Consider the following 110,739-nt stretch of genomic DNA (forward strand, 5'->3'; position numbering starts at 1 on the left):
CCACCCGGCACGAGAGCCATGCCCTGTCCCAGAAACACCGCAAGCGCATCGAGGAGGCTTTCGGCTGGGCCAAGACCGTCGGCGGCATGGCCCAGACCGTCTATCGTCGCATCGAACGCGTGCGATCCCGCTTCATCCTGACGATGGTCGCCAACAACCTGGCCCGACTGCCCCGGCTGCTGGCAGCATGAAGCCGAAAACCGGCATCCGGCGTCCATGCCGCTCGTAGGAACGGGCCGGACGCGCAAAGCCGCTGGTCCCTCCGACGGGAAAACGCTCCAGAACGCCGAGTAATTCAGCGACCTGCTAAGGCCGGCTTGCGCCGGCCGGCCGGGGAGGCCATCAAATGATGCAAAGCGGGATGGCGGAATGAACCGGACGGCAAGCGTGAAGAAGCCGGCGCGCTGGGCGGATGCCGTCCCCGCGCGCGAGGCCCAGTTCGAGACCAAGCGCCGCGCCCTCGTGCGCGAGGCGGCCCGCGCCTTCGGCCGGCGCGGCTTCCACAACACGTCGCTGGAGGAGATCGCTGAGGCGCTGGGCGTGACCAAGCCGGCGCTCTACCGCTATGTCCGCACTAAGCATGAGATCCTCTACGAGGCGAAGGCGATCGCCTTCGATGCGGGGGCCGAGGCGCGCAAGGCCGCCTTCGCCGCCACGGAGGACCCGCTGGAGAGGCTCCGGCTCTACATCGTCCACTACATCGATCTGGTGACGAGCGAACTCGGCTCCTATGCCGTGCTGGCCGAGCCCGTGACCTCGCTGCCGCCGGAATATGCCGAGCCCATTCGCGCGCGCATGCGCGAGGCGGACCGGGCGTTGCGCGACATGGTGCAGGCCGCGATGGATGCCGGCTCCATCTCGCCCGGAGACCCGAAGCTGGCCGTCGCCTTCTTCATGGGTGCCATCAACCACATCGCCCGCTGGTACATGCCGGATGGGCCGCTCACGGGGCGGCAGATCGGGGAGGCTTTCGCCGGCTTCGTGCTGAACGGGCTGCGCGGGTCGGTCGGGGCCGACAAGAAGACCTGACTCTGGAGTAACATTTCCGACCAATAAGTCGCCGCCGGAGAGCGGTGGCCGGCGGCGTGCCGGCCGGGAGGAGGACCCGGTATGCGTCGGACCCGCCGCGGCCTGCTGGCACTCGGGGCTGCGTCCCCCTTTGCCGCGTGTTCCAATGCCCTTTCGCAGTCGGCGGTCCAGCCGCCCCCCAGCTATCCCGCCAAGCCCATCCGGCTGCTGATCGGCTTCGCGCCGGGCGGCGCGACCGACATCGCCGCCCGGCTCGCGGCCCCCATCCTGTCGGAGCTGCTGGGGCAGCAGGTGGTGCTGGAGAACCGCTCGGGCGCTGGCGGCAACCTGGCCACGGAGCTGACGGCCCGCGCGCCGGCGGATGGCTATACGCTGCTGATGCTCACCCCTGGCCAGGTCGTCACCAACCCCCTGCTGATGCGCGTGCCCTGTGACCCCGAGCGGGACGTCACCGCCATCGCGCGCATGACGGCCGGCCAGCTGGTGACCGTCGTGCCGAAGGATTCCCCCTTCCGCGACCTGCGCCAACTGCTCGAGGCGGCGCGGGCGAGGTCACGCGGGAACCCCCTGTCCTACGGCACGCCGGGGCCGGGCACCTCGCAGCATATCGTCATGGAGATGCTGAAGAAGGAGGGCGGGTTCGAGGCGACGCATGTGCCCTATCGCGGCAGCGGCCCGGCCGTGGCGGATCTGATCGGCGGCAAGATCGACTTCATGACCGACAGCGTCAGCCCCACCCTGCCTCACGTGCGCGCCGGCTTGCTGCGCGCCATCGCGGTGACGGGGAGGGAGGCCCATCCGGATTTTCCCGGCGCCGTCACCCTGGACAGCGTGGTGCCGGGAGTCGTCATGACCACCTGGGTCGGGCTGGGCGGTCCGCCGGACCTGCCGCCTGCCCTGATGGCCTACCTGACCGATGTGTTGCGGCGCACCGTGAGCCACCCCGGCTTCACGGAGCGCATCAAGGACCTCGGCGGCCAGTCCCCCTGGCTGAGCCCGCAGAACTTCACCGCCGCGGTCTCGGCCGAGCGGTCGAGCATCGGCGCGGTGATCCGCAGTGCCGGTATCCGCATGGAGTGAGGCTGTCCCGCGCCGCTTCTCCAGGGAGAGGGCGGCGCGGTCACGGCTCTCCCGCCGCTCAGCTGGGCTGCGCGCCGGAGCGCCGGACGATGCTGGTCCAGCGCGGAATCTCGGCCTCGATGAAGCGCGCGAACCGGTCGCGGTTCAGCTCGACCATGGGCCGGCTGCCATTGGCCTCGGCCACGCGGCGGATCTCCGGGTCACGGATCGCCGTGGCCGTCGCGTCGGCGAGCTTCTCCACTACCTCGGGCGGGGAACCGGCGGGCAGCAGGATGCCGGACCAGGCTGCGGAGGTGGCGTCCGCCAGGCCGATCTCGACCACGGTGGGGACCTCCGCCAGGGCGGGGACCGCCTCCTTCGCCGTGACCAGCAGCGGGCGGAGGCGGTTCCCCTCGATATGGTCCCGCGTAGCGACCGCGTAGTCGAACATGATGTCGAGCGTGCCGGCGATGAGGTCCGTCAGCGCCGGGCCGCTGCCGGGATAGGGCACATGCGTCATCTCGATGCCCGCGACGGTCTGGAAGAGCACGGCCGCCAGATGCGTACCGGTGCCCACGCCCGCGCTGCCGAAATTCACCTTGCCGGGATTCGCCTTGGCATAGGCGATCAGCTCCTGTGCCGTGCGGTAGGGGCGCGAGGGGTGCACCACGAGCACGTTCGGCGTCTCGAACATCGCCTGGATCGGGATGAAGCTGCGCAGCGGGTCATAAGGCAGGCGCCGGAACAGGGCGGGCGCGGTGGCGAGGGTGCCCTGTGTCCCGTAGATCATCGTGTAACCGTCCGGCGCGGCGCGCGCGCCCATCTCCGTCCCGAGCGTGCCGCCGGCTCCGGGGCGATTGTCGATGATGACGGTCTGGCCGAGCGCCCCGCCGAGCTTGCGGGCGAAGAGGCGTGAGTTGACATCCGTGATGCCGGCGGGGGTGAAGGGCACGATCCAGGTGATGGGGCGGCTGGGATAGCCGCCCTGCGCCGCCGCGCCCCTCAGCCCCCCCATGGGGCCGAGCGCCGCCAGGCCGAGGCCGAGAGCCCGTCTGGTGATCCGCATCCTATCCTCCCGCTTCCGGCTTTCTGCCGTGCTTTCTGTGGTTACCTCCGAGTCATCGGAGTGACCGACAGGATACCGGAGGAGATGCGGGAATCAACGCGCGTCTTCAGGTGGCGGGGGCGGGACGCCCGAAGAGGAGGGGGCGCACCTCCTCCAGTGCGGCACGGTAGGTCTCACGGCTGGCCTCGAGCCGCGTGGTCGGGCCGGCGAGGGAGATGGCCAGGGGCTCCCCCCCGACGAGGCCGGCGATGGCGATGGCGGCCACGCCTTCGCCGGCCTCGTCGGCCACCCAGGCCCAGCCGCGCGCCCGCACCTCCTCAATGGAGGCTTCCAGCCGGCCGGGATCGGTGATGGCGGCCGGGCCGAGTTGCCGGAGGGGGCGGGCGCGGATGGCGCGGCGCATCTCCTCCGGCGGCATCAGCGCGAGCAGCGCTTTGCCGAGTGCGGAGGCGTGCATGGCCAGGCGCTCGCCCGCGCGCAGCATGTATCGCAGGGGGTGGCTCCCCTCCTGGATGGCGACCACCTGCACCCGCATCCTGTCCGGCCGGCCGCAGATGGCCGTCTCGCCCGTCCGCTCACTCAGGGCCGCGATCGCATCCGCCGCGAAGGTGGCGATCGGGTCCCGCTCCGCGGACTGGCGCGCCACGTCGAGCAGGCGGCGCGTGGGGTAGAAACGGCGCGAGCGGACGGTGCGGAGCAGGTATCCGGCCTCGTGCAGCGTGTGCAGCAGGTCCGAGGTGCTGCTCTCCGGCAAGCCGATCAGACGGGCGATCTCGGCATTGGAAAGATCGCGCTGCTCCCGGGCGAAGATCTCGAAGACGGCCAGGGTGCGCAGGGTCGCCGGAACGGTGGTCGGCATTGGGGTTCCAGGAGCTGGGGAGGGGGATCCGCTGCGCCATGCCGTTAGACGAGCGGCCGCCCGCTTTCCAGGCTGGCATCGCTCGGACGGGCGTAACCTCCGCGATGAAGCGTTGACTCTAAAGTAACCCCCGCTACCATGGCTTCACTTGAGCGGGATGCCAGGGCGGGAAACGCCCGGCGATGGGAAGGAAGCGGGTATGGCGCGCCTTGGGCGAGGGGATCACCGATCGCGACATCCGGGCGCGGCTGGCCGGCGCGGAGGTCTGCATGGCCATTGACCTCACCCCGGAGCAGGAATTGCTTCGAGACAATGTGCGCCGGTTCATGGAGCGCCGTGTCGTCCCCCTGATCAACGGGCACGAGGCCGCGAAGACCTTTCCCTTCGAGATCCTCGGCGAGCTGGCGGAGTTCGGCTATCTCGGGGGCCGCCTGCCGGAGGCGGATGGCGGCTTCGGGCTGGACTATGTCACCTGGGGGATGCTGCTGGAGCAGACGGGCTACTACTGGATGTCGCTCCGCACCCTCGTGAACATCACCAACGGCGCGATCAACCGCCTGCATGCCCACGGCACGCCGGAACAGCATGAGCGCTTCCTGCGGCCGCTGCTGGAGAACCGCCGCCAGGCCTGCTTCGGGCTGACGGAGCCCGATACCGGCTCCAATGCCGCCGGCGTGCAGGCGCGCGCGGACCGCAAGGGCGACACCTACGTCCTGAACGGGCGGAAGATGTGGATCACCAACGGCACCAACGCCGATTTCGCGATCGTCATCGCCCGCACCTTCAGCCCAGATTGCGACGGGCAGCTCTCCGCCTTTATCGTGGAGCGGGATCTGGCGCGCTACGACGTGCGGCCGCTGGATACGATGGTGCTGCGCTGCACCGGCACGGCCGAGCTCGGCTTCACGGACGTGACGATCCCCCGGGAGAATCTGCTGGGCGAAGAGGGCGGTGCCTTTCGCAACGTCCTCAAGGGGCTGAATGCCGCGCGGGTGAACATCGCCATGGGCGCGGTCGGCGCCGCGCAGGCGGCGCTGGACCTCTCGGTGGAGTATGCGAGGACCCGCAAGCAGTTCGGCAAGCCGATCGGCAGCTTCCAGCTGATCCAGAAGCATATCGTGGACATGACCATCCGGACCGAGGCGGCGCGCGCCCTGGCCTACAACGCCGCCATCGCCCTGGACCGTGGGCGCGACGCCCGCACCGAATGCTCCATCGCCAAGCTCTACGCGACCGAGGCGGCGCATGAGGTGGCGAACATGGCCCTCCAGGTGCATGGAGGGCTCGGCTATTCGACCGACTACCCGATCGAGCGCATCTTCCGCGACACCCGCGGCGGCATGATCCCGGAGGGGACGACGGAGATCCAGACGCTCATCGCCGGGCGAGAGATCCTCGGACTCTCGGCGCTGACATGAGCGGCTTCTCCGACCTCGCCCCGCTCTTCGACCCGCGCTCCGTCGTGCTGGTCGGCGCTTCCGAGCGCGCCGCGAGCGTGGGCGGCCGCACCCTCGCCAATATCCTGGACCATTCGGACTTCCGCGGCACGCTGCACCTTGTGAACGCGTCGCGGCCGGAGATCCGGGGCCTGCCCTGCCACAGGCGCGTCGCGGACCTGCCTTCCGCGCCGGAGCTGGCGATCATCGCCGTGCCCGCCGCGGGCGTCATGGAGGCGCTGCGGGAATGCGCCGCCCTCGGGGTAAGGATCTGCGTCATCCTCACCTCCGGCTTCGGCGAGACGGGCGAGGAGGGCCGCGCCGTCGAGGCGGAGATGAAGGTGCTCGCGCAGTCCACGGGGATGCGCCTCTACGGGCCGAACTGCCCGGGGGTGACGAACATCAACAAGCGCCTCGGCTTCACCTTCTCCCCCGCCTTCAAGGATGACCTGCGCCCCGGCCCGATCGGGCTGGCGACGCAGGGCGGCGGGCTCGGGCGGAACCTGATCCAGTCCGTGGAGCGCGGCGCCGGCTTCGCCCTCTGGTGCTCCACCGGCAATGAGGTGGACCTGCAGGTCGCCGACTTCATCCACTACATGGCCGGTGCGCCCGATGTGCGGGTGATCGGTACCATCCTGGAGGGCATTAAGGACGGGCCGCGCTTCCTCGCCGCCGCCCGGGCCGCCGCGGAGGCCGGCAAGCCGGTCGTCGCGCTGAAGGTCGGCCGGTCGGAATATGGGATGAAGGCCGCCGCGTCCCACACCGCCTCGCTCACCGGCTCCGCAGAGGTGAACAGCGCCGCCTTCCGGCAGCTCGGCATCATCGAGGTGGATGACGTGGACGAGCTGGTGGACGTCGCCTCGCTTCTCGCACGCGGCCGGCCGCCGCGCGGCGCGCGGGTCGCCGTCTTCGGCTCCTCGGGCGGGGCCTGCGCGCTCGCCGCCGATATGGTGGGGCAGGCCGGGCTGGTTCTGGCCGAGTTCGCGCCGGAGACCACCGTGCTGCTGGCGGAGAAGCTTCCTTCCTATGCCGCGCTCGGCAACCCGGTGGATACCACGACTGTCACCCTGACCAATCCCGCCGTGATCGAGGAGACGCTCGCCGCGGTGGCGAACGACCCGGCCGTGTCGCTGGTCATGCTGCCCATGCCGCTGGATTACGGCCCCGTCTCGCAGGTCGTGGCGGAGCGGATGGCGGCCGCACAGCTCCGGTCGCCCATCCCGCTCGTCCCGGTCTGGATGAGCGAACGGACCGGCGCGGCCTACCGGCATTTCGCCGGAGCGGGGATGGTGCCGATCCGCAGCCTGCGCAACGCGGCCAAGGCGTTCCGCCGCTTCATCGACCGCGGCGCGTGGGAGGCGGGCAGGATGCCCGAAGGCCTCGGCGCGGGCGTGCCGGAGGGGCCGACCAGAACCCTGTCCGAGGCGGAGGGCAAAGCGATGCTGCGCGGCGCAGGCCTTGCCGTGCCGGACGGCGCGGTCGTCCGCTCGGAGGCGGAAGCCGTGGCGCTCGCCCCCAGGCTGGGCTTTCCCGTCGCCGTGAAGGTCGCCAGCGCCGACATTCTGCACAAATCCGATGTCGGCGGCGTGGTGCTGGGGCTCCGGACGGCGGAGGAGGCCGGGGCGGCGGTCGGGGCCGTCATCAAGGCCGCCCGGGCGCATCAGCCGGCTGCACGGATCGACGGCGCGCTGGTGGAGCGGATGGCGCCCCCGGGGGGGCAGGAGATCCTGCTCTCTGTTTCGCGCGACCCGGTGCTCGGCCATGTGATGACCTGCGGCCTCGGAGGGGTGCATGTGGAGTTGCTGCGGGATGTCACCCGCCGGCTCCTGCCGGTGGACGCCGCCGAGGCCGGGAGGATGCTGCGGGAGCTGCGCGGCTTCCCGCTCCTCGAAGGACTGCGCGGTGCGGCAGCCTGTGACGTGGAGGCGCTTTGCGCAGCCATGGCGGCGGTGTCTGCCCTGGTGGAGGCGCGGCCGGGAGAAATCGAGGAGATCGAGATCAACCCGCTGCGCGTCGGCGCGAGAGGGGAGGGCGCCTGGGTGCTGGACGCGGTGGTGACGCTGCGCGGGTGACGCGCGCTGTCACGGCGGCCGCGATGATCGCGACCTTGTTCTCCAAGTCCCGCGCGATGCGCGCCGGCAGCGTGTCGCTTACGGGGCTGCCTCCGCCCGGCCATCCAGCGGCGGTGCCGCGCCCAGCGGTTCCATTCCCTCCAGCCGCACGGGAAAGCGGGCGAGGGGGCCCAATTCGGTTTCCTGCATCGCGCCCCGCGCCAGGAACTGGGGGAAGCCGGCCAGCTCGGCGGGCGCCAGCACCGGGGCGGCGGGCACATCGGCGGCGAGAAGACGGTCCAGCAGCCCGGCGCTGTCCTCCTCGGCACAGCGGGTCGCGATCAGCGCGTTAATCGCCTCGGTCTGCGGGGCGCGCTGGGCCATGCGCGCGTGCTCGGCCGTGTCGAAGGGCGCAAGCTGCAGGGCCGCGGCGAGGCGGGTCCAGAAGTGGTCCTCCAGCGCGCCGATGCTGATCGCGCGGCCGTCCCGGCAGGGGAACACGCCGTAGCCCGGGCGGGCGAGGGACAGGCGGCGCTGCGCCTCCAGCGTATCCGCCCCCGCGCCCGCGAAACGACCGAGGCGCGGGTTCATCCAGTGCAGGGCACATTCGGTCAGCGAGACGTCGAGGAACTGCCCCCGCCCCGTCACGCCGCGCTGCAACAGGGCGGCGAGCACGCCCGCCAGCCCGTAGACGGAACCGCAGAGATCCGCCACCGGGACGCCCGCACCGCCGCCCGACAGGGCCTGCATCCCCGCCGCGGACAGATAGTTGAGATCATGGCCGGGTACGGCCGCGAAGGGCCCGTCCTGCCCGTAGCCGCTGAGGGAGGCGTAGATCAGCCGCGGGTTGATGGCGGCCAACTCCGCATATCCCAGCCCCAGGCGTGCCATGACGCCGGGGCGGAAGCTCTCCACCAGCACGTCGTGATCTGCTGCCAGCGCGCGGGCCTTTTCGCGGCCTTCCGGCTGCTTCAGGTCGATCAGCGCGCTGCGCTTGCCCCGGTTCACGGCCCCGAAGACGCCGGGTGACATCCGCCGCACCGGATCGCCGGCAGGCGGTCGTTCCACCTTCAGCACCTCGGCGCCGAGCTCGGCCAGGCAGCCCGTGAGAAAAGGGCCGGGCAGAAGCTCCGAGAAGTCGAGCACGCGCAGGCCGTGCAGAGGACCGGGCATCAGATCATCCTCTCATACAGCGCGGCGGCATCCGCGGTATCCAGCGGGCGGGGATTGCCGCGCGTCGCGGCGCTCAGCTGGGCCTGCCGCGCCAGTTCCGGGATCATGGAGCGCTCCACGCCCAGCGCGCTGAGCCGGTCCGGCATGCCGAAGCGGTCGCGCAGCGCGGTCAGGTGCGCCACCAGCGCCAGCGCGGCCTCGTCCTCCGTCGCGCCGGCCTCCGCCGCGCCGATCATGTGCGCGATCCATGCGTAGCGCGCGGCCGCCGCCGGCATGTTGAACCGCATAACATGCGGAAAGATCACGCCGAGGGAGTCGGCATGCGTGCAATCCGCCAGGGACTCGACCGGGGTGGAGAGGCCGTGGATCGCGTCCAACCCCTTCAGCGTGATACCGTGGTCGGCCAGATAGCTGGCCAGCATCACCTCGGATCGCGCGGCGAGGTCCTGCCCATTCGCCACCGCCAGGACAAGATGGGCGCAAGCGCGACGCATGGATTCGGCCCCGACCATGTCGCCGATGGGGTGTGGGCGGTTGGAGGTGAGCACGCCGATCGCGTGCATCAGCACGTCCAGCCCCGTCGCGGCCGTGGCGCGTGGGGGATGGCTGGCCACCAGTTCCGGGCCCAGGATGGTCAGGGCGGGACGCAGGTGCTCGCTCCGCAGCACGAGCTTGCGGCGGGGTGTCTTCAGCACCGCGCCCAGCGTCGTCTCGCTGCCCGTGCCGGAGGTGGTGGGAGCCGCGACGAAGCGCAGGGGCTGCCGCGGGGTCTCCTGGATGCCGTCATCGAAGAGGCTGTCCAGTGAGCGGCCTGTGAAATGGCGCAGGCAGGCGCCCTTGACCGCGTCGATGGTGCTCCCGCCGCCCAGTGCCACGATGGCGTCGCATCCGCTGTCCTGCCAGAGCGCGTGGATGGCCTCCACCTCCGCCTCGCGCGGGCTGGGGGGGACGCCCGCGAAGACCTCCACCGGAAAGTCGGCGCCTTTGATCAGGTCGGCGACGCGGTCCACCAGCCCTGCCGCCCGCAATCCGGCATCGGAGGCCAGGAGCACGCGCCGGGCGCCCAGTCCGCGCAGCCCTTCCCCGAGTTGCGCGATGCGGCCGGGGCCGAAAAGGGCGGGGTTCGGCCGGCCGATGCCGAAGCGTGACAGTGCAGGATCGGCCATTCGCTCCCTCGTCCTTATGAGCGGGTTGTTGTGCTGATTCCTACGAGGAAATGCAGATTGCACCAATGGGTCGTAGGAACGATCGCCCGCGGGAAGTGTCAGGGCGCATAAAGATCGAGGGGAGTTCGCCACTCCTTAGCGGCAGAGGTCGTGATCAGCCTGCGGCCAAACATTCAGTGAAAGCTCAGCAAGGAAGTTCTCCGTGCCCGTCCGGAGGTTAGGCCGGCGCAGCGGGACGAGACAGATGATCGCCCATGCCGGCAGCACGCTTCTTCCGGCCGGCCTGTCGAACGACGTCGGCGAACTCGCGCCAATGTGAGGGCCGGGCGGAATAAATGACGGCGTCTTCAGATTCCGGCGTGCCAGGGGCCCCCGGAGCCGGGTATCGCCTGCTAAGAGGATGGCGGGCAGCGGGGCGTAGCCATGCGCCGCCGCCCCGGTGCCATCGCAACCCCGGAGTACATCATGGCGATCGCAGACCTGTTCCCTGCCGCCGAAGGCATCCTGAGTCTCGGGCCCGCGAACAAGGCGGAGCTGCTCGACATGCTCTCGACCGAAGCCGCGAGCCGGCTGGGGCACCCGAAGGACGATATTCTCCAGGCGCTGCTGGCGCGGGAGAAGCTGGGCTCCACCGCGCTCGGGCGCGGGGTTGCGCTGCCGCATACGCGGCTGAGCTGGCTGCAGGAGCCCCTGGCGATCCTGGCCCGTCTGAACCGGCCCATCGACCTCGACGCGCGGGACGGCGAGCCCGTGGACCTCGTCTTTCTCGTGCTGTGGCCGGAATCCGCCTCGGAGGGGTTCCTGCCCGCCCTTTCCGGCATCTGCCGTGCGCTGCGCGACGACCACCTGCCGCGTCAGCTGCGTCAGGCCCGCTCGGCGGCCGAGGCGCTGGCGATGTTGCAGGCAGCGGACCAGCAGGACCGCGACCCGCAGCCCTGATCCCAATCGCGGGCCAAGCTGGACGGCCCGCCCCCTACGTACCCCAGAACAAGGACGGCGCCTGGTGCCCGACGCCCTCTCCCTTTCGGCTGCCATCGGCTTCCCCTATCTCGGCGCATTGATCGTGGCGCTGTTGCCGCGCAACCGGCGTAACCTCGAATCCTGGCTCGCCGGCGGCGTGGCGCTCCTGTCGCTCATCATGGTGTGGCTGCTCTGGCCGTCGGTATCCCAGGGGGAAGTGCCGCGGCTGGAACTGCCCTGGGCGCCGGAGCTCGGCCTCACCTTCGTGCTGCGCATGGATGGTCTGGCCTCTGTCTTCGCCGCCATGGTGACGGGTATCGGCTTTCTGGTCGTGCTCTACGCCCGCTACTACATGTCGCCGGACGACCCGATCCCGCGCTTCTTTTCGTTCCTGCTGTTCTTCATGGGTTCGATGATGGGGCTAGTGCTCTCGGGCAACCTGATCCAGCTCGTCTTTTTCTGGGAACTCACCAGCCTCTTCTCGTTCCTTTTGATCGGCTACTGGCAGCACTCGGCCGCGGCGCGGGACGGCGCGCGTATCGCGCTGACGGTCACCGCCGGGGGTGGGCTGGCGCTCTTCGCCGGCATGCTGCTGCTCGGCCATATTGTCGGCTCCTACGACCTCGACCGCGTGCTGGCGGCGGGCGACGTCATCCGCGACCACCCGCTCTACCTGCCCGCGCTGGTGCTGGTCCTGCTGGGCGCGCTGACCAAAAGCGCGCAGTTCCCGTTCCATTTCTGGCTGCCGCAGGCCATGGCCGCGCCCACGCCGGTCTCGGCCTATCTGCACTCCGCGACGCTCGTGAAGGCCGGGATCTTCCTGCTGGCGCGGCTTTGGCCGGTCATGGCCGGCACGGATGCGTGGTTCTGGATCCTGGGCACCTGCGGCATGGTCACCCTGCTGCTGGGCGCCTATGTCGCGATCTTCCAGCATGACCTGAAGGGGCTGCTGGCCTACTCCACCATCAGCCATCTCGGGCTCATCACCCTGCTGCTGAGTCTGAACAGCCCGCTGGCGATGGTGGCTGCCATCTTCCACACCATGAACCACGCGACCTTCAAGGCCTCGCTGTTCATGGCCGCAGGCATTATCGACCATGAGACCGGCACGCGCGACATCCGGCGCCTGTCCGGCCTCAACCGGTCCATGCCCTTCACGGCACGGCTGGCGCTGGTGGCCGCCGCCTCCATGGCCGGGGTGCCGCTGCTGAACGGCTTCATCTCCAAGGAGATGTTCTTCACCGAGGCGCTGACCGCCACCTCCGCCCCCACCGCGCTGCACGCCGTGCTGCCCATCGCGGCGCTGGTGGCCAGTGCCCTGGCGGTCGCATATTCCCTGCGCTTCATCCACGGCGCCTTCTTCGGCCCGGATGCGAGCGACCTGCCGCGCACCCCGCACGAGCCGCCGCAATGGATGCGCGTGCCGGTGGAAGTCTTGGTCTTCCTCTGCATGGTGGTCGGGATCCTGCCCGCCGCGACCATCGGCCCCTACCTGGATGTGGCGGTCCGCTCGGTCCTGCGGGGCGACACGCCGGAATACAGCCTTGCGGTCTGGCACGGCTTCAACCTGCCGCTGGTGATGAGCCTCTGCGCCCTCGCGATCGGCGTGCTGCTCTACCGCCTGTTGCAGCGCCACCTCAGCGCGGGCGTGGAGGGCACGCCGCTGATCCGCGGGCTGGACGCTCGCCGGATCTTCGACCGCACGATGGTCTTTCTCTCCTGGCGCTTCGCCCGCACGCTGGAGCGCCTGCTGGGAACCAGCCGGTTGCAAATGCAGCTGCGGCTGATGGTCTGCGGCACCTTCCTCGCCGCGGCGATGGCCCTGCTGCCCTATGGCCTGCGCCTGGGCGGCGTCACGCTGACGCGGGCGGATCCGGTCGTGGCGTTGATCTGGCTGGTTGGAGCCGGCTGTGCCGTCGCCGCCGCCTACCAGGCCAAGTACCACCGCCTGGCAGCCCTTGTACTGCTGGGGGGGGCGGGCCTGGCGACCTGCCTCACCTTCGTCTGGTTCTCCGCGCCGGACCTGGCGATGACGCAGCTGCTGGTGGAGGTGGTGACGACGGTGCTGCTGCTGCTCGGCCTGCGCTGGCTGCCGAAGCGGGTGGAGTTCTCCGACACATCCAGGGCCCTGCTGCCGCGGCTGCGCCGCGCGCGGGACCTTGTCATCGCGGTCGCCGCCGGCGCCGGGCTGACGGCCGTGTCCTATGCCACCATGACCCGTCCCTCGCCCGATGGCCTTTCCCGCGACTTTCTGGAACGGGCTTACACGGAAGGCGGCGGGACCAACGTCGTCAACGTCATCCTCGTGGACTTCCGGGGCTTTGACACGCTGGGCGAGATCACCGTCCTCGGCATCGTTGCGCTGACCGTCTTCGCGCTGCTGCGCCGCTTCCGCCCGGCGCCCGAGAGCATCGGGATGCCGGACCAGCAGCAGGGGCGGGAAGGGGACTGGCTGCTGGTGCCCGGCGTCATCATGAAGCTCATGTTCCCCGTCATCGGCGCCGTCGCGATCTTCCTGCTGCTGCGCGGGCATGACCTGCCCGGTGGCGGCTTCGCGGCAGGGCTGATGATGTCGGTGGCCATCCTGTTGCAATACATGGCAGGTGGAACGCGCTGGGTGGATGATCACCTGCGCGTACACCCGCTGCGCTGGATGGGCGCCGGCCTGCTGCTCGCGGCGGGCACCGGCGCCGCCGCCACGGTGGCGGGGCGCCCCTTCCTGACCTCCTACTTCGCCTATGCGGATCTGGGCTGGCTCGGCAAGCTGCCGATGGCCAGCGCGGTGCTCTTCGACCTCGGCGTCTTCGCCCTGGTCTTCGGCGCGACGGTGCTGATGCTGATCGCCATCGCGCACCAATCCGTGCGCAACCCGAAGCCGGCCCGCCCTGTCCTGCCGGAGCGCGCAGCCCCCAGCCCCGTGACCGCAGGAGACGATTGATGGAACTCATTCTGGCGATCTCCATCGGCGTGCTCGGCGGGTCTGGCGTGTGGCTGCTGATGCGGCCGCGCACCTTCCAGCTGATCATCGGCCTGTCCCTGCTCTCCTACGCGGTGAACCTGTTCATCTTCAGCATGGGCCGCTTTCCCGTGGGCCGGCCGCCGATCCTGGACCCCGGCACATCGGGGGATCCGGCCGTCTTCGCCGACCCCTTGCCACAAGCCCTGGTGCTGACCGCCATCGTCATCGGCTTCGCCACCACGGCGCTGTTCCTCGTCGTCATGCTCGCTTCCCGTGGGCTGACGGGCGGCGACCATGTGGACGGAAGGGGCCCGGGCCGGTGAGCGGCTGGATGCAGCACCTCGCGATCCTGCCCATCGCCGTGCCGCTGCTGGCTGGCGCGATCATGATCCCGATGGAAGACCAGCGCGGCCGGCTGCGCGCTGCGCTGGGGATCGCCTCCGCGCTGGCACTGGTGGCGTTCGCCGTCATGCTGGCCTGGCAGGCGCATCTGGGCGGTGCGGTCAGCATCTACCGCCTGGGTAATTGGCCCGTGACCTTCGGCATCGTGCTGGTGGTGGACCGGCTCGCGGCTTTGATGCTGGTGCTGACCGCGGTGCTGGGCCTCTCGGCGCTCCTGTTCTCCCTCACGCGCTGGCAGCGGATGGGCCCGCATTTCCACGCGCTGTTCCAGTTCCAGCTGATGGGGCTGAACGGCGCGTTCCTCACAGGCGACCTGTTCAACCTCTTCGTGTTCTTCGAGGTGCTGCTGGCGGCTTCCTACGGCCTGGCGCTGCATGGCTCCGGCATCGCCCGCGTGAAGGCCGGGCTTCATTACATCTCCATCAATCTCGCGGCCTCGCTGCTGTTCCTGATCGGCGTCTCCATGATCTATGGAGTGACCGGAACGCTGAACATGGCTGACCTCGCCAGCCGCATCCCGGCGCTACCGGCGGAAAACCGGCCCCTGCTGGAAGCGGGCGCGGCCATTCTCGGCATGGCGTTCCTGACGAAGGCGGCCATGTGGCCGCTGGGCTTCTGGCTGGGGCCAACCTACGCCGCCGCCAGCCCGCCCGCCGCCGCCATCTTCTCCCTGATGAGCAAGGTTGGCGTTTATGCCATACTGCGCCTGTCCCTGCTGCTGTTCGGCGAGGATGCCGGCGCCTCGGCCGGCTTCGGCGGGACCTGGCTGCTGGCCGGCGGGATCATGACCATCGGCTTCGGCGCCGTCTCGGTGCTCGCGACGCAGGACCTGTCCCGCCTCGCCGGAGGCTGCGTGCTCATCTCCTCCGGCACGCTGCTGGCGGCGATCGGCGCCGGGCAGGTGGCGGTCACGGGCGGTGCCCTGATCTACCTCGCCAGCTCGGCTCTGGCGATCGGCGCCCTGTTCCTGCTGATCGAGCTGCTGGAGCGCGGCCGCGAGGTCGGCGCCGATGTTCTGGCCGTCACGCTCGAAGCCTTCGGCGACGGGGAAGGCGAGGAGGAGGAGGAGGAGACGAACGAGGTTGGGACCGTCATTCCCGCCACCATGGCCGTCCTCGGCATATCCTTCATGTGCTGCGCCCTGGTCCTGGCGGGTCTGCCGCCACTGTCCGGCTTCATCGGGAAGTTCGCCATGCTCAGCGGCATCCTGAATCCGGTCGGGCTGGGCGAGGGGCCGCCTTCGCTCTCGCTCGGCGGCTGGGCGCTGCTGGTGGCGCTGGTTCTCTCGGGCTTCGCCACCGTGCTGGCCATGGCGCGCGCCGGTATCCGCAGTCTTTGGGCGAATACTCGTAGCGTTCCCCTCGTCGGCGTGGTGGAGATCGCACCGGTGTTGATGCTGATCGGACTCTGCGTCGCCATGACGGCGGCGGCGGGGCCGACGACACGCTACATGCAGGCCGCGGCGGAGTCCCTGCACACGCCACGCGAGTACGTGCGGGGCGTGATGGAGGCGCGGCCATGAAGGCGCTGCTGCCGCATCCATTGCTCTCGGCAGGGCTGCTCATCATGTGGCTGCTGATGCAGCAGACGGTGAAGCCGGGTCCGGCACTGGTCGGCGCCGTCGTGGCGGTGCTGGGCGGCTGGGCCTTCGCCCTGCTGCGCCCCGACACGGTCCGTGTGCGCCGGCTGGGCGCCATACTCCGCCTTGCCAGGCACGTCGCCGTGGACGTGATCCGGTCGAATCTCGGCGTCGCACAGGTCATCCTCTTCCGGCGGAAGGACCGGCGCTCCGGCTTCGTTCGCATCCAGCTGGCCTTGCGGGACCCGCAGGCACTTGCCGTCCTGGCCGTCATCCTGACCGCGACTCCCGGGACCGCCTGGCTGGAGTTCGACTCCGAGGAGGGCTGGCTGCTGCTTCACGTCCTCGATCTCATCGACGAGGCCAGTTGGGCCCGCATCGTCCAGGAGCGATACGAGGAGCCGCTGATGGAGATCTTTCAATGAGCCAGGCCGTGCTTCAGTGGTCGCTCCTCGGCACCCAGGTCATGCTGGGGATTGCATTTGTCTGTTGCGCGCTGCGTGTGTTGCTGGGCCCCCGGGCGCAGGACCGGGTCGTTGGGTTGGACACCCTCTACGTCAACGGAATGTTGCTGCTCCTGACCTTCGGCATCCGCTCAGGCACCGACATCTACTTCGAGATCGCTCTCGTGATCGCGCTGCTCGGCTTCGTGAGCACGGCCGCGCTGGCGAAGTTCCTGATGCGGGGGGAGGTGATCGAATGAGCCATGCCGCCGACCTGCCCCTATGGGCGGCCCTGCCAGTCGCCGCGCTTCTGTTGCTGGGCGCCGGACTGGCGCTGGCCGGCTCGATAGGCCTGCTCAGCCTGAGGAGCTTCTACGAGCGCCTGCACGCGCCGACCATCGCAACCTCCTGTGGCATGGCCTTTATTCTCCTCGCCTCGATGATCTTCTTCTCCGTGCTGCAGAGCCGGCTGGTGGTGCATGAGGTGCTGATCGGGATCCTTCTGCTCGTCACCATGCCGGTGACCTTGATGCTGGTAGGTCGCGCGGCCTTGCACAGGGACAGGCTGGAGGGCAGCCCGGAGGTGCCTTCCGAGCCGTCTCCCCCTGAGGATCGACCCTCCTAACCGGGTCGGGCCGGGAGCCCGGAGGGCAGGCATGTGGACGGCGGACAGCCTGCCAAACGGCGGCTGCTCCTCGCGCCGGGCCTGCGAGGCCGAGGTTCTATGGAGCATCCGCGCCGCTTCACCTCTCGGTGAAGGGGGCTGCGGCTTCCACCACTTGCATCCCGCAATCTGCGGGAATAATGAGAATGACTATCAATACGGGTGGGCGCCGCGAGACCGCTGCCCGCGCCGGTTCCGCGCCACCGCCGGAACGCTCAGGATGGACCTCTGCCTTGATTCCGTTGCGACAGGAATGGCCCTCCGACTTCGCGGCACGCTATCGCGCGGCCGGCTACTGGCGGGGCGAGACCTTCCCCGGCTTCCTGCGCCAGCGGGCCGAGGAGCGGCCCGGGGCGGAGGCGATCATCGGCGGTGGCCAGCGCTGGACTTATGCGGAGCTCCATGCCCGCGCCGAACGGGCGGCAGCCGGCTTTCTCGCCCTGGGGCTGCGGCCGGGCGACCGTGTCGTCGTGCAGCTCGGCAACATCCCGGAGTTCTTCGCCGTCGTCTTCGGCCTGTTCCGGGCGGGGCTGGTGCCCGTCTATGCGCTGCCGGCCCACCGCCTTACCGAAATCGCGCATTTCGTCGCCAGGGCGGAGGCCGCAGCCTATGTGGCCGCGGAGCGGCAGGAGGGCTTCGACTATCGTGGCCTCGCGCGTGATCTGCGCGCTGCGCGCCCGGATCTGCGGGTGGTCATCGTGGGCGATGCGGCCGAGTTCACGCCCTTCGATGCCCTGGATGGCGACCGGGCGGCTCTGCCCGGCGACCCGGACCCGTCCAGCGTCGCCTTCCTGCAGATATCCGGTGGCACGACCGGCCTTTCCAAGCTCATCCCGCGCACGCATGACGACTACATCTACAGCTTCCGCGCCAGCAACGAGATCTGCGGCGTCAGGCCGGAGAGCGTCTTCCTCGTCGCGCTGCCCGCAGCCCACAACTTCCCAATGAGCTCGCCGGGCCATATGGGGGCGCTGTATGCCGGTGCGCGCGTCGTCCTCAGCCCGACGCCGAGCCCCGAGGCGGCCTTTCCGCTGATCGAAGGCGAAGGCGTGACGATCACCGGCCTCGTGCCGCCGCTCGCCCTGCTCTGGGCACAGGCCGCGGCGGCGGGCAAGCACGACCTTTCCAGCCTGGAGGTGCTGCTGGTGGGCGGCGCGAAGCTCACCCCCGAGGCGGCGCGCCGGGTCCGGGAAGGACTGCCTTGCAAGCTGCAGCAGGTCTTCGGCATGGCCGAGGGGCTGGTGAACTACACCCGCCTCGACGATCCCGATGAGATCGTGCTGGAAACCCAGGGCCGTCCCATCTGCCCCGATGACGAGGTGCTGATCGTCGATGATATCGGCGAGCGCGTACCGGAGGGCGAGCCGGGCTATCTCCTCACGCGCGGGCCCTACACCATCCGCGCCTACCATAATGACGAGGCCGCGAATGCGCGGTCCTTCACGCTCGACGGCTTCTACCGTACCGGCGACATCGTGCGCCGCACGGAGCGGGCCTACCTCGTCGTGCAGGGGCGGGCGGGCGACCATATCAACCGCGCCGGCGAGAAGATTTCGGCGGAGGAGGTGGAGGATCACCTCCTCGCCCACCCCCAGGTCTTCGATGCCGCGGTGGTGTCCGTCCCCGACGAGTTCCTCGGGGAGCGCAGCTGCGCCTTCATCATCCCGCGCGGCGAGCGCCCGCGCCCGGCCGCGCTGAAGGCCTGGATGCGCGGGCGCGCGATCGCGGCCTTCAAGGTGCCGGACCAGATCGTGCTGGTGGACTCCTTCGAGACGACGGCGGCCGGGAAGGTCAGCCGAAAGGAGCTGCGCGCCCGCCTGCGCACGCGGCTGATGGCCGAGGACGGTGTGAGCTGAACGGGAGGAATGGCGGAATGGCCGATGCGATGAACCCGCCGATGACGCGGGAGCGGATGCGCGCCGATCTCGCGCGCGCGCTGCGGATGGAGGCCGAGGAGATTGGGGACGACGACAACCTGGACGATCTCGGCCTCGATTCCATGCGCGCCATGAACCTGGTGATGCGCTGGACCGAGGCGGGGCTGCAGCTCGATTTCGGAGAGCTGGCCGAAAAGGTCACCCTCGGCGCCTGGTGGGCCGTGGCGGAGCGCGCGATGGCGAAGCGCGCCCATGGCTGACGGCGGCGGCGCGACGGTGCCCGACCTGCCGCTGACCGAGGCGCAGGAGGGCCTCTGGTACGCGCAGCGGCTCGACCCGGGAAACCCGGTCTTCAACACGGGGCAGTACATCGAGTTCCGCGGCCCGCTGGACGTGCAGGCCTTCCGCGCGGCCGTGGACGGGATGGTGGCCGAGGCGGATTCTCTTGCCCTTCGTATCCAGGAAGCGCCCGGCGGCGCCACCCAGCGGCTCGATCCCGCACTGCGCCCCTGGCTGGAGGTGGTGGACCTCTCCGCTGCCACCGCCCCCCTCGCCGAGGCTCGCGAAGCCATGGCGCGCGACATGGCGCGCGCAATGGCACGCCCTGGCGATCCCGCGCGCGGCGGGCTCGCCGCCGAACGCCTCTATCGCCTCTCGCGGGACCATCATCTCTGGTACCAGCGCGCCCATCACCTCGTGCTGGACGGCTTCGGAACGGAACTGCTCGTCCGCCGCACCGCCGCTCTCTATGCCGCGCGCCTCACCGGGAGCGATCCGGGCCAACCTCTCTCGCCCTTCGCCGCCACGGTCGAGGAGGACGCCGCCTATCGCGCCTCGCCGCGACGGGCGGCCGATGCCGAGTACTGGCGCAAGGCCATGGCCGATGCGCCCGACGTCACCGGCATGGCCCAGGGCAGGGCGCTGACGGCACGATCCTCCCATCGCGCCCACGCAAGGATCGATGCCGCGACCGGCAACGCCCTGCGCCGCATCGCCGCGGCACAGGACCTGGCCTGGCCGGACCTCCTCACGGCGCTTCTCGGCGCCTATTGCCGGCGCATCGGCGGGGAGGGCGAGGCGGTGCTCGGCGTCACCTTCATGAACCGCTTCGGCAGCGCGGCGGCGCGCGTGCCCGCGACGCTGATGAACGTGCTCCCTCTGCGCATCCGCATGGACGAGGCGCTGCCCCTGCACCAATCCGTGGAGGAGGTGGCGGTCCAGCTCGCGCGCCTTCGCCGGCACGGCCGCTACCGCGGCGAGCAGCTTCGCCGCGACCTCGGCCGTGTCGGCGCGGGCCGCCGGCTGCACGGCGCCATCATCAACATCCAGCCCTTTCATGAGATCCCGGAATTTCCTGGACTCACCGCCGAGCTGCATCTGCTCGGCACCGGCCCGGTGGACGACATCACCTTCGACCTCCGCACCGATCCGGGCGCCGCCACGCTTCGCCTCGATGTCGAAGCCAATCCGAGCCTCTATTCCGCCGAGGAGACCGCCGCGCATGCCGTCCGGGCCGCGCATTTCGTCTCCGCCGCGCTGACGGCCGGGTGCCTGGCCGATGTGCCCACGGCGACGCCCGAGGAGGCGCGACGCCTCATCGAAACGGTGAACGAGACGGGCCATCCTGTTCCGGACACGACCCTCACGGCACTGATCGAGGCGGCCGTGGCCGCGCACCCCGAGCGCACCGCGCTCGTTTTCGAGGGGCAGACCCTGAGTTACGGCGCGCTGCAGGCCCGCAGCGTCGCCCTGGCCGCCCTGCTTGCGGCGCGCGGCATCGGGGCGGGTGACCTGGTCGCGGTCTCCCTGGACCGTTCCCCTGAACTCGTGGTCGCGCTGCTCGGCATCCTGCGCGCCGGGGCGGCCTATCTTCCGCTGGATCCAGCCCATCCGGCCGACCGGCTCGCGCGCATCCTTGCCTCGGCGAGGCCGCGACTGGCCCTCGCGCAGGCGGTCCTGCCTGGGGGGGTCGAGGTGCTTCCGCCCGCCTCCTGGCCGCGGCACGGCACCGCTCCCGCCGGCCCAGCGCCGGGGGACGTGGCCTATGCCATCTACACCTCCGGTTCCACGGGCGAGCCCAAGGGCGCCGTCATCTCCCACCGAGCCATCGTCAACCGCCTACTGTGGATGCGGGACCATTACGGCTTCACGGCCGAGGACCGCATCCTCCAGAAGACCCCGGCCACCTTCGATGTCTCCGTCTGGGAGTTCTTTCTTCCGCTTATCACCGGGGCCAGCCTCGTCCTCGCATCACCCGGCGCGCATCGCGACCCCTCGGCCATCGCCCGCCTCATCCGGGACCAGCGGATCACGACGGCCCATTTCGTGCCGTCCATGCTCTCCGCCTTCCTCGCTCACCCGCAGGTGCGGGGCATCGAACTGGCCCGCGTCTTCTGTTCCGGCGAGGAACTGACGCCCGATCTCCGCGACCGCTTCCACGCGACGGTGAGGGCGGAGCTGCACAATCTCTATGGCCCCACCGAAGCCGCGGTGGATGTCAGCTACTGGGATGCTTCCCTGGGCGACGACAGCCGGCCCATCCCGATCGGGCGGCCGGTCTGGAACACGCGCCTCTATGTGCTGGACGAGGCGCTGCGCCCGGTGCCGCCCGGTGTTACCGGCCATCTCTTCATCGCGGGCCGGCAGCTCGCGCGCGAATATCTCGGCCGGCCCGACCTCACCGCCCAGGCCTTCATCGCGGATCCGTTCCGCCCGGGCGAGCGCATGTACCGCACGGGCGACCTCGCACGGTTCCGACCGGATGGGGCGATCCTCTATCTCGGCCGCTCCGACGGGCAGGTGAAGCTGCGGGGCTTCCGGATCGAGCTGGGTGAGATCGAGGCGGTGATCGCCTCCTCCTGCCTGGTCCGCCAGGTCCGGGTCGTCGCGCGTGAGGACCGGCCCGGCGACAAGCGCCTGGTCGCCTATCTCGTCCCGGCCGCGGAATACGAGGGGCCCGGATTGCGTGCCCATGTGGCTGCCCGGCTGCCGGACTACATGGTTCCCTCGGCCTTCGTCGCGCTCGATGCGCTGCCCGTGAACACCAGCGGCAAGCTTGACCGCGCCGCGCTGCCCGCGCCCGGGATGCAGCAGCGCAGGGGGCGCCCGCCCGAGTCGGAGACGGAGCGCCGCCTCGCGCAGCTCTTCGCGGAGGTGCTGGACCTGCCGGAGATCGGGGCGGAGGAGGATTTCTTCGCGCTCGGTGGGCATTCCCTGCTCGCGGTCGATCTCATGCTGCGCGTGCAGGAAACCTTCGGCCGGGACCCCGGGCTGGGTGCGCTCTTCGAACGGCCGACGGTCGCGCGCCTCGCCGCTCTCATCGACGCCGCTGCCCTTCCGCCCAGCGATGACGGGCTGCGCCCCCTGATCCGCCTTGCCCAGGGGGAGGAGACCCGCGCGCCGCTCTTCGTGGTGCATCCGGCCGGCGGCATCGCCTGGTGCTACGGCAACCTCGCCCGTGCCCTGGCGCCCGGGCGCAGCGTCCTCGGCTTGCAGGCCCCCTCATTGGATGCGGAGGTGCCCCCGCCCGCGAGCCTCGACGCGCTGGCCGCCGATTACGTGGACCGAATCCTGGCCTCGGCGCCTCCCGGCCCGATCCACCTCGCGGGCTGGTCGGTCGGCGGTATCATCGCGCATGCCATGGCGGTGCGGCTGCGCGAACTCGGCCACGCGGTCGGGGCGCTGGCGCTCCTGGATGCCTATCCGGCCGATGCCTGGCGGGCCGAGCCCGAGCCCGACGCGGCCGCCATCTTCCGCGCCCTGCTGGTGATCGCAGGCCACGACCCGGCGCAGCACCCCGATCTCCCGATGCACCGTGAGGCGGTGATCGACTTCCTGCGGCAGGGCGGCACCCCGCTCGGCCGGTTGCCCGAGGCGGCGCTGGACGGGGTCGTGCGCGTGGTGGAGGGCAACAACCGTCTTGTCCGCGGCCATCGCCACCGGCGCTTTGGCGGCACGGTGACGCATTTCCGCGCCGCGCGGGACCATGCCGGGCGCGCTCTGTCACCCGCCATGTGGGCGCCCTATGCCGGGCGGCTGGAGGTGGTGGATGTTCCCGCGCTGCATGGGGAGATGGTGGGCGGCAGGGCGACCGGATTGATCGCGCCGGTGCTGGGCGCCCTCCTGGATTCCTGAGGGCGGCGGGCCGGGCCCGCCGCCACGCGCCTCAGGCGCGGATGAGGCTCACCGTGTCGCCATTCGGGTCCTCGACCGGCGGCTGCCCGCGCGGAGCCATGCGGGCCTTGTTGGTGACATAGGCAAGGCCTGAGCGGCGATCGACCGCGACCGTGTTCGGATGCGTGCCGGTCTCCAGGCTCGTCATCACGCTCAGGTTGCGTGTATCGACAAGGCTCACCGTGCCCGCACCGCGATTGGCCACATAGGCGACCGCGCCATCCCCCGAGAGGCTGACGCCCAGCGCGCCCGCGCCGGTCTCCAGGACCTTCAGCGCCTCCCCGGAAGCGACATCGAGCACGGAAAGCTGCCCGCTCTTCTGGTTCGTGCAGAACAGGCGGCCGCCGGCCGCGTCATAGGCCAGGTTGACCGGGGAATCGCCGCCGCAGGCGAAGCGCCGCACCCCCGCCTTCCGCGCAAGGCTCACCTCCACCACCTCGTTCGCCTGCATCGCCGCGGCGAAGAGCCTGTCCCCGGCCGGGTCATAGGCGAGGCCGGAGATGCCGCCCTCGAGCCCCTCGGTGATGACCGTGGACACCGTGTTGGCGGATGTATCCACTACCCAGATCGCGCTGGGCTTCTCGCGGGCGCCGAAGACCGAGACGAAGGCCCGATTCCGCGCCTCGTCCACCACGACCTGACGCACATGGGCGCCCGCGCCCTCGCCGATCTGCGCCTTCACCGTTCCGCTGCGCAGGTCGATCGCCAGGAGCTTGCCGTCGCGCGTCGCGGTGCCGAACAGCATGCCGGTCCGGTCGTTCACCGCCAGGCCGAAGGCAGGGTCGTCGCCGAGCTCGACGGTCGAGCGCAGCTCCAGCGTGCGGGGATCAAGGCCCAGGATCTTCGCGCTGTTGCCGCCACGAGGCCCGGCGCTGGCGACATGGAGGAGGTTGGTGGTGGTGCTGACGACCAGCTCGTACAGCCCGGGCGCGACTTTCACCGTCCTCTCCACCGTGGGAGCGGCCAGGGCTGGCGAGCCCTTGGCCGCGACCCCTGCGGCGCCGAGCAGGGCCAGAAGGTGACGGCGGGAGAGCGCGGGGCGGGGACCGGCGGCAGGGCTGATCGGCATCTCGGGCCTTCTCGTATGTTTCGTCCCGGGCCCAGCCAGGGCGTCACCCAGGCCGCGGCTCCGGAGCTATTTGCAACTGATTATCAATAAAATAATATCGCGGAGGCGGCAAGGCCTCGCACCCGCCCTTGTGCGGAGAGACCCCCTCTGCGAGAAGACACATGCGATCAATTCGCATTGGCGCCGATCGACAATGCTGATGACGAGGAGCGATCCCATGCGGGACGATGCCCAGCCCCGCCTTGCCGCCACCCGCCGCCGCTTGCTGGTGGGGGCCGGTGTCTCAACCCTCCTGCCGCTCGCCCGCCCCGTCTTGTCGCAGGGGGCCAGGCCGCTGCGGATCGGCATGGTGACCTCGCTCTCCGGGCCCTTCACCGCGCTCGGCGAGAGCATGCGGGCGGGCATGCAGCTCCTGCTCTCGCAGTCCGGCAACAGCATGGCAGGGCGGAGCGTCGAGTTCCTGGTGGAGGACGATGCGGCCAGGCCGGAGGACGGCGTACGCAAGGCGCGCAAGCTGATCGGCCAGGACCGGGTGGATGTGATCTGCGGCGTGATCAGCTCCGGCGTGGCGCTCGCGCTGCGTGACGTCGTGACGGAAGCGAAGGTTCCGACCTTCCTCCTCGGTTCGGCCAATGACCTCGCCCGCAAGGCGGCCAGCCCCTATATCGTGCGCCCGACCAAGACGAACTGGATGCTGGGCCATACGGCGGCACGCTGGGCGTATGACAAGGTTTCGAAGGCGCGGGTGCTCACCGTCGGCTCCGACTACGCGGCGGGCCGCGAATATGTCGGCGACTTCGTGCAGACCTTTCAGCAGCTGGGGGGCCGTCTCGGGCGGCAGCTCTGGACACCGCTGGGCAGTGCGGACTTCGGCCCGCTGCTGACCACCATCGCTTCGGAGCGGCCCGACATGGTCTTCGGGTTCTTCGCCGGCAGCGACGCCGTGCGCTTCCTGCGCCAGTGGAAGGAGTACCGGCTGGCCGGGCGAATTCCCCTCGTCGGCCCGGGCGCCTTCTTCGATCAGGAGGACGTGCTGCCGGCCGTCGGCGATGCCGCCCTCGGTGCCGTTAACGCCTTCAACCAGTCGCCCACCGCGCCGGCCAGCGCGAACTTCAACCGGGCCTATATGGCGGCCGGGAAGCCCCTTCCCGGGGAGTTCAGCACGAACGGCTATGTCTGTGGCCAGACCATCAAGGCGGTGCTCGAGCGAGTGGAGGGCGACCTCTCCGACTGGGAGAAGGCGCGTGCGGCGCTCTTCGCCGAGCCGGTGGACACCGCCTTCGGCCGCATCCCCTTCGATCCCCGAAACGGCCAGGCCATTCTCGACATCCATGTGAACGAGGTCCGGCGGAGCGCGGACGGCAAGATGATCAACACGGTCGTGCACACCTATGAGTCGGTGCGCGACCCCGGACCGGATGCCTGAGGCCAGGCCGGGATGGGCTACGCCATTGTCCAGGTGCTGAACGCGCTTTCCTTCTCCGCGCTGCTGCTGCTGACCGCGCTGGGCCTCTCGGTCGTGCTCAGCCTGATGAATTTCATCAACCTGGCGCATGGTTCCTTCTACCTGCTGGGCAGCTACATCGCGGTCTTCTGGTTCGCCTCCGGCGCACCCTGGTGGCTTGCCTTTCCCGTCGCCTTTCTCGCCACGGCACTTGCCGGCGCCCTGCTGGAACGCTTTCCCTTCCGCGGCTTCTACGCGCGCACACACCTGATGCAGGTGCTGCTGACCTATGGCCTGTCCGTGGTTTTCGCCGATCTGATGCGCTGGGGGTTCGGCGCGCAGATTCTCTCGCCCGAGCTGCCAGAACCGCTGCAAGGTGTGGTCTTCCTCCTCGACATGCCGTTCCCGGTCTACCGCCTGTTCCTCATCGGTGTGGGCTTCTTTCTGGCGGGGATCCTCTGGGTGCTGCTCGACCGAACGCTCTGGGGCGCGGTGGTCCGCGCCTCGGTGGCAGATCGTGGGATGGTGGAGACGCTGGGCATCGATACGCGCCGGGTCCTTTCCGCCGTGCTGGTGCTCTCGGCAGGGCTTGGCGGTGTCAGCGGCGCGCTGGGCGCCGGCATGCTCGCGGCCTATCCCGGGCTTGACGAGGAGGTTCTCATCCTCGCCCTCGTTACGGTGGTCGTGGGAGGGCTGGGAACCTTCCGTGGTACGGTGCTGAGCGCATTGGTGGTCGGCTTTGCCCTGACCTTCAGTAAGGTGTGGTTCCCCGAGTTCGCCAATGTCGTGGCCTTCTCCGCCATGGCGGTGCTGCTGCTTCTCCGCCCGGCCGGGCTCGTCGCCCCAAGGCTGCGCCAGGTCTGAATTCCTTGGCCCTTCTTCCAGATCGTTTCGCGCATCGGCGCGCACGCAAGCCAGCCCTGCTGATGGTGGCCGTGGCTGGCCTGAGCGCAGCAGCACTGCTGGCCGGGGAGTTCCACCTGCGGTTCCTGGCCGAGATCCTCATCATCGGCACCGCGGTGATGAGTCTCGATCTGCTGGTGGGGTTCGGTGGCCTGGTGTCGCTCGGCCATGCCGCGCTGTTCGGCGCCGCCGCCTATGCGGCAGCCGTGGCCGCGCAGCACCTCGGCGGCAATCTCCTGTTTATCCTCGGCACGGGCATCGCGATGGGTGCGGCCGTCGCCGCCCTGATGGGCGCGGTGATCGTCCGGACCAGCAGCCTTTTCCTGCTGATCCTCACCCTCCTCCTCGGCCAGATTGTCTGGGAGATCGTCTTTCACTGGCGCGACGTCACCGGCGGCGCGGACGGGCTTCGCGGCCTCCCGCCGCTCTCCTTCGGCCCCTGGGTCTTGAGCAGCGCCCGTCCTCTGTTCCTGCTGGCCGGCTTGCTGGCCCTGGCCGCGCTCTGGCTCGCCCACTCCTTTGTCGATGCCCCGCTCGGCCGGGCGCTGATCGGCTCGCGGGAGCAGCCGATCCGGATGAGCGCACTGGGCTACAGCATCCCGCGCATCCGCTTCCTGACCATGCTCGTGGCCGGCGCCATTGCCGGGGCCGCGGGAGCCCTCTACCCCTTCGTGAACCTCTATATCGGGCCGCAGAGCGTCCACTGGACCCTGTCGGCCACGATGATCATCATGCTCGTGATCGGCGGCGTCGGCTCCCTCTGGGGTGCCTTCCTGGGAAGCGCCGTCTACCTCGCCATCCAGACCTACATCAGCGCCTATACCGATCGCTGGCAGCTCTTCGTCGGCCTGATCTTCGTGCTGACCGTGCTGCTGCTGCCGAATGGCCTTGCCGGCGGGCTGCGCCGGCTTGCCAGCCGCATGCGGCGGCGGAGGGCGCAGCAGGCATGAGCGCCGTGCTGGAGGTCTCCGGCGTGAGCAAGAGGTTCGGTGCCTTCCGTGCCCTGACGGACGTCACCTTCGACGTCCGCGAGGGCGAGACGCTCGGTCTGATCGGCCCGAACGGCGCGGGCAAGACAACGCTGTTCAACATCATCACAGGGTTCCTGCGCCCCGATGCGGGAGGCCTGCACTATGGCGGCGAGGCCATCGACCACCTTTCGCCCGAACGCCGCGTCTCACGCGGGATGGTGCGGACCTTTCAGAAATCCATGGTCTTCCCGGAGCTGACGGTGCGGGAGAACATCGCGATGGCCGCGCGGCAGCGCGCCGGCGTCGGTCTGCGCTGGGGCGGTGCGCAGCGTCGCCTGGGGGCTGCGGAGGCACGGGTCCATCAGCTCATCGGGGACAGCGGCCTGCGGCGCAGCGGCGGCGAGCGGATGTCCGACCTGTCCTACGGTGAGCAGCGGATCGTCGACCTCCTCATCTCCCTTGCCCTGGAGCCGCGTCTTCTTCTGCTGGATGAGCCCACCGCGGGGCTGGCACAGGAGGAGGCGGAACGGCTGCTTCAGATCGTGCGCCATCATGACGCCCGCACTTCCGTCGTCCTCATCGCCCATGACATCGATATCGTCTTCGGGGCCTGCGACCGGATTGCCGTGCTGAATCTCGGTCAGGTGCTGTGCTGTGGCACGCCGGAGGTCGTTCGGGCCGATGCCTCTGTCCGAGCCGCCTATCTCGGCGCCCTGGCCGATTCATGAGCGCTGCGCCGGATCCAGCGGGAGAGCCGCATCTCTCCCTGTCCGGGGTTTCAGCGCATTACGGCGCGGTGGAGGTCCTGCGGGATATTTCCCTCCGGATCGCGCCACGGGAGGCCGTGGCCGTTCTCGGGCGCAACGGCGTGGGCAAGACAACGCTGGTGAACGCTCTCTTCAACCTAGGCCCCCAGGTGAGCGGCGCGATACGGCTGATGGGGCAGGAGGTGACGGGCTGGCCGACCCACCGGATCGCGCGGCTGGGCGCCGCGCTGGTACCGCAGGGGCGCGGCGTGTTTCCAAACCTCACCGTCGCCGAGAACCTCCAGCTCGCAAGCTTCCGAAATCGCCCGGGCACCTGGACGCTGGAATGCGTCTTCGACACCTTCCCCGGCCTGGCCGAGCGCCGCGCCTCGTTCAGCAGTTCGCTGAGCGGGGGAGAGCGCCAGTTGCTCGCCATCGGCCGGGCCTTGCTGACCCAGGCCCGGCTGCTGGTGCTCGACGAGCCGAGCGAGGGCCTCGCGCCGCTCATGGCCGAGGAGATCATTGTCGAGCAGGTCGGGCGACTGGCCAAGGAAGGGATGACGGTGCTGCTGGTGGAGCAGAATGTCCCCCTGGCCCTGCGGCTCTGCCCACGCGCCGTGGTGCTGGGGGCGCATGAGATCGCGTTCGATGGGCCCTCCGGCGACATTCTCGCGAACCCAGCCCTCCTCAGGCGGCACCTGGGCGTGTGAACTGCCCCACGATCGGTTGTGCCGGTGCTGCGTTCACGACCTCACGCCGCCCTCGATTCGCACGGCGACCGGCCAATCCAACTGAATGGGAAGCGTTCCGCGCCAAGGGGTGCTTGAGAGGGGCAGGGGAGGGCCGCCGCTCCTTGCGACCGGCACAGGCCTCTTGGCGGCAATGGCATCGGGGTGGCAGCCTCGGCGGAAGGATGCGGGGCTCCTCGCATCCCCCACGCCCCGCCTTCGGCCCATCGGCCATCGAGAACCTGCGCCAGAGGAGGCAGGATGATGCCTGCCCGGCTCGCCTTCGTCACCGTCGGCCAGACGCCGCGGGCCGATGTCGTCCCTGAGATGCTGGCCCTGCTGGAGGCCACTCCCGGCGAACTGCCGGTCGAGGAATTCGGTGTGCTGGACGGTCTGCCGGAGGCCGAGATCCGCGCCCACCTGCCCGCGCCCCGGCAAGGGCGGCTCTATACCCGGCTGGCGAGCGGCGCGAGCGTTGTCCTCGGCAGCGGCTTCGTCCTGCGCCGGCTCGAGCCCTTGCTGGAGGAGCTGGACGGGCGCGGTTCCGACCTGATCGTTCTCGCCAGAACCAGCATCTTCCGCCCTTTCCGGATGCATACGCCCTTCATCCATGCCCAGGACGTGGTGGATGCCTGATGCTCATCAGCCATGATCTCGGCGTGATCGGCGCGGTCTGTCGGCGCATTGTCGTCATGTATTCCGGCAATGTCGTGGAGGACGCGCCGGCCGAGGCGCTGTTCCGCGCGCCGCGGCACCCCTATACGCGCGGGCTGCTGGCCGCCATCCCGGATCTGAACAGGCCGGAGCACATGCCCGCCAGCATCCCCGGCAGCATCCCGGACCTGCGCCGCCCCCCCTCGGGCTGCCGTTTCCATCCGCGGTGCCCACTGGCCATGCCCATCTGCGCGCGGGAGAAGCCGCGGTTGGCGCCGGCGGTTGACCCGTTGCACCGCGTGGCCTGCCACGCGGTACAGCAGGCGGTGGCTACGGCCGGGCCGGCAATGGCCGCGTCTCCAGCATGACGGTGCCGCTGCTGAGCGCCGAAGGGGTCTCGGTCCGCTTCGGCGAGACGCTGGCGGTGGACGACGTGTCGATCGCCCTGCGACCCGGCGCCGCGCTGGGCCTGGTGGGGGAGTCCGGCTCGGGCAAGTCCACACTCTTGCGCGTGCTGCTGAAGCTGCAGCCCGTCTCGGCCGGGCGCGTGCTGCTGGATGGCGCCAACATCACGGGCGCGTCGGAGGCCGGGTTGCGGCCGCTGCGACGCGCCGTCCAGGTGGTATTCCAGAATCCGCATTCGGCGCTGAACCCACGCAGCACGGTTCATGATCCGGTGGCCGAGCCGTTGCGCATTCTCGGCGGATTGGACCGGACGCGGCTGCGGGACCGGGTGGCCGGGCTGCTGACGGATGTGGGGCTCGGGGCGGAATTCCTCTGGCGTTACCCGCATGAGCTTTCGGGCGGGCAGAAGCAGCGCGTCTGCATCGCGCGCGCCCTGGCGCCAGAGCCCCGGCCCCTGTTGCTGGACGAGCCCACCTCGGCGCTCGACGTCTCCGTGCAGGCGCAGATCATTGAGCTGTTGCGTGGCCTGCGGCAGCGGCACCGGCTCTCCTACCTCTTCGTCTCGCACAACCTTGCCGTGGTGCGGCTGCTTTGCGAGGAGGTGATGGTGCTCCGCCAGGGGCGCATGGTGGAGGAGGGGCCGGTCGGGCAGGTGCTCGAGCACCCGCGGGAGGCGTATACGCGCGCTCTTCTCAGCTCGGTGCTTCCTCCGGGCATCACCGACCTCCTCGGAGCGGAGGATGGCAGCTGACCATGCCGCTCGATTCGCGATTCCAGAGCCTAGTCCACAGTGGCGCCGGAGGCGCGGATAATGGGTGTCCAGGTGGTCAGCTCATCCCGAACGAAATTCTGGGCATCTTCCAGGAAGAACCGTCCCGGCGCCGTGGCGGTCTCCTTGTAGCGGCGCAGGAGGTCGGGTGAGGCAAGGGAGTCCCTCACCACCTCGGCGAGCCGCTCGACGATGGGACGCGAGGTACGGGCGGGCGCTGCGATGCCGGACCAGCCATCCACGACGAGGTCGGAGTAGCCCAGCTCCTTGAAGGTCGGGATCTCCGGGAAGTCCGGCACGCGCTCCGGCCAGGATTGGGCGAGGGGCCGCAGCGCGCCGGAGCGGATGTTGGCGCTCGCGCCCGTCAGGCTGTCCACCATCAAGGGGATGTTGCCGGCGATCACGTCGGTCGCGACCTGCGCGATGCTGCGGTAGGCGGCGTGTTGCATCGAGATGCCAGCGGCCCGGCACAGCCGCTCGGCCGTCAGGTGAGGCATCGACCCAATGCCGGCTGTGCCATAGGTCAGCCCGTCGGGCCGGCGCTTCGCCTCCGCAACGAGATCGGTCAGGCTGTGGATCGGCAGGTCCGGGCGGACGAGCACGAGGTAGGGCGTGCTCATCACCATGGCGATGTGTGCGAAGTCCGCGACGGGGTCCCAGGTCACGCGGGGCCCATAGAGCACCTTGCCCACTACCATCGCGCTGATGACCGTGAGCAGGATCGTGTAACCGTCCGGCGTCGCACGCGCGACCTGGCCAGTGCCGAGCGTCGCGCCCGCGCCCGGACGGTTCTCCACCAGCACGGTCTGCCCGAGCCGCTGTGACATCTCGCCGGCGAGGAGGCGGGCGACGATATCGGTCGTGCCGCCGCTGCCGAAGGGGACGACGAAGCGGATCGGTCCCGCCTTGGGCCAGGGCGCCTGGGCGAGGGCCGGCGCGGCCAGCGCCCCGGCGAGGAGCGTGCCGGCGCCGCGGCGCCCGATGAGAGGGATCATGGCCCGACCTCCGTCCAGTTCCGGGTGATGTGCAGCAGGGCTGGCACGGCGAGGGCGGCGAAGGTGAGGAGGAGCGGCATCTGTGCCTCGTCGTAGCGGCCCGCCGCGTCCAGGAGGTTCAGCCCGCCCAGTGTCCGGCCGTTCCATCGGACCGGAACATTGACCGCCCCCTCGCAGCCGAGCGAGAGGACGAGCTTGTGGTCGAACAGGGCGCGTACGATGTCGGCGCGGTCGTGCAGGAAGCGCGGCCGGCCAGCTGTCACCACCGTCCTGTAGAACTCGCTGGAGAAGTCGATCGGCTTCTGGCCGCCGGCCGGATATGCCTCGGGCCGGCTGGTGTAGTAGCGCTGGTTCTGCCCGGCCGCATGGTTCAGCACGAGCACGGTGAAGAGCTTGTGCCCGACCGTGGCGGCCAGGGCCCGGTCCAGCGCGCGCAACCCGGCCTCCGGCTGTCCGGGCGCTGCCATGGCGGCCGCGACAGCAGCCAGACACGGCGCAGGATCGGTGAGGGGCATCCCGGGCGTCATCCGTCGCGTCCCGCCTCAGCCCTTGCGGAGGTTCGTGGCCAGGGTCCGCTCGTCGGCCCGCGCGTCATAGACGAGGCCCTTCCGCGTGGCCCAGGTGTTCTCGAGGATGAAGAGCGGGATGATCGGCACCTCCGCGCTGGCCTTTTCCACGGCCTGGATCAGCAGGCGCTCCCGCGCGGCTTCGTCCAGCTCCGTGAGGGCCTGCCGGATGAGCGTGTCCAGCTCGGGGTTGCTGTGGCCGCCGTAGTTGAACACGCCGTCGCCCGTGGCCGGGTTCGGGGTGAGCATGACGTTGGACATGAGATAGCCTGCCTCCACGGTGGGGCTTCCCCAGCCGAGCAGGCCCATGGCGAATTCCCGCCGGTTCGCCCGGCCGACATAGCTGCTGAAGGGCAGGGCCTCGACCGCCGTCTGCACGCCGACGCGCGACCACATCTGGGCGACCGCCTGCGCAACCTGGGCGTCGTTGGGATAGCGGTCGTTGGGCGTGTGCAGCGTCAGCCGGAAGCCCTCGGGGAAGCCGGCCTCCGCCAGGAGCTGCCTCGCGCCCGCCGTGTCATAGGTCGGCACGCCGACCGAAGGCGCGTGGGAGTAGGTGCCGGGCGGCAGCCACTGTCCCGTGGGCTTGGCCGCGCCGGACATGATCCGGTCCGCCAGCGCCTGCCGGTTGATCGCCACCGAGAGCGCCTGACGCACGCGGCGGTCGCGCAGCGGGTTGGCGGCCAGTGGCTTGCCGGCCGCATCCGTGATGAAGGGGCTCTCGCCCTCCTTAAAGGCGGGAAAGAGGTAGATCACGCGCAGGCCGGCGATGGCGTGCAGCGACACACGCTGCTCCCGGCGCAGCCGGGGCAGGTCCATGGCCGGGGGCGTGTCGACCACGTCGACATCGCCTGCCAGGATCGCGGCGGTGCGCGCGGCGTCGTTCGCGACGAAGCGGATCGTCACGGCCTCGAACTCCGGCTTCTCGCCCCACCAGGACTCGTTGCGCAGGAACTCGCTGGATTCCCCAGGGACGTAGCGGCGAAAGCGGTAGGGGCCCGTGCCGATCGCGGCCTTGCCCGAATTGTAGTCCGCCGTCGTCGCGCCCTCGCCCGCATGGCGAGAGACGATGCTGACGAAGGCGAGCTCCCGCGGTAGGTTCGGCGCGGGCGCGGCGGTGACGAGGTGCAGGGTCAGCGGGTCCGGGGTTTCCACGCCGGTGATCGCGCGCAGGAAGCCGCCGAAGCCACCCGGGCTGCCGGGCACGTTGCGGGCGCGGGTATAGGTGAAGGCCACATCCTCCGCGGTGAAAGGCTTTCCGTCGTGCCAGGTGACATCCGGGCGGAGCCTGAACTCCCAGCGCGTGGGCGAGAGCAGCTTCCAATCCGTGGCCAGGCCGGGCACGAGGGTGCCGTCCGGCATGCGCTCGGTCAGCCGGTCGAAGATGTGCATCGCCACGGTGTGGTTCGGCGTGGCGTTGTAGAAATGCGGATCCATCGAGGTGGCGGGGCTGCCGATCGCGATGGTGACGCGCGGTCCCGCGCTCTGGGCGGCGGCGGGACCAGCTCCGGCCGCGGCGAGCCAGCTGGCCGTGTGGGCCAGGAAGTGGCGACGTTCCATGAGAATGCTCCGAGTTTGGCCGCGGTTCAGGCGTGAAGGGCGACGCCGTCGCGCTGCGGATCGGCGCCGCCCGTCAGGCGGCCCTCTTCGATCCGGATCGCGTGCAGCGCTGCGAAGGCAAAGCCCATGTAGGAGCGGGCGATCGGGTAGCCCTGCGCCTCCAGCGCCTCGGTGACGTAGCGCGGGATGCGGTTGGAGACGTCGATCGTGTCGCTGTTGACGGAGATGCGCGGCGCGGCCACGGCCTCGAACATCGTCATGCCGAAGTCGATCACGTTGCTGATCCCCTGCGCCAGCGCCGGCACGATGGCCGTGCCGCCCGGCGCGCCGACGACGATGAAGGGATCATCGCCCTTGAAGACGATCGTCGGGCATTGTGAGGAGGTGCGGCTCTTGCCCGGCGCGATGGAGCCCGCGCGCCCCGGGCGCGGATCGAAGCCGTTCATCAGCCCGTTATACATGAACCCCATCCCGTCCGTGATGACGCCGGACGGATTGCCGAGCGTGTGCGTCAGCGCGACCGCGTTGCCCTCCTCGTCCACCACCGTCACCTGGGTGGTGTCCGCGGCCTCGTAGGGCATGCGAGGGACATGAGCCTTCTCGCCACGGCGGATGCGGGCGGCGACCTCCTCCGCCCGATCCTTCGAGAGCAGCATCTCCACGGGGACATCGAAGAATTCCGGGTCGCCGATATGGGCGTCCTTGTCGATGGCCACCTGCTTCATCGCCTCCGCCAGGATGCGGAGGTGCTCGGCGCTCCCATGCTCCAACGCGGCGAGGTCGAAGCGCTCCAGGATATGCAGGAGCTGGACGAGGCTGAGGCCGCCGCCCGGGGCCTGGAGGCTGGCGACACGATGGCCGCGATAGCTGCCCCAGACCGGGTCGCTGCGGAGCGTGCGGTACTCTCGCAGATCCTCCATCGAGAGCAGGCCGCCATGGGCGCGGAAGTCCGCCACGATCTCCTCCGCCATCTCGCCGCGGTAGAAGAGTTCGGGACCGTGCCGGGCGATCCGCTCCAGGGATTTCGCCATGTCGGGGTTGGTGACGATCCGGCCCGGCCGCTTCGGCGACCCGTCCGGCTCGCAGTAGACCTCACGTCCGGTGCGGCTGAAGCGGAGATAGTCCGCCGGATTCAGCATCCCCGTCGCGCGCTGGTCCAGCGTCCAGTAGTAGTGGACATAGGGGCGCACCATGAAGCCGCGCCGCGCCTGCTCGATGGCGGGTCGCATCACATCGGCCAGCTCCATCGTGCCGAAGTCGGACAGCGCGTCGGTGTAGCCGCGCAGGTTCCCGGGCGTGCCGGGCGCCTGATAGCCGATCTCGTTGACCGCATCCTTCACGAGATAGGCGAATCCGTCGCGCGACTGGCCCGTGACGATGTCGGCCCACATATCCGGCCTGGCGGCGCGGGGCGCGCGGGCATAGAAGGTGAGGTGCTGGTGCACCCCGCGCTTCGGCAGGTACACCTGCATCACCCCGTAGCCGGCGATCCCCGTCATCAGCGGGTCCACCACGCCCTGCACGAAGGCGGCGGCGATGGCGGCGTCAACCGCGTTGCCGCCGCGTCGCAGGGTCAGCACTCCCGCCTCCGCCGCCTCCGGCTGGGCGGCCACGACCATGCCCTTCATGCCCGGGCCTCCTCTTTGCCGTTGCGCCGGAAAGGCGCGAAATCCGCTTCCGTCATGCGCCCCAGCTCGGCGAGCAGCATCGCCCAGCCGCGCAGGCCGAGCGGGATGGAATCGAGGTGGAAGAACTCGTTGGGGGCGTGCACGTCCTCGTCCGGAAGGTTGAAGCCGAACATCAGCGTGTCGATCCCGAGCAGTTCCTTGAACAGCGCCGTCACCGGCACCGTGGCCCCCAGCCGCACGGGCACGGGGGCGCGCCCCATCAGCTGCTCCAGCACCGCCGAGCCAGCGCGCAGCAGCGGGTGGCCGGCCGTGAGGCCGGAGGCGGGCGAGTTGCCGCTCTTGGGCGTGATCCGCAGCGCGAGGCCGGGCGGGCAGACCTGCGTGAGATGGTCCGCGACGAGGGCGACCGCGCGCTCCGGATCCTGGCCCGGAACGAGACGCATGGTGATCTTGGCGAAGGCCTCGTCCGGGATCACGGTCTTGCTGCCGGCACCGGTGTAGCCGCCCCACATACCGTTCACGTCGATGGCGGGACGCAGGGTCAGGCGTTCCCGCAGCGTGTAGCCGTGCTCCCCGAAGGCAACTGCGCCCACCTCGCCGAGGAACGCCGCCTCGTCCAGCGGGAAGGCGGCGGTATCGGCGCGCTGCTCCGGGCTGAGGTCCGGCACCACGTCGAGGAAGCCGGGCACCGCGATGCGTCCCTCGGTGTCGTGCAGGGAGGCGATCAGGCGGGCCATCTCGTGCAGTGCGTTCCGCACGGCGCCGCCGTAGCGGCCGGAGTGCAGCTCCTTGCCGGCGCTGCGGAGCGCCACCTCCAGCCCCGCGATCCCGCGCGCGCCGACATTGATCGTCGGGATCGTCTTGCTGGCCCGGCCGCCATCGGCGGAGATCATGGCGTCCGCCCGCAGCAGGTCGCCGTGGCGCCGGACGAGTTCACGCAGGCTGGGGCTGCCGGTCTCCTCCTCGCCCTCGATGAAGAACTTCACGTTCACGGGGCACCCCCCGGTGACGCGGAGGAAGGCGGCCACCGCCTCGATCGCGATTGTGGTGGAGCCCTTCACGTCCGAGGCGCCGCGGGCGTAGAGGCGGCCGTCCCGCTCCACCGGCTCGAAGGGATCCGTCTGCCAGGCCGCCAGCGGGTCGGGGGGCTGCACGTCGTAATGGCCGTAGACCAGCAGGGTAGGGCGGCCCGGTGCCCCTTCCCAGGAGGCGTAGACCGCGGGCTGGCCGCCTCCGTCCAGCAACCGGGCGTCGGAGACACCGATTTCGAGCAGCCAGGTCAGCAGGAAGTCGCGAGCGGCCTCCATTCCCCTGGCATAGCCCGGGTCGGCGCTGACGCTCGGCAGGCGCAGGAAAGCGTCCAGCCGAGCGCGAATGGCCGACTGGCGGGCCATCAGGTCGTCCACGACCGCATCCGTCATCCCGGCGTTTCCCCTTTCCCGGCCGCAGGGCGGCCTTCGGGCCGGAAGCCTAGGGGTTGGCCGCGCGCCCGGCGCGCCGGAACTTGCGGGGAATGCGCAAATCCTGCTCTGCGCTACACTAGGCCGTCACGGTAGGCGTGTGGCGTGGCACCGACCTGGGCGCGGAAGACGCGGGAGAAGTGCGACGCGTTTTTGAATCCGCATTCGAGGGCAACGGCGAGGATGGTCTGCCCCTCTTTCGCCAGCAGCCGGCGGGCACGGGCGATCCGCGCCTCCAGCAGAAAACGATGGGGCGTTTGACCCGTCGCCGCGCGGAAGAGGCGGGCGAAGTGGAACTCGCTGTACCCGGCTTCGGCGGCCATGCGCCCGACGGTGAGGTCCTCCCCCAGCCGGTCGCGCACCAGTGCTTTGACCCGGCGTAGCCGGGCCGGGGGGAGGGCGCGCGGGCCGGACGGGGCAGGGGTATGATAATGGCGCAGCAGGTGGGCGACGAGGGCCCGGCACAGCCCGTCCGCCAGTTCAGTCAGATAGGGCCCGCCCTCCTCCATGGCGCTGACGAGCTGCAGCCCAACCTGCCCGACCAGCGCGTCGGAGCCGTAGAGCGGGTCGGAGAGGACGAAAGGACCGCAGCCCGGCCCGGCCACGGCCTGGAAGGCCCGCGGGGGCAACATGATGTGCAGCAGGTCGAAGGCGTCGGTCGTCGCCCACCGGCGCTCGACGCCGGGCGGGACGATCCGCACGGCGTGGGAGGCGATCGGCCCCGCCCAGACCCGCCGCTTCCCCAGCCAGGCCTCGGCGCGCATGGGACGCAGGTTCAGGGACACGATGGTGTGCTCAGACAGCAGCGGCTGCATCTCGAACGGGCCGGCGGCTGGGCTGCGCCAGCGGAGAACCGACGCGCCGGTGGAAGGAATGCTCCGCAGTGCCGCGGCCGGCGCCATGCCCCAGCCGGCCTGACGCTCCAGGAGGAAGTCCGGATCCAGCATGCTCCCTCCCTTCCTTCTCGGATTACATCATGCCTCCCCTGGGTGGCCGGGACCGCTGGGCAGGACCGGGAAGTGTGCGGAACCTTCCGTCACAACGCCAGGGGTACTGGGCGGGCAGTCCACCCGGCCGCCGCGAAAGGCACCGGAGCACGGGCCCGTAAGCCCGGGAACATAGCCTTCGTCGCACCCGCCAATACCGGCGCGCGTGCCTGGCCGCCTGCCGTCCCGTCCCGGCAAGGCAATGGAGCTTTCCCGGATCAATGCGCACGAACGCCTTGACACCCTTTCTGAAGCAAGACCATGCTGTAAATCGGAACGACGTTCTGAATATTGGAATGACAGACAAGACACTTCGAAAAGGGCTGCAGCTTCTCGAAATGCTGGCCACGCGGCCGGAGCTGGACGGCATCGCTAAGCTCGCCCGCGCCCTTGAATGGTCGAAGAGCAACGTCCATCGGACGCTGCAGACGCTGGTGGGCTGCGGCTACGCGGCCGTGCATGAGGGGCGCTACACGGCCACGCTGCGGCTCTGGACCGTGGGTTCCCTGGTGCATGGCCGGCTCGATCTGAAGAGCATGGCGGCGCCATCCTTGGCGGCCATCGCGGAAGGCTCCAGGGAGTCCGCGCATCTCTCGATCCTGGACGGGGCGGAGGTGATCTACATCGACAAGATCGAGAGCCCGCAGCCCGTCCGTGCCTATAGCCAGGTCGGCGGGCGGGCCCCCGCGCATGCGGTCGCGACCGGCAAGGCGCTGCTGGCCTACCTGCCGGACGAGACGGTGCGGCACGTCGCGCAGCAGCTGCACGCCTATACTGCGAGCACGATCACTGACCCGGACCTGCTCCTCGCCCATCTGGAAGAGGTGCGGGCGACCGGGATCGCGATCAACCGCGGCGAGTGGCGCGACCAGGTCTGGGGCATTGCGGCGCCCGTGATCGACGCCGAGGGGCGGGTCGTCGCTGCCATCGGCGTCTCCGGGCCCGCGGGCCGCTTCACGGCGGAGGCCTTCGCGCGCTTCGTGCCGCTGGTGCGGGACGCGGCGCGGCAGACCTCGGCCCGGTTGGGACATGTGGCGGCCAGGCACGATGCGCGGAGCGAAGCAGCGTGAGCGGGCCCGGCAACGGACCTTTGCAGGGCGTTCGCGTCGTCGAGTTCTGCCAGGTGGCCGCCGGCCCCTTCTGCGGCATGCTGCTGGCCGACATGGGAGCCGATGTCGTCAAGGTGGAGAGCCCGGACGGCGACGGCATGCGAGCCTGGCCCCCCCACCGGGAGGGCTACAGCGAGAACTTCGCCTCGGTGAACCGCAACAAGCGCTCGGTCGTCCTCGACCTGAAGCAGCCCTCCGGCGCCGAGGCGGCGCGGCGGCTGATCCGGTCGGCCGACGTGCTGGTCGAGAACAGCCGTCCGGGCGTGATGGACCGGCTGGGCCTCGGCTTCGCGGCGATGCACGCGCTTCACCCGGCTCTTCTCTACTGCTCCATCTCCGCCTTCGGGCAGACCGGCCCGCGCCGGACGGAGGGCGGGTTCGACCTGACCATCCAGGCCATGGGCGGCGTGATGAGCGTGACGGGCGAGCCGAACGGCGTGCCGGTGAAGTGCGGCGTCCCCATCTCGGACTTCTCCACCGGACTCTACGCGGCCTTCGCGGTGGCCAGCCTGCTGCACGAGACCCGCGCCACTGGCACGGGACGCCACATCGACATGTCGATGCTGGGCGCCACCCTTGGCGTCGGCGCGCTTCAGACGAGCGAGTTCTTCGGCAACGGACGCAACCCCCGGCCGCTCGGCTCCGCCCACCCGCGCAACGCGCCCTACCAGGCCTTCAGGGCGGGGGACGGGCACTTTGTGATGGCCGCGGGCAACAACCGGCTCTGGCAAGCGGCCTGCCGGGTGCTGGGCTGCGAGGAGCTGGCGCAGGACCCGCGCTTCGCTTCCACCGCCCTGCGCGCGGCGAACCAGGCCGCGCTCTGCGCCGCGCTGCAGCCCTATCTCGACCGGCAGGAGGTGGAGCCCCTTCTCTCCGCGCTCGCCGCCGCCGGCGTGCCCTCCGGGCGCATCAACGGCTACGCCGAGGCGCTGGCAGACCCGCAGGTGGCCCATATGGGCTGGGTGCAGGAACTGGAGCTGCCGGGCGGCGGGACGACGCGCAGCTTCGGTTCGCCGGTGGTGGTGGACGGGCACTCGGCCCCGATCCGCCGCCCGCCGCCGGCGCTGGGTGAGCATACCGCGGAAGTGCTGGCCGAGATCGGGATCCTCCAAGAAGACATGGATTTTGCATGAGCATCGACAGACTGCGTGATTTCGTCACGGACATGACCCGCGTGGCCGACACGGTCCCGGCCGGAGCCGCCATGATGGAGGCGGCGAAGCCGCTCCTGGCGAAGCTGATCGCCCGCGACGACTGGCTGCCCGAGGCCTGCACGGTGCCGCATCCGCAGTACTACCGGCAGTACCTCCTGCACTGCGACCCGGCCGAGCGCTTTTCCCTCGTCAGCTTCGTCTGGGGCCCGGGGCAGAAGACGCCGATCCACGACCACATGGTGTGGGGCCTGATCGGCATGCTCCGCGGCGCCGAGATATCCACCGGCTTCTCCCGCCGCCCCGATGGCAGCCTGCACGCGGAGGGCGAGCCCGTCCGGCTGGAGCCCGGTGACATCGACGCGGTGGCGCCCGAGATCGGCGACATCCACCAGGTCGTGAACGCCTATGACGACCGCGTCTCCATCAGCATCCATCTCTATGGCGGCAACATTGGCGCGGTGAACCGGCACGTCTTCGACATGGACGGCCGCGAGAAGTCCTTCATCTCGGGCTACTCTAGCGACCAGGTCCCTAATCTCTGGGACCGGTCGCGCGCGGCGGCCTGACCTCTCCCCGCGCCCGCACGTCCAGGAACAAGAACTAGAAAGGCGACTTCCATGGGTAGCTACGTCATCGACAGCGAGCTGTTCCGCGACCAGTTCAGCACCGAGGTGTCGCGCCGGATCTTCAGCGACGCCAACACCGTGCAGAAGTGGCTGGACATCGAGGCGGCGCTGGCCCGCGTGCAGGCGCGGCTGGGCATTATTCCGGCGGCGGCGGCGGCCGAGATCGAGCGCGTGGCGCGCGTGGAGCTGCTGGACCTGCCCGCCATGAAGAAGGAGATGGACCGGACCAGCCATCCCATCGTGCCGCTGCTCCGCGCGATCCAGAAGCTCTGCGACGGCGATGCCGGCGAGTACGTCCACTGGGGTGCGACGACGCAGGACATCATGGATACCGGCACGGTGATGCAGGTGCGCGAGATCCTGGACGAGATCGAGGGAGGGATGAGGATCCTGCTCGGCCACGTCCTCGCCCTCGCTGAGGGTCATCGTGACACGGTGATGGCCGGCCGCAGCCACGGCCAGCAGGCGCTGCCCATCACCTTTGGCTTCAAGGCCGCCGGCTGGGCTGCCGAGATCGAGCGCAACCTCGACCGAATCCGGGACATGCGCCCGCGCGTGCTGATCGGGCAGTTCTCCGGCGCGGTCGGCACGCTCGCCGCGCTCGGGGACCAAGGCGATGCGGTGCAGAAGGGGCTGCTGGCCGAGCTGGGTCTGCAGGTACCCGCGATCACCTGGCACACCTCGCGCGACAGCGTCGCGGAGCTGATGTGCACCCTGGCCATCTGCGCCTCCACGCTCGGCAAGATGGCCCATGAGGTCTACAGCCTGCAGAAGACCGAGTTCGCGGAGTTGGAGGAGCCCTTCTCCCCCGGCAAGGTCGGCAGCAGCACCATGCCGCACAAGCGCAACCCGCCGGCCTGCGAGGGCATCGTGGCGCTGGCCCGGGTGGTGAAGGGGTCGGCGGCGCTCGGGATCGAGACTATGCTGGCGGACCACGAGCGCGACAAGATCGTGCTGCAGATGGAGCGTGAATTCCTCGGCCGCACCTGCTGCATGGTGGACGCCGCCGTGCGCAAGACCGCGGCCGTGATGCGCGGCCTGACCGTGCGGCCGGAGAACATGACGCGGAACCTCGGCCTCCAGAAGGGGCTCCTGATGTCCGAGCCGGTGATGTTCGCCCTCAGCGAGCGCTTCGGAAAGCAGGAGGCGCACGAGATGGTCTACGAGCTCTGCATGCAGGCTTTCGAGGAGGGGACGCCGCTCAAGGACGCGCTGCTGGCACACCCCCTCATCGGCGGGCAGCTGAAGCCCGCGGAGATCGACCGGATGCTGGATCCCGCCGGCTACACCGGCATGGCCGGGGTCTTCGTGGACCGGGTGGTGGCGAGCGGTTCCGCGCGCCTGTCCCGGGCCGAGGAGCGCGCTGCGGCCTGACGGCTCCGGATGCGCCCCCGAGAGCGGGGGCGCATCCGGGGAAGGCAGCAACACCGAGGGGAAGAGTACGAAGCCGCACCCGCGTCACGGCGGATGACAAGATGCACCGCCGAAGGCGGGCAACGTCCAGGAGGAACGAGCATGCTTCAGGAGGGAGCCGGCCGTAGGGCCCTGCTTCTCGGCGCCGCAGGGATGGCCGCCGCGTCGTCGGCGGCCCACGCGCAGGCCTGGCCCGCGCGCAGCGTGCGCGTCGTGGTCGGCTTCCCACCCGGCGGGCCCGCCGACACCTATGCCCGCCTGCTTGCGCCGGAGCTGCAGGCGCTGTGGGGACAGCCCGTGGTGGTGGAGAACCGCCCCGGCGCGTACGGGGTGATCGGCACGGAGGCCGTGGCCCGCGCCGCGCCGGACGGCCACACGCTGCTCTTCACCGCGACGAACCATACGACCAATGCCGCGGCCTTTCCGCGCCTGCCCTATGACACGGTGGGGGGCTTCACCCCCATCGCGATGACGGCGACCGCACCCACCGTACTGATCGTCGCGCCAGGCTTTCCCGCCCGGAGCCTGAAGGAGTTTGAGGCGTATGTCCGCGCTCATCCCGGCGAGGTCGGCTACGCCACCTCCGGGGCCGGCGGGGCGGGTCACTTCGCCGGGGAGATGTACAAGCACCGCGCGGCGCTGGACATGCCGCACATCCCCTATCGCGGCACGGCCGCGGCGCTGCAGGACATGATGGGCGGCAGCGTTCCCGCCTCCTTCGCCACCCTCACCACCGTGCTGCCCTTCATCCGCGCGGGCACGCTTCGGGCGATCGCGGTGGCGACGCTCGACCGCGTTCCGCCCCTGCCGGACACGCCCACCTTCGCCGAGCTGGGCTACGCCGGCTACGAGGCGAACGTCTGGTACGGGATGCTGGCGCCGGCGAACCTGCCGCGCCCGCTGGTCTCGCGTATCGCGGAAGACATGCGGGCGATCCAGTCCCAGCCGGCCTTCGTGAAGGCGCTGGCCGACCAGGCCTCCCTGCCGGCCACGGGCGGGCCGGAGGAGTTCGCGGCCCTGATCCGCCGCGAGGTGCCGGAATTCACCGCGGTCGCGCGCGAGGCGAAGATCACGGTGGAATAGCGGCCGACAAGAGCAATGATGAGGAAAACGTGATGAGAATGAGGGCCGCGGTGCTGCACGAGCAGGGACGACCCCGCCCCTACGCCGAGACCTGCCCGATGACGGTGGAGGAGGTGGAGCTGGACCCGCCCGGCGTCGGCGAGCTGCTGGTGGAGATCGCGGGCGCGGGCCTCTGCCACTCCGACCTCTCGAACATCGAGGGCCAGCGCCCGCGGCCCCTGCCGATCGTCATCGGGCACGAGGGCGCGGGCATCGTGCGCGAGGTGGGGCCGGAAGTGCCCGGGCTGAAGGTGGGCGACCACGTCGTCTTCGTCTTCGTCAACAGCTGCGGGCACTGCCGCTACTGCAACGGCGGGCGCCCGAACATCTGCCCCAGCGGCTTCTCGCTGCGCGCCACCGGCACGCTTCCCTCGGGCTCGAAGCGGCTCCGTTGGAACGGGCAGCCGATCAACCATAACAGCGGCCTCTCGCTCTACGCGGAGTATGCCGTGGTGAACCACCGCTCCGTGGTGAAGATCGACCCCGACGTGCCGCTGGAGGACGCGGCCATCATGGGTTGCGCGGTGATGACCGGGGCCGGTGCCGTGTTCAACACGGCTGCGCTGAAGCCCGGTGGACAGCTTGCGGTGGTCGGGCTGGGCGGCGTCGGGATGAACGCGCTGATGGCCGCGGTGATCGCGGGCGCCGAGCGGATCGTCGCCGTGGACACCAACGCGGAGAAGCTCCGCCTCGCGCAGGAATGGGGCGCGACCGACATCTTCCAGGTGGGTCGCGACAGCGTGGCCGACATCCGCGACGCGACGGATGGCGGGCTGGACATCGTGATCGAGACGGCGGGCACGATCCCCGCGCTAGAGACGGCCTACGCCATCACGGCGCGCGGCGGGCGCACGATCAGCGCCGGCCTGCCGAACGTGAACAGCCAGTTCTCCTACCTCCATGCGAGCCTTGTCTCGGACGAGCGAAGCATCCAGGGCAGCTACATGGGTAGCTGCGTGCCGGAGCGTGACATCCCGCGCCTGGTCGGCCTCTACAAGAGGGGAAAGCTGCCGATCCAGCGGCTACGGAGTGGTTTCATCGGGCTCGATGATCTGAACGCCGGCTTCGACAAGCTCGCCGAGGGCAGCGTGCTCCGCCAGATCCTCCGGCCACACGCGTGAACATCAGAAGCAGCGGAGAACCAGTCCCATGAAGGGCTTTCAAATCTCACGGCGGGCCGTGCTCGGCGGGCTCGGGGCCGTGGCCCTGCCATCGGCCGGCCGGGCGCAGCCGGGCTGGCCGGACCGGCCGGTCCGCATCATCGTCGGCTTCGTTCCGGGCGGACCCTCGGACACCATCGCGCGGCTGCTGGCGCCGAAGCTGCAGGCCGCCTGGGGGCAGCCGGTCATCGTGGAGAACCGCGCCGGGGCGGACGGCGTCATCGCGACCGAATCCGTGGTCCGGTCGCCCGCGGACGGCCACGTCCTGCTGCACGCGGCGATGAACCTGCTGACCAGCGCCATCGTGCACACCAACGTCCCCTACGACGTGCTGAGGGACCTGACGCCGATCTACCAGACCGCCAGCTCGCCCACCGGGCTGCTGGTGCATCCCTCCCTGCCGGTGCGGACCGTGGCGGAGCTGGTCGCCTATGCGAAGGCGCGCCCGCACGAGCTTTCCTACTCCACCTCCGGGGCTGGCGGCAGCGGGCACTTCGCCGGGGAGATCTTCAAGGCCGCGACGAAGACCGAGATCGAGCACGTCGCCTATCGCGGCACGGCGCCCGCGTTGCAGGACCTGATCGCCGGGCAGGTGAAGGTCTCCTTCTCCACCATGACGACGGCGCTGGTCATGGTGAAGGAGGGCAGGGCGCGAGCGCTCGCCGTCACCTCGGAGCAGCGCATGGCGCAGCTGCCGGATGTGCCGACCTTTACGGAGAGCGGCTATCCCACCCTCAACGCGAGCGTCTGGTACGGCCTCTTCGCCCCCTCTGGCACACCCAGGCCGGTTGTGGACCGGATCGCCGACGACGCGGACACCGCCCTGAAGACACCAGAGTTCCGGCGCTTCCTCGACGAGCAGGCTTCCTTGCCCGGCGGCAAGGGGCCGGGGCCCTTCCGCCAGCAGGTGGAACGGGAGATGACGCAGTGGCGCCGCGTGGCCGAGGAGACGGGGATCCGGATGGAATGAGCGGGGTGTCGGCAGGACCGGTCGCGCTGGAGCGGGACGGGGATGCGGCGGTCCTCTGGCTGGACCGGGCGGAGCGAGGCAACGCGCTGGGGCCGGAGCTGGTGGAGGCGCTGGACGCCGCCATCGACGCCGCGCTCGCCGGCGGTGCCCGGCTGGTCGTTCTCCGCGGGCGTGGCCGCAACTTCTGCACCGGCTTCGACCTCGCGGATCTGGAGACCGCCACGGAGGGCGACCTCGCGCTCCGCATGATCCGGGTCGAGCTGCTGCTGCAGCGGATCAGCATGCTGCCCGTGACGACGATGGCGATCGCGGGGGGGCGGGTCCTCGGGGCGGGCGCCGATCTCTTCGCTGCCTGCGATCACCGCGTGGCCCTGCTGGGCGCCAGCTTCGCCTTCCCGGGGCCAGCCTTTGGCCTGGTGCTCGGCACGGGGCGGCTCGCCGGACTGGTGGGGGACACCGCCGCGCGCCGCCTCCTCCTCGCCGGGGCGCCAGTCGGGGCCGATGCCGCACTGTCGCTCGGCCTGGCCTCCGCCGTGCTGGAGGAGGGGCAGGTACCCGATGCGCTCCTTGCCGCGGCCCGGTCGGCGGCCCGGTTGGACGCCGCCACCGTCGCCGCGCTGCACGGGCGCACACGCCGGGCCGACGACGATGCCGACCTGGCGGCCTTGGCCCGCTCCGTCGCCCGGCCCGGGCTGAAGCGGCGGATCCAGGACTATCGCGCCGCTGTCCTGGCGGCGCGGCCCAGCAAGGCCGGAGCGCCCGCATGACCGCCTATACCGCCTCCCACTGGGGCATTTACGAGGTGGCGCGCGACGCCGCCGGCCAGGCGAGCCTGCGCTCCTTCGCGGACGACCCGGACCCCAGCCCCATCGGCCTGCACCAGATGGACGCTTCCCTTGCCCGGCTGCGCGTGCTGCGCCCGGCCGTCCGGCAGAGCTGGCTGGAGAAGGGCCCTGGCGCCGCGCCGGAGCTGCGGGGGCGGGAGCCTTTCGTGGAGGTGTCGTGGGAGACGGCGCTTGACCTCGTGGCCGCCGAGCTGCTGCGGGTGCGGGAGGCGCATGGCAACAGCGCCATCTTCGGCGGCTCCTATGGCTGGTCTTCCGCCGGCCGTTTCCACCACGCGCAGAGCCAGGTCCACCGCTTCCTGAACGCCGTCGGCGGCTATGTCCGCCATATGGATTCCTACTCCCTCGGCGCCGGGCGCGCCCTCATGCCGCACATCGTCGCGCCGATGGACGAGCTGATGGCCCAGCACACCTCCTGGCATGTCATGGCGGAGCACACGCAGCTCTTCGTCGCCTTCGGCGGGGTGCCCGCGAAGAACGCGCAGATCTCCGCGGGCGGCACCGGCCGCCACCGTGTGAGGGAAGGGCTGCATCGCATGGCCGCGCGGGGCGTGCGCTTCGTCAATATCGGCCCGGTGCACGACAACCTGGACACGGGCGCCGAGGCGGAGTGGATCCAGGCCCGCCCGAACACCGACACCGCGCTGATGCTCGCGCTGGCCTGGGTGCTGCGGGAGGAGGGACTGGCGGATCGCGGGTTCCTGGCGCGCTGCTGCACCGGCTATGAGCGCTTCGAGCGCTACCTCTCCGGCGAGGAGGACGGCCAGCCGAAGACGCCGGAATGGGCCGGGGCCATCACCGGCGTGCCCGCCGCCCGCACCGCGGCACTGGCGCGGGAGATGGCGGCGCACCGCACGATGCTGAACATCTCCTGGTCACTCCAGCGCGCCACCTACGGGGAGCAGCCCTTCTGGATGCTGGTGACGCTGGCCGCGATGCTCGGGCAGATCGGGCTGCCCGGCGGCGGCTTCGGGCTGGGCTATGGGGCCACCAACCTGATGGGCAGCCCGCACCCGCGCCTGCCCGGCCCCACCCTGCCGCAGGGGCGCAATGCGGTGCGGGACTTCATCCCCGTCTCCCGCATCGCGGACATGCTCCTCCACCCCGGCGCCCCCTTCACCTATGTCGGCGGCCACTACGCCTATCCCGACATCCGGCTGGTCTACTGGGCGGGCGGCAACCCCTTCCACCACCACCAGGACCTGAACCGGCTGGAGCGCGCCTGGCGGAAGCCCGAGACGATCATCTTCCACGAGCAATACTGGACCCCGGCCGCCAAGCGCGCGGATATCGTGCTTCCCGCGACGACAACGCTGGAGCGCAACGACATCGGCTCCTCCACCAAGGAGGGCTACCTGGTGGCCATGCGCCCTGTTTCGGCACCCGCGGGCGAGGCGCGGGACGACTACGACATCTTCGCCGCGCTCGCCGCCCGCATGGGCGCGGCCGGCACCTACACCGAGGGGCTGGACAGCGAGGGGTGGCTCCGCCGCCTCTATGCCGAAACGCGGCAGAAATCCGCGCGGCAGGGCATCGACCTGCCCGAATACGAGGCGTTCCAGGAAGCCGGGCTGGTGAGCCTTTCAGCCCATGACCGGCCGATGGTGATGCTGGAGGCGTTTCGCGCCGATCAGGCGGAGAGCCCGCTGAACACGCCATCCGGCCGGATCGAGATCTTCTCGGAGCGGATCGCCGGCTTCGGCCTGCCGGACTGCCCCGGCTACCCGGTTTGGCGGGAGCCGGCGGAGTGGCTGGGCGGCCCTGGCACAGACCGCCACCCGTTGCACCTTCTCTCCGACCAGCCGGTAAGGCGCCTGCACAGCCAACTCGACGCCAGCGGCTACAGCACGGCGGGGAAGGTGCGCGGGCGGGAGCTGCTCTACATCCACCCGGAGGACGCCGGCGCGCGGGGCCTTGCGGATGGCGACATCGTGGAGGTCTTCAACGATCGCGGTCGCTGCCAGGCCGCGGTGCAGCGGAGCGCGCAGGTGATGCGAGGCGTGGTCCGGCTGAACACCGGCGCCTGGTACGACCCGGACCCCGCCACGGGAGTGGAGAAGCACGGCAACCCGAACGTGCTGACGCTGGACGTCGGCGCCTCCGGCTTCTCGCAGGGATGCTCGGCGCAGACCTGCCTGGTGGAGGTGAGCGGCCCGGTGGCTGACCCACCGCCGATCACGGCTTTCGAGCTGCCCGATCTGCTGCCGGGGAACCGCTAGGCATTGGGAGGACCTGAGGACCCGCAACGGTCGTCGGTGCTTCTGAACCCGCGGTTATTCCTCTGGAACGATGATGCTGTCTCTGCCGAGACGGTCGGCCCAAGCTGTCGTGCCCGTCGCGGTCGCTGAAGCCGAGTCAGTCGACCGGGGCGCCCGACACCATCGATCCTCGAGATAGGCCGCAAGCTCGTCGGGGTGCCCCTGCGGAAAGGCGTCCCTCAGGTGGTCCAGGAAGGCGGTGACGCGCGCGCTCAACAGCCGCCGGGACGGGTAGAGGGCCCACAAGGCGATCTCCGGGCCATCCATGTCACCCCACTGGACCAGCCGACCGGCCGCCAGATCACGGCTCACCAGCGACACCGGGAGGCGTCCGGCGCCGACGCCTGCGCGGACCGCATCGCGGACCATGATGAGCGACGACAGGCCGAGAACCGTACGGACTGCGATGCGCGCGCGCCCGGCCGGCGTCACCACGTCCCAGGCTGCGCTGCCCTCGCCCGCCCCGCGCACCACCACGGGAACCGCCGAGCCGTCCTTCGGCCGTTCAAGGGCCGGGTTCGCCACGACGACCAGCCGGTCGCGCAGGAAGACCCGCCCGACGAGGCTCTCGTCCGGATCCGGATTGACGCGGATGACGAGGTCGTACCCCTCCTCGACCATGTCGACGGCCCTGTCCTCCGTCGTTACCTCGAGCCGGACGTCCGGGAACTTCAGGGCGAAGTCCGCCGCAAGCCTGCCCATCGCGGTCTGGGAGAAGAGCAGCGGCGCGCTGACCCGCAGCCGCCCACGCGGACTGTCCACGCCGGACGCAATCGCCGCCGCCGCCTCGTCGAGCTCGGTGAGCAGGGCTCCTGTCCGCTCGTAGAGCGCGCGCCCTTCCTGGGTCAGCCTGAGTGTCCGGGCGCCGCGCTCGAAGAGGCGCAGGTCCAAGCTGGACTCCAGTTCCGCGACCCTTCGAGACAGCGTTGCCTTCGGTCGGCCCGCGGCACGGGCGGCGCGGCCGAACCCCTCGTGCCGGGCGACGAGGTTGAAATCGGCGAGGGCGAGGAGGTCCATGCGTTCCACCGATGGGACGATGGGTCCCAATCTACAGTCTATTGGCGGCGATGTGGATCACTCATCTTCCGGATGTCTTCAGAACCTGAACGGAGTGATCCCCATGACCATCCTCGTCACTGGTGCCACCGGCCGCGTTGGCCGCAACGTGGTTGAGCAACTCGTCCGGCGCGGCGCCGACCTGCGCGCACTGACCCGCGATCCCGCCAAGGCCGCCTTCCCGCCGGGTGTCGAGGTGGTGCAGGGCGACCTGCTCGACATCGATGCGCTGCGCGCAGCCTTCTCCGGCATCTCCACCCTGTTCCTGCTCAACGCGGTGACGGGCGACGAATTCACTCAGGCGATCCTCACTCTGAACGTCGCGCGTGAGGCGGGCGTCGAGCGCGTCGTCTACCTCTCGGTGTTCGAGGCGGATCGGGCAGTCAACGTGCCGCACTTCGCGGTAAAGTACGGGGCCGAGCGAATGCTGGAGCAGATGAGCTTCGGCGCCATGATCCTGCGCCCCACCTACTTCATCGACAACGAGGCCATGGTGAAGGACGTGATCCTCCAGCACGGCATCTACCCGATGCCGATCGGAGGCAAGGGCGTCGCCATGGTCGACGCGCGCGACATCGCCGAGGTCGCCGCGATCGAACTGATCCGTCGCGACCAGGCGCCGGGCAAGCTGCCGATGGAGACAGTCAACGTCGTCGGCCCTGAAACGCTGACCGGCGTGCAGGTGGCCGCCATCTGGTCGGACGTGCTGGGCCGCCCGATCGCCTATGCCGGTGACGATCCCAGCGGCTTCGAACAGAACATGGCGAGGATGATGCCGAAGTGGATGGCCTACGAGATGCGCCTGATGGCCGAGCGCTACGTCAGCGACGGCATGATCCCTGGGTCGGGCGATGTCGAGCGCCTGACCGCCATGCTGGGCCGACCTCTGCACCGCTATCGCGAGGTCGCCGCCGCACTCGCCGCGGCCCCGTCCGTCCGGCCATCCTGAACGACAGGGGCGGCCGAGAGGAGGTCCGGGTGCTCACGGATCTCGCCGGCCTCCATAGGAGAAGCTTGCCACGAGAGGACGCGGCACGCTTCGCTCTGGGTCAGCTGCGCGCCGGTAGGTGGGTGCACCAGGCGCCCCTGATCACTTGGTGAAAACGGGCTGTTGCATCTCCGTCGAGTGGGAAGAGGCCCTCTCAGGCTGGGGAAGGGAACGTTGTGGCTGGCATGAGCGTGCCGCTCGATGAGGCGTTCCTGTTTCCCCGTTCGGGGCGGTCATCCCCCCCGACTGGGCCCTGTCGCACCCGTTTTCTCTACCCAGGACCGCCGCCTCGCGCTGGGCGGCCTGAAGCGGCCAAATGTTGCTACCGGACGCCGCAGGTTGGGGAGGTCAGTCCGAAGCCGTACAGCGCTGCCGGATTGCCGACCAGAATTCTCCTCACTGCCGCCTCGTCCTCGATCCATTCGGCGATCCGTTCCAGGGCTCGGGCATCGTCGATCCGGTCGAAGGGCTGCACCGTCCTCTCCGACCCAGGCGCGCGCCCACTCGGCGAGTGCGGCCAGTCACTGCCCCAGAGCAGTCGCTCTGGCGCGGCGCGCAGGAGGCGGCGGACGAGGCCGGCCAGTTCCGGCGCCGTCTCCGGATCTGGCACGGAGCGCTGCGGGGCGGAGAGCTTGATGTGCAATCCAAGCCCCGCCACCAGGTGCTCCACCGCCGCGGCCGCCTCAGCGAAGGGGGTATCACGCCGCCCGACGAGGCCGAAATGGTCGACCACGACGGGCAGTCCGGCCCGGGCCAGCATCGGCCCTGTGGCTGCGAGCACCCCGTGGGCGGCATAGACCTGGAGATGCCAGCCGCTCCCGCGCAGCCGGCCGGCGAACGCTTCCACCAGCGTTTTCGTCGCGCGCAGGTCCTCCTGGCCGCCGGTCTGAAGATTCAACCTCACGCCGCGTGCGCCGGCGGCGTGCAACGCAGCGAGCTCCGCATCGCCGATGCTGGGATCGAGTACCACCACCGCCCGCGCGCGATCGCCGAGCCGCGCGACGGCATCCAGGGTGCAGCGGTTGTCCGTGCCGTAGGTGCTGGGCTGGACGACGACGACGTTGTCCAGGCCGTGACTGTCGAGGAAGGCCCGAAGGTGGCCCGCATCGGCCAGGTCGGGCGTGTAGTGGCGCTCTGGCACGAAGGGAAAGGCAGCGGGATCACCGAAGGCGTGGACATGGCAGTCCGTGCTGCCGAGGGGCGGGGGTGTGTTCATCAGTCGAGCGTCGCGCCCGAGGTCTTCACGACCGGGCCCCAATAGGCGAGCTGCCGGTCCCAGAAGGCGGTGAATTCCGCGGGGCGGGATCCAACGGGCGTCAGCCCCAGATCCGTCATCCGCTGCCGACAGCCGGAATCGTTCACCGCCCTGATCGCCGCGTCCGCCAGCCGCTCCACCACCGGGGCAGGCGTGCCGGCCGGGGCGAAGATGCCGTGCCAGATGTAGGTCTCGTACTCCGGCAGGCCGGACTCCGCGACTGTCGGCACCTCCGGCAGAATTGCCGCGCGCTCACGTGTGGTGACGGCGAGGGCGCGGAACCGCCCGTCCCGCACATAGGGCAGCAGGGCGGGGACGACGTTCACCATGAAGTCGATCTGCCCGGCCATCATGTCGTTGATCGCCGGCCCCTCGCCCCGATAGGGCACGTGAGTCGCCTCCACCCCGGCCATGCGCGTGAAGAGCGCCGCCGAGAGGTGGAGGATCGTGCCGGGGCCCGAGGTGCCATAGCTGTAACCGCCCGGCTTCGCCTTCATCAGCGCGATGAATTCCTGGACATTGCGCGCCGGAATGTCGGCGCGGATCGCCAGCACGTTGGGGCTCTGCGCCACCTGGCTCACCGCCACGAAGTCTCGCCGGGCGTCATAGGGCAGGCGGTGGTAGAGAAAGCTGTTCAGCACCGCCGAGGAGACGGTGTGCAGCGCGACGGTGTAGCCGTCGGGCGCCGCCTTCGCGACGGCGTCCGTGCCGATGGTGCCGCCGGCGCCCCCGCGGTTCTCCACCACCACGGGCTGGCCCAGGAAGGGTGCCATGCAACTCGCGGTCAGGCGCGTGACGATGTCGGCCGTGCCGGCGGCGGCGAAGGGCACGATCATGCGGACGGGCCGGCTCGGGAAGGCCGGGGCGTCCTGCGCGCCCGCCGAGGCGACAGTGAGGGCAGCGAGGGCGAGGCAGCCCGCAGCGGCGCGTGCGATCCACGGGATCATGGCGTGTCTTCTTCCGTTCCCGTCAGTCGACGGCGATCTTCGCGTCGCGCACCACCTCGGCCCATTTCCGGCGCTCGGCGGCGGCAAAGTCCCGGAACTGCTCGGGCGTGTTGCCGGAGGGCTCAGCCCCCTCCGCCTCGATCCGCGCACGCACCTCCGGCAGATGGATCGCTGCGGCGATCTCCCGCTGCAGCCGGTCCACGATCTGGCGGGGCGTGCCGGCGGGGGCCATGATCCCGTACCAGGCACTCATCTCGTAGCCGGGCACCCCGGCCTCCGCCACGGTGGGCAGCGCCGGCATGGCGGGCAGCCTCGCGGCGGTGGTGACGGCCAGCGCCCGCACCAAACCGTCCTTCACCATGCCAATAGAGGAGGGAAGGGTGGCGGGCATCATCTGCAGCGTGCCCGACACAAGGTCGTTCAGCGCCGGCCCCGCGCCGCGATAGGGTACGTGCTGGATGTCGATCCCTGCCTTCAGCGCGAAATAGGCGCCGGCGAGGTGGTTAGCCGACCCGTTCCCGGCGGAGCCATAGTTGATCTCCCCCGGCTTCCCCTTCGCCAGCGCAACCAGGCCGCGCAGGTCGGTCACGGGCAGGCGAGGGTTCACCAGGATCAGCATCGGCGCGGCGGCCAACAAGGTGACGGGCGCGAGCGCCGTCGCGGGGTCGGGGCGCAGGTTGCGGAAGAGACTGGGATTGACGGCGATGGGGCCGATATTGCCGACCAGTAGCGTGTAGCCGTCCGGCGCGGCCTCCGCCGCCATGGCGGTGGCGAGGTTGCCCGCGCCGCCCGGCCGGTTGTCCACCACGATGGTGGCGCCCAGGCGTTGCCCCGCCTTGTCGGCCACGGCGCGGGCCAGCACGTCCGTTCCTCCGCCGGGGGCATAGGGAACGATGAGGCGGATCGGCCGGCTGGGCCAGCCATCCGGCAGGTTCTGGCCCACAGCCCGACCAGCCGTGATCAGGGCGGGGAGGGCCAGACCGGCCCGGAGAATGTGACGACGCTGCATTCCTGGTTCCTCGTGTTCTTTCGGCGTCGGCCGTTCACCGGCTTCTTTTTGCGCTGTGCCCACTCATCGGCGGGAGGGCGGCACATCAGGCCGGTACGGCCACCTCGCGCACCCGCTTCACGATCGCCTCGCCCGTCGCCTTCGTGCCGAGGCGGCCGCCCACATCGGCCGTGGCCTCGCCCGCGGCCACGGCGCTCTCAACAGCCGCCTCGATCGCGCGGCTGGCCTGGGCATAGGCCGTGCTGCCGAGACGGTCCGCGTGCCATTCCAGGAGCTGCGCGACGGAGAGGATGAGGGAGAAGGGGTTCGCCTTGTCCTGCCCAGCGATGTCGGGCGCCGAGCCGTGCGCGGCCTGCGCCATGGCGTACCGGACGCCGGCGTTGACCGAGCCGCCAAGGCCGAGGCTACCCGAGAGCTCCGCCGTGAGGTCGGAGAGGATGTCGCCGAACATATTGGTGGTCACGATCACGTCGAACTTGCCCGGTGCGCGGACGACATGGGCGCACATGGCGTCGATGATGTAGTCGTCCACCACCACCTCGGGGAACTCGGCGGCGACCTTGCGGCACTCCTCGATGAACATGCCGTCGCCGATCTTCAGCACATTGGCCTTGTGAACGACGGAGACGTGCCTCTTCCGCGTCATTGCCAGGCGGAAGGCGCTCCGCGCCACGCGCTCGCAGCACTCCCGGGTGATGCGGCGCATGGAGATGCAGACATCAGGGGTGACGAGAATCTCGCTGCCGCCCGAGGTCATGTTGCGGTCGGCGTAGAAGCCCTCCGTGTTCTCGCGAACCACCACCAGGTCGAACTCCTCGGCGGCGTGATGCCGCACGCCGGGATAGGTGCGCGCGGGGCGGATATTGGCGAAGAGATCAAGGTTCTTGCGGAAGTACATGGACGGGTTGATCCCGCCCTTGGTCTCGTCCGTGTAGTCGAAGGTGGACATCGGGCCGAGGATCAGCCCGTCCGCCCCCCGAACCTTGTCCAGCAGCTCCGGCCGAACGGTGATGCCGTGGCGGCGCAGGCTCTCATGTCCGGCGATGTCGTCCTCCAGTTGCAGGCCCAATCCGAAGCGATCGGACACCGCCTCCAGCACCGCCACCGTCGCGCCGGTGATCTCCGGCCCGATCCCGTCTCCAGGCAGGACAATCAGGCGCATGGCATTGCTGGCGGGCATGGGCATCTCCAATGTTCGGATACCTTCGTATCCGGTGGGACACGCTATTGTCCAGCCGTCTGGCGGTCCGGGGGCAGTCCCGTTATCCATTGGCTATGAAGCTGCCCCCCCGTACCCCCGCGCCCGACCTGGGGCGCGACGCCTATGAGCGCGTGAAGGCCGCCATCCGCGACGGCAGCCTGCCTCCGGGCCTGCGGCTGACCGAAGCGGACCTCGTGACGCGGCTCGGCATCTCCCGCACCCCGGTGCGGCAGGCCCTGACCCGGCTGGAGACGGAGGGGTTGGTGAGCCACGAGCCGCGCAGGGGCATCGTCGTGAGCCGCCCCGACCACCAGCAGGTGATCGAACTCTACGCCCTGCGCGAGGTGCTGGAGGGCACGGCCGCGCGCTTCGCGGCACAGCACGCGAGCGAGGCGGAGCTGGAGGCTCTCGCGCGGCTCGTGGCGGAAGAGGCCGCGGCCCTGGAGCGCCCTGCCGAGCTCTCGGCCATCAACCTGCGCCTGCACGCACTGCTCCACCGCGCCGCGCACAACCGCTATCTCCTGCGGGCCCTCGCCCAGCTCACCGACACCATGGCCCTGCTGCCCACCATGCTGGGCGACCCTGGTCGCGCCCAGCAATCACACAAGGAGCACGGAGCGTTGCTGGAGGCGCTGAGCCAACGGAACGGCGCAGCGGCGGAGGCGGCGATGCGGGAGCACCTCCGCTCAGCCCAGCAGCATCGCATCACCTGGCTGCTCAGGCAGTTGGACCAGGAGCCATCATCTTCGGAAGTAGGCGCCGACCGGCCACAGGTTTGAGAGTCATTCAATAGACGAAAAATATCAATGGTTTGCGGCCGGTCCAGATTCAAGGCAGGCTGGTCATGCCGACCGGGGAAGCTGGCCCTGCCAAAGGAGAAGCCAATGAACGGGATGAGCCGCGCCCCGGGCGGGGACGCCGCCTCGCTTGCCGCGCGAAGCGCGTCAGAGAGCTCACAGGTCGGTCTCGCGGGGGACTGAGCACCAAGGCCAACGCCCTAGTCGACGGGGCTGGGCTGCCGGTCGCGCTCTCCGTCGTCCCTGGCGAGGCTTGCGACGAGGCGGCCGTGCCTGACCTGGTCGCGCATCGCGCCAGGGCGCGAACTGGTCGCTGACCGCGGCTGTGGTGCCACCGCCGTCCTCGACCTCGTCGCTGCCCGTGGCGGCAGGCGCGCATCTCGACCCAGCGGGACCGCAATGTGCAGCGCTCCGTCCCGCCCGAGCTCTACCGCGAGCGTAACCTGGTCGAGCGCTTCTCCACCAAGCTCAAGCACTTCCGACGCATCGCCACTCGCTTCGACAAGCTCGCCAGGAACTACCCGCCGTCGTCACCCTTGCCGCCAACGTCCTGCGGCTCGGACAAGTGTCGACAGAACCAAGGGCAAGGCGAGCTGCGCCCCCCTCGGCCAGGAGTGGATGCATTCACCCGAATGCCGCTCTCGGCCACATCGAGCGGAAGCCGGCCCCTATGCATCACCGTGTCTCCAGCGTCAGGATCTCGCCGCCGGTCTGCTCGAGGCGCGGGAAGTAAGCCGCGGGATGTAGCAGCTGGTAGGGGAAGTAGAGGCCAGCCGGCGTCGCCGGGTGGCCGTCGAGCCCGAGGAGACGTTCGAGGATCATCGCCACTCCGAGCCCGGTCAGCGGCGCCGCACCGCCACGATGCACGACCGCATGGCGGGTCCGGAGCGCCCGCCCCGCATGATCCTGCCCGGCGAGTTCAATGACGATCTCGGTCGACATCGGCTCGCCGCGACGGCGGCTGGAGCTGACGCCAGTCGCGATGTTGAACTGTACCCTGGGCGCGCCGGTCGCCGTCGCCAGGCCAACGACGTCGATGGACGAGAAGCCGGATGCCTCCATCATGGTGCCGTCGACGGCATGGAACGCGGTTTTGCAGTCCTCGCCGGTGCGCCAGATGTAGCGGCCGTCGCGGCGCGTCAGCGCCGCCGGCAACATCCGGTTGAGCCGCTCGAAGTCCTCGGCCACCGCCGGGCCGCCGGTATCTTGCTCATCGACCAACGCACCGATGACAATGTCGTCGACCCGCCTGAAAGCCTTGGCAAACTCGAGCGTGGGAACCGTCGTGGCGCCGACGAGCCATTCGTAGCCGAGGACGAGCGGCGCGGCGTCCGGCCTGTGCATGAAGGCCGCGATCTCGGGAGCGATCTCGTAGACACCGGACGAGATGCTGAGGTGTGGGACCCCGCTGGACTGCGCGAACCGGAGCCCGGCGAGGCTCTCGTCTGAGAACAGCACGGCGACGGCGCTGACGGGGCGGCCGCCGAGGCCGAGGTCGGCGGCGGCCAGCTCAAGCGCGGCGCCTTCCGCACTGCCGATCTGGGCCGCGGCTTCCTGGGCCTTGGTGAGGTCGCGGCCGCCGATCAGCAACGGCAGATCGGGGTGGGCGGCGCGCAGGAACCGTGAAGTCCAGCGCCCGATGGCGCCGGAGCCGCCCATGAGCAGGATGGGAGCGAATGACATTGCTAGGCCTCCTTGCCTCGAGTTATTGCCTACCTTTGGTAGGTATCCTAACGTGGCTACCATTGGTAGGTTTCAAGGCGGGCGGGGACGTGAAAGGCAACGCGCAGGAGGAGGGCGGTCCGATGGCGCCGCGCAGGCTCTCGAAGGCCGAGCGACGGCGCCAGTTGCTCGATACGGCCCTCGTTATCGTGCGGGAGGAGGGCGCGGATCGGCTGACCCTGGGGCACTTGGCTGCCCGCGCCGGCGTCTCCAAGCCAGTGGCCTATGATCACTTCGGCACGCGGTCGGGCCTGCTGATCGAGCTCTACCGGTGGATCGATGTGGAGCGGGTGAACGCGTTTCGGGAGGCGATGACCGTTGGTGAGCGGAGCCTGGAGGAATGCGCGAGGGTCCTGGCGGCCGCCTACATCCACTGCTCCGCCGACAAGACCGACGAATTCCACGCGGTGGGCGCCGCCCTGGCAGGCAGCGAGGAGAAAGCCCAGGTCTTCCAGGAGCTTCTCGACAACTCCGTACAGATGTTCGTGTCGGTGTTGAAGCCACACAGCACCTTGGTGGCCGCCGAGCTGGAGCGGCGCTGCATCGGCCTTGTCGGCGCAGGCGAGGCGCTCTCAGCCGCTCTGGTGCGCGGCAAGTTCAACGAGTCCGAAGCCGCCGGTGTCCTCGCGTCGTTGATCCAGGGTGGCCTGCGCTCACCTCCACGTTGACCGGGTCATCCCGCCTGGGGCCCGCGCTTCACGGCGTCTCTCCCAATGCGCCGATGAAATCCTGCGCGAGCCTCGACGCCGGGCGCAGGCGCGCCGTGAGCAGGCGTGCGGTGCTGAGGAGGGTAGGCCGGAAGGGCCGGCTGACCAGATCCTCGGCCCGCGCGCCCATCAGCCCGAAGCCATCCATCAGCGCGATCCCGACCCCGGCCCGGACCAGGGCGCATGCCGCATGGGTGTGGGAAACCTCGACGGCGATGCGGAAGGGGATGTTCCTGTCGGCAAAGGCGCGGGCCAACTGCTCACTCAGGACCAGATTGCGGCTGGGGCAGATGAGCGGGTGATCGGCCAGGGCCTCGGGCCCGATGCTACGCCGGCCCGCCAGTGGATGACCGGGCGGCATGACGCAGGCCAGGCCCGTGCTCTGGAGGTCCTGCACGACCAGGGCCTCGTGACCCACGGGGCCTATGATGAAGCCCAGATCGTCCTGGTGCGACGCGATACGCTGGATGATCTCGTGGGCGCTGAAGGTCTGGAGAGTGACCGCGCTCTCCGGCCGCTTCTCGCGGAAGCGGCGAATGGCGGCCGGCAGGATGGACGCCGCGAGCGAGGGGATGGCGGCGACCGCCAGGATGCCGGCCCGCCCCTCCCGCAATTCCCCGGCCAGGCGCTGCACCAGCTCGATCGCGGTGAAGGCGCCGAGTGTGCCGGGAAACATGATCTGCGCCTCCGGCGTCGGGCGCAGCCGCCGGCGCTCCCGCACGAAGAGCGCGAAGCCGAGCCGCGCCTCGGCCTTCTGCAGCATCCGCGTGACGGCGGGCTGGGAGATGTTCATCGCTGCCGCGGCAGCGGTGACGCTGCCGAGCTCCATCACGCGGCGGAAAACCTCCATCTCTCTGATGTCGAAGGTCATAACCATCAGACATGATCCATGCGCAGATCGGCATTTGCGCACATCATTCCCGGCGCGACAAACTGCGCCTTCGGGCCGCTGAGAGCCTGGCCTGGAATGGAGGAACGTCGCGTTGAAGGTGGTGGAGATCCGCGCCTACCTGCTGGGCTTCGCGCCCGCGCCCCCCATCGGCAACGCGTCGCGCATGATCCGCCGGCGGGACTTCCTGCTGCTGGAGCTGGTGGCCGATACCGGCGCGCGGGGCTGGGGGGAGGTCTTCGCCTCGCCCGCGGCCGCGGCCGCCCTGGTCCGCACGCGGCTCGCACCCATCGTCCTCGGTGCCTCGCCGCACCACCACGGCCGCCTCTACGACCGGATGCTCGGCACACTCGGCTATGACCGTCGGGGGCCGGGGATGATGGCGATTTCGGCCGTGGACATGGCGCTGCACGACCTGGCCGCGCAGGACCGCGGCGTCAGCGTGGCGGAGGCGCTCGGCGGCGCGCTGCGCACGCGGCTTCCCGCCTATGCCAGCGCACCCTTCATCACGACCGACGCCGCCGAGCCCTATGGCCATTACGAGGCCGAGATCGACTCCATCCTCCGCCGCAACTTCCGTGCCCTGAAGCCGCGCGCCGGCGTCTCGCCCCGGGCGGACGGGGCCATGGCGATGGCGGTGCGCCGGCAGGTCGGGCCGGATGTCTCGATCATGGTGGACATCAACCAGGGCTACACCGCCCGCGCGGCGATCGAGTCCGCGCGCCGCATGGAGGAGGCGGGCCTCCTCTGGATGGAGGAGCCGGTGCAGCCGGAGGACGTGGCGGGCTATGCCGCGATCTCCGCCGCCGTGCCGGTCGCGATCGCGGGTGGGGAGGCGCTGGCCAGCCCTGCGGCCTTCCGGGACTTCCTGGCCGCGGGCGCGATGTCCGTGCTGCAGCCGGATCTCACGGTCTGCGGCGGCTATACGGGTTTCCTCCGCGTCGCAGCGCTCGCCGCCGCCTACGACATCCCGGTCATGCCGCATGTCTTCGGGACGGTGGTGAATATGCGCGCGGCGCTCCAGGCCGCGGCGCTCGTCACCCCGCGCCGGGGCGCGCGGGGCGAGTACCCCTGGATCGAGTACGACGCCTCCGCCAACCCGCTGCTGGAAATCGCGGGGGCGCTGCCGGTGGAGGCGGACGGCACGATGCTTGTGCCCGACGCGCCGGGCACCGGGCTGGACCTGCAAGGGGAGCGGCTGGCGCCCTGGACCGGCGAGACCTGGCGCCTCGCCGCCTGAATGCCCCAACGGAGGAGACGATATGCAGATGCTGACCCGCCGCTCCGCCCTCGGCGCCCTGGCCTTGCCCGCCCTTGCCCTGCCCGCCCTTGCCCTGCCCCGGGCGGCGCGCGCCGCTTGGCCGGAGCGGCCCGTAACCCTCGTCGTTCCCTTCCCGCCGGGCGGCAGCAATGACGTGGTCGCGCGGATGGTGGCGCAACCCCTGTCGCGGGAGATGGGCCAGCCCTTCGTGGTGGACAACCGGCCCGGCGCCAACGGCAACATCGGCGCGGCGCAGGTCGCCCGTGCGGCGCCGGACGGCTACACCGTGCTCGTTTCCGGCAACGGCCAGAACGCGATGAACCACGGGCTGTACCGGAACATGCCCTATGACTCCCGCACCGCCTTCACCCATGTCGCGCAGCTCGCGCTACTGCCGAACGCCCTGGTCGTGGCGGACAGCTTCCCCGCCCGCAGTCTGGCAGATCTGATCCGCATGGCGAAGGAGAAGCCGGGGGGCATCACCTTCGCCAGCCCGGGCAGCGGCTCCTCCGGCCACCTCGCCATGGCCATGCTGATGCGCGCCGCCGGGGTCGAGATGCTGCACGTTCCCTATCGCGGCGCGGCGCCGGCCATCACGGACGTGATCGCGGGGCAGGTGCCGGTGGTGATGATCAACGTGGACATTCCCCTGCCGCATGTGCGCGCCGGCCGCCTGCGCGTGCTGGCCGTGACGAGCGAGGCGAGGAGCGCGCTCTACCCCGATGCACCGACCGTGGCCGAGAGCGGCTTCCCCGGCTTCGCAGCGACCGGATGGCTCGGCCTCTCGGTGCCCGCCGGCACGCCGCCCGACATCGTGGCGCGCCTGCATGAGGTGGCAGCCAGGACGCTGCAGGACCCGCAGCTCCGGGAACGCTTCGCGGCCAGCGGCTACATCCCCGGCGGAGGCTCCTCCGCCGACTACGCCCGCTTCATCGATTCCGAGATCACCAAATGGGGGAGCGTCACGCGCGACCTGAGCATCGTGCTGGAATAGGGACGCGCCATGAACTTCCTCGACCGCCGCCAAGCTCGGGCGATCACCCACGCCATGCGCGCCGAGGTCATGGAGGACCTTCCGGAGCTGGCGCAAATCGGGAACGAGGAGCTGCGACGCAAATGCGTGGAGGTCTGGTGCCTTGCCCTGGCCGAGAGCAGCTTCGCCCGCGTCTCCGACATCCCGGGTGAGTCCAACCCCCGCCAGTTCGCCCTGAAGCGCGGTGACCAGGCCACGCATCTGCGCGGCGTGACCCGCATCGCCCTTTCCATCGCTGACGAGTTCGCGGCCATGGACCCCGCGGTGCGGATCAACCGGGACCTCGTGATCGCTGGCGGACTGACGCACGACGTGGGCAAGCCCTGGGAGTTCGACGCCGCCAACCGCGCGCGCTGGGCCGGCGATCCCTCGGCCACGGGCCTGCCCTCCCTTCGGCATCCCGTCTATGGGGCGCATCTCTGCATCGCGGCCGGGTTGCCCGAGGAGCTGGCGCATATCGCCCTCGCCCATTCCTTCGAGGGGGAGCACCTGATCCGCAGCCTGGAATGCCTCATCGTGCAGCGGGCGGACCATCTCTGGTGGTCGATCGCCGGCGGCTGCGGGCTGCTGCAGCCTTCGAGCGATGCCATTCTCGAGGCCCGGAAGATCGTGCCCCGCCCGCTTCGCGGCTGACCTGTCCCGACCTCCACGAAAGGAAGCCGACATGAGATCGGTCCGCCGCCGCACCGCCCTGTTCCTCCCGGCCTTGCTGGCCGCGGGTCCGGCCCGCGCCGAATGGCCGGACCGGCCGGTCCGCATCATCGTGCCTTTCGCGCCAGGCGGCAGTTCCGACCTGATCGCGCGGCTGATCGGGACGGAGCTGCAGACACGGCTGGGCCAGCCGGTGGTGGTGGAGAACCGCGGTGGGGCCAACGGCGCGATCGGGATGGCAGCCGTGGCCCAGTCCCCCGCCGACGGATACACCTTGGTGCAAGGCCACATCGGCACCCACGCGATCACGCCGGCCATCATGCGCAGCCCCGGCTACAGCACGCTGCGCGACTTCACGACCGTCGCGGTTCCCGCCACCTCCTCCTCCGTGCTCGTGGTGCCACAGGCCAGCCCGGTCCGGAACCTGAAGGGGCTGCTCGACCTCGCCCGCGCCAGGCCGGGCGGGCTGAGCTACGGCTCCCCCGGCGTGGGCTCGCCTTCCCACGTCACCGTCGTCCTGCTCTCGAAGATGACCGGAATCAGCGCGCAGCACGTTCCCTATCGCGGCGGCGGCCCGGCCGTGACCGACCTCGTGGCCGGCACGCTGGACTTCATGTTTGCCGGCCCTTCGGAAGTCCTGGCGCAGGTCCAGTCCGGCCGGCTGCGCGCCCTGGCCACCACCGGGGAACAGCGCTCACCCGGCAGCCCAGACCTGCCCACGGTCGCGGAAGCGGGCGTCCCGGGTTTCCGGTTCACCGTCTGGCATGCCCTGTCGGCGCGTGCGGGCACGCCGGCCGCACCGCTTGAGCGGCTTCGTCAGGAGGTCGCCGCCATTCTCGGCACGGACGCGATCCAGGCGCGGCTTCGCGGCGTGGGCCTGGAACCCGGCTCGTCCGACGCCGCGGCCGGGGACGCCATGGTGCGGGGGGAGGTGACGAGGTGGGGCACGCTGGTGCATGAGGCCGGTATCCAGGTGGACTAAAGCCCGGTTGGTCGGGGCCGGCTGCGGGAGATCCTCGGCGCCTCGCCGGCACGCATCTTTTGCTTGTCCTTGGGATCGGTGGAGTCGGCGTACTCTGCCGCCTGACCCCATTCCGAGCAGACGTGGAGTTGGTGGCTCCGGAACTTGCGGACCATCTCGCGCGCGATCTCGCGAAGCGGAATGTCGCCGAAGAACTCCGTGGAGAGGCGGATGGTGGCATCGACATCCCGCTCGGCCCTGGCCGTCCAGGCCACATTAGCTCTCCTGACCTTCCGGAAGGCCTCGAGGAGCGACGGTCATCGCCGTAGCGGGGACAGCGCGGCGCCCCCGTATGTCAGCTGACCTCAGTCCAGTGCTACCCTGGGCGGCGCGGAGAAGGGGTTCGACCGTCTCGAGCTTGTTCCGCGTCACCTCGTGCCGGGAAAGGGCGGGGAGGGAGCGGCGCCGCGAACCCGCCGGCTGCCAAGTCGGCCGGTGACGGGCTTATGCAGCACCCGGCCAAGGCCCGATCGGCGCCTAAAAGAACTGGATGTCAGAGGCTATGCTGCTGACCTGCCAGACCCCGCTGGAGGGTTGGCTGGGGAACCTGGATTCGAACCAAGACTGCCCGAGTCAGAGTCGGGAGTTCTACCGTTAAACTATTCCCCAACGGCAGGCGCCCGGCCCTATAGCCCGGTGCGGAGCACCCTGCAACCCGGCTTGTGACAGGCCTAGTGGAATAAGGGCTTGCTCCACCCCATCTCCAGGCGGATCATCGAATTTACAGTGCCATGCAGACCCGGAACGCTTCCCAGCCGCCGGGTGGCAGGCGGGGGGAGCCCCCCCCGGCGCCGCCCAGCATCCCCTACGCAGCGGCCCCTTCGGGGGCCCCGCTCTTCGCCGCGCTGGACCTGGGCACGAACAACTGCCGCCTGCTGGTCGCAAGCCCCTCCGGCCCCGCGGGCTTCCGCGTGCTGGACAGCTTCAGCCGCATCATCCGGCTCGGCGAGGGGCTCAGCTCCACCGGCGCGCTGTCGGATGCTGCGATGGACCGGGCCGAGGCCGCGCTGGAAGCCTGCGGCCAGAAACTGGCCCGCCGCCCCGTCCTGGCCATCCATGCCGTGGCGACCGAGGCCTGCCGCCGCGCCACCAACGGGCCCCGCTTCATGCAACGGGCCCAGAAGGCCCTGGGTGCCCCGATCCGTGTCATCCCGGCCCGCGAGGAGGCGGAGCTCGCCATGGAATCCTGCGCGCCGCTACTCCGGCCGCAGGACCGGCGCGCCCTCCTCTTCGATATCGGCGGCGGCTCGACCGAAATCGCCTGGATTCGCACGGACGACCCGGATCGGCCCCGGCTGATCGGCACGATCTCCGTCCCGCTCGGCGTCGTCACGCTGGTGGAGCGGGACGGCGCCGCCTGCTTCGGGGCGGACGGGTTCGACCGGGTCGTGCAGGAGGTGGCCGCGAAGTTCGAGGCCTTCGATGCCGTCCACTGCATCCGGCAGGAGATGCGGGCCGGGGGCGTGCGGCTGATGGGCACCTCGGGCACCGTCACCACCCTGGCCGGCATCGCGCTCGGCCTGCCGCGCTACAGCCGGGCGGTGGTGGACGGGCACGACCTGGAGATGGCCTGCGCCGACCGCGCGCTGGAGGCGCTGCGCTGCATGGGGCGGGACGGGCTCGCCGCGCATCCCTGCATCGGGCCGGAGCGGGTTGATTTCGTCCTGCCGGGCTGCGCCATCTACGCCGCCATCCGCCAGGTCTGGCCGGCTGCCGGCATCACCGTCTGCGACCGTGGCCTGCGCGAAGGCCTGCTGCTGCGGGCGATGCGGGAGCGCCGCCGCGGCCGCCGCGGCAACTGAACCTTTAGGACCGACTCCGTGACCGAATCCCGCAACACGGGCGAGCGCAGCCTTTCCACCCGGCTGCGCACCGCCAAGGGCCGCACCACCGCCAGCCAGAAATGGCTCGAACGCCAGCTGAACGACCCCTATGTGCGGGCCGCCAAGGCCCAGGGTTGGCGCTCCCGGGCTGCCTTCAAGATCATCGAGCTGGACGAGCGGTTCAAGCTCTTCCGCCCGAACCAGCGCATCGTGGATCTCGGCGCCGCCCCGGGCGGCTGGACGCAGGTGGCGGTGAAGCGCGCGGGCGAGCGGGGCAAGGTCGTCGCGCTGGACATCCTGCCGATGGACCCGATCTCGGGCGCCATCGTCCTGCAGGGCGACTTCAACGAGGAATCGGCCGAGCAGGCCGTGCTGGAGGCACTGGATGGCCCGGCAGACCTCGTCATGTCCGACATCGCGCCCAACACCACGGGCCATAACGCCACCGACCACCTGCGCATCCTCGCCCTGGTGGAGCTGGCGACGAACTTCGCCCACAACGTCCTCTCCCCCGGCGGAGCCTTCGTGGCGAAGGTCTTCCAGGGCGGGACGGAGCGGGAGCTGCTGGCGGCGTTGAAGCGGGACTATGCCACGGTCCGGCACGCCAAGCCCCCGGCCAGCCGGAAGGACAGCTCCGAGATGTATGTGGTGGCCCAGGGCTTCCGGGGCGGCCCGCAGGGCAACACGGGGCCGTGACTCACGCCCCGGGCGGGGGGCAGTGTCTCGTCACCGTCATGCGCCCGATCTTGCGGCGCGGGGCTGAAGGGGCGTAGGAGGGATCGCCAAGGCAGCGCCGCCCCGTCCCGAGAGGCCCCCGCTCAATGGCACCCGACACCACCCCGCCTCGCTTCCTCGCCCGGTTCGAGGAGGCCTATGCGTTCGACGACGTTCTGCTCGTCCCCGGCTTCTCCCAGATCCTGCCGCACCAGGCCGACACCCGCACCCGCATCACCCGCGAGATCGGGCTGAACATCCCCCTCGTCGCCGCCGCGATGGACACCGTCACCGAGGGGCCCATGGCCATCGCCATGGCCCAGGCGGGCGGCATCGGCGTGGTCCACAAGAACCTCTCGATCGAGGAGCAGGCCGCCCAGGTCCGCCGGGTGAAGAAGTTCGAGAGCGGCATGGTGGTGAACCCCGTCACGATCCAGCCCGACCAGACGCTGGCCGATGTCCGCGCCCTGCAGGACCAGCACCGCATCTCCGGCATCCCCGTGGTGGAGCCGGAGACCGGGCGCCTGGTCGGCATCGTCACCTCGCGCGACGTGCGCTTCGCGACCGACCCGAACCAGCGTGTCTATGAGCTGATGACGCGGGAGAACCTCGTCACCGTTCCCACCGACGTCACCCCGGACCGGGCCCGTTCCCTGCTGCACAAGCACCGGATCGAGAAGCTGCTGGTGGTGGACGAGAAGTTCCGCTGCGTCGGCCTGATCACCGTCAAGGACATGGATAAGGCCCAGGCCAACCCGAACGCCGTGAAGGATGCGATGGGCCGCCTCCGCGTCGCCGCCGCGACCGGCACGGGCGAGGACGGGCGCCGCCGGGCCGAGGCGCTGGTCGCCGCCGATGTGGACATCATCGTGGTGGACACGGCTCATGGGCATTCGGCCGGCGTGCTGAAGTCGGTGGAGGTGATCAAGCGCCTCTCCAACTCCGTGCAGATCATCGCCGGCAACGTGGCGACGCCCGAGGCTGTGCAGGCGCTGATCGAGGCGGGCGCCGATGGGGTGAAGATCGGGATCGGGCCGGGCTCCATCTGTACCACCCGCATCGTGGCGGGCGTGGGCGTTCCGCAGCTGACGGCCGTGATGGAATGCGCCGCCGCGGCGAAGGAGCAGGGCGTGCCGGCCATCGCCGATGGCGGCATCCGCACCTCCGGCGACATCGCCAAGGCCATCGCGGCCGGCGCGGATTGCGTGATGATGGGCAGCCTCTTCGCCGGCACGGACGAGGCGCCGGGCGAGGTGTTCCTCTACCAGGGCCGTTCCTACAAGTCCTATCGCGGCATGGGCAGCCTCGGCGCCATGGCGCGCGGCTCGGCCGACCGGTACTTTCAGGCCGATGTTCAGGACAGCCTGAAGCTGGTGCCGGAGGGGATCGAGGGCCGGATCGGCTATAAGGGCCCGGTTGGCAACGTCATCCACCAGCTGGTCGGCGGGCTGAAATCGGCCATGGGCTATACCGGCAACGGCACCATTGGCGACATGCAGTCGAACTGCCGCTTCCGCCGCATCACCGGCGCCGGGCTGCGGGAGAGCCATGTGCATGACGTGGCCATCACGCGCGAGGCGCCGAACTACCGGCAGGAGGGCTGACCGCCGGCGGCGCGGGCCCGCCCGGGCCCGTGCCGGCCAATCGCGGCTGGCCTTTACTTCAGCACCCAGCCATCCCGGCGCATGCAATCCTCCACGAAGGCCTCGCGCATCGGCTCGTTCTGGTCGCGGGTGCCGTAGCTCGGGCGGCGGTAATAGCCCTCGGTCTCGCGGCAGCGCCGGTTCGCGCCCTCGCCCTTGCATTCGCGGGAGCCTGGCACCCATCCGCCCCGGTCGGTCATCACCGTCATGTTGGCGGGCGGCGCGGCCTGGAAGGCACCGGCCTCGCAGCGCGCCAGGGCCGCGTCCCGCATCTGCGGCGTCGCGCCCGGGCGTTCCCATTGGGCGCAGCCGGCCAGGCCCAGGGCGAGCAGGGGAATCGACCAGGCACGAATCATCAAGGGGACCTCTTTCCTGAACGCAACGACCCTATCACGGGCAGCGACCCTGCCGAGGGGCTGCCCAGCGCCGTGCCGCTTGCGGCCGGGCCGCGTCCCGCCGATCTAGCATCCATGTCCATTCCAAATCCTTGCGACGCGGCGCCAGCGCCCCGCGCCCGATCGCCCGGTTCCCCGCCATGACCCCGCTTGCCCGCCTTGCCGCCGCCGTATCGCTCCTGGCCGAGCTGGAAGCGGCCCCGCGCCGCCCGGCCGATGCGGTGGCGAATGATTTCTTCCGTGCCCGCCGCTACATCGGCGGCGGCGACCGGCGCGCCGTCTCCGAACGCGCCTGGACCGTGGTGCGGGAACGCCTGCGCCTGGACTGGCATCTCGCCCGCGCCGGCGCCCGGCCGACCGCCCGCCTCCTCCTCGCCGCGCACATGCTCCTGGTCGAAGGAGGGCGCCTTCCCGGTGTCGATGCCGCCTTCAGCGGGGAGGGCTATGCCGAGCCGCGCCTGACCCCGGAGGAGCGGCGGGTGCTGGCGCAGCTGGAGGGGCAGCCCCTCATCCATCCCGAGATGGATGAGGCCACCCGGCTCAACCTGCCGGGCTGGGCCATGGACGGGCTGCGCTCCCGCTTCGGGGAAGCGCTGCCGCAGGCGGCCGCGGCCATGGAGACCGGTGCGCCGCTCGACCTACGCGTGAATCTTCTCCGGACCACCCGCGAAGCCGCAGCCAAGGCCCTGGCCGCGGAAGGCATCGCCACCGAGCCCACGGCCTTCTCTCCCTGGGGGCTGCGCGTGGCGGACCGGCGCCCGATCCTTAACACCCGCGCGTTCCAGGACGGGCTGGTGGAGATCCAGGATGAGGGCAGCCAGCTCATCGCGCTGCTGGCCGATGCCCGGCCCGGGATGAAGGTGGCTGATTACTGCGCCGGCGCGGCCGGGAAGACCCTGGCCATGGCGGCCACCATGGCCAATCGCGGTCGCATTGCCGCGCTGGACGTCTCCGCCCCGCGCCTGACCGGGGCGGCCAAGCGCCTGCGGCGCGCCGGGGTGGACAATGCCGAGACGCATCTGCTGGAGGCCGGCGACCGCTGGGTGAAGCGCCGGGCCGGCAATTACGACCGCGTGTTGGTGGACGCGCCCTGCACGGGCACGGGCACCTGGAGGCGGAACCCGGACGCACGCCTGCGCACCACAGGCGAAGATTACGCCGAACTCATCACGAAACAGCGCGCCATTCTCGATAAGGCGGCGTCCCTGGTGCGCCCGGGCGGGAAGCTGATCTACGCTACCTGTTCGGTGCTACCGGGTGAGGATGAAGAGCAGGTGCGCGACTTCCTCGACACGCATGCCGACTTCGAAGCCGTCCCTCTCGCCCAGGCCTGGGCCGAGGCGGGCATGGACGGCACGCCGCCGGGGGAGGGGGCGCATATGGCCCTCGCTCCACACAGCCACGGCACGGACGGTTTCTTCGCCGCCGTGCTGCGACGCCGGTCCTGAGCCCCCCGGCCCGGCGGGCGCGGCAGTGGTGCAGGTGCGTCGGGCCCGGCCGGAGGATGCGCCAGCCATCGGCGCCGTGCATCGCATCGCCTGGCAGGATACCTATCCCGGGATCCTGCCCGACGCCTATCTGGCCGGGCTGGACGAGAGGCGGATCGCGGCCGGCTATCTTCGCGCCATGCTCGCCCGGCGGGGCGGGGAGGCGGTCTTCGTCGCCTGCGCCCCGGACGGCCGCATGGTCGGCTTCGCCTCGGCCGGCCCGGCCCGGCGCGAGGGGATCGCGGCGGGCGAGATCGAAACCCTCTATCTCCTGCCGGACTGGCGCGACCAAGGGGTGGGCCGCCGCCTAATGCGGGCATCGGCCGCGCATCTCTCGGCCATTGGCTGCGCCTCCGCCATGCTCTGGGTTCTCTCGGCCAATGGCGCGGGCTGGTTCTACCGGCGCCTGGGCGGCCGGGCGGTGGGGCGTGAGGCGATCTGCGTCGGCGGCCGGACGGTGGAGCAGACGGCGGTGCTCTGGAACCCCATCACCCTCCTTCTGGATGCGACGGCCGCCACACGGGAAGGGGATGCGCGAGGGGAGGGTTGAAGCGGACGGGATTCTGTGGTGATGGCCGCCATGGCCGACACGACTCCCCCCGCCCCCTACGCCAACCTCCCCGGCAGCGAGCGCCACCAGCGCCTGCTCATCCTGGATTTCGGAAGCCAGGTGACGCAGCTCATCGCCCGCCGCCTGCGCGAGGAGGGCGTCTATTGCGAGATCTGGCCCTTCACCGCCGATGAGGCGCGGATCCGCGCCTTCGACCCTATGGGCATCATCCTCTCCGGCGGTCCTGCCTCCGTGACCGAGGGCGAGAGCCCCCGCGCGCCCCAGGCCGTGTTCGGCATGGGCCTGCCCGTCCTCGGCATCTGCTACGGCCAGCAGACCATGTGCGCTCAGCTCGGCGGCCAGGTGGAGGGGAGCGACCACCGGGAGTTCGGCCGCGCCCATGTGGTGGTGGCTGAGGATTGCGAGCTGTTCCAGGGCGTGTGGGACAAGGGCGCGCGCGAGCAGGTCTGGATGAGCCATGGCGACCGCGTGACCGCCCTGCCGCCGGGTTTTCGCGCCGTCGCCACCTCCGAGGGCGCGCCCTTCGCCGCCATCGCGGACGACGCGCGCCACTTCTACGGCGTGCAGTTCCATCCGGAGGTGGTCCACACGCCGCACGGCCATGCGCTGCTGAAGAACTTCGTCCGCCGGATCTGCGGGGCTAAGGGCGACTGGACCATGGGCGCCTTCCGGCACGAGGAGATTGAGCGGATCCGCGCCAAGGTCGGCAAGGGCAAGGTGGTGTGCGGCCTCTCGGGGGGCGTCGATTCCTCCGTCGCCGCCGTGCTGCTGCATGAGGCGATCGGCGACCAGCTCACCTGCATCTATGTGGATCACGGGCTGATGCGCGGCGGCGAGACGGAGCAGGTGGTCTCGACCTTCCGGGACCGCTTCAACATCAAGCTCATCCATCGGGACGCGAGCGACCTGTTCCTCGGCGCCCTGGCCGGGGTGACGGATCCCGAGGTGAAGCGCAAGACCATCGGGCGCCTGTTCATCGAGGTGTTCGAGGAGGAGCAGGCGAAGCTCGGCGGCGCCGACTTCCTGGCGCAGGGGACCCTTTACCCCGATGTGATCGAGAGCGTCTCCGCCACTGGCGGGCCCTCCGTCACCATCAAGTCCCACCACAATGTCGGCGGCCTGCCCGAGGGCATGCGGATGCAGCTGGTGGAGCCGCTGCGTGAGCTGTTCAAGGATGAGGTTCGCGCCCTCGGCCGCGAGCTGGGCGTGCCCGAGGTCATCGTGGGCCGCCATCCCTTCCCCGGGCCGGGCCTGGCGATCCGCATCCCCGGCGAGGTGACGCGGGAGAAGGTCGCCATCCTGCAGAAGGCCGACGCGATCTTCCTCGAGGAGATCCGCAACGCCAACCTCTACGACGCCATCTGGCAGGCCTTCGTCGTGCTGCTGCCCGTGCGCACCGTGGGGGTGATGGGCGACGGCCGCACCTATGACCAGGCCTGCGCGCTGCGTGCCGTGACGAGCACGGACGGCATGACGGCCGATGTGTACCCCTTCGACGTCTCCTTCCTCTCCCGCGTGGCGAACCGCATCGTCAACGAGGTGCGCGGCATCAACCGCGTGACCTATGACGTGACAAGCAAGCCGCCGGGCACGATCGAGTGGGAATAATTTTTGCCCATCCGAGGGTATCCGAAACTACGCCAGAATACGACGTAACCACCTGAAAAACAAAAACATTTCAGTCGAGACCTATCGAGAGCTATCGGTGGGTATCAAACGCGTCTGTCGTGCCCGCTGACGGACCCTGCCCCCGTTGATCATCCGGAAAATCGAAAGTACCGTCATAGCGACCGAGGCTAATGACGGTACTTTTTTCAGCCTAACACGCTGAACATAAACAGATATTCCCGTCAAAAGCCTCCAAAAGCCGCGTGACGGTACTTTTCCGCGAAGAGGCCCAGAATGTTGACGGATGCAGCACTCAAGTGCATGAAACCAAAAGCAAAAATGTACAAGGTGACCGATCGTGACGGCATGTATGTGCGTGTCGCGCCGACAGGCGGCATCTCGTTCAGGCTCGACTATCGGCTGAACGGCAGGCGGGAGACCGTCCATCTCGGCAAGTACGCCCGAGATGGGATCTCGCTCGCCCGCGCGCGGGAATTGTGCCTGGACGCGAAACGCATGATCGCCGAGGGGCGGTCCCCCGCCATCGAGAAGCAGCGGGAGAAGCGCCGGATCAAGGAGGCCAAGAGCTTCGGCGAGTTCGGCGAGAAGTGGCTGACGGGCGCGCCCATGGCGGACAGCACGCGCGCCATGCGCCGCGCCATATTCGAGCGTGAACTCAAGCCGGTCTGGCAGAACCGTTTGCTGACCGAAATCACGCCTGATGACCTGCGCGCCCACTGCGCCAAGATCGTGGAACGGGGCGCGCCCGCGACGGCCATCCATGTGCGGGATATCCTGAAGCAGATCTACGCCTTCGCCATCCTCCACGGCGAGAAGGTCGCGAACCCGGCCGATGACGTTGGTCCGGCTTCGATTGCCACGTTCACGCCCAAGGACCGGGCGCTTTCGCCGACCGAGATCCGCATCATGCTCAAGCAACTGGAGCATGTCGCGACGCTGCCGACGATCCGGCTCGGCATGAAGCTCTACCTCCTCACCATGGTCCGGAAGAGCGAACTACAGGACGCGGTCTGGGATGAAGTCGATTTCGAAAACGCCGTCTGGACGATCCCGAAGGAGCGCATGAAGCGATCGAAGCCGCACAATGTCTACCTGTGCCGGCAGACCCTCGACATCATGATCGCGCTCAAGACCTGCGCCGGTAATTCCCGGTATCTGCTGCCTTCCCGCTACGATGCGGATGCGCCGATGTCGCGGGCGACCTTCAACCGGGTCACCTACGCGGTCGTCGAACAGGCCAAGAAGGAGGGGCTGCCGCTGGAGCCTTTCACCGTGCATGACCTGCGTCGCACTGGTTCGACGCTGCTCAATGAGTTGGGCTTCAACCGCGACTGGATCGAAAAGTGCCTGGCGCACGAGGACGGGCGTTCATCACGCGGCGTCTACAACAAGGCCGAATACGAGGTTCAGCGTCGCCACATGATGCAGGAATGGGCCGACACCGTCGATGCCTGGGTCGAGGGACGGAAGTATGTTCCGACGCTGCTGCCGACAGTCATGCCGTCTATCGCGCTCGATCCTGCCCTTTGACCGGGTGGGACTTGCGCTTGGTGACGTCGGGATGCTGTGCGCGATGGATCGGCTTCGCGCGCCGCGCCAGCAACCAGGCGTGGACCTCGGCGAGATCCCAGACGATGCAGCGCGGTGACAGCGCGAAGCGGCGTGAAATTCGCCGCGCTGCTCTATTTGATAGATGACTCTGCTATGAAGGGCGGTGCCGATTGTCCAAGCGGCGCCCGCACTTGGGCTGTAACTTGTCGGCGACGCGATGAGCGCGACTTTCACTATCGACGAAATCAAAATCGGGGAGGCGGTCAAGGCGCCGCTCCTGTACCGGAAGGAAGCGAAATGAGGATCGAATGCCTCGGCATGAAAGGGCTCTGACGGTGGCCGCGCTCAAGTTCTCCTTGATCCCCATGTTTGCGATCATGATTGGTGCGTTTCTCGCGGCGTGGCGCACGCCCGGCGAGAAACAGGTCGCGGTCGTGCAGCATCTGGCGGCGGGCGTGGTGTTCGCTGCCGCTGCGACGGAGATCCTGCCCCAAGTGATGCACGGCGGTTCTCCGATGGCGACGGTGATCGGCGGGGCGCTGGGCGTTGCAGTGATGCTCGGCCTGAAGTCGGCGGAAAGCCGATGGCAGGGTCCGGTGGCGCTGCTTGCTGCGATCGGTCTCGATCTGGCGATTGACGGCCTGGTCCTCGGCCTTGCCTTCATCGCCGGCGAGAGGGCGGGAATATTGTTGGCCGTCGCGCTGACCTTGGAAGTGTTGTTCCTGGCCCTGACCCTTACCATCGATCTGGCGGGCCGGTATCCCAAGGCGAAGGCGATCGGCCTGACTTGCGCGTTGGCGCTGCTGGTGCCGATGGGTGCGCTGATCGCGCAGCCGGTGGCATTGCTGCCGCCAGTATGGATCACCGGGTTCTTGAGCTTCGGCCTGATGGCGTTGCTCTACCTTGTCACCGAAGAACTGCTGGTCGAAGCGCACGAGAAGCCGGACTCGCCGCTTATCTCCGCGATGTTCTTCGTCGGCTTCCTGGCGATTCTCCTGCTTGAGGAAATCATGGCATGACGGCTCAGCCGGAGGCAAAGGTTGCCGCCGAGCGGCGTACGCTCGGGATCGCGGGCAGCAACAGCGTCTTGGTCGATGCGCGGGCTGAAACCAAGATCGGAGCATGTTTCGACCTGGTGGAACCACCAGACTCGAAAACTATGCGGAAAGACAAGTACATAGAGCGTCCGTTCTGGTGCAATCAGAACGCGACGCCCTCTAGGGCGGAGACAGCGTGATGACCGACAAGTTCGAACTGGATATTCCCGTCTTGCTGCCCGAGGTTCCCGACGCGGCCGACGCCTGTGTCGGCCGCCTCGTTTCGACATTGAGCGCCAAGCCCGGCGTTGAGCGCGCGCACGTTCTGGCCGCCGATGGCGATACGCCGGCAAAGCTGTGCATCCATTTCGACGGCGAAGCGCTGCCGCTGTCACGCGTGCGCGACATGGTGCGGGCGGCAGGCGCCGAGATTAGCGGGCGATACGGTCATGCGACATGGCAGGTCGAAGGAATCGGCCACGAACGCCGCGCCCGCACCGTCGGCGAGACCCTGTGCCAGATGCCCGGCGTGCTGCAGGCCGATGCCAGCGCCTCGGGCAGCGTTCGCGTGGAATATGACAAGGAACTAGTCGACGAGGCAGCGATCGTCGCGGCGCTGGGCAAGCTCAAGGTCAAACCGGGCAAGCGGACGGGCTCCAATCAGGCCGGTGGTCATGCTGGACACGATCACGGCGCCGGCGACCATGCCGGCCACGATCACGGGCCTGGCGGCCATGCCGAAGGCGCGGAAAAGCACGGACCGGGCGATGGCCACGATCACGCCCATGCCAATTTCCTTGGCCCCAATACGGAGCTGATCTTCGCGCTCGCCTGCGGCGCGCTGCTGGCGATCGGCTTCGCGATCGAAAAGCTGGTTGCGGGTGCCCCCGACTGGCTGCCGACCGCCTTCTATGTGGGTGCCTATGTGTTCGGAGGCTTCTTCACGCTGCGCGAGGCGATCGACAATCTGAAGCTCAAGAAATTCGAGATCGACACGCTGATGCTCGTCGCGGCCGCCGGTGCCGCGGCGCTCGGCGCCTTTGCGGAAGGCGCGCTACTGCTGTTTCTGTTCAGCCTCGGCCATGCGCTCGAGCATTATGCGATGGGTCGCGCCAAGCGCGCGATCGAGGCGCTGGCCGAACTCGCGCCCGACAAGGCGACGGTGCGCCGTGAAGGGCAGACCTCGGAAATCCCCGTCGAAGAGCTGGTGGTCGGCGACGTCGTGATCGTGCGACCGAACGAGCGCCTGCCCGCTGACGGCTTCCTCATCAAGGGGTCGAGCGCGATCAACCAGGCCCCAGTCACCGGCGAGAGCATCCCGGTCGACAAGGAACCCGTCGCAGATGTCGAGACGGCGCGCGCCAAGCCCGATGCCGTTGACGCTGCGTCACGGATTTTTGCTGGGACGATCAACGGCGGCGGCGCGATTGAAATCGAAGTGACACGGCGCTCCAACGAAAGCGCGCTCGCCAAGGTCGTGAAGATGGTGAGCGAAGCGGAGACGCAGAAATCCCCGACCCAGCGGTTCACCGATCGGTTCGAACGCATCTTCGTGCCGGTGGTGCTGGCGCTGTCGTTTATCCTGCTGTTTGCCTGGGTCGTCGTCGACGAGCCGTTCCGCGACAGCTTCTACCGGGCGATGGCGGTGCTGGTTGCCGCCAGCCCTTGTGCACTGGCCATCGCCACCCCCAGCGCGGTTCTATCAGGTGTCGCGCGGGCCGCACGCGGCGGGGTACTGGTCAAAGGCGGCGCGCCGCTCGAGAATCTCGGCTCTCTGAAGGCGATCGCGTTCGACAAGACCGGTACGCTGACGGAAGGGCGTCCACGCATCACCGATGTCGTCCCGGTCGATGGCGCGACCGAAGAGGATCTGTTGGCGCTCGCCGTCGCGGTCGAGGGCTTGAGCGATCACCCGCTGGCACAGGCGATCGTGAAGGACGGCCGCGAGCGCCTGGGTGGGCGGGAGCTGCCGGAAGCGACCGATCTCAAGAGCCTGACGGGACGCGGCGTCACCGCAACTGTCGATGGCGAGACGGTATGGATCGGCAAGGCCGAGATGTTCGGCGTGGAGGGCATCCCCACACTGAACGCGGCCGCGACCGACGCCATCGCCACCCTGCGTGAAAACGGGCGGACGACGATGGTGGTCCGCAAGGGCGATAAGGACATCGGCGCGATTGGGCTGATGGACACCCCGCGTGAGGCGGCCAAGGTCGCGCTCAAGCGGCTGCGCGAAATGGGCATCACCCGGATGATCATGATCTCAGGTGATCACCAGAAGGTGGCCGACGCCATCGCCAGGGATGTTGGGCTCGACGAGGCATGGGGCAACCTGATGCCGGAGGACAAGGTTGCTGCGATCAAGAAGCTCGCTGGCGAAGACAAGGTTGCGATGGTCGGTGATGGCGTCAACGATGCGCCGGCGATGGCAAGCGCGACCGTCGGCATCGCGATGGGTGCTGCAGGCTCGGACGTGGCGCTGGAAACGGCCGACGTCGCGCTTATGGCTGACGATCTCGCGCATCTGCCGTTCGCGGTGGGGCTGAGCCGCCACACCCGTGGCATCATCCGGCAGAATGTGTTCGTCAGCCTCGGCGTCGTCGCGTTCCTCGTGCCCGCGACGATCCTGGGCCTGGGCATCGGCCCGGCGGTCGCGATGCACGAAGGCTCGACGCTGCTGGTCGTGTTCAACGCGCTGCGGCTTCTCGCCTACCGCGATCCGGCAAAGCAGGCGGCATGACGGCGGATCGTTACGATGCATTGATCGTCGGCGGCGGACCGGCGGGTCTCACGGCGGCGATCTACTTGGCGCGTTATCACCGTCGGGTCGTTGTGGTCGATGAAGGGCACAGCCGGGCGATGTGGATACCGCTCTCCCACAACCACGCCGGCTTTCCAGACGGCATCGCCGGCGACGAGCTGCTGCGGCGAATGCGCGAACACGCGGAACGCTACGGTGCCACGATCCTGACGGACCGGATCGAGACGATCGTTGGAAGGGCCGATGCCTTCGAAGCCCAAGGGTCCACAGTGACGATCGCCGCGCGCGCCGTTCTGATCGCAACCGGGGTCGAGAATCGCCGCCCTGCGCTTGGTGCCGATACGCACCGCGACGCCTTGCAGCGGGGGATGCTGCGCTATTGTCCGGTCTGCGACGCCTACGAGGCGACCGGGCTGGCGATTGGGGTGATCGGCGCGAACACGCACGGCGTTGCCGAGGCGCTGTTCCTACGCACATTCTCGGATCGGATCACGCTTGTTGCGCAGGAGACGATCGACCTTGGTGCCGGCGATCGCGCGGCGCTCGCGGCGGCCGGGATCGCAATCGCACCGAAGCCGCTGGCCCGGATGGACTTTTCGGGCGATCGAGTTGCGATCCACCTGATCGACGGCAGCGAGTTGCACTTCGACACGGTTTATCCGGCACTCGGGTCGGACAGCAACAACGCGCTCGCGCGTCAGCTCGGCGTCGAGTTGAGCGAGGATCGCTGCATCGTCGTCGATACCAAGCAGCGGGCGAGCGTCGCCGGCGTCTATGCGGCGGGCGATATCGTCATGTCGCTCGATCAGATCAGCGTCGCGATGGGCCACGCGGCGATCGCCGGGACCGCCCTCCATAATGATCTCCGCAACCGCGACGGGAAGGGCACCGCGTCGTGAAATGGTTGATTGTATTCGACCTCGACGGGACGCTTGCGGATAGCAAGCGGCCCTTATCGCCCGAGATGGCGGCGACGCTCGCACCACTGTTGGCCTTGATCGATGTCGTGGTGATCTCGGGCGGGGAGTGGCCGCAGTTCGCCCGCCAAGTCGTTTCGGAGGCGTCATATGATGCACAAATGCGCTGATATCGTAGACGCCTGGGTGGAAGGCCGGAAGCATATTCCGACGCTGCTTCCGTCCGCTATGCCTGTTGTTGCGCTCGATCCCGCCCTTTGACAGGCCGGCACTTGCGCTTTGTGACGTCTGGATGCTGTGCGCGATGGATCGGCTTGGCACGCCGCGCCAGCAACCAGGCCTGAACCTCGGCGAGATCCCAGACAATGCAGCGCGGTGACAGCGCGAAGCGGCGTGGAAAGTCGCCGCGCTGCTCCATCTCGTAAATCGTGCTGTCTGCGAGCGGCACCATCTCGCGCAGATGGTGCCGCCTGATGGTCTTCCGGATCTCCAGAGGCTCACTCTGACCCATGCTCAATCTCCTTCGCGGCTGTTGCTGGCGATTGAGAACGATAGGTGCCGATACCGGAAGTCCCGTCTGAGTGGCGTGCGGCAATTGCGGACTCTAGCGTAGAAATCGGCGGGTCCTAATCAGTGCTGACAGGGCAGCCGGATATCCGTCAGTCCACAGAATCTGCACGACTCGGCGCACGCGTTGCGCGCCGTAATTGCGCCGTTCAGATCACGCACCATTTACTGCTTACTCCGGCGAGATGCGATCCGGAAGTCCGCAAGCGACGTAGCAATAGTCGAGCGTGCGGCGCTTAAGGATTTCGTGGGCGGCGGTAGCGAGGAGACGGAGAAGACCCATATTCTGATCGGAACGGTTCTCGGGGGCTGAATGGGCTACGTTTGCAAAGACCTTTGCATCATGGGGAACCATCGTGCCGAGATCGAAGATCGAGCTACGCCACGTGCGTTACATCATCGCCGCCGCGGAATGCGGCAGCTTCCGACGCGCGGCACAGGATCTCGGCGTCGAGCAGTCGGCTATCAGCCGCCGCATCCGTGATGTCGAGGATGAGATCGGCGCTCAGCTGTTCCGCCGTCATCCTGCCGGCGTCGACCTGACGGACATCGGCAAACAATTCCTGCATCAGGCCGCCCCTGGGGCTCGCCAGATCGGATCGGCGCTCGACGGCGCAAGAACAGTGGCGAACAGAGGACGGCATCTTCGGATCGGCGTGTTCGGTCCTCTGACCATGGGCTTTCTGTCCGAGCTTTTCGGGGCCTTTCGGGGTGACCGCCCGGGGGTCAAGCTGCGGTTCAGCGAGGGCAGCTGTCCCGAACTTATCGCGGCCGTGCGGCGGGGGCAGCTTGATGTTGGTATCGTCGCCGAAGTATTGCCCGCGAAGGGCTTTGACGTGACGCAATTGTGGGCCGAGCCTGTGTACGTGGCAATGCCGGACGGTGACCCACTTGCCGATCAGAAGGCGCTGCGGTGGGAGGACTTGCGTGATCGGCACTTTGTGGTGACCGATTTACCGACCGGCGTTTTCGCGAAGGATTACCTGATGCGAAACCTCCAGACTTCGCCCGGAGACCTCCGGATCGAGCAATTGTCCGTCACTCGGGAATCTCTGATGCAGATCGTCGCGCATGGGGACGGCGTCACCATCGCAGGTAGCGCGCATGTCCGTTACGGAGTGCCAGGCATCACTTTTCGCCTGATCGAGGATGCAGTTCTCCGCTATGGTGCTGTCCACCCGCGAGGGGCGCTGCATCGGAACCTCGAGCGCCTGCTGGCGCTGGCAAAGTCTTTCTCGGAGCGTGATGACGCTTGGTTCGCCCGGCAACGGCTCATGCGTCCTGAGCATCGGCGCGTGCCGCACGTTGACTGCCATGGCGGCGCGCGCGGGCGAACCCCCGATCGGTTGCAATGAAGCGCTCGAGCATGGGCACGATCAGCTTCGTCGGATCGCCGATGGTCTGGCCCTGTTCGCGGCCGAGTGCTGCGGCGTAGGCGACGAGGTCCCGATGCAGCGGCGCAGGGAGTTCAATCGTCACCTTCACCGGCTTATCGTCGATGATCGGGCCGAGCTTCAGCTTGGTCATCACAACCCTCCATAAGGTTCGAGCACTAGGTCGCGGGTGACGATGACACGCACGGGGAACCCCGGTCTGATCGTGAGGGTCGGCGCGACATTGAGTTGCCGACGGATGATCTGCTGGCCTGCGTCGTTGATGGTGTCCTGCCCGCCGTTGCGGATCGCGCGGAGCAGCCGATCCTGATCGTCAACGGCGAGTTCCGCGCCGACCGACAGCAGTGTCGACAGGCCGGCAGCCTTGGCGAGATCCCACCAGTGATAGTCGACGCCATCCTGAAGACCCGCATAGCCTTGCGCGTCGGCTCCGGGTTGACGTTCCAGGACGATCGAACGGCCATTCGGGAGGATGAGCCGCTTCCAGACGAGCAGCACCCGGCGCTGACCGAAGCCGACATCGTTGCTGTACTCGCCGATCAGCCGCGTGCCCTGCGGCACGAGCAGGATGCGCCCGGTCGGGCTGTCGTAGACATGCTCCGTGACCTGCGCGGTGATCTGGCCGGGCAGGTCGGATCGGATGCCGGTGATGAGGGCCGCGGCGATGACAGCGCCGGTCTGAAGCACATAGGGCGATGCCGGACCCATCACGCGATCTGGCGAGACCGTGCGGCGATCCACGCCCGCATTCAGGAACGCGAGTTGGCGATCCTGCGCCGTCGGTGCGCCTGGCTGGCCCGGAAGACCCAACCCAGAGAGGCTCGGGCTGCCTGCTCCGCCAGCTGTTGCAATCGGAGCTGCGACGCGCGCCTCCGTCTGGAAGAAGACGCGGCTCGTTCGGGCAGCTTCTTCTTCCGCGCGCCTGCGCTGCTCGACCGGATCGACGGTGGGCGCTGCCGCCATCGGCGGCGTGACGGGCTGGCCACGATTTTGCGCATCGAGGATGGGGCGCCCCAGATCCCCGGGCAGCGGAGGCCCAAGCACCGGACCGGTATAGTCGCGTGGCAGGCCGGCGAGCCCGTCCGCGGTTCGCCGGTTCTGCGTTGAGTAACGCTCCTCACTGCCAGGGCCGATACTGCGCGTCTGAAGCGCATAGATGAGCGCGCCACCGACCCCGAGGGCGGCGACGAGACTGATACCGCCCAGCACCTTTCGCGACAGTCGGGTGACCCGGGGCGGTTCGGCGCGCAGCCGCATGGGCGCAGCGGCATCGTCGGGCGGTGTGCCGACCAGCGGTGCGTCGGCTTCGTTGGGCGTGTCGCGCTCGCTCATGACGCGGGCCTCCCATCGGTGCGAACGATCCGGACCGTCTGCTGGCGCTCGCCACTGCCGAGACGGAGCTCGGCGGCGCCGAACAGGCGGTCGACGATCAGGATGTTCTGGTGGATCCGGCTGTTGGCGATCTGCGGTTCGCCATCTGCGCCGATGACGAAGAGCGGCGGCATCTCGCCCTGAACGATCCCACGCGGGAACTCGACATAGACGCGGCGCCCGTCGTCGTAGACCGAAATTGGCCGCCACGGCGGCGTGTCGCCCGTGAGGCCGTAGCGATAGTTCCGTGCCGCAACGGCCGGGATCACTGGCGTTGCGGGCACTGCCTGTCTCTGCGAGGCGGGCGGCTGGGGATAGGCCCAGGCGACGGCCGGCATATAGGGGCGTTCGCCCGAGCGCAGCTCGATCATGTAGATGCGACGGTCGGTGGTGATGACCAGATTGGTCGTGATGTCTGGCTGTGTCGGCTTCACGAGGACATGGACGCGCCGGGTGATGCCCGAGCCGCTCTCGGTGTCGCCGATGATCCAGCGCGCCGTGTCGCCCGCAGCGATCGGGCCGGCGCCGGTCAGGCTCTCGCCTGGTTCCAGCGCGATGTTGGTGATCTGCCCGGGAGCGGCATAGACCTGATAGAGCGCGCCCTCGCTCCAGGGATAGATCTGGATCGAGTTGTAATACCCCTCGCGGCGTGGTTCGACGCGCGCGGCGGCGTTGGCATTCTCCACGCGGCCCGCCGGCGTCCCTGCGGCAGCGCCACCGCGCGCGGGTGTCCAGGCGGGCGGTGTGTGAAGCGGCCTTGGTGGCGCCTCCGTGACGGCAGCCGGCACAGGGGGAAGCGGCGGCACATCGGCGTCGTAGCTGACCTGTGGCGGCCGGTTGGTCGCGCAGCCGGCCAGCGCCAATCCGGAGATCAGCAAAAGCGCAGAGCCGGATAGGCGGAAGCTGCGGCTCGCGGATCGGCGGAGATGATCTCTCATTGACCCATCTCCCGCGACCAGTTGATGGCGTTGACGTAGATCCCAAGCGGATTGGCCCGCAGCCGCTCTGCGTCGCGCGGGGGTTGGATCACGATGGTCAGGATGGCTGTCCAGCGCTGTGTCGTGGAGAGCTGGCCGTTCTCGTACTGGCGTTCGGTCCAGGCAACGCGGAAGCTGTCAGGCGACGCGCGGATCACGCTCGACACTTCGACCGACACCTGCTGCTTCCCGACGCGGGTGAACGGATCGTTGGCGCTGGCGAAGTCATTGAGGGCCGCCGCGCCGCGATCGGTCGTGAACTCGTAGGCGCGCAGCCAATTCTGCCGCACGACTATGGCGTCGGCCGGGATCGAGCGGACCTGCTCGATGAACCGCGCCAGATGCCAGGCCACCTGCGGGTCGGTTGGGCGGTAGTCGGCCTGCGCTGGCGCGACCGCCTGCGCCTGGCCGAGATTGTCGACCTGCACCACCCACGGGACGATGGTCCCTCGCGCCGACTGCCAGACCAGCGCGGCAGCGAAGCCGGCGGAGAGGATCAGGCAGCCGAAGGCCATGAGCCGCCAGTTTCGGGCCTGGACACGCGCTGAGCCGATTCGATCATCCCAGATCTGCGCCGCGCGCTGATACGGCGTCTCGGGCTCGGGCGTCTTTCCATAGTGGGTTGCGGGTCGCTTGAAGAAGCTCATGTGCGGTCGCCTCCGGAGAGATTGATGGAAGAGCCGCCGCCGTGGCTGTCGCCCGATCGGATCGCGTGTGCCGCGAGTGTGACGCCGTGGCTCATGGTCTGCCCACGTCGCATGCGCTGCGCCCAAGCCGGCGGGCTGGCGGCAGAGCCTGTGGCTGCCGGTGCGGCCGAACCGGCATCATTCGCGACCGTTCCCATGCTCGAGGAACCGCCGGTGGCTCCGAAGCCGCTTTTGACGCCGGCGGCGAAGCTCGAGCGAACGCTTTGCGCGGCCCGGCGCAGCGGAGAGGCTGCCGCGCCGCCGGCCGCTCGTGCGACGCCGCCGAGGCCCGACGCGACGCCGGCGGCGCCCGACTGGCCGAGGGAACCGAGACTGTAGGCAGCGGAGGCGGCTCCCGCCGCGGTGGCTCCACCGCGCACGGCGGCGGCGCCGCCGGAAATGGCGCTCGCGCCACCGCGCAAGGCGAGCCCGGCCGCGCCGCCGGCAGCCATGGCTGCGCCGCCCGCGACGAGGCCGGTGCCGATAGCGGAGCCTGCGCCCAGTTGCGGGCCGCCGGAAACGATGCCGTTGGCGATACCCGGACCGAAGATGCCGAGACCGAGAAGCGACAGCGCCGCCAATACGACGGCCATCGCGTCGTCGATGGTCGGTGGTTGACCGCCGAATCCTGCTGTGAACTGACTGAACAGAGTCGAGCCGATGCCGATGATGACGGCGAGCACCAGTACCTTGATGCCAGACGAGATGACGTTGCCCAGCACGCGCTCGGCCATGAAGGCAGTCTTCCCGAACAGGCCGAACGGGATCAGGACGAAGCCGGCCAGCGTGGTCAGCTTGAATTCGATCAGCGTGATGAAGAGCTGGATGGCGAGGATGAAGAAGGCGAGCAGCACCAGCGCCCAGGCGAAGAGCAGGCAGGCGATCTGGATGAAGTTTTCGAAGAAGGCGATCCAGCCCATCAGGTTTGAGATGGATTCGAGCAGCGGCCTCGCCGCATCGAGACCCGTCTGCGCGACCCGGCCCGGGCGCATCAGGTCCTGGATGGAAAACCCGGTGCCAGACGCCTGAAGTCCGAGGCCGGCGAAGCTTTCGAAGACGATCCGCGCGAGGTTGTTCCAGTTGCCGATGATGTAGGCGAAGACGCCCACAAACAGCGTCTTCTTCACCAGACGCGCGATGATGTCGTCATCCGCGCCCCAGCTCCAGAACAGGGCGGCCAGCGTGACGTCGATGACGATCAGCGTCGTCGCGATGAACGCCACCTCGCCGCCGAGCAGGCCGAACCCGCTGTCGATGTAGGAGGTGAAGACTCCGAGGAAATTGTCGATGACGCCGCTTCCGCCCATGGCTCACCGCCCTTCGTCGGCGCGTCGCGGCGCGGTGCGGGTGCCAAGGAAACGGTCGCGGGTTTCGGCCCAGATGCGCAGACACTCGCTGTCTCTGGCGGCGGCTTCCCCCATCTGCTGGCACCGACGCTGGCCCTCGCGCAGCGGGTCCGGCGGCGCCTCAAGCACGGGCGTCGGCCGAGCCGCTGGCCTTTCCTCTTTCCGGGTCATCTCGATCGCCGTTGCCGTGATTGCGACGGAGACGAAGATGATTGCGCCCACGCGGGCCAGCGTCTTGCCGTCCATCCTGCTGTCCTCAGTTGCCGTTCGGGAACATCCGGGCGTTGCCGGGCTGATAGCCGGAGCCGGGCGTCAAGAACCGGCGGCGCTGTTCACGGCCTTGTTCGGCGGCTGCGGCTCGTTCGGCATCGACAAGCGCCTGCGCTCGGCCGTTCGCAGCGACCACAGCGACCAGGTCTGCGAGTTGCTGCGCCTGCAATGCGAGCAACTGGTTGCCGGCTTGGGTTGCCTGAAGCGCGCCGGTCGCACCCTGGCTCTGCCCGACCAGACCCGCCATCTCGGCGCGGTTGGTGTCGATATTGCCGACCACACCGGCCTGCACGCGAAGCGCGTCCTGAAGGCCGCCGACCGTGTTCTGCCAGCGCGATCGTGCATCGGAGACGAGACGCTGATCCGAAGTCGACAGCGAGATGTTGCTGTACTGGCTCTGAAAGGCTTGGTCGATCTGCTGCACGTCGAAGGCGATGCGCTGTGCCTGACCCAGAAGCGCTTGCGTACGCTGCACCGATTGCTGGAGCTGCTGAAGCGAGGAATAGGGCAGGCTCGCAAGATTGCGGGCCTGGTTGATCAGCATCTGCGCTTCGTTCTGGAGGCTCTGGATCTGGTTGTTGATCTGCTCGAGCGCCCGCGCGGCCGATAGGACATTCTGGACGTAGTTGGTCGGATCATAAACGACCCACTGCGCCGCTGCCGGGGTCACGAACACGGGCGAGAAGGTGACGGGCAGCGACAGGATGGTTGCGGCGAACAGCGCCGCGCGAGAGCGTCGGATCATCATGGCGTGGGCTCCAGGTTGGTGAGATCGGGGATGAGGTCGGCGGCCCATCCGACATCGCGGGCGCGCAGCCAGGCGGACAGGAAGCCGTCGCGGCCATGCTCGGCGAGGATCGCCTCGATGGCGGCCTGATCAGTTTTCGAGGATGCCGCGCAGAGCGCGAGGGCGACTTCGGAGAGCCCCAGCTCGAACAGCCGGTTGCCGCGCCGCGACTGGCAGTAATAGTCGCGCTTGGGTGTGGCCCGGCTGAGGATCTCGATCTGGCGGTCGTTCAAGCCGAAGCGCCGGTAGATCGTGGTGATCTGGGGTTCGATCGCGCGTTCGTTCGGCAGCAAAAGGCGCGTCTGGCAGCTTTCGATGATGGCCGGAGCGATCGCGCTCCCATCGATGTCGGCCAGCGATTGCGTGGCGAAGACGACCGACGCGTTCTTCTTGCGCAGCGTCTTCAGCCATTCGCGCAGTTGCGCCGCGAAGCCGTCATCGTCCAGCGCGAGCCAGCCTTCGTCGACGATCAGGAGCGTGGGCCGCCCGTCCAGACGGTCGCCGATCCGATGGAAGAGATAGGCGAGCACCGCCGGCGCCGCGCCGCCGCCGATCAGCCCCTCGGTTTCAAAGGCCTGGACCGCAGCTTCCCCTAGCTGCTCGCCTTCGGCGTCCAGCAGCCGTCCGTAGGCACCGCCCACGCAAAAGGGTCGCAGCGCTTGCTTGAGATCGTTCGACTGGAGGAGGACGGCGAGGCCTGTCAGCGTGCGCTCAGGGATCGGCGCGGACGCCAGCGAGGTCAGCGCCGTCCAGAGATGTTCTTTCACTTCCGGCGTTATCGTGACGCCCTCGCGGGCAAGCATGGCGGCAATCCAGTCGGCTGCCCAGGCACGCTCATGGGTCTCGTGAACGCGCGCGAGTGGTTGGAGGGACACAGAGGACGCGGCGCCGTCCGTCAGGCTGCCGCCGAGGTCGTGCCAATCGCCCCCCATGGCGAGCGCGGCTGCGCGGATCGAGCCGCCAAAGTCGAAGGCGAAGACTTGGGCGTCCGGATAGCGCCGGAACTGAAGCGCGATAAGCGCGAGCAGGACGGACTTGCCTGCACCTGTCGGCCCGACGACAAGTGTGTGGCCGACGTCGCCGACATGCAGCGAAAAGCGGAAAGGCGTGCTGCCTTCGGTCTTGCCGTAGAGCAGCGGCGGCGCTCCGAAATGCTCGTCCCGTTCCGGCCCGGCCCAGACCGCCGAGAGCGGAATCATGTGGGCGAGGTTCAGGGTGGAGATCGGTGGCTGGCGGACGTTGGCGTAGACATGGCCGGGCAGCGAACCGAGCCAGGCATCGACGGCATTGATGGTCTCGGACATCGCGGTGAAGTCGCGGCCCTGGATCACCTTTTCCACGAGGCGCAGTTTCTCGTCGGCGGTGCGCGGATCGGTATCCCAAACAGTGACGGTGGCGGTCACATAGGCCTGACCGGCATAGTCGGCGCCAAGCTCCTGCAAGGCCATGTCGGCATCGGCCGCCTTGTTCGCAGCGTCCGTATCGACAAGCGCGGAGGCCTCGTTGGTCATTACCTCCTTCAGGATTGCGGCGATCGACTTGCGCTTGGCGAACCACTGCCGCCGGATGCGCGTCAGCAGTTTCGTGGCGTCCGTCTTGTCGAGGAGGATCGCCCGCGTGGACCAGCGATAGGGAAAGGCGAGCCGGTTGAGATCGTCGAAAATCCCTGGCGTCGTCGCGGTCGGAAAGCCGTTGATCGTCAGTACGCGCAGATGAGCGGCGCCGAGCCGCGGCTCGAGGCCGCCGGTCAGTGGCTCATCGGCGAGAAGCGCATCGAGGTAGATCGGTGTTTCGGGTACGCGGACGCGGTGGCGCTTCGTGGAGACGGTCGAGTGCAGGTAGGTCAGGGTCTCGCCGTCATCGAGCCACCGGCATTCCGGCATGAACCCGTCGACGAGCTGGAGGACGCGGTTTGTGCGGTCAATGAAGGCCGCGAGGGCTTCATGGGGATCGACGCCGGACTGTTGGCGACCCTCGTAGAGCCAGGTCTCCGCCCGCGCGGCGTCCTCGGCAGGCGGGAGATAGAGAAAGGTCAAGAAGTAGCTTGACTCGTAATGCGCGTCCGCTTCCTCGAAGTCGGCCTTGCGCTCCGCATCAACGAGGGCGGAGGCGGCGTCCGCGAAGCGGCTTGCCGGATAGGAGGCGGCTTCGTGGCGCTGCGCTTCTACGAAGATCGCCCAGCCCGAGCCCAGACGCCGGAAGGCGTTGTTGAGGCGACTGGCGACGGCCACTAGTTCAGCGGCCACAGCTGAGTCGAGATCGGGACCACGAAAACGCGCGGTGCGCTGGAAGCTGCCATCCTTGTTGAGCACGACCCCTTCGCCGACCAGCGCCGCCCAGGGCAGGAAATCAGCGAGGCGGGTCGCGGTGCGGCGATACTCGGCGAGGTTTATCATGGCCAAGCCTCAGACCGTGAGATGGCCAGGAATGCGCATATGCCTGCGGCCGACTTCGACAAATAGCGGATCGCGCTTTGCTGCCCAAACGGCAGCGAAATGGCCGATCGCCCAGATGAGGAGACCGACCAGCCACAGCCGCAAGCCGAGACCGACAGCGCCGGCGAGTGTGCCGTTCATGATGGCGATGCTGCGCGGTGCACCGCCCAGCAGGATATGCTCGGTCAGCGCGCGGTGGACCGGAACCGAGAAGCCCGCGACTTCATCGGGATGATGCAGGAGGCCCGCCATCAGACGAGCGCCCCGCCGCCGAACGAGAAGAACGACAGGAAGAAGCTGGACGCCGCGAAGGCGATCGACAGGCCGAAGACGATCTGGATGAGGCGCCGAAATCCTCCGCTCGTGTCGCCGAACGCCAGCGTCAGGCCGGTGACGATGATGATGATCACCGCGATGATCTTGGCGACCGGTCCCTCGATCGACTGGAGGATGGACTGCAGCGGCGCTTCCCAGGGCATCGAGGAGCCAGATGCGTGGGCGGCGGGCGCCAGAAGAAAGCTCAGGGTCAGCGCCGTGGCGGCGGTTGCGAGGCGCTGACGGCCGCGCGCGATATGTCGGATCATGCGGGTTCTCCTTGTGGGTCGGGAGGCTGGGTTGCGGGGGAAAGGCGGTAGTCGATGTCCGTCCCGAGCCCTTCGACGCGGGCGAGTTCGACGAGACGCCGCGCAGCGCCGCGGCCGGAGAGCACGGCCACCAGATCGATGGTCTCGGCGATCAGCGCCCGGGGGACGGTGACGACAGCTTCCTGGATGAGCTGCTCGAGGCGGCGCAGCGCGCCGAGCGCGGTGCCCGCGTGGATCGTGCCGATCCCGCCAGGATGGCCGGTGCCCCAGGCCTTCAGGAGATCGAGCGCCTCAGACCCACGCACCTCGCCGATCGGGATCCGATCCGGCCGCAGCCGCAGCGAGGAGCGCACCAGGTCGGACAGGGTCGCGACGCCGTCCTTGGTGCGCATGGCGATGATGTTCTGCGCCCGGCATTGCAGCTCGCGGGTGTCTTCGATGACGATGACGCGGTCGGTTGTCTTCGCGACCTCCGCCAGCAGGGCATTGGTCAGCGTGGTCTTGCCGGTGCTGGTTCCGCCGGCGACGAGGATGTTGGCGCGCGCTGCGACCGCCTGCCGGAGGATGGCGGCGTGGTCGGCCGTCATGATGCTCGCGGCGACATAGTCGTCGAGCGTGAAGACGGCGACGGCAGGCTTGCGAATCGCAAAGACCGGAGCCGTCACGACAGGCGGCAGCAGGCCTTCGAAGCGCTCGCCGGTTTCGGGCAGTTCGGCCGAGACACGCGGCCGACGGTCATGCACCTCGGCGCCGACATGATGGGCGACGAGGCGGACGATGCGTTCGCCATCGGCCGCCGAAAGTCGTTCCCCCGTATCGGACAGGCCGTCAGAGAGCCGGTCGACCCAGAGCCGCCCATCGGGGTTGAGCATGACCTCGACAATCGCGGGGTCTTCCAGGAATCGGGCGACCGCAGGCCCCAGCGCGGTGCGCAGCATGCGTGCGCCGCGTGAAGCTGCTTCCGATAGCTGATGGTTGACCGCCACGTCGTCCCCGTTCGCTTGCGGGCCCGCGCGACGCGCGGCCCTGGATCGGGGATGAGTAAGAAAGGCAGGAATTGGGGCGTTGCAACAACGCTCAGGGGGTCATCGTACTGTGGCGAAGAAAGACAGGCGATCGGCGGACCCGCGCAGAGCCACGGCAGCGTCTGAGGCTCCCGATCGGCGCGTTTTCCCGAGCGGGAATAATTCAGACCAAGGAGCTACCCCGAGGCGCAAGCTTTCCCGAGCGGGAAATTCTTATAGACATTCTTCGGAAATCCATGATACTTTCCCGTTCGGTAAATATCATGGCCAGACGCAACTTCACCACCGCCCAGATCGGCGACATTGTGCGAACCACCCGCAAGGCCGCTGGCCTGCGGCAGGACGAGCTTGCCGGCGCCGCTGGCGTCGGCCTGCGCTTCATCGTCGATCTCGAAGCGGGCAAGCCGACCGCACAGATCGGCAAGACGCTTCAGGTCCTGTCTGCGCTCGGATGTTCGCTCGATATCACACCGCCACCCGACCCCAAAGGAGCGCCGAAAGCATGACGCGCACCCTCGATATCTGGTGGGACGGGCACCTGGTGGGCCAACTGACGCAGAACCAGCATGGTGAACTCGGCTTCGCCTATGCGCCGGAGTGGCTGAGCGATGAGGAGGCGCAGCCCTTGTCCGCCTCGCTGCCAAAGCGGGCAGAGCCGTTCACCCGTCGCGAATGCCGTCCGTTTTTCGGCGGCCTATTGCCGGAGGAAGGCCAGCGCGATGCGGCGGCTCAGGCACTCGGCGTGTCGCGCGCCAATGATTTCGCCCTTCTCGATCGCCTCGGCGGGGATGTCGCGGGCGCGCTTCAGCTTCTGCCGCCCGGCAAAGCACCGACCACACCCGCCCTCGACCAGCAGCCAACGCCGCTTGACGATGCAGGGCTGATCCGGGTGCTGGATGCGCTGCCTGTCCGCCCGCTGCTCGCGGGCGAGGAAGGGCTGCGCCTTTCGCTCGCCGGCGCGCAATCGAAGGTGCCGGTGGTGCTGGTGGATGGGGCGGTAGCGCTGCCTGCGCCGGGCCAGCCGACCACGCATATTCTCAAGCCGCCGATTTCGCGCTTCACGGCCACGACCGAGAACGAGGCGTTCGTAATGCGCCTTGCCGCCGCAATCGGTCTCGATGTCGCGCCAGTCGAAGCGCGCACCGTGCAGGATCGAACGCTTCTACTGGTCCAGCGCTATGACCGCGCCATCGGCGACGATGGCTTCGTGCGCCGGATCCATCAGGAGGATTTCTGCCAGGCGCTCGGCGTGCCACCGGAGACCAAATACGCGAGCGAAGGCGGCCCGACCTTCAAGGATTGCTTCGCGCTGCTCCGCCGCGTCGCCGCAAGGCCCGCTGTCGATGTGCTGAAGCTTCTCGATGCGGTGATCTTCAATGTGATCGCCGGGAACGCCGACGCACACGGCAAGAACTTCTCGATTCTCTATGACGCCGAAGGTCCACGCCTCGCCCCGCTCTATGATTTGCTTGCGACTGTCGCCTATCCCGATCTCTCGCCGAAATTCGCCATGAAGATCGGAAAACGTGCAACGCTCGCGGAGCTGGATGCCAAAAGCTGGGCAGCGTTCGCGGCGGACGCGGGTCTCGGCCTGCCACTGATACGAAGGCGGGTTGCGGAGATCAGCAACAGGGTCCTTGAGAAAGCAGCCGCCGTCGCAGAGGAGCTTTCGCGTCCCGAGTTGGACCGTATGGCTATTGAGAAGTTTGCCGAAACGATCCGCGACCGCGCCGAGCGCTGCGCCTTGACGGTCGCGGGAGCCGTTCGGTGAATTAGTCGACCCAGAGCCGCCAACCGGGGTTTAGCATCATCTCCACGATCGCGGGGTCTTCCAGGAATCGGGCGACCGCGGGTCCCAACGCGGTGCGCAACATACGTGCGCTGCGGGAGGCTGCTTCCGATTGCTGATCATTGACCGCCACGTTGTCCCCGTTCGCTTGCGGACCCGTGCGACGCGCGGCCCTGGGTCGGGGACGAGTAAGAAAGGCGGGAATTGGGGTGTTGCAACAACCCTCGGGGGCATCGGACTATATGGAGAAAGACAGGCTAAGGGCGGGATATCCCCGTATGGATCGGGTATGCGTCGATTAGGTCAAGCCAAGGTCGGCTGCGGATATTAACGCGGAGGAATTGAGACTAGTCCGATGAAGCAGGCGGGCGGGCCGTCGATCCGAGAACGGGCATCAGCTTCATGTATATCAGCGAAGCTATGAGTTCGATGAGAGTCTGCGCCACGATGACCGCTGGTAGCAACGGCATCGCCCCGGGAACAGCGAAGGCCAGCGGCAGGACGACGAGCGAGTTGCGCGTCGCGGTACTGAACGCAACGGCGCGACCATCGGGAGCAGAAAGTTGCATTATTCGCCCAATCGTCCAGCCTACTACGGGGGCAGCAACCGCGAAGGTGGCGTAAATTGGCATCACGCTGAGTGCGCTTGGAGCTGCCAGCCCGAGCTGTGGGACCACTCCGGCGAAGACCAAGCCCAGCACCAGAGCTGTCGACAGAACCGGTAGCCGATCTAGCCCTGCCTTGAGCCGCCGCATTTCAGTTCTTTGACTGGCGCCAAATTGCACCAAGGCCGCAAGTAACAACGGGACAAGGATGAGCCACAAGAAGGCCTTGAGAAACGGTCCGAGCGCGACGAGATCGGCAGCCTTATCTCCGAGAAATAATCTAAGGTAGACGGGCAGAAGTAGCATTTGCGACGCGAGAAGCATCGGGGTCGCGGCCAAGAGCGATTGGGAGTTGGCGCGTCCAATCTGAGAGAACGTTACGACGTAGTCGATGCATGGAGTAAGCAGAACCATGAGTACGCCGAGGCGCACCACTGGGTCGGCAGGTGCCAGTGGGAGGATCAGGGCGACGAGAACAGGTACGGCAATGAAGTTGGACACGGCAAGAGCGACTAGGAAGCGTACCTGCAAAAGAGTTTTGCTAAGGGCGGCCAGTGGCACTTGAAGAAAAGTCAGGAACAGCATCAGAGTCAGCGCAGGCTCAATGAAAGCTGAAATGCCAGTTGTTGGTACGATAAGCGAGCCGACACCAGCAATCAGGATTGTTAAGAAGTAAATTGCGACCTGATTTGATTCCAGCGTTTCGCGCAATGATGTGGTCATGATCAATCCCAGGAATTGGCGCGCACGGCGCAATCAGGTGCGCCCTAGCGCCAGCTTCGAGGTCTGCGGCTCAGTGGGACGGCCGGTGCACTGCGCGAAAAGCGTGATGGCTTGGTCGCAAACTTTGCAATGACCTTGGCAGCAATCCCGCATCAGGAAAGCGACGAGGTCGGAGAGCTGGGGAAAGATGGCGCTGTAAATGATGGATCGGCCATTGCGGCGCTTTGTTATGAGTTTTGCATTTTCCAAGTGACCCAGGTGAAATGAAACGCGCGAGGCAGCCGACCCATCGAGCTCGGCTGCGATGGCGCCCGCCGACATTCCCTCTGCTCCAGCTTTCACGAGCATGCGCACGATGCGCAGTCGCGTCTCCTGCGACAATGCCGCAAATCCGTCGAGAGCCTGTCGTTCATCCATGAGTCTGTATATTTCAATAGGTGTTGAAATGTAAACAGAAGTGTCTCAACGCCCAGACGGACATGGCTTCCCGATGTAAATGGCTGGAATGGCAACTGCTTGCGACGAGGGTCAACGGTCCTTGCCGAGGCCATTCGTTAAACCTCGGAACTATCGGCGCGTACGTCCTCCGGGATCTCCTTCAAAAAGCTCTGTCCCTTCTGCAAGCGCCGCCCCAGCGTCTCGACGAATCCCTCGTAGCGTTCCCGCCCCTTGGCCTGTGCTGACGCCTGAGCATCGTTCGGCAAGGGCGGCGTGATCGTCAGCCAGAACCGGACGAAGAGGGCGAGTGTCTCTGCGGTGACACCGAGGTCGCGCTCCAAGCGCTGGACCTGGCGCGACAGGCGATCAAGACGGCGCGCGAACGCGGCCTCGCGCTTGTCCGCGCCATCAGGTGACAGGAATGACGCAACCGCCGCCTCGACGATCGCGGAGCGGGAGAGCTTCTGGCGGTCGGCGAGATCGGCGATCTGGCGGAGCATCTCGGGCGGGAAATAAACGTTCATCCGGTCACGCATGGTTACCTCACAGATCGATGCCGTCATTGGGATCGAGCGCGACCTGTCTCGCCACGCCGCGCATTTGCTGGCGCAGCGCCTGACGCTGCCGCGCCGCGTCTTCCGGCTCATCGTCCAGCATGATGGAAAACTCGTCGGCCGCGGCAGGTCCGGTCGTCTCCTTGGCGATCGCGACATGGTCGGGCAGTTCGGGCTCGCGCCGCAGACCGCCATTGGCAGCGTCTTCCACCTTGTCGAGTTCAGCCGCGAGCACCGCGTCGGGCCGCTGCGGTTTCAACTCGGACCAGGAGTCCTTTCGGGTCGAACGCCTGCGGTTCGTCGGATCCGGCGATGGCAGGATGCGTTCCTTGAAGCGGCGATCCTCGAAGTAACGGGCCTTCTTGGCTCGGATGGGATGGACACCGGCGGCCATGACGATCTCGTCTGTGGCGGGCAGCTGCATCACCTCGCCGGGTGTGAGAAGCGGCCGCGCCGTCTCCGAGCGCGAGACCATCAGGTGGCCGAGCCAAGGGCTGAGCCGATGCCCGGCATAGTTCCGCATCGCCTTCATCTCGGTCGCCGTACCGAGGGCGTCGCTCACGCGCTTGGCGGTGCGTTCGTCATTGGTGGCGAAGCTCACGCGCACATGGCAGTTGTCGAGGATCGCGTTGTTCGGGCCATAGGCCTTCTCTATCTGGTTCAGCGACTGGGCGATGAGGAACGACTTCAGGCCGTAACCCGCCATGAAGGCGAGCGCGCTTTCAAAGAAGTCGAGGCGGCCGAGCGCCGGGAACTCGTCGAGCATTATCAGCACGCGATGCCGCCGGTCTCGCGCATGCAGATCCTCGGTTAAGCGTCGGCCGATCTGGTTGAGCACGAGCCGGATCAGCGGCTTCGTCCGGGATATGTCCGACGGCGGAACCACCAGATAGAGCGTCGCTGGCTTCTCGTCGGCGATGAGGTCGGCGATCCGCCAGTCGCAGTGGCGCGTCACCTCCGCCACCACCGGGTCGCGATAGAGGCCCAAGAAGGACATGGCGGTGGACAGGACGCCCGAGCGCTCGTTGTCGCTTTTGTTGAGGAGTTCGCGCGCCGTCGACGCCACGACCGGATGGGGGCCGTCGGGTCCGAGATGCGGCGTCGTCATCATCGCCTTCAGGGTGGCTTCGATCGGACGGCGCGGGTCAGACAAGAAGGCAGCGACACCGGCGAGCGTCTTCTCCTCCTCGGCGTATAGGACATGCAGGATGGTGCCGACGAGCAGCGAATGGCTCGTCTTCTCCCAGTGATTGCGCTTGTCGAGTGAGCCCTCGGGGTCGACGAGAACGTCGGCGACATTCTGCACGTCGCGGACTTCCCACTCGCCGCGTCGCACTTCCAGGAGCGGGTTATAGGCGGCCGATTTGGCGTTGGTGGGATCGAAGAGCAGGACGCGGCCGTGCCTCGCGCGGAAGCCGGCAGTCAGTTGCCAGTTCTCGCCCTTGATGTCGTGGACAATAGCGGAGCCCGGCCAGGTGAGGAGTGTCGGGACGACGAGACCGACACCCTTGCCCGATCGGGTGGGTGCGAAGCACAGGACATGCTCCGGCCCGTCGTGCCGGAGATAGGCGTCGCCGAGCTTGCCGAGGATGACGCCGTCGGGTCCGAGCAGGCCTGCCACTTTCACTTCCCGGAGTTCAGCCCAGCGGGCCGAGCCATAGGTCTCGACATTCTTCGCCTCATGGGCACGCCATACCGACATCGCGATGGCGACGGCTATTGATATGAAGCCGCCGGAGGCGGCGATCACCGCGCCTTCAACAAAGATCGGCGGCGCATAGGCGTCATAGAAATACCACCACCAGAAGAATGCGGGCGGATAGTAGACCGGCCAACTCGCCAGCTCGAACCAGGGCGTACCGAGCTGCGCCTGAAAGCCGAGCCGCCAGGCGGTCCATTGGGTCGCGCCCCAGCTCGTGAGCAGCACGATGAGGAACACGGTAGTGATCTGGCCCCAGAGGATTTTGGTGGCGGACAAAACGGGCTTCCTCAACAGCGAATACCGTCAAGGTAGGTGCCTGGTCCTGTCCGTCACAAGGTGTCGGAAACGGCGGTCGAAGATTCGGCTGTGCTGGCGAATAAAGACAGGAAATCTGCCGTGTCGGGATCCATTATCTCGGCATAACGGCCGTCCCTACTAGTGGAGCGCGCCGCCCGGCTCCCCGATCGTTGAGGGATCCTTACTTCACGCTCGTAGCAGGCCCTAACTCAATCGGCGGCTCAGCGCCAGGTACGCGGAGCCGCCCGTCTGATAAGAATATTACTGTATTACTTCTTTTTCGCGCCGCCCTTGTCGCGGTGGCCCTGTTGATCAACATCTCCGGGCTTGTGGTCGGGATGGTCGTGGTGCTCGCCGGGTACCTCTTTTGGGCCGGGCTTGTCGCGGTGGCCGTGCTGATCCACATCCCCTGGCTTGTGGTTAGGATGGTCGTGATGTTGGCCGGGTTTTTCTTGCGCCATAGTATTCTCCTTTTCTGAAGGCGGTCAGGAGGAATGCGCCAGTCGCGCGCTTGTTCCTCAAGCTTGATTTGGGCAGCACCCCTGCAGCTTGGCCGGAGTGTCGAGCCCATCAGGAGGTTGTCCAGATTGTGTGGCCGAATGATGGGCATAACCTTGGCGCAGGCCGTGCCGCCCGCGCTTGCCGCGCACATCAAATGACGTGCGAGAGGCAGAAGGCTAGCATATAAACCCAGCTATGATGTCATCAATGAACGTATGGGAGGTGCTGTCCCATGTGATCAGCCTTGTTGTCGCGTATGTGCTCGCGCTCCCAATCGGCTGGAACCGCGAACGCGAGGAACGCAGCGCCGGCATCCGCACCTTTCCGCTTGTTGCCATGGCCGCATGCGGCTTCGTGCTCGTCGCCATCGGCGTCCTCGGCGCAACTTCACCCGGCCAGGCGCGCATCCTGGAGGGACTGATCACCGGCGTTGGCTTCATCGGCGGCGGCGCGATCCTGAAGCACGGCACCCAGGCCTTGGGCACGGCGACGGCGGCAAGCCTGTGGGCGACCGGTGCGCTCGGGGCGGCGGTGGGCTATGGCCTTTACGATATCGCCGTGATCCTGAGTGCGACCACCTACGTGACGTTGCGCTATCTCGCGCCGCTCAAGGACGCCGCGCGTGAAACAGATGCCAAAGATGATCGGCGAGATGCTCCATGAAGGGGCGATGCCGTCTTGGGTTCGTCCCGCTTAGAGAAGTCGCCGGGCGCGATCAATGATCCTCGGCAGGATCACGGGCGCGGCGATGAGGGCGAGGGCGCCGATCGCCCAGAGAACAATAATCGCCGGCTTCAGAACTACTCGCAGCAAAGCTATGGCCTGACCCAAAAAACCGCTGACGTTGAGATTGTCAACGACGCTGCCGACTTCCTTGCCGGCTCCGGTCGCGGTTGCGAGGCCCTTCCCGCCGTCCACCAGGAGGCCGGCATTGGCCGCAACCCAGCCGAGGACGGGATCGACCAAAGCGTAACCAATCCACGCAAGCAGCGACCACACCGCCAGACCGGCGATCACGACGATCCAGGAGATCGGCCTCAACAGTCGCGGCACAGGATCAACGCCCGATGGGTTGCCTGGCCACCGCCTGGAAAATTGGTCCTCGCCATGACCGCCGCGAGGCCAGCGGCCATCCCGCCTATGTCCACCCATCTCTGTCTCCGTCGTCCGATTCGGGTGCGATCCGAAAGGATTCATCGCTATTTATCGCAGATAGGTATTCTTACTGTTGGCAGCTAGAGCCAACGCCACATCCAACGAATATCGCACGTGCCGTGTCTCGAGTTGCGGCGCTTGGAATGAGTTGCATCGAGCTCATGCGGGCACTGCTTTCGAGTGCGCCTTACCACTGCCCTTATAGCCTCAACTCACCCTCGGCCTCGCGCAGGATCTGATCCTCGATCTGGATAGTCGCATGCGTCAGGCCAAAGCCCGTCTTCATCGCGTCCTGGGCGCTTAGAAGCGTCGCTTGCGCCTGGGCCATGTCGGCCACGACGAGGTGGCAACTAATGGCGTCAATGCCGGAGGTGATCGTCCAGACATGCAAATCGTGGACGGCGGTTACGCCAGGGAGGTCGAGCAGCTTTCGCTCCAGGAGCGCGATGTCGACTTCGGGCGGCGTGCCTTCCATGAGTATGTGGATTGCCTGCTTCAACAATATCCACGTGCGCGGAATGATGAAAAGCCCGATGCCGGCGCCGATGATCGGATCGGCCAGCGTCCAGCCGGTGAGCATGACGACGCCTGCGGCGACGATGACGCCGAGTGAGCCCAGCATGTCGCTGAGCACCTCGAAATAGGCGCCCTTTACATTCAGGCTTTCCGATGACCCGGCGGACAGAAGCTTCATGCTGATCAGATTGACCGCGAGGCCGACCACAGCCACCGCCAGCATCGGGCCGCCCAGAATTTCCGGCGGGTTCAGGAAACGCTTGTAGGCCTCGTAGAAAATGTAGATCGTCAGCAGCAGGAGAACGACGGCATTCGTCAGTGCCGACAGCACCTCCATGCGCACGTAGCCATAGGTCTTCTGCGGCGTCGCGGCCCGTTCCGCGAAACGGATAGCGATCAGCGCGAGGGCCAGGCCGCCCGCGTCCGTCAGCATGTGCGCTGCATCTGCCAGAAGCGCGAGGCTCCCCGTCCACAGGCCGCCGATCACCTCGACTGCCATGAACGTTGTGGTGAGAGCGAGCGCCCCCGTGAGCCTGCTCTTGTGCCGCCCCGCGGCGGTTCCGGAAGGAACTGCCGCCGCGTGTGAATGCCCTGCGCCCATTGTCAAACCACAGTCATTCCATTGGCGCTGCGCCGCCAAGGCCGATCCCAAATCATGGAGCAAACCTCGTCAGTCGAATAACCGCCCCAGGAACGATCCGTGCCTGCGACTTTGACCGTGGCCGCCTCCGTGTCCACCACCGTGCCCCGAACCATGACCGCTATCGTAGCTACCTTGGGACGGATAAGATTGCCCCCGTTGCGGCGCTGGTTGCGGCGTATAGGGCTGTGTCTGTGAGGTTTGAGTCTCTTCGCTTGCGCTGCGCTCGATGATTTTGTCCAGCTCACCGCGATCCAGCCAGACGCCCCGACACTTGGGACAATAGTCGATCTCGATGCCTTGGCGCTCGCTCATGACCAGATCGACTTTGCAGGCGGGGCAAAGAAGCCCATGACCTTTGTCATCAGCTGCGGTATTTGCGATGTCTACCATTTCTCTCTCCTAAGTTTCGAAGCGAAGCCGCGACCCCAGAGGGCCTTCGAACTTTCTATATCGTATCTCTAGTCGCTAGAGGTTCAAGGCTTAGGTATATTTATATTTTCGAGGGTGCCTCACTTGTCGCCCTTTCCGGGCTACAGCCCGAGTGATCTCTTTCGTCCGAAGCCCCACTCGATGCCACCACCATCTTTGGCGACGCCGGCGACGCGGCGGCCGAGTTGCTTCTCCAGCGGCGGCGACCACGGCACAAGCTGGAAGCCGAGCCCGTTGTCAATCATTGCGAAGCGGCCTGACGAGAGCGTCAGACGTTGGCGGTAAGTCCCGGTGATATGCTCGCCGGCCGCCGACTGGTTGTGAGGCAATTCCATCTCGGCCGAGAGCTTGGCCCCGACCGCATCCAGCTCGCGCCGCCGCAGCGTGTTGAGCAGGTCGCGTTGAAGGATGATGCGCTGCCCCTGTCGACGGGCGAGCCCTTCCTCGGCGAGATGCTCGGCGCGGGCCGTCATCGCGTCCCGCACCTCGCGCCCGAAACCGCCCATGGAAAGCGGTGTCGGCTCGCGCTCCACCAGCCGGTGATCGAGCCAGGTCGCGCCGGGCGCCGTCACTTGGGCGACAAGGTCGATGTCCGAACGTCCGGCCAGCACAAGCGTCGGTCGGCCATCGTCGGGGCCGCCGAAGCGGCGCACTTCCACGATGCCGCCGATCGCAGGCGCATGCTCGAAGGCTTCGACACCGCGGAACCGGACATGGTGGGCGCGGCCGTCGGTGCCGTCGATCACCGCATATGCTTCGCCCGTCAGCTCGTCGTGCAGCCCACGATCGACCAGCCGCCCGATGATCGGCGCCTGTCCGCTGCCGCCTTCGATGACATAGTCGGCGACAGCGCGATCCTCACCACGCTCGGCGAAGGCCCGGTGCATGGTCTTGATGATGTCCCCGCGAAGCCCGAGGTCGCGCAAGTGGCGTTCGGCGTCGAGGCCGACCATCCACTCGCCGGGCCTGGCGGATGACGCGAGGCCCATCTTCTCCAGGTGCTGGAGCCGGCCGATCATGAGCCGGCGGGTCTGGGGATCACCGGCACCGGATTGCTCGGGACGAAGATCGATGAAGCCGGTCTCGTCGGCGGCTATGCGAATCTCGACATCGAGGCGAGTCCAGCGCTCGGCCGTCATTTCGCGCTCGAGCGCCGTCTTGATCTCGTGCTCCGGCTTCGGGCCGAGTTCGATCGACACGAGATCCTCGGCCCGGGATCGCAAGCCGCGGCTGATGTAGTCGCGTGAGATGACGAGGTCGGCGCCCTGGGCGTCAACGCCTCGCACCAGCAGGTGGACGTGGGGATTGTCGGTGTTCCAGTGATCGACCGCGACCCAGTCGAGCCGGGTCCCGAGGTCGGCTTCCATTTGGCGCGCGAGGTCGCGCGTGAAGGCGCGCAGATCCGTCATCTCGCCGGCGTCCTCGGGCGAGATGATGAAGCGGAAATGGTGCCGGTCGTCCTTCGAGCGCGCGGCGAAACCAGCGTCATCGGCGCGGTCGCTGTCGGCATCGAACATCACGGCCTTTTCACCGTCGCGCGTGACGCTGTCGCGCTTGAGATAAGAGAGGTGGGCATTGAGCGGCGCAGACCGAAAGGCCCGGCCCTGGTGGCGGGCGATCCGCGCCTTGACGACGACGCGGCGCGACGAGCTGAAAAGCCGCGCGCGGCTGAAGGCAATCCGTCCGCGCCCGAAGCTCGAACGGCCATAGCCGGACGCCTTTCGGCTCGGACCGCCGCCGGTGCCGACATGCCCCGAGCGCTTGGCGGCGCGCAGGACCTGGTTGATGAAGCTCTTGGGTTTCGGCGCCCGCGTCGAACCGATGCGGCCGGGCCGGACCCGGAAGTCGCTGTCGCCCTCGCTCATCGCCGGCCTCCGGCGGGCCAAACGCGGGACAGTGCCGGCAATGTCCTTGAAATGACTTGGATAAAAGCCGGAACCGGCACTGCCGCCGACCGACCGGCACGTGAAAAGTCATGCGAAAGCAATGGCTTGCACGCGAGTGGCGAGCCGCTTTTATCTCGCCGTCTGTTGGTCGTGTCTGCTTCGCTCCAGCCGCCCCATGCCGCCTCTTTCCGGGAGCTCGCTAGACCGCGCCGGAGTGCGATTCTAGTCATGGGCGCCCCCCATCATCGGCGCGGGTCACGAAGATGCCTGCCGTTTGCGTCGAACCGGCGATCGGGGGCTGCTGCGGATCTGCCGTTCGGCTGCCGTACCTTTGGCGCTCGGGCTGCGATCGTTCTGCTGCAACGCTGCCGTCGGAGCGCGCGACGAACAACGGAGACCGAGTCCAGGCGAGCGGGTCGACGGTCGCGACAGCGACGCCGGCAGCGAGCGGCTCACTGCCGATCAACGGCGCGATTGCGGCCACGTAGGCGATGGTCTCGGCGGGCAGCGCGCGGCCAGCCGAGAGATAGTCATCGTAGCGCCCGGGGCCGGCATTGTAGGCCGCGAGGAAGCCCGGCGCGCCGTAGCGATCGTGCATTTCGCGCAGATAGGCTGCACCAGCGAGGATGTTGTCGCGCGGGTCAAAGGGATCGGCGCCCAGCCCGTGGCGCGCCCGCAGATAAGCCCAGGTCGCGGGCATGATCTGCATGAGTCCCATCGCGCCTTTGGGCGAGACCGCGCGGACACGACCGCCGCTCTCGACGCGCATGACTGCCCAGATCCAGCCCTCGGGAATGCCGAACCGCTGCGCTGCCTCGGCGACCGCTCGTGTGTAGGGCGAGCCTGCCGCGGGTCGCTCGATGACCGAGGTCTGCGCCAGAGACGGCGCGGGCATCGCGCCGACAAAGGCCAGGCCGGAAAGGAGAAGGAAGGGCAGTCGGCGGGCGGCCCCTTTCGCTCCGGCAGCGGGCTGGCGATGGGAGACGCGCATCGGTCAGTCCCGCTCGCTACGCTTGGTCGGCCGGTTCCAGTAGAGACCCCATGCTGACTTGTCGTCGGCCGACTGGAACAGGTTGGCCCGGATCGGCTGTGCGAAGGTCGGATCGTCGAGCTGCAACGACACATATTCGCCGGCCTTCTCGCCGGTGCGCTTCCATCCCGCGCCCACTTCCGGCCCATCGGAGTCGTCGCCGAGGTGAACGCGATAGTCGGGCGCATTCTCGGCGTCGGAGTGCTCCGCCGGCACGAGCACCAGAGCGGCGTCGAGGGCGAGCGTGCGAATGCGGCCGCCATAGCCGCTCTTGGTGCGGGTGAATTCTCCGATCAGGCTCATGGCAACCTCCTTGGCGATGCGGTGGAACGGGTCATGGCGGCGCCGTCTACCCAAGTCGGCGCGCGCCAGACGAAGCGACCGTCGCCGTCTTCGTCGGTGTAGAGAGGGGTGGCACGGCCGATCACGGTAGTGACGGCGAGAGGCCCGAAGTAGCGGCCGTCCAGGCTGTCCCGGACGCCGATGTTCATGAGGAAGAGTTCGCTCGCGCCGATCCGGTGGCAGCCGCTCCAGATTGGCAGCGTGCGTCCCAGACGGTCGCGGTCGAGCGCATTGCCGACGGTGGTTCCGTCGACGGTGATGTCAGCGCCCGAACGGCAGACCGTTTGCCCGGGAAGTGCAGCAACGCGCTTCAAGAGCGGCACGCCGCGTGGCAGATAACTCCGGTCTGCGAGGAAGGCGGCAAGCGGCTCCGGCGCATTGACCGCGACAAGGTCGGTGACCTCGAGCGGTGTCGCCGGGCTGATCTGATAGAGGCCGACCGGCACACTGGCCGATGCGTTCCAGACGAGCCGCGGTGCAACGTGCACCATCGCCAGCGTGATCAGCAGGAGCGCGGCGCCCGTGGCCGTCAGCAGGTAGCCGGCGCGCGTCATGGCTCGGCCCTCTGTCGCAAGCGCCAGGCGCGGTGCTGCTGTCGCGAGTAGGATCGCGGGGCGTCCCCGGCGGCGAGCCGGTTATGGACATGGCGCCAATAGTCAGGCGCAGCTTCGGCGGGATCGATGTCGAGCGCTTCGATCGCGTCGATCAGAAGCAGCACGCATTCGACGCTCGGCCAGCCGCTCGTTTGCAGCAGGATTTCACCACCGGGTCGCACCGAGGGTAGCGTCTGATAGCCGTCGCCTGCGCGGACGGCGCGCAGGATGTCGATGCGCGAAACGACGGTGCCAAAGCCATTCGATGCCCAGCGGACGAAGGCGAAGACCGCCCCGGCGGGGAAGCTGAGGACGCGGCGCCGTCGGTCGAGGATCTGTTCGTGGACCGCATGGCCGAAGCGGATCCAGTGCTCGATCTGCTTCTCGCGCCAAACCAGTTCGACTTCGGTGAGCCGACCGGGAGGTGATGACGGCCGAACGCCCGCTGCGCCATGAATTGCCGGAGCGCTCATGGCGCGTCTCCCTCGGCAGGAAAGGCGCCCGCGAGGAGCTCGCGCAGCATGTCGGCGACAGTCTGGCCGCGCTGGAACGCAGTGACCTTGATACGGCCGCGCAGCTCCGGCGTGACGTCGATCGTGAGGCGCGCAGTGTAGGCGGTGGGGTCGGCTCTGGGGCCGCGCGGACCGTCGGCGGCCTTGATCCAGGTGTCCGGGTCGCCGGGCCGCGCGGCGAAGCTGCGCCTGGTCATGGTGCGAGCCTTCCAACTTCGGCGCAGAGCGCTGCGATCTCGCGCGTGCCGGCACGCTGGCCATCGAGCTCCGAGATCAGGCGGCCGGATCGCGCGGCATCCGCGAAGCCGACGCGTTGGCCTATCGCGCTCGCCAGCACCGGCGGATCGTGTTCGGCGAGCGCCTTGGCGGTCTCGCGTGCGATGATGGTGCGCGCGCCACAGCGGTTGAGTACGAACCGGGCGACAAGCGACGGGCGGAACAGGCGTGCTTCGCGGAGCAGTGCCAGCATTTCGGCCGACGCCCATCCGTCGAAGGGCGACGGCTGAACCGGGATGAGGACGAGATCGGCGGCGAGCAGGGCCGAGCGCATGAGGCCGGCGACCCGCGGGGGACCATCGATCACCACATGATCGGCGCCGCGCGCCAGTTCGGGCGCTTCGCGGTGCAAGGTGTCGCGCGCCAGCCCGATGACGGCGAAGCGGCGGGGCAGGCCTTCACGGGCGCGGGCTTCGGACCAGTCGAGTGAAGAACCCTGCGGATCGGCGTCGATGAACATGACGCGCTTGTCGCGGTTGGCCCATTCGCCGGCGAGATGGAGCGCGAGCGTCGTCTTGCCGACGCCGCCTTTCTGGTTGAGCAACGCGACGATCATGATCGCGCGCTCCGTCGGCCGCGGGGTGGTTTTCCACCGTCGCCCCGCTCCAACAAGAAGTTAGAATCCTTGTTAGACTCTAAGTTAAGGCTCGGAATCGCCGTTTCAGGCCAGAGGGTTAGTTGCGATTTCCGCGCCCGAAGTCCCGAGCCGGCAACGCCCGAAATCCCGATACCATTTGCGCCCGAAGTCCCGATCGCATCCACAACACCGTCCACAGGGCCTGTGGACAAGTTGATGGGGCGGATGTGCAGGCGTTCCTGACGACCGGTGCGCTCCAGAGCCAAGCGATAGCCGGGCAGCGGCTGGCGCGCGACGATGCGGCGGATGTCGATGGCGAAGTCGGAAACACGCGCCTGGCTGCCCGATTTGGCGTGCAGGTGCGGGATTTCGAAGGTCCAGCCCGCTGGCTGACGGCCGGCATGTTTGCGGGCGACCCGATAGAGCCAGCGCTCGATGCCGCCGGTCAGTCGGAAATAGGCGGGATCGATGGCGAGGACGAGCGAGCGGTCAATGACACCGCGATAGAGCCAGTCGGGCAGGACGAACTCCATGCCCTCTACGCGGCCGTCGCGCGTCGTGCATTCCCCCCACTCGTTGATCCAGGAGAATTGCTGACGCCGCCAATGCTCGCCGTTGCGGATCGTGGTGCGGATGACCGTCGACTGAAGGCGCGCCAGAGCGCCCTTGAGGAGCCGATAGTCGCGCGATCCGGTCTGGCGCCCGATCGCGGTCAGGAGTTGATACGGCGTGAAGCGCAGGAAGCGTGACGTTTGGAAGCCGAGGTTTGCGGCCTCGACGATCTGGCTCGCGGCCCAGATCAGGATGTCAGCATCCCAGATGGTCGCCATGCCATGCTCGGGGACCGCGAAGACTTCGACGCGGATGTCGCCGGCTTGGTAGTGGATCGGTGAGGTACGCTTAGCCTTGGCGAGCGAGAAGAAGGGCCGCTCCATCAGATCGCGCTGGTCGCGCGGACTGGCGTCGCCGGTGGCGACGACGAACGGGTCGAGCCGCGATCGTTCGCTCAAGGAGAGGGGGCGCTGCCGCGGGGACATGTCGGACGGCTCAGCGGGCTTGGCCGCCGCCGAAGGCAGGCGTGACGGCGGCATGGCGCTTGGCGGGAAGGACACTCCCGCGCGGATCGGACGTCGAGGTGACAAACCCGCGGTCAGCCCACGCTTTCAGGTCTTCGAGCGCGTAGACGACGCGCCCGCCAAGCTTGCGATAGGCGGGACCGGTGCCGTAGGTCCGGTGCTTCTCGAGCGTGCGATCCGAGAGACCGAGGAAGCGGGCCGCTTCAGGCGTGCGGAGAAAGCGTTGCGGCACGCCGGCGCCATTGGGTGACATGATCGGGCCTCCGAGTTTGCGCGAGAGCCGCAGGGGGACAGCGGCGGTTGGCGGCTACCCTGGCGGATCGCGAAGTTGCGGAGGGAGTGGGAAGCTGGCGGGAGCAAATCCCCACACCAGGCGTGCTAGCGTCGACGGCGATGGCTCAGCAGGCGTCGATAGCCGCCGGCGATCATGGCGAGGCCGCCGCGCACGAGGTCCATGGTGGCGAACCGGCGCGAGGATGTTTTCCAGGGTTCATCGGCGAGGTCGCGTGCGCCGAACAGTGCCGCCGCAATCTCGCGGTAGCTGGCGCCGCTGAGACGACCGTCCACGGCCTGCAACATCCGTCGCGCACGTTGACGTTGCTGCCGCGTGAGCCGCGTGTCGGCAGGGATCGCGCGACCATGAAGCGAACTCAGGAGACGGGCGAAGGCCTCGAGCCGATCGAAGCCTTCGGGGCTTAGCGGGATGACGGCCGCCGCGCCTTCGTCCGCGCCTAATCCGCCGAGGCGCAGGATCTGGAGCCGGTCGCCATTCGTGAGGGTGTGGACGAAGTGGCAGCCTTGCGCGTCTGACTGGCCGGGCGCCTGCGCGTCAATGGATTGTGACGTGTCGTCCTTCGGCAGGATGGCGGGCGGTGCGGTCAGTAGTACGACGCCAGTGTTCACGGTGGGCGCCCAGATGGGCGCGGCCTCTTTGGCGTCGAGGGCCGGCGACAACAGGAAATCGCAGCCCCCATCGAGACCTCGTCGCCTCGGTTGCTGCGGTGTCGGCGTTCGGTTCCAGCTGAGCGGCCTCGAAGTCGCGCTGATAGTCTTCGTTCCGGCGCAGCCATTCCCAGGCGAGTTCGGGCGAGACGAGGCCTTCGACGTATTCGTAGCGCTCGGATGATCGCCAGTGCGAGATGTCGGGGGTCATGCATCCTCCGCCAGCAAACCTGCAGCAGCTTCGCTGCGCAGGATTCCGCCACGCAAGCGCAAGCGGAAGCCGGAGAAATGGAAACGGGCGATGCCGCTGCGGCATCACCCCCGCATCAACGACGCGGGTGCTCGTGTGCGAGCTCGCGGTAGCCGTGCTGGGTCATCCATTTGGCACGATCGAGATGGCTGTCATGGATGCGGCGGGCCCGCTCCGGTTCGGCGGCCGGGTCTATGCCGAACAGGATCGACACGGCCTCTTCCCAAGCAGCGCCATCCGACGCAGCATCGAGGAGACGGAGGTAGAGCGTCATGTGCGCCCGATCATAGTCGGTGATCGACGCGCTCTCGGGCGGTCGTTCGAGAAAGTCTGCCTTGGTCACGACGCCCCACCTGGAATCACAGAGCCCCTGCGTGTCGGCATGGCGTTAACCAAGCCCGACTTCGACGGCAACTGGTATGGCTGTCTGCTCGCAACGCGGGTTGGCCGTCGTGGAACGGCGCTAGTTTCTCTTCCGCATGTCACTGGCGGCTTTTCGGCCATGGACGAGCATCACCCCTTCACCTTGGTCGGACTGCAAAAGGACGATGCCATGCGCTTCAAATGCCCGGCGCACCTGATCGCGCGTGCTCTCGTAGACCTTCAAGTCGCTCTCCGACTCGAGGCGCTTAAGCGCGGTCAGTGATACACGGGCTTCGTCAGCGAGCGTCTCCTGTGTCCAACCCAGCAGCGCGCGTGCGGCCCGCGACAGTCGGGCGGTGATCATGCATGATCACCTCCACTCGGACCTCAGCGCACGCCAGAACTACGACTATAATAGTCGCTCTTGGCTTCTCGGGCCAGACTGAAGAGCGTCTATTGCGGTCGTTCGAGTAGTTCAGGCCGCAACCTGATTCGGATGCTTTGGCCAACGAAGGCCCCGTCCGGATCGACCGGACGGGGCGTCGCCGGAGCCTCAGTCGCCGTTGCGGCGGCTGGGGCGAGACCAGATGAGGCTGAAAGCTTCGCCGTCCTCGTCGTCGAACAGGTTGGCGTAGATCGGGGCGTTGAAGCTCGGGTCGTCCAGCTTGAGACCAAGATAGTCGCGGCCCTCGTTGGAGCGCTTGGACCAGGCGGCGCCGATCTCGGCGCGACCGACCAGGACGCGGTGGCTGGGGGCGTTCTCGCCGGTGGCCCGGGTCTCGGGAACGATGCGGACGTTCTTGGCCTGAACGCTCAGGGTGACGATCTCGCCGGTGAACTCGTTCGTGCCGGTCTTCTTGAAGGTGCCGATGGTGGCCATGTCATTTCTCCTCGATCTGAAGTCTCGAGCCCGCACCATTGCGGCCTCGATGGCGATCGGCGGGCCGGAGACGCTCGGTGGCGCACCCCAGCCTCGGGGCCCCAGCTCGCTGGGGTAGGCTTGGGGCCTGACAGCAAAGGAGGAACTTTCTTGTCCCGCGAGGAATGGCGGCGCAGCCGGCAGGGGAAGAAAGTTGTGACGCCGCTGTTGCGCCATAGGCGAGCGAGGCGTGAGCCGGTCTTCGGCCAGATCAGGCCATTGAAGAGGCCGCTCGGGTGCGCTCGATCTGGCTAGATCCCGAGGGGATGACGTGGCGGCGCAGGGCATCGGCCGAATTGGCACGCGCGGTTCACGCGATCGGCGTTTCTGAGCTCTGAGCTGACACGTCTTGTCCTGCTGATGAGGGGCGCCTGACCGGTGACGCCCGTCAGCCTGAGTTTGGTCAGTCGGCGAATGAGCAGCCTGGGATCAGACGATCAGCGAGCCCTGCGCCATGACAGGTTGCGCGCTGACGTGCGCGCCCTTTCGCCCGATCCCACATCAGGTCGGTCGATGGTTGGTGCGTGGTGCACGTCCGCTTGCTGGTCCGGCTCTGCGGTCAGTTCGGCATTCAGGCATTGGCAACGCCCCGGCTGGTCGATCCTGGCGGGGTGAGCGACGTCACGCGGATGAAGGTCGTGACCGCAACGGCAATCGCCCCTATGACCGAGAACACGAGCTGCCAGGTTTCCGACGGCATGGTGTGCTTCACGATGCCATGCGTCGCGTGAAAGCCCGCGATGGCTGCGGGCGCGACGAAAGCCAAGGCGACGAGGAGTTTCAGCCAGGCCGGCCGCAGGATGGCGAGCAGAAGCTGGCCGACGCCGAGTGCGATAACGGCACCAACGGCGCCGATGACGATGGCACCGAGCAGGCCAGCGCCGGTCTCATGCGCCCAGATGCCCGCGCTGACGCCGATGAAAGCTGGAAGCGCAAAGACGGCAAGCGTGAACAAAAGCCAGCAAAGCACGCCGATGGCGGCAAGCGAACCGAGAATGGCGAAGACGATCATGGTGGTGGCCTCCGTGAGAATAGGTCTGACGGGTGCGCCAACCACCACCACCAAGGCGCATTGCAGAGTATAGCGAAATTCGACGTGCTTCGGGAGCGGAAATCGAACCGATCTCCGCCCGCGAAGCTGTTCCGCCAGACGTCAGACGTCGAACGGATCGATCTCGGCCACGACCTCGGCATCGCCGTCAAACTCGTTGCAGGGAGTGACAGACAGCGTGCCGTCGCCCGCTCGGAAGATGATGATGGCGACCATCAGGGTGCCAGCGAGGCTGTTTGCGAAGGCATAAGCGGCGTCGAGGGACATCGGTCCGGCTCCTGTTCCGAGCGGAGGACCATCCCCCGCTGACAGGCGCCCGAAGTGTCCGGCCGAGGGCCGCAATCACCGCGCAGGCGAAGACGAAGCGGCGGCACGCAATGGGCGTAGCCGACCCTTCATGGGTTGATGGCGTCAGGCCCTCGGTTGGACCAAGGATGAGCGCACAAAAGCGGGGCGGTGGCTCTGCCTCCGGCGCCAGTGCGGCCGGTCGATGACCAGTAGCGTGGCCATAGCAGTTGGCGGTATCCCGCATCCGATTTCCCTCATGCCTGAATAGGGCAGAAAGCGGTCGTCGAAAGCAAAGGGGAGAGGGATGTTGAGGTTTCGTGATTTTGTAAATTTGCCGATGCTGACCGAAATAATTTTGTCCAAAGATGACGAAAGTTTCGAGCGGCTTGACGAAGGCAAATGGGTGAACGGCCGTTTTGACAGAAACATCCGTATCGACCAGCCGACACACGGCGTTGGGCAGACGCATGCGCATATATACGGGCGCAAAGGGGCAGAAATAGGTGTGGTGAATTTGGACGGCTCATCAAGCCACGGAACCCAATGCCGGTTGAGCGATGCAGACGCCGCCGCCCTGCGAGATCGTGGCTTCACGATAAAGGCGGGCAACATCGTAGAGTGGGTCATGCTGCCCACGCAGCCACAGCTTTTGTTCGGCTAAAGGCGGCGCTCACGCGCCGCCGAACCTCCAGACCGGGATGCCGAGCTTCTTCGCCCTATCGGCCAGGTTGTCCTGGATGCCGGTGCCGGGGAAGACGATGACCCCGATCGGCAGCACGTCCAGCATCTGATCGTTGCGCTTGAACGGGGCTGAACGGCCGTGCCTGGTCCAGTCGGGGGCAAAGCCGATCTGCGCGACGCCGCGGTGGTCGGCCCAGCGGGCGGCGATTTTCTCGGCCCCTTTCGGAGATTTGCCGTGCATCAGCACCATGTCGGGATGCTTCATGCGGACCTGGTCGAGCTTGGCCCAGATCAGTTGATGGTCGTTGAAGTCGAGCCCGCCGGTCAGCGCGATCTTCGGTCCGGCGGGCAGCAGCACCTCGCGATCGGCGCGTTTGCGGGCGGCGATGAAGTCGCGGCTGTCGATCATCGCAGACGTGAGCTGTCGATGGTTGACGCGTGAGCCGTGGCGGGGAGACCAGTTCGAGCCGGTCGTTTTCCGGTAAAGGTCGGCGCCGGTGTCACGAAGGAGTTCGAGGGCGTCGCGGCGTTCGATGAGCCGCTGTCCGGTGGCGATCAGCGCTTCGAGCTGCACGGCCTTCACCTCGGAGCCGTCCTGTTCGCGCTGCCCTTGCTTCTGCGCCTGCTCGTTGTCGTCGAGTGTGCGTTCGACTCGTTCGACGGCGCGGTGGAAGGTGTTGACCGTTGACCACAGCAGGTCGTCGAGATCAGCGTCGAGGCCGGTATCGGCCATGGTGGCAATCAGCGCGTCGAAGATGTCGGCGACGGCGCCAGCGATCACGCGATCTTCCGGAATTGGTCGAGGATCGGGTTCATCGTCGCGGGGATGGAAGCCGTAGAGATGAAGCTCGGTCAGAACGTGGTCGGTGGCAGAAGAGATGTGGTCGGGCTCAAATTCGTCGTGCTCGCTCATGGGAAGCTCCGTTCGCTGGACCGCGACCGCCGCGGCCTTCATGGCGACGAAGCCGTCGGACGGGCTGGACTGGCACCCGGAGCGAAGCGAGGGGCCGCAGCGTGAGCGAAGGACCGTAGGGGCCGGCTATTTTGTCTCGCGATGGAAAGGCCCGAGCCGGGGTCCCCGCGCGGCTTCACCGCGTGGGGTGGAACGGGCCGCCGGAAAATAGTCGGCCACAAGGTTGCCGGGATGGACCGTCTGATGGCCGATCGCCCTCTGGAAGGCCGGGGCGCGGTCCTCTGGCGAAACGGTCATCCCAGATGCGAGCGTTGATCGAAGTGCTCGACCGGCAGCCGCCTGCCTCCATCGCGGTTAAGCTGCGTGCTCCATGAAGCGTGCGATGTCCTGGGGCGCGACCTGGACACGGATGGCCGCCCGGAGCGCTGCGAGTCCCAGCAGCCGGAGGTCTTCATTGAAGTCGCCGAGGGTCGGAGACAGGATGACCGCCTCGATGCCCGCTTCCTCCGCGCGGGTCATCAAGGTCGTCACCGCTGCATCGCCGGCGGGATCGTCATCACGCGCGACATACAGCCGGTGCAGGGTGTCGGGGAACTGGATAGCTGCGAGATGCGCCGCCGACAGCGCGGCTGCCATTGGCATGGTCGGCAGGACGCAGCGCAGCGACAGCATGGTCTCGACGCCTTCGCCGGCCGCCATCACCGAGCCCGGCAGTCCGAAGCGCACGGCAGATCCGAGGAGATT

112 protein-coding genes, 1 tRNA gene and 4 pseudogenes (1 of these 117 only partly in view) are annotated in these 110,739 nt (G+C 68.4%); 57 read left to right on the plus strand and 60 right to left on the minus strand.

Features of this window, described 5'->3' with window-relative positions:
- From BUB97_RS12095 to BUB97_RS12105, 3 genes are all read left to right on the plus strand, one after another.
- Positions 1–191: transposase (locus tag BUB97_RS12095; protein WP_175562593.1), on the plus strand; the 191-nt coding region annotated here is incomplete at its 5' end.
- A 178-nt stretch (positions 192–369) separates the two neighbouring features.
- On the plus strand, positions 370–1,029 hold the full coding sequence (locus BUB97_RS12100; RefSeq protein ID WP_086062150.1) for a TetR/AcrR family transcriptional regulator: 660 nt from the start codon (positions 370–372) through the stop codon (positions 1,027–1,029).
- 81 nt (positions 1,030–1,110) lie between these two features.
- Complete coding sequence (locus tag BUB97_RS12105) at positions 1,111–2,109, plus strand: Bug family tripartite tricarboxylate transporter substrate binding protein (RefSeq protein WP_073135065.1); 999 nt, start codon at positions 1,111–1,113, stop codon at positions 2,107–2,109.
- Between the two features lie 58 nt (positions 2,110–2,167).
- Here the strand turns inward: BUB97_RS12105 and BUB97_RS12110 are convergent, their stop codons facing one another.
- Positions 2,168–3,154: a Bug family tripartite tricarboxylate transporter substrate binding protein gene (locus tag BUB97_RS12110; protein WP_073135067.1), complete on the minus strand. Its 987-nt coding sequence runs from the start codon at positions 3,152–3,154 to the stop codon at positions 2,168–2,170.
- A 106-nt stretch (positions 3,155–3,260) separates the two neighbouring features.
- Entirely contained in the window at positions 3,261–4,013 is a 753-nt protein-coding gene (locus BUB97_RS12115; RefSeq protein WP_073135069.1) for an IclR family transcriptional regulator, read from the minus strand.
- Positions 4,014–4,195: 182 nt separating this feature from the next.
- Here BUB97_RS12115 and BUB97_RS12120 point away from each other — a divergent pair, with 182 nt between their 5' ends.
- Both BUB97_RS12120 and BUB97_RS12125 read left to right on the plus strand, forming a co-directional pair.
- Complete coding sequence (locus BUB97_RS12120) at positions 4,196–5,431, plus strand: acyl-CoA dehydrogenase family protein (RefSeq protein WP_217659649.1); 1,236 nt, start codon at positions 4,196–4,198, stop codon at positions 5,429–5,431.
- Positions 5,428–7,521: an acetate--CoA ligase family protein gene (locus BUB97_RS12125; protein WP_073135071.1), complete on the plus strand. Its 2,094-nt coding sequence runs from the start codon at positions 5,428–5,430 to the stop codon at positions 7,519–7,521. Before BUB97_RS12120 ends, BUB97_RS12125 begins: the two co-directional genes overlap by 4 nt.
- Before the next feature lie 78 nt (positions 7,522–7,599).
- Here the strand turns inward: BUB97_RS12125 and BUB97_RS12130 are convergent, their stop codons facing one another.
- Together BUB97_RS12130 and BUB97_RS12135 are read right to left on the minus strand one after the other, a co-directional pair.
- Positions 7,600–8,673, minus strand: coding sequence for a CaiB/BaiF CoA transferase family protein (locus tag BUB97_RS12130; protein ID WP_073135073.1), 1,074 nt, complete (start codon positions 8,671–8,673; stop codon positions 7,600–7,602).
- The gene (locus tag BUB97_RS12135) at positions 8,673–9,839 is read right to left on the minus strand and encodes an iron-containing alcohol dehydrogenase (protein WP_073135074.1); all 1,167 of its coding nucleotides are present in this window, start codon (positions 9,837–9,839) and stop codon (positions 8,673–8,675) included. The genes BUB97_RS12130 and BUB97_RS12135 overlap by 1 nt, the downstream gene beginning before the upstream one ends.
- A gap of 465 nt (positions 9,840–10,304) precedes the next feature.
- Here BUB97_RS12135 and BUB97_RS12140 point away from each other — a divergent pair, with 465 nt between their 5' ends.
- From BUB97_RS12140 to BUB97_RS12185, 10 genes are all read left to right on the plus strand, one after another.
- A complete protein-coding gene (locus BUB97_RS12140; RefSeq protein ID WP_073135281.1) occupies positions 10,305–10,778 on the plus strand; it encodes a PTS sugar transporter subunit IIA in 474 nt (157 codons plus the stop codon).
- Between the two features lie 64 nt (positions 10,779–10,842).
- Positions 10,843–13,737 (plus strand): monovalent cation/H+ antiporter subunit A, encoded by a 2,895-nt coding sequence (locus BUB97_RS12145; RefSeq protein ID WP_073135076.1) that lies wholly within the window; start codon positions 10,843–10,845, stop codon positions 13,735–13,737.
- Positions 13,737–14,081, plus strand: a complete 345-nt coding sequence (locus BUB97_RS12150; protein WP_073135077.1) for a Na+/H+ antiporter subunit C — start codon at positions 13,737–13,739, stop codon at positions 14,079–14,081. The genes BUB97_RS12145 and BUB97_RS12150 overlap by 1 nt, the downstream gene beginning before the upstream one ends.
- Positions 14,078–15,682, plus strand: a complete 1,605-nt coding sequence (locus tag BUB97_RS12155; RefSeq protein WP_245818285.1) for a monovalent cation/H+ antiporter subunit D — start codon at positions 14,078–14,080, stop codon at positions 15,680–15,682. Before BUB97_RS12150 ends, BUB97_RS12155 begins: the two co-directional genes overlap by 4 nt.
- Positions 15,679–16,164, plus strand: coding sequence for a Na+/H+ antiporter subunit E (locus tag BUB97_RS12160; RefSeq protein WP_073135078.1), 486 nt, complete (start codon positions 15,679–15,681; stop codon positions 16,162–16,164). Before BUB97_RS12155 ends, BUB97_RS12160 begins: the two co-directional genes overlap by 4 nt.
- Positions 16,161–16,442, plus strand: coding sequence for a K+/H+ antiporter subunit F (locus tag BUB97_RS12165; protein WP_073135080.1), 282 nt, complete (start codon positions 16,161–16,163; stop codon positions 16,440–16,442). Before BUB97_RS12160 ends, BUB97_RS12165 begins: the two co-directional genes overlap by 4 nt.
- The gene (mnhG, locus tag BUB97_RS12170; RefSeq protein WP_073135082.1) at positions 16,439–16,807 is read left to right on the plus strand and encodes a monovalent cation/H(+) antiporter subunit G; all 369 of its coding nucleotides are present in this window, start codon (positions 16,439–16,441) and stop codon (positions 16,805–16,807) included. Before BUB97_RS12165 ends, mnhG begins: the two co-directional genes overlap by 4 nt.
- 272 nt (positions 16,808–17,079) lie before the next feature.
- The gene (locus tag BUB97_RS12175) at positions 17,080–18,702 is read left to right on the plus strand and encodes a (2,3-dihydroxybenzoyl)adenylate synthase (protein WP_073135084.1); all 1,623 of its coding nucleotides are present in this window, start codon (positions 17,080–17,082) and stop codon (positions 18,700–18,702) included.
- Between the two features lie 17 nt (positions 18,703–18,719).
- A complete protein-coding gene (locus BUB97_RS12180) occupies positions 18,720–18,983 on the plus strand; it encodes a phosphopantetheine-binding protein (RefSeq protein ID WP_217659651.1) in 264 nt (87 codons plus the stop codon).
- Entirely contained in the window at positions 18,976–22,857 is a 3,882-nt protein-coding gene (locus BUB97_RS12185; RefSeq protein WP_073135085.1) for a non-ribosomal peptide synthetase, read from the plus strand. The genes BUB97_RS12180 and BUB97_RS12185 overlap by 8 nt, the downstream gene beginning before the upstream one ends.
- Positions 22,858–22,888: 31 nt before the next feature.
- Here the strand turns inward: BUB97_RS12185 and BUB97_RS12190 are convergent, their stop codons facing one another.
- Positions 22,889–23,965: a YncE family protein gene (locus tag BUB97_RS12190; RefSeq protein ID WP_073135087.1), complete on the minus strand. Its 1,077-nt coding sequence runs from the start codon at positions 23,963–23,965 to the stop codon at positions 22,889–22,891.
- 217 nt (positions 23,966–24,182) lie between these two features.
- Here BUB97_RS12190 and BUB97_RS12195 point away from each other — a divergent pair, with 217 nt between their 5' ends.
- The 8 genes from BUB97_RS12195 (at position 24,183) to BUB97_RS12230 (ending at position 30,567) form a co-directional block, all read left to right on the plus strand.
- The gene (locus BUB97_RS12195) at positions 24,183–25,391 is read left to right on the plus strand and encodes an ABC transporter substrate-binding protein (protein WP_073135088.1); all 1,209 of its coding nucleotides are present in this window, start codon (positions 24,183–24,185) and stop codon (positions 25,389–25,391) included.
- 12 nt (positions 25,392–25,403) lie between these two features.
- Positions 25,404–26,273 (plus strand): branched-chain amino acid ABC transporter permease, encoded by an 870-nt coding sequence (locus BUB97_RS12200; protein WP_073135090.1) that lies wholly within the window; start codon positions 25,404–25,406, stop codon positions 26,271–26,273.
- Positions 26,274–26,344: 71 nt separating this feature from the next.
- Positions 26,345–27,262, plus strand: a complete 918-nt coding sequence (locus BUB97_RS12205; protein ID WP_217659652.1) for a branched-chain amino acid ABC transporter permease — start codon at positions 26,345–26,347, stop codon at positions 27,260–27,262.
- Positions 27,259–28,011 carry an ABC transporter ATP-binding protein gene (locus tag BUB97_RS12210; protein WP_073135094.1) on the plus strand — a complete coding sequence of 251 codons (753 nt, stop codon included), beginning with the start codon at positions 27,259–27,261 and terminating at the stop codon, positions 28,009–28,011. The genes BUB97_RS12205 and BUB97_RS12210 overlap by 4 nt, the downstream gene beginning before the upstream one ends.
- Complete coding sequence (locus BUB97_RS12215) at positions 28,008–28,739, plus strand: ABC transporter ATP-binding protein (protein WP_073135096.1); 732 nt, start codon at positions 28,008–28,010, stop codon at positions 28,737–28,739. Before BUB97_RS12210 ends, BUB97_RS12215 begins: the two co-directional genes overlap by 4 nt.
- Before the next feature lie 279 nt (positions 28,740–29,018).
- The gene (locus BUB97_RS12220; RefSeq protein ID WP_073135098.1) at positions 29,019–29,393 is read left to right on the plus strand and encodes an AroM family protein; all 375 of its coding nucleotides are present in this window, start codon (positions 29,019–29,021) and stop codon (positions 29,391–29,393) included.
- Positions 29,393–29,779, plus strand: a complete 387-nt coding sequence (locus BUB97_RS12225; protein ID WP_073135100.1) for an oligopeptide/dipeptide ABC transporter ATP-binding protein — start codon at positions 29,393–29,395, stop codon at positions 29,777–29,779. Before BUB97_RS12220 ends, BUB97_RS12225 begins: the two co-directional genes overlap by 1 nt.
- Positions 29,776–30,567 (plus strand): ATP-binding cassette domain-containing protein, encoded by a 792-nt coding sequence (locus tag BUB97_RS12230; protein WP_073135102.1) that lies wholly within the window; start codon positions 29,776–29,778, stop codon positions 30,565–30,567. Before BUB97_RS12225 ends, BUB97_RS12230 begins: the two co-directional genes overlap by 4 nt.
- A 29-nt stretch (positions 30,568–30,596) precedes the next feature.
- Here BUB97_RS12230 and BUB97_RS12235 read toward each other — a convergent pair whose 3' ends face one another.
- From BUB97_RS12235 to BUB97_RS12260, 6 genes are all read right to left on the minus strand, one after another.
- Positions 30,597–31,580: a Bug family tripartite tricarboxylate transporter substrate binding protein gene (locus tag BUB97_RS12235; RefSeq protein ID WP_073135104.1), complete on the minus strand. Its 984-nt coding sequence runs from the start codon at positions 31,578–31,580 to the stop codon at positions 30,597–30,599.
- Complete coding sequence (locus tag BUB97_RS12240) at positions 31,577–32,047, minus strand: GAF domain-containing protein (protein ID WP_217659653.1); 471 nt, start codon at positions 32,045–32,047, stop codon at positions 31,577–31,579. Before BUB97_RS12240 ends, BUB97_RS12235 begins: the two co-directional genes overlap by 4 nt.
- A 75-nt stretch (positions 32,048–32,122) precedes the next feature.
- Positions 32,123–33,706 (minus strand): ABC transporter substrate-binding protein, encoded by a 1,584-nt coding sequence (locus BUB97_RS12245; protein WP_073135108.1) that lies wholly within the window; start codon positions 33,704–33,706, stop codon positions 32,123–32,125.
- Positions 33,707–33,732: 26 nt separating this feature from the next.
- A complete protein-coding gene (gene ggt / locus BUB97_RS12250; RefSeq protein WP_073135110.1) occupies positions 33,733–35,334 on the minus strand; it encodes a gamma-glutamyltransferase in 1,602 nt (533 codons plus the stop codon).
- Complete coding sequence (locus BUB97_RS12255; protein ID WP_073135112.1) at positions 35,331–36,755, minus strand: dipeptidase; 1,425 nt, start codon at positions 36,753–36,755, stop codon at positions 35,331–35,333. Before BUB97_RS12255 ends, ggt begins: the two co-directional genes overlap by 4 nt.
- A gap of 113 nt (positions 36,756–36,868) precedes the next feature.
- A complete protein-coding gene (locus BUB97_RS12260) occupies positions 36,869–37,741 on the minus strand; it encodes a helix-turn-helix domain-containing protein (protein ID WP_073135114.1) in 873 nt (290 codons plus the stop codon).
- A gap of 335 nt (positions 37,742–38,076) precedes the next feature.
- Between BUB97_RS12260 and BUB97_RS12265 the strand changes: the two genes are divergently transcribed.
- The 9 genes from BUB97_RS12265 (at position 38,077) to BUB97_RS12305 (ending at position 48,398) form a co-directional block, all read left to right on the plus strand.
- The gene (locus BUB97_RS12265; RefSeq protein WP_073135116.1) at positions 38,077–38,850 is read left to right on the plus strand and encodes an IclR family transcriptional regulator; all 774 of its coding nucleotides are present in this window, start codon (positions 38,077–38,079) and stop codon (positions 38,848–38,850) included.
- Positions 38,847–40,022 (plus strand): CaiB/BaiF CoA transferase family protein, encoded by a 1,176-nt coding sequence (locus BUB97_RS12270; RefSeq protein WP_073135118.1) that lies wholly within the window; start codon positions 38,847–38,849, stop codon positions 40,020–40,022. The genes BUB97_RS12265 and BUB97_RS12270 overlap by 4 nt, the downstream gene beginning before the upstream one ends.
- Positions 40,019–40,609 (plus strand): cysteine dioxygenase family protein, encoded by a 591-nt coding sequence (locus BUB97_RS12275; protein WP_073135120.1) that lies wholly within the window; start codon positions 40,019–40,021, stop codon positions 40,607–40,609. The genes BUB97_RS12270 and BUB97_RS12275 overlap by 4 nt, the downstream gene beginning before the upstream one ends.
- A gap of 51 nt (positions 40,610–40,660) precedes the next feature.
- Positions 40,661–42,043 (plus strand): adenylosuccinate lyase, encoded by a 1,383-nt coding sequence (gene purB, locus BUB97_RS12280; RefSeq protein ID WP_073135123.1) that lies wholly within the window; start codon positions 40,661–40,663, stop codon positions 42,041–42,043.
- Positions 42,044–42,184: 141 nt separating this feature from the next.
- Positions 42,185–43,165, plus strand: coding sequence for a tripartite tricarboxylate transporter substrate binding protein (locus BUB97_RS12285; protein ID WP_073135125.1), 981 nt, complete (start codon positions 42,185–42,187; stop codon positions 43,163–43,165).
- Between the two features lie 32 nt (positions 43,166–43,197).
- Entirely contained in the window at positions 43,198–44,325 is a 1,128-nt protein-coding gene (locus tag BUB97_RS12290; protein ID WP_073135126.1) for a zinc-dependent alcohol dehydrogenase family protein, read from the plus strand.
- 28 nt (positions 44,326–44,353) lie between these two features.
- The gene (locus BUB97_RS12295) at positions 44,354–45,334 is read left to right on the plus strand and encodes a Bug family tripartite tricarboxylate transporter substrate binding protein (RefSeq protein ID WP_073135128.1); all 981 of its coding nucleotides are present in this window, start codon (positions 44,354–44,356) and stop codon (positions 45,332–45,334) included.
- On the plus strand, positions 45,331–46,101 hold the full coding sequence (locus tag BUB97_RS12300; protein ID WP_073135130.1) for an enoyl-CoA hydratase/isomerase family protein: 771 nt from the start codon (positions 45,331–45,333) through the stop codon (positions 46,099–46,101). Before BUB97_RS12295 ends, BUB97_RS12300 begins: the two co-directional genes overlap by 4 nt.
- A complete protein-coding gene (locus tag BUB97_RS12305; protein ID WP_073135132.1) occupies positions 46,098–48,398 on the plus strand; it encodes a molybdopterin-dependent oxidoreductase in 2,301 nt (766 codons plus the stop codon). Before BUB97_RS12300 ends, BUB97_RS12305 begins: the two co-directional genes overlap by 4 nt.
- 54 nt (positions 48,399–48,452) lie before the next feature.
- Here the strand turns inward: BUB97_RS12305 and BUB97_RS12310 are convergent, their stop codons facing one another.
- Positions 48,453–49,454 (minus strand): LysR family transcriptional regulator, encoded by a 1,002-nt coding sequence (locus BUB97_RS12310; RefSeq protein WP_086062154.1) that lies wholly within the window; start codon positions 49,452–49,454, stop codon positions 48,453–48,455.
- Positions 49,455–49,557: 103 nt separating this feature from the next.
- Here BUB97_RS12310 and BUB97_RS12315 point away from each other — a divergent pair, with 103 nt between their 5' ends.
- The gene (locus BUB97_RS12315) at positions 49,558–50,442 is read left to right on the plus strand and encodes an SDR family oxidoreductase (RefSeq protein WP_073135134.1); all 885 of its coding nucleotides are present in this window, start codon (positions 49,558–49,560) and stop codon (positions 50,440–50,442) included.
- A gap of 361 nt (positions 50,443–50,803) precedes the next feature.
- On the opposite strand, the gene BUB97_RS12320 is transcribed toward BUB97_RS12315, so the two are convergent.
- From BUB97_RS12320 to BUB97_RS12335, 4 genes are all read right to left on the minus strand, one after another.
- Complete coding sequence (locus BUB97_RS12320) at positions 50,804–51,697, minus strand: amidohydrolase family protein (RefSeq protein ID WP_073135136.1); 894 nt, start codon at positions 51,695–51,697, stop codon at positions 50,804–50,806.
- The gene (locus BUB97_RS12325; RefSeq protein ID WP_073135138.1) at positions 51,697–52,683 is read right to left on the minus strand and encodes a Bug family tripartite tricarboxylate transporter substrate binding protein; all 987 of its coding nucleotides are present in this window, start codon (positions 52,681–52,683) and stop codon (positions 51,697–51,699) included. The genes BUB97_RS12320 and BUB97_RS12325 overlap by 1 nt, the downstream gene beginning before the upstream one ends.
- Positions 52,684–52,705: 22 nt before the next feature.
- Positions 52,706–53,692: a Bug family tripartite tricarboxylate transporter substrate binding protein gene (locus BUB97_RS12330; RefSeq protein WP_073135140.1), complete on the minus strand. Its 987-nt coding sequence runs from the start codon at positions 53,690–53,692 to the stop codon at positions 52,706–52,708.
- A gap of 85 nt (positions 53,693–53,777) precedes the next feature.
- Positions 53,778–54,872, minus strand: coding sequence for an isocitrate/isopropylmalate dehydrogenase family protein (locus BUB97_RS12335; RefSeq protein WP_217659654.1), 1,095 nt, complete (start codon positions 54,870–54,872; stop codon positions 53,778–53,780).
- Positions 54,873–54,967: 95 nt separating this feature from the next.
- On the opposite strand from BUB97_RS12335, the gene BUB97_RS12340 reads away from it, so the two are divergent.
- The 3 genes and pseudogenes from BUB97_RS12340 to BUB97_RS27470 form a co-directional block, all read left to right on the plus strand.
- Positions 54,968–55,672 carry a GntR family transcriptional regulator gene (locus tag BUB97_RS12340; RefSeq protein WP_073135142.1) on the plus strand — a complete coding sequence of 235 codons (705 nt, stop codon included), beginning with the start codon at positions 54,968–54,970 and terminating at the stop codon, positions 55,670–55,672.
- 179 nt (positions 55,673–55,851) lie between these two features.
- Positions 55,852–55,951, plus strand: a pseudogene (locus BUB97_RS27465) (IS5/IS1182 family transposase); the annotation flags it as partial.
- A gap of 161 nt (positions 55,952–56,112) precedes the next feature.
- A pseudogene (locus BUB97_RS27470) lies at positions 56,113–56,211 on the plus strand (IS5/IS1182 family transposase); the annotation flags it as partial.
- A 154-nt stretch (positions 56,212–56,365) separates the two neighbouring features.
- On the opposite strand, the gene BUB97_RS26895 reads toward BUB97_RS27470, so the two are convergent.
- Positions 56,366–57,373 (minus strand): saccharopine dehydrogenase, encoded by a 1,008-nt coding sequence (locus BUB97_RS26895; protein WP_073135144.1) that lies wholly within the window; start codon positions 57,371–57,373, stop codon positions 56,366–56,368.
- Between the two features lie 122 nt (positions 57,374–57,495).
- On the opposite strand from BUB97_RS26895, the gene BUB97_RS12355 reads away from it, so the two are divergent.
- Complete coding sequence (locus BUB97_RS12355; RefSeq protein ID WP_175562622.1) at positions 57,496–58,080, plus strand: TetR/AcrR family transcriptional regulator; 585 nt, start codon at positions 57,496–57,498, stop codon at positions 58,078–58,080.
- A gap of 28 nt (positions 58,081–58,108) precedes the next feature.
- Here BUB97_RS12355 and BUB97_RS12360 read toward each other — a convergent pair whose 3' ends face one another.
- Positions 58,109–58,996, minus strand: a complete 888-nt coding sequence (locus BUB97_RS12360; RefSeq protein WP_086062156.1) for a LysR family transcriptional regulator — start codon at positions 58,994–58,996, stop codon at positions 58,109–58,111.
- Positions 58,997–59,108: 112 nt separating this feature from the next.
- On the opposite strand from BUB97_RS12360, the gene BUB97_RS12365 reads away from it, so the two are divergent.
- From BUB97_RS12365 to BUB97_RS12380, 4 genes are read left to right on the plus strand one after another with little or no spacing between them, the layout of a single operon-like run.
- A complete protein-coding gene (locus tag BUB97_RS12365) occupies positions 59,109–60,248 on the plus strand; it encodes a mandelate racemase/muconate lactonizing enzyme family protein (protein WP_245818290.1) in 1,140 nt (379 codons plus the stop codon).
- Positions 60,249–60,270: 22 nt separating this feature from the next.
- Positions 60,271–61,263, plus strand: a complete 993-nt coding sequence (locus BUB97_RS12370) for a Bug family tripartite tricarboxylate transporter substrate binding protein (protein WP_073135150.1) — start codon at positions 60,271–60,273, stop codon at positions 61,261–61,263.
- Positions 61,264–61,272: 9 nt separating this feature from the next.
- A complete protein-coding gene (locus tag BUB97_RS12375) occupies positions 61,273–61,935 on the plus strand; it encodes an HD domain-containing protein (protein WP_073135152.1) in 663 nt (220 codons plus the stop codon).
- Between the two features lie 31 nt (positions 61,936–61,966).
- Positions 61,967–62,935 (plus strand): Bug family tripartite tricarboxylate transporter substrate binding protein, encoded by a 969-nt coding sequence (locus BUB97_RS12380; protein ID WP_073135154.1) that lies wholly within the window; start codon positions 61,967–61,969, stop codon positions 62,933–62,935.
- On the opposite strand, the gene BUB97_RS12385 is transcribed toward BUB97_RS12380, so the two are convergent.
- Positions 62,932–63,189 (minus strand): hypothetical protein, encoded by a 258-nt coding sequence (locus BUB97_RS12385; RefSeq protein ID WP_073135156.1) that lies wholly within the window; start codon positions 63,187–63,189, stop codon positions 62,932–62,934. The genes BUB97_RS12380 and BUB97_RS12385 overlap by 4 nt on opposite strands.
- Positions 63,190–63,509: 320 nt before the next feature.
- A tRNA-Gln gene (locus BUB97_RS12390) sits at positions 63,510–63,583 on the minus strand.
- Positions 63,584–63,705: 122 nt separating this feature from the next.
- Here BUB97_RS12390 and BUB97_RS12395 point away from each other — a divergent pair.
- The 3 genes from BUB97_RS12395 to guaB all read left to right on the plus strand — a co-directional run bounded on the left by BUB97_RS12395 (position 63,706) and on the right by guaB (position 67,115).
- The gene (locus BUB97_RS12395; RefSeq protein ID WP_073135158.1) at positions 63,706–64,776 is read left to right on the plus strand and encodes a Ppx/GppA phosphatase family protein; all 1,071 of its coding nucleotides are present in this window, start codon (positions 63,706–63,708) and stop codon (positions 64,774–64,776) included.
- Between the two features lie 18 nt (positions 64,777–64,794).
- Positions 64,795–65,493 (plus strand): RlmE family RNA methyltransferase, encoded by a 699-nt coding sequence (locus BUB97_RS12400; protein WP_073135160.1) that lies wholly within the window; start codon positions 64,795–64,797, stop codon positions 65,491–65,493.
- Positions 65,494–65,618: 125 nt separating this feature from the next.
- Positions 65,619–67,115, plus strand: a complete 1,497-nt coding sequence (gene guaB, locus BUB97_RS12405) for an IMP dehydrogenase (protein ID WP_073135162.1) — start codon at positions 65,619–65,621, stop codon at positions 67,113–67,115.
- A 53-nt stretch (positions 67,116–67,168) separates the two neighbouring features.
- On the opposite strand, the gene BUB97_RS12410 is transcribed toward guaB, so the two are convergent.
- Positions 67,169–67,513, minus strand: coding sequence for a hypothetical protein (locus BUB97_RS12410; protein WP_139281337.1), 345 nt, complete (start codon positions 67,511–67,513; stop codon positions 67,169–67,171).
- A gap of 176 nt (positions 67,514–67,689) precedes the next feature.
- On the opposite strand from BUB97_RS12410, the gene BUB97_RS12415 reads away from it, so the two are divergent.
- The 8 genes from BUB97_RS12415 (at position 67,690) to BUB97_RS12455 (ending at position 77,672) form a co-directional block, all read left to right on the plus strand.
- Complete coding sequence (locus BUB97_RS12415) at positions 67,690–68,997, plus strand: RsmB/NOP family class I SAM-dependent RNA methyltransferase (protein ID WP_073135166.1); 1,308 nt, start codon at positions 67,690–67,692, stop codon at positions 68,995–68,997.
- A gap of 28 nt (positions 68,998–69,025) precedes the next feature.
- The gene (locus BUB97_RS12420) at positions 69,026–69,586 is read left to right on the plus strand and encodes a GNAT family N-acetyltransferase (RefSeq protein WP_245818286.1); all 561 of its coding nucleotides are present in this window, start codon (positions 69,026–69,028) and stop codon (positions 69,584–69,586) included.
- A gap of 30 nt (positions 69,587–69,616) precedes the next feature.
- The gene (guaA, locus tag BUB97_RS12425) at positions 69,617–71,215 is read left to right on the plus strand and encodes a glutamine-hydrolyzing GMP synthase (protein ID WP_073135291.1); all 1,599 of its coding nucleotides are present in this window, start codon (positions 69,617–69,619) and stop codon (positions 71,213–71,215) included.
- Between the two features lie 294 nt (positions 71,216–71,509).
- Positions 71,510–72,766 carry a tyrosine-type recombinase/integrase gene (locus BUB97_RS12430; RefSeq protein ID WP_073135170.1) on the plus strand — a complete coding sequence of 419 codons (1,257 nt, stop codon included), beginning with the start codon at positions 71,510–71,512 and terminating at the stop codon, positions 72,764–72,766.
- A 356-nt stretch (positions 72,767–73,122) separates the two neighbouring features.
- Positions 73,123–73,806: a ZIP family metal transporter gene (locus tag BUB97_RS12440; RefSeq protein ID WP_073135293.1), complete on the plus strand. Its 684-nt coding sequence runs from the start codon at positions 73,123–73,125 to the stop codon at positions 73,804–73,806.
- Positions 73,807–74,023: 217 nt separating this feature from the next.
- Entirely contained in the window at positions 74,024–76,564 is a 2,541-nt protein-coding gene (locus tag BUB97_RS12445; RefSeq protein WP_073135172.1) for a heavy metal translocating P-type ATPase, read from the plus strand.
- The gene (locus BUB97_RS12450; RefSeq protein ID WP_073135174.1) at positions 76,561–77,484 is read left to right on the plus strand and encodes an NAD(P)/FAD-dependent oxidoreductase; all 924 of its coding nucleotides are present in this window, start codon (positions 76,561–76,563) and stop codon (positions 77,482–77,484) included. Before BUB97_RS12445 ends, BUB97_RS12450 begins: the two co-directional genes overlap by 4 nt.
- Positions 77,481–77,672, plus strand: coding sequence for an HAD family hydrolase (locus BUB97_RS12455; protein WP_217659656.1), 192 nt, complete (start codon positions 77,481–77,483; stop codon positions 77,670–77,672). The genes BUB97_RS12450 and BUB97_RS12455 overlap by 4 nt, the downstream gene beginning before the upstream one ends.
- A gap of 56 nt (positions 77,673–77,728) precedes the next feature.
- Here the strand turns inward: BUB97_RS12455 and BUB97_RS12460 are convergent, their stop codons facing one another.
- The gene (locus BUB97_RS12460; RefSeq protein ID WP_073135176.1) at positions 77,729–78,013 is read right to left on the minus strand and encodes a helix-turn-helix transcriptional regulator; all 285 of its coding nucleotides are present in this window, start codon (positions 78,011–78,013) and stop codon (positions 77,729–77,731) included.
- Between the two features lie 442 nt (positions 78,014–78,455).
- On the opposite strand from BUB97_RS12460, the gene BUB97_RS12465 reads away from it, so the two are divergent.
- Complete coding sequence (locus BUB97_RS12465; RefSeq protein ID WP_139281338.1) at positions 78,456–79,424, plus strand: LysR family transcriptional regulator; 969 nt, start codon at positions 78,456–78,458, stop codon at positions 79,422–79,424.
- Here the strand turns inward: BUB97_RS12465 and BUB97_RS12470 are convergent.
- Genes BUB97_RS12470 through trbB form a run of 11 tightly spaced genes read right to left on the minus strand, consistent with a single transcriptional unit; the run spans position 79,342 to position 88,857 of the window.
- Positions 79,342–79,596 (minus strand): DUF2274 domain-containing protein, encoded by a 255-nt coding sequence (locus BUB97_RS12470; protein WP_073135179.1) that lies wholly within the window; start codon positions 79,594–79,596, stop codon positions 79,342–79,344. The genes BUB97_RS12465 and BUB97_RS12470 overlap by 83 nt on opposite strands.
- On the minus strand, positions 79,596–80,795 hold the full coding sequence (locus tag BUB97_RS12475; RefSeq protein ID WP_073135181.1) for a TraB/TrbI/VirB10 family type IV secretion system protein: 1,200 nt from the start codon (positions 80,793–80,795) through the stop codon (positions 79,596–79,598). Before BUB97_RS12475 ends, BUB97_RS12470 begins: the two co-directional genes overlap by 1 nt.
- Positions 80,792–81,772, minus strand: coding sequence for a P-type conjugative transfer protein TrbG (gene trbG, locus BUB97_RS12480; RefSeq protein ID WP_073135183.1), 981 nt, complete (start codon positions 81,770–81,772; stop codon positions 80,792–80,794). The genes BUB97_RS12475 and trbG overlap by 4 nt, the downstream gene beginning before the upstream one ends.
- Complete coding sequence (gene trbF, locus BUB97_RS12485; RefSeq protein WP_073135185.1) at positions 81,769–82,458, minus strand: conjugal transfer protein TrbF; 690 nt, start codon at positions 82,456–82,458, stop codon at positions 81,769–81,771. The genes trbG and trbF overlap by 4 nt, the downstream gene beginning before the upstream one ends.
- Positions 82,455–83,804, minus strand: coding sequence for a P-type conjugative transfer protein TrbL (gene trbL / locus BUB97_RS12490; RefSeq protein WP_073135187.1), 1,350 nt, complete (start codon positions 83,802–83,804; stop codon positions 82,455–82,457). Before trbL ends, trbF begins: the two co-directional genes overlap by 4 nt.
- 3 nt (positions 83,805–83,807) lie before the next feature.
- Positions 83,808–84,089: a putative entry exclusion protein TrbK-alt gene (gene trbK-alt, locus BUB97_RS12495; protein WP_073135188.1), complete on the minus strand. Its 282-nt coding sequence runs from the start codon at positions 84,087–84,089 to the stop codon at positions 83,808–83,810.
- A gap of 10 nt (positions 84,090–84,099) precedes the next feature.
- Positions 84,100–84,858 (minus strand): P-type conjugative transfer protein TrbJ, encoded by a 759-nt coding sequence (gene trbJ, locus BUB97_RS12500; protein ID WP_456306334.1) that lies wholly within the window; start codon positions 84,856–84,858, stop codon positions 84,100–84,102.
- Positions 84,858–87,296, minus strand: a complete 2,439-nt coding sequence (gene trbE / locus BUB97_RS12505) for a conjugal transfer protein TrbE (protein WP_073135190.1) — start codon at positions 87,294–87,296, stop codon at positions 84,858–84,860. The genes trbJ and trbE overlap by 1 nt, the downstream gene beginning before the upstream one ends.
- Positions 87,297–87,305: 9 nt before the next feature.
- A complete protein-coding gene (locus tag BUB97_RS12510; RefSeq protein WP_073135191.1) occupies positions 87,306–87,587 on the minus strand; it encodes a VirB3 family type IV secretion system protein in 282 nt (93 codons plus the stop codon).
- Positions 87,587–87,919 (minus strand): TrbC/VirB2 family type IV secretion system protein, encoded by a 333-nt coding sequence (locus BUB97_RS12515; protein ID WP_073135192.1) that lies wholly within the window; start codon positions 87,917–87,919, stop codon positions 87,587–87,589. The genes BUB97_RS12510 and BUB97_RS12515 overlap by 1 nt, the downstream gene beginning before the upstream one ends.
- Positions 87,916–88,857, minus strand: coding sequence for a P-type conjugative transfer ATPase TrbB (trbB, locus tag BUB97_RS12520; RefSeq protein ID WP_217659657.1), 942 nt, complete (start codon positions 88,855–88,857; stop codon positions 87,916–87,918). The genes BUB97_RS12515 and trbB overlap by 4 nt, the downstream gene beginning before the upstream one ends.
- A gap of 350 nt (positions 88,858–89,207) precedes the next feature.
- Between trbB and BUB97_RS12525 the strand changes: the two genes are divergently transcribed.
- Both BUB97_RS12525 and BUB97_RS12530 read left to right on the plus strand, forming a co-directional pair.
- A complete protein-coding gene (locus tag BUB97_RS12525; protein ID WP_073135194.1) occupies positions 89,208–89,450 on the plus strand; it encodes a helix-turn-helix transcriptional regulator in 243 nt (80 codons plus the stop codon).
- On the plus strand, positions 89,447–90,715 hold the full coding sequence (locus BUB97_RS12530; protein ID WP_073135195.1) for a type II toxin-antitoxin system HipA family toxin: 1,269 nt from the start codon (positions 89,447–89,449) through the stop codon (positions 90,713–90,715). The genes BUB97_RS12525 and BUB97_RS12530 overlap by 4 nt, the downstream gene beginning before the upstream one ends.
- Positions 90,716–90,719: 4 nt before the next feature.
- On the opposite strand, the pseudogene BUB97_RS26900 reads toward BUB97_RS12530, so the two are convergent.
- From BUB97_RS26900 to BUB97_RS26210, 6 genes and pseudogenes are all read right to left on the minus strand, one after another.
- Positions 90,720–90,818: pseudogene (locus BUB97_RS26900) on the minus strand (P-type conjugative transfer ATPase TrbB); the annotation flags it as partial.
- 262 nt (positions 90,819–91,080) lie between these two features.
- Positions 91,081–92,061 (minus strand): arsenic resistance protein, encoded by a 981-nt coding sequence (locus BUB97_RS12535; protein ID WP_073135196.1) that lies wholly within the window; start codon positions 92,059–92,061, stop codon positions 91,081–91,083.
- A gap of 33 nt (positions 92,062–92,094) precedes the next feature.
- A complete protein-coding gene (locus BUB97_RS12540) occupies positions 92,095–92,478 on the minus strand; it encodes an ArsR/SmtB family transcription factor (protein WP_073135197.1) in 384 nt (127 codons plus the stop codon).
- Between the two features lie 137 nt (positions 92,479–92,615).
- The gene (locus BUB97_RS12545) at positions 92,616–93,035 is read right to left on the minus strand and encodes a CopG family transcriptional regulator (protein WP_073135198.1); all 420 of its coding nucleotides are present in this window, start codon (positions 93,033–93,035) and stop codon (positions 92,616–92,618) included.
- A 7-nt stretch (positions 93,036–93,042) separates the two neighbouring features.
- Positions 93,043–95,031, minus strand: a complete 1,989-nt coding sequence (locus BUB97_RS12550) for a conjugal transfer protein TraG (protein ID WP_073135199.1) — start codon at positions 95,029–95,031, stop codon at positions 93,043–93,045.
- Between the two features lie 290 nt (positions 95,032–95,321).
- Complete coding sequence (locus tag BUB97_RS26210; RefSeq protein WP_175562623.1) at positions 95,322–95,513, minus strand: hypothetical protein; 192 nt, start codon at positions 95,511–95,513, stop codon at positions 95,322–95,324.
- A gap of 247 nt (positions 95,514–95,760) precedes the next feature.
- On the opposite strand from BUB97_RS26210, the gene BUB97_RS12560 reads away from it, so the two are divergent.
- The gene (locus tag BUB97_RS12560) at positions 95,761–96,216 is read left to right on the plus strand and encodes an MgtC/SapB family protein (protein ID WP_217659659.1); all 456 of its coding nucleotides are present in this window, start codon (positions 95,761–95,763) and stop codon (positions 96,214–96,216) included.
- A 30-nt stretch (positions 96,217–96,246) separates the two neighbouring features.
- Here the strand turns inward: BUB97_RS12560 and BUB97_RS12565 are convergent, their stop codons facing one another.
- From BUB97_RS12565 to BUB97_RS26215, 19 genes and pseudogenes are all read right to left on the minus strand, one after another.
- Positions 96,247–96,570 carry a hypothetical protein gene (locus tag BUB97_RS12565; RefSeq protein WP_217659660.1) on the minus strand — a complete coding sequence of 108 codons (324 nt, stop codon included), beginning with the start codon at positions 96,568–96,570 and terminating at the stop codon, positions 96,247–96,249.
- A gap of 337 nt (positions 96,571–96,907) precedes the next feature.
- Positions 96,908–97,864: a cation diffusion facilitator family transporter gene (locus BUB97_RS12570; protein ID WP_245818287.1), complete on the minus strand. Its 957-nt coding sequence runs from the start codon at positions 97,862–97,864 to the stop codon at positions 96,908–96,910.
- Between the two features lie 30 nt (positions 97,865–97,894).
- On the minus strand, positions 97,895–98,257 hold the full coding sequence (locus tag BUB97_RS12575) for a TFIIB-type zinc ribbon-containing protein (RefSeq protein WP_073135202.1): 363 nt from the start codon (positions 98,255–98,257) through the stop codon (positions 97,895–97,897).
- A gap of 140 nt (positions 98,258–98,397) precedes the next feature.
- Complete coding sequence (locus BUB97_RS12580; RefSeq protein WP_073135203.1) at positions 98,398–100,161, minus strand: relaxase/mobilization nuclease domain-containing protein; 1,764 nt, start codon at positions 100,159–100,161, stop codon at positions 98,398–98,400.
- Between the two features lie 247 nt (positions 100,162–100,408).
- Positions 100,409–101,173, minus strand: a complete 765-nt coding sequence (locus BUB97_RS12585) for a lytic transglycosylase domain-containing protein (protein WP_073135204.1) — start codon at positions 101,171–101,173, stop codon at positions 100,409–100,411.
- A gap of 3 nt (positions 101,174–101,176) precedes the next feature.
- On the minus strand, positions 101,177–101,515 hold the full coding sequence (locus BUB97_RS12590) for a DUF736 domain-containing protein (RefSeq protein ID WP_073135205.1): 339 nt from the start codon (positions 101,513–101,515) through the stop codon (positions 101,177–101,179).
- Complete coding sequence (locus tag BUB97_RS12595) at positions 101,512–102,108, minus strand: S26 family signal peptidase (RefSeq protein ID WP_073135207.1); 597 nt, start codon at positions 102,106–102,108, stop codon at positions 101,512–101,514. The genes BUB97_RS12590 and BUB97_RS12595 overlap by 4 nt, the downstream gene beginning before the upstream one ends.
- Positions 102,105–102,620: a DUF2840 domain-containing protein gene (locus BUB97_RS12600; protein ID WP_073135209.1), complete on the minus strand. Its 516-nt coding sequence runs from the start codon at positions 102,618–102,620 to the stop codon at positions 102,105–102,107. Before BUB97_RS12600 ends, BUB97_RS12595 begins: the two co-directional genes overlap by 4 nt.
- Entirely contained in the window at positions 102,617–102,856 is a 240-nt protein-coding gene (locus tag BUB97_RS12605; protein ID WP_073135211.1) for a ribbon-helix-helix protein, read from the minus strand. The genes BUB97_RS12600 and BUB97_RS12605 overlap by 4 nt, the downstream gene beginning before the upstream one ends.
- Complete coding sequence (gene parA, locus BUB97_RS12610; RefSeq protein WP_073135213.1) at positions 102,853–103,491, minus strand: ParA family partition ATPase; 639 nt, start codon at positions 103,489–103,491, stop codon at positions 102,853–102,855. The genes BUB97_RS12605 and parA overlap by 4 nt, the downstream gene beginning before the upstream one ends.
- On the minus strand, positions 103,488–104,522 hold the full coding sequence (locus tag BUB97_RS12615) for a replication initiator protein A (RefSeq protein ID WP_338141781.1): 1,035 nt from the start codon (positions 104,520–104,522) through the stop codon (positions 103,488–103,490). The genes parA and BUB97_RS12615 overlap by 4 nt, the downstream gene beginning before the upstream one ends.
- A 37-nt stretch (positions 104,523–104,559) precedes the next feature.
- Positions 104,560–104,841 carry a helix-turn-helix transcriptional regulator gene (locus BUB97_RS12620; protein ID WP_011579870.1) on the minus strand — a complete coding sequence of 94 codons (282 nt, stop codon included), beginning with the start codon at positions 104,839–104,841 and terminating at the stop codon, positions 104,560–104,562.
- Positions 104,842–104,966: 125 nt separating this feature from the next.
- Positions 104,967–105,542 carry a DUF2285 domain-containing protein gene (locus tag BUB97_RS26905; RefSeq protein ID WP_245818288.1) on the minus strand — a complete coding sequence of 192 codons (576 nt, stop codon included), beginning with the start codon at positions 105,540–105,542 and terminating at the stop codon, positions 104,967–104,969.
- A 13-nt stretch (positions 105,543–105,555) separates the two neighbouring features.
- Positions 105,556–105,846 (minus strand): annotated as a pseudogene (locus BUB97_RS27400) (transcriptional regulator domain-containing protein); the annotation flags it as partial.
- 10 nt (positions 105,847–105,856) lie between these two features.
- Complete coding sequence (locus tag BUB97_RS12630; protein ID WP_073135215.1) at positions 105,857–106,123, minus strand: DNA -binding domain-containing protein; 267 nt, start codon at positions 106,121–106,123, stop codon at positions 105,857–105,859.
- Positions 106,124–106,243: 120 nt separating this feature from the next.
- Entirely contained in the window at positions 106,244–106,507 is a 264-nt protein-coding gene (locus BUB97_RS12635; protein WP_011579874.1) for a helix-turn-helix domain-containing protein, read from the minus strand.
- 189 nt (positions 106,508–106,696) lie between these two features.
- Positions 106,697–107,023, minus strand: a complete 327-nt coding sequence (locus BUB97_RS12640; protein ID WP_011579875.1) for a DUF736 domain-containing protein — start codon at positions 107,021–107,023, stop codon at positions 106,697–106,699.
- 610 nt (positions 107,024–107,633) lie between these two features.
- Entirely contained in the window at positions 107,634–108,074 is a 441-nt protein-coding gene (locus BUB97_RS12645) for a hypothetical protein (RefSeq protein WP_073135217.1), read from the minus strand.
- 141 nt (positions 108,075–108,215) lie between these two features.
- On the minus strand, positions 108,216–108,380 hold the full coding sequence (locus BUB97_RS26215; RefSeq protein ID WP_011579877.1) for a hypothetical protein: 165 nt from the start codon (positions 108,378–108,380) through the stop codon (positions 108,216–108,218).
- A gap of 352 nt (positions 108,381–108,732) precedes the next feature.
- Here BUB97_RS26215 and BUB97_RS25855 point away from each other — a divergent pair, with 352 nt between their 5' ends.
- Positions 108,733–109,062 carry a hypothetical protein gene (locus tag BUB97_RS25855; RefSeq protein ID WP_139281339.1) on the plus strand — a complete coding sequence of 110 codons (330 nt, stop codon included), beginning with the start codon at positions 108,733–108,735 and terminating at the stop codon, positions 109,060–109,062.
- Between the two features lie 9 nt (positions 109,063–109,071).
- Here BUB97_RS25855 and BUB97_RS12650 read toward each other — a convergent pair whose 3' ends face one another.
- Together BUB97_RS12650 and BUB97_RS12655 are read right to left on the minus strand one after the other, a co-directional pair.
- Positions 109,072–109,995 carry a DUF2493 domain-containing protein gene (locus tag BUB97_RS12650; RefSeq protein WP_073135301.1) on the minus strand — a complete coding sequence of 308 codons (924 nt, stop codon included), beginning with the start codon at positions 109,993–109,995 and terminating at the stop codon, positions 109,072–109,074.
- Positions 109,996–110,349: 354 nt separating this feature from the next.
- Positions 110,350–110,739, minus strand: partial view of a DUF7146 domain-containing protein gene (locus BUB97_RS12655; protein ID WP_073135219.1) — the 3' portion only. Its footprint extends 672 nt past the window's final position; only the last 390 of its 1,062 coding nucleotides appear in the window; the start codon falls outside the window, past its right edge; it ends in the stop codon at positions 110,350–110,352.

This window comes from Muricoccus roseus, assembly GCF_900141905.1.
Taxonomy (GTDB): domain Bacteria; phylum Pseudomonadota; class Alphaproteobacteria; order Acetobacterales; family Acetobacteraceae; genus Roseomonas; species Roseomonas rosea.

Bases quoted from the DNA above. Each gene is read 5' to 3' on its own strand.
- BUB97_RS12470 (WP_073135179.1), bottom strand. From the start codon at position 79,596: ATGACCAAGCTGAAGCTCGGCCCGATCATCGACGATAAGCCGGTGAAG.
- BUB97_RS12255 (WP_073135112.1), bottom strand. From the start codon at position 36,755: ATGACGGATGCGGTCGTGGACGACCTGATGGCCCGCCAGTCGGCCATT.
- BUB97_RS12265 (WP_073135116.1), top strand. From the start codon at position 38,077: ATGACAGACAAGACACTTCGAAAAGGGCTGCAGCTTCTCGAAATGCTG.
- guaA (WP_073135291.1), top strand. From the start codon at position 69,617: ATGGCCGACACGACTCCCCCCGCCCCCTACGCCAACCTCCCCGGCAGC.
- BUB97_RS12125 (WP_073135071.1), top strand. From the start codon at position 5,428: ATGAGCGGCTTCTCCGACCTCGCCCCGCTCTTCGACCCGCGCTCCGTC.
- BUB97_RS12315 (WP_073135134.1), top strand. From the start codon at position 49,558: ATGACCATCCTCGTCACTGGTGCCACCGGCCGCGTTGGCCGCAACGTG.
- BUB97_RS12245 (WP_073135108.1), bottom strand. From the start codon at position 33,706: ATGGAACGTCGCCACTTCCTGGCCCACACGGCCAGCTGGCTCGCCGCG.
- BUB97_RS12335 (WP_217659654.1), bottom strand. From the start codon at position 54,872: ATGCCCGCCAGCAATGCCATGCGCCTGATTGTCCTGCCTGGAGACGGG.
- guaB (WP_073135162.1), top strand. From the start codon at position 65,619: ATGGCACCCGACACCACCCCGCCTCGCTTCCTCGCCCGGTTCGAGGAG.
- BUB97_RS12130 (WP_073135073.1), bottom strand. From the start codon at position 8,673: ATGCCCGGTCCTCTGCACGGCCTGCGCGTGCTCGACTTCTCGGAGCTT.
- BUB97_RS12600 (WP_073135209.1), bottom strand. From the start codon at position 102,620: ATGAGCGCTCCGGCAATTCATGGCGCAGCGGGCGTTCGGCCGTCATCA.
- BUB97_RS12275 (WP_073135120.1), top strand. From the start codon at position 40,019: ATGAGCATCGACAGACTGCGTGATTTCGTCACGGACATGACCCGCGTG.
- trbB (WP_217659657.1), bottom strand. From the start codon at position 88,857: ATGCTGCGCACCGCGCTGGGGCCTGCGGTCGCCCGATTCCTGGAAGAC.
- BUB97_RS12540 (WP_073135197.1), bottom strand. From the start codon at position 92,478: ATGGATGAACGACAGGCTCTCGACGGATTTGCGGCATTGTCGCAGGAG.
- BUB97_RS12290 (WP_073135126.1), top strand. From the start codon at position 43,198: ATGAGAATGAGGGCCGCGGTGCTGCACGAGCAGGGACGACCCCGCCCC.
- BUB97_RS12535 (WP_073135196.1), bottom strand. From the start codon at position 92,061: ATGACCACATCATTGCGCGAAACGCTGGAATCAAATCAGGTCGCAATT.
- ggt (WP_073135110.1), bottom strand. From the start codon at position 35,334: ATGAAGGGCATGGTCGTGGCCGCCCAGCCGGAGGCGGCGGAGGCGGGA.
- BUB97_RS12210 (WP_073135094.1), top strand. From the start codon at position 27,259: ATGAGCGCCGTGCTGGAGGTCTCCGGCGTGAGCAAGAGGTTCGGTGCC.
- trbG (WP_073135183.1), bottom strand. From the start codon at position 81,772: ATGAGAGATCATCTCCGCCGATCCGCGAGCCGCAGCTTCCGCCTATCC.
- trbL (WP_073135187.1), bottom strand. From the start codon at position 83,804: ATGGGCGGAAGCGGCGTCATCGACAATTTCCTCGGAGTCTTCACCTCC.
- BUB97_RS12260 (WP_073135114.1), bottom strand. From the start codon at position 37,741: ATGCTGGATCCGGACTTCCTCCTGGAGCGTCAGGCCGGCTGGGGCATG.
- BUB97_RS12645 (WP_073135217.1), bottom strand. From the start codon at position 108,074: ATGATCGTCTTCGCCATTCTCGGTTCGCTTGCCGCCATCGGCGTGCTT.
- BUB97_RS12590 (WP_073135205.1), bottom strand. From the start codon at position 101,515: ATGAGCCTGATCGGAGAATTCACCCGCACCAAGAGCGGCTATGGCGGC.
- parA (WP_073135213.1), bottom strand. From the start codon at position 103,491: ATGATCGTCGCGTTGCTCAACCAGAAAGGCGGCGTCGGCAAGACGACG.
- BUB97_RS12415 (WP_073135166.1), top strand. From the start codon at position 67,690: ATGACCCCGCTTGCCCGCCTTGCCGCCGCCGTATCGCTCCTGGCCGAG.
- BUB97_RS12160 (WP_073135078.1), top strand. From the start codon at position 15,679: ATGAAGGCGCTGCTGCCGCATCCATTGCTCTCGGCAGGGCTGCTCATC.
- BUB97_RS12330 (WP_073135140.1), bottom strand. From the start codon at position 53,692: ATGCAGCGTCGTCACATTCTCCGGGCCGGTCTGGCCCTCCCCGCCCTG.
- BUB97_RS12135 (WP_073135074.1), bottom strand. From the start codon at position 9,839: ATGGCCGATCCTGCACTGTCACGCTTCGGCATCGGCCGGCCGAACCCC.
- BUB97_RS12515 (WP_073135192.1), bottom strand. From the start codon at position 87,919: ATGATCCGACATATCGCGCGCGGCCGTCAGCGCCTCGCAACCGCCGCC.
- BUB97_RS12165 (WP_073135080.1), top strand. From the start codon at position 16,161: ATGAGCCAGGCCGTGCTTCAGTGGTCGCTCCTCGGCACCCAGGTCATG.
- BUB97_RS12110 (WP_073135067.1), bottom strand. From the start codon at position 3,154: ATGCGGATCACCAGACGGGCTCTCGGCCTCGGCCTGGCGGCGCTCGGC.
- purB (WP_073135123.1), top strand. From the start codon at position 40,661: ATGGGTAGCTACGTCATCGACAGCGAGCTGTTCCGCGACCAGTTCAGC.
- BUB97_RS12300 (WP_073135130.1), top strand. From the start codon at position 45,331: ATGAGCGGGGTGTCGGCAGGACCGGTCGCGCTGGAGCGGGACGGGGAT.
- BUB97_RS12100 (WP_086062150.1), top strand. From the start codon at position 370: ATGAACCGGACGGCAAGCGTGAAGAAGCCGGCGCGCTGGGCGGATGCC.
- BUB97_RS12380 (WP_073135154.1), top strand. From the start codon at position 61,967: ATGAGATCGGTCCGCCGCCGCACCGCCCTGTTCCTCCCGGCCTTGCTG.
- trbK-alt (WP_073135188.1), bottom strand. From the start codon at position 84,089: ATGGACGGCAAGACGCTGGCCCGCGTGGGCGCAATCATCTTCGTCTCC.
- BUB97_RS12445 (WP_073135172.1), top strand. From the start codon at position 74,024: ATGACCGACAAGTTCGAACTGGATATTCCCGTCTTGCTGCCCGAGGTT.
- BUB97_RS12230 (WP_073135102.1), top strand. From the start codon at position 29,776: ATGACGGTGCCGCTGCTGAGCGCCGAAGGGGTCTCGGTCCGCTTCGGC.
- BUB97_RS12340 (WP_073135142.1), top strand. From the start codon at position 54,968: ATGAAGCTGCCCCCCCGTACCCCCGCGCCCGACCTGGGGCGCGACGCC.
- BUB97_RS12545 (WP_073135198.1), bottom strand. From the start codon at position 93,035: ATGCGTGACCGGATGAACGTTTATTTCCCGCCCGAGATGCTCCGCCAG.
- BUB97_RS12120 (WP_217659649.1), top strand. From the start codon at position 4,196: ATGGGAAGGAAGCGGGTATGGCGCGCCTTGGGCGAGGGGATCACCGAT.
- BUB97_RS12235 (WP_073135104.1), bottom strand. From the start codon at position 31,580: ATGATCCCTCTCATCGGGCGCCGCGGCGCCGGCACGCTCCTCGCCGGG.
- BUB97_RS12305 (WP_073135132.1), top strand. From the start codon at position 46,098: ATGACCGCCTATACCGCCTCCCACTGGGGCATTTACGAGGTGGCGCGC.
- BUB97_RS12460 (WP_073135176.1), bottom strand. From the start codon at position 78,013: ATGGGTCAGAGTGAGCCTCTGGAGATCCGGAAGACCATCAGGCGGCAC.
- BUB97_RS26215 (WP_011579877.1), bottom strand. From the start codon at position 108,380: ATGTCCCTCGACGCCGCTTATGCCTTCGCAAACAGCCTCGCTGGCACC.
- BUB97_RS12220 (WP_073135098.1), top strand. From the start codon at position 29,019: ATGATGCCTGCCCGGCTCGCCTTCGTCACCGTCGGCCAGACGCCGCGG.
- BUB97_RS12185 (WP_073135085.1), top strand. From the start codon at position 18,976: ATGGCTGACGGCGGCGGCGCGACGGTGCCCGACCTGCCGCTGACCGAG.
- BUB97_RS12560 (WP_217659659.1), top strand. From the start codon at position 95,761: ATGAACGTATGGGAGGTGCTGTCCCATGTGATCAGCCTTGTTGTCGCG.
- BUB97_RS12325 (WP_073135138.1), bottom strand. From the start codon at position 52,683: ATGATCCCGTGGATCGCACGCGCCGCTGCGGGCTGCCTCGCCCTCGCT.
- BUB97_RS12355 (WP_175562622.1), top strand. From the start codon at position 57,496: ATGGCGCCGCGCAGGCTCTCGAAGGCCGAGCGACGGCGCCAGTTGCTC.
- BUB97_RS12375 (WP_073135152.1), top strand. From the start codon at position 61,273: ATGAACTTCCTCGACCGCCGCCAAGCTCGGGCGATCACCCACGCCATG.
- BUB97_RS12150 (WP_073135077.1), top strand. From the start codon at position 13,737: ATGGAACTCATTCTGGCGATCTCCATCGGCGTGCTCGGCGGGTCTGGC.
- trbE (WP_073135190.1), bottom strand. From the start codon at position 87,296: ATGATAAACCTCGCCGAGTATCGCCGCACCGCGACCCGCCTCGCTGAT.
- BUB97_RS12580 (WP_073135203.1), bottom strand. From the start codon at position 100,161: ATGAGCGAGGGCGACAGCGACTTCCGGGTCCGGCCCGGCCGCATCGGT.
- BUB97_RS12640 (WP_011579875.1), bottom strand. From the start codon at position 107,023: ATGGCCACCATCGGCACCTTCAAGAAGACCGGCACGAACGAGTTCACC.
- BUB97_RS12605 (WP_073135211.1), bottom strand. From the start codon at position 102,856: ATGACCAGGCGCAGCTTCGCCGCGCGGCCCGGCGACCCGGACACCTGG.
- BUB97_RS12395 (WP_073135158.1), top strand. From the start codon at position 63,706: ATGCAGACCCGGAACGCTTCCCAGCCGCCGGGTGGCAGGCGGGGGGAG.
- BUB97_RS12595 (WP_073135207.1), bottom strand. From the start codon at position 102,108: ATGACGCGCGCCGGCTACCTGCTGACGGCCACGGGCGCCGCGCTCCTG.
- BUB97_RS26895 (WP_073135144.1), bottom strand. From the start codon at position 57,373: ATGTCATTCGCTCCCATCCTGCTCATGGGCGGCTCCGGCGCCATCGGG.
- BUB97_RS12620 (WP_011579870.1), bottom strand. From the start codon at position 104,841: ATGTCACCCAATGGCGCCGGCGTGCCGCAACGCTTTCTCCGCACGCCT.
- BUB97_RS12635 (WP_011579874.1), bottom strand. From the start codon at position 106,507: ATGATCACCGCCCGACTGTCGCGGGCCGCACGCGCGCTGCTGGGTTGG.
- BUB97_RS12475 (WP_073135181.1), bottom strand. From the start codon at position 80,795: ATGAGCGAGCGCGACACGCCCAACGAAGCCGACGCACCGCTGGTCGGC.
- BUB97_RS12190 (WP_073135087.1), bottom strand. From the start codon at position 23,965: ATGCCGATCAGCCCTGCCGCCGGTCCCCGCCCCGCGCTCTCCCGCCGT.
- BUB97_RS12450 (WP_073135174.1), top strand. From the start codon at position 76,561: ATGACGGCGGATCGTTACGATGCATTGATCGTCGGCGGCGGACCGGCG.
- BUB97_RS12530 (WP_073135195.1), top strand. From the start codon at position 89,447: ATGACGCGCACCCTCGATATCTGGTGGGACGGGCACCTGGTGGGCCAA.
- BUB97_RS12295 (WP_073135128.1), top strand. From the start codon at position 44,354: ATGAAGGGCTTTCAAATCTCACGGCGGGCCGTGCTCGGCGGGCTCGGG.
- BUB97_RS12140 (WP_073135281.1), top strand. From the start codon at position 10,305: ATGGCGATCGCAGACCTGTTCCCTGCCGCCGAAGGCATCCTGAGTCTC.
- BUB97_RS12650 (WP_073135301.1), bottom strand. From the start codon at position 109,995: ATGAGCGAGCACGACGAATTTGAGCCCGACCACATCTCTTCTGCCACC.
- trbJ (WP_456306334.1), bottom strand. From the start codon at position 84,858: ATGATCCGACGCTCTCGCGCGGCGCTGTTCGCCGCAACCATCCTGTCG.
- mnhG (WP_073135082.1), top strand. From the start codon at position 16,439: ATGAGCCATGCCGCCGACCTGCCCCTATGGGCGGCCCTGCCAGTCGCC.
- BUB97_RS12525 (WP_073135194.1), top strand. From the start codon at position 89,208: ATGGCCAGACGCAACTTCACCACCGCCCAGATCGGCGACATTGTGCGA.
- BUB97_RS26210 (WP_175562623.1), bottom strand. From the start codon at position 95,513: ATGGCGCAAGAAAAACCCGGCCAACATCACGACCATCCTAACCACAAG.
- BUB97_RS12180 (WP_217659651.1), top strand. From the start codon at position 18,720: ATGGCCGATGCGATGAACCCGCCGATGACGCGGGAGCGGATGCGCGCC.
- BUB97_RS12195 (WP_073135088.1), top strand. From the start codon at position 24,183: ATGCGGGACGATGCCCAGCCCCGCCTTGCCGCCACCCGCCGCCGCTTG.
- BUB97_RS12310 (WP_086062154.1), bottom strand. From the start codon at position 49,454: ATGGACCTCCTCGCCCTCGCCGATTTCAACCTCGTCGCCCGGCACGAG.
- BUB97_RS12215 (WP_073135096.1), top strand. From the start codon at position 28,008: ATGAGCGCTGCGCCGGATCCAGCGGGAGAGCCGCATCTCTCCCTGTCC.
- BUB97_RS12575 (WP_073135202.1), bottom strand. From the start codon at position 98,257: ATGGTAGACATCGCAAATACCGCAGCTGATGACAAAGGTCATGGGCTT.
- BUB97_RS12285 (WP_073135125.1), top strand. From the start codon at position 42,185: ATGCTTCAGGAGGGAGCCGGCCGTAGGGCCCTGCTTCTCGGCGCCGCA.
- BUB97_RS12200 (WP_073135090.1), top strand. From the start codon at position 25,404: ATGGGCTACGCCATTGTCCAGGTGCTGAACGCGCTTTCCTTCTCCGCG.
- BUB97_RS12430 (WP_073135170.1), top strand. From the start codon at position 71,510: ATGTTGACGGATGCAGCACTCAAGTGCATGAAACCAAAAGCAAAAATG.
- BUB97_RS12225 (WP_073135100.1), top strand. From the start codon at position 29,393: ATGCTCATCAGCCATGATCTCGGCGTGATCGGCGCGGTCTGTCGGCGC.
- trbF (WP_073135185.1), bottom strand. From the start codon at position 82,458: ATGAGCTTCTTCAAGCGACCCGCAACCCACTATGGAAAGACGCCCGAG.
- BUB97_RS12370 (WP_073135150.1), top strand. From the start codon at position 60,271: ATGCAGATGCTGACCCGCCGCTCCGCCCTCGGCGCCCTGGCCTTGCCC.
- BUB97_RS12240 (WP_217659653.1), bottom strand. From the start codon at position 32,047: ATGGCAGCGCCCGGACAGCCGGAGGCCGGGTTGCGCGCGCTGGACCGG.
- BUB97_RS12320 (WP_073135136.1), bottom strand. From the start codon at position 51,697: ATGAACACACCCCCGCCCCTCGGCAGCACGGACTGCCATGTCCACGCC.
- BUB97_RS12105 (WP_073135065.1), top strand. From the start codon at position 1,111: ATGCGTCGGACCCGCCGCGGCCTGCTGGCACTCGGGGCTGCGTCCCCC.
- BUB97_RS12585 (WP_073135204.1), bottom strand. From the start codon at position 101,173: ATGCGCGTCTCCCATCGCCAGCCCGCTGCCGGAGCGAAAGGGGCCGCC.
- BUB97_RS12510 (WP_073135191.1), bottom strand. From the start codon at position 87,587: ATGGCGGGCCTCCTGCATCATCCCGATGAAGTCGCGGGCTTCTCGGTT.
- BUB97_RS12115 (WP_073135069.1), bottom strand. From the start codon at position 4,013: ATGCCGACCACCGTTCCGGCGACCCTGCGCACCCTGGCCGTCTTCGAG.
- BUB97_RS12360 (WP_086062156.1), bottom strand. From the start codon at position 58,996: ATGGTTATGACCTTCGACATCAGAGAGATGGAGGTTTTCCGCCGCGTG.